Source organism: Streptomyces sp. NPDC088350 (assembly GCF_044753545.1).
Classification (GTDB): domain Bacteria; phylum Actinomycetota; class Actinomycetes; order Streptomycetales; family Streptomycetaceae; genus Streptomyces.
The window spans coordinates 163792-277079 of record NZ_JBIVNL010000006.1 but is presented as its reverse complement, the minus strand read 5'-3'; the positions used below and the strand labels follow the sequence as shown (position 1 = coordinate 277079).

Here is a 113288-nt window from a genome sequence, read left to right as displayed (position 1 = left end):
CGGACCGGCCCCCGCGCTGGATCGATCACCGCGTGCCGTCTTCCTAGGTTGGTGAGCACACCGAGCGCACCGCGATCCGGGTGTGCCGGACCACCAACTCCCAAGGGGACAGCCCATGATGACACTCCGTCACCTAACTGCCGCAGCCGCGCTGGCCGCCGTCGGACTCGGCCTCGCGACGCCCGCGGCGAGCGCCACGGAGTCGCGTCGCAGCACGCTTCAGGAGAGCGTGGACGCCATCCAGAAGACGGGCACCGTGGCCGTCGTGGCCCAGTCGACGGGTCCGGACGGACGGCGGTACGCCACCACCGGGCTTGCCGACAGGGCGACGGGGCGGGTGGCACGGGCGACCGACCGGTTCCGGATCGCCAGCAGCACGAAGGCGTTCGTCGCCACGGTGATGCTGCAACTGGTCGGTGAGGGAAGGGTGTCGCTGGACGACACCGTCGAACACTGGCTGCCCGGCGTGGTGGACGGCAACGGCAACGACGGAAACGCCGTCACCGTACGGCAGTTGCTGAACCACACCAGCGGGCTGTTCAACTACACCGCCGACTTCCCCGCGATCGCCACGGTGGCCGGTTTCGAGGCCGACCGGTACACCACGTGGACCCCGGAGCAGCTCGTGGGGATCGCGATGCGGCACGCGCCGGACTTCGCGCCCGGCACCAGGTGGGAGTACTCCAACACCAACTACATCCTCGCCGGAATGATCATCCGGAAGGCGACCGGCCACACCTGGCAGCAGGAGGTGACCCGGCGCGTCATCCGCCCACTGGGCCTGCGCGACACCTCCGCCCCCGACACCTCTTCCCGCATCCCCGGCCAACACCTGCACGGCTACTCGGACTTCGGCGGCACCGGCCCCACCATCGACGTCACCGACTTCAACCCGACGGCCGCCGGTTCGGCCGGCGCGATGATCAGCACGACCGGCGACCTGACCCGCTTCTTCTCCGCGCTGCTGGGCGGCAGGCTGCTGCGTCCGGCCCAGCTCGCCGAGATGAAGACGACCGTACGGGCCGCGTCCCTGGACCCCGTCTGGCCCGGCGCACGCTACGGCCTCGGCCTGATGGAGATCCCCCTGACCTGCGGCGGCGTCTACTACAGCCACGCGGGCGACCTGATGGGCTACACCACCCGTGACGGCGTCAGCGCGGACGGCCGCCGGACCGTGGTCCTGGAGGCGACGGGCGACGGCGCGTCCGACCTGTCCACGGAGGTGGCCCAGAACGCCCTGATCGACACGGAACTCTGCGCCGCCGGCGGGAAGTAGCGGAAGCGGCGGACGAGTTCGGCCGACGGTGTCGACGAACTCGGGCCGCCGGATGCGGAGGGGTGTCGGGCGTGCAGCGGGTGTCGGGCGTCCAGCGGGTGTCGGGCGTCCAGCGGGCGTCGGGCGTCCAGCGGGCGTCGGGCGGGCGTCGGGCGTCGGGTGTCGGGCGTCCAGCGGATCGTGCGGATCCCGGCCCCGTCGAGGGACGGAGAGAGCGCCGCCGGGGCAGCCGGCGGTCGGAGGATCTGGCGGCCTCTCTGCCTGACGCGTGACGCGTGATGCGTGATGCGCGGACGGGCGGACGGGCGGACGGGCGGACGGGCGGGGGGAGGAGGCTGAGGCCGCCCCCCGCCCTCCCGTGTCAGCCGATCTTGTCCGTGAAGCCCGTCGACAGGACCGTGTAGTGGGTGGCCTTGCCCTTGCTGGGTCCCGCGGTCCACGTGAAGGTGTACTCCAGGATCGCGCTGGTCTTCGGGTCGATGATCACCCGGCCGACGCTCCTGGCCTCCGCGAACTCCACCGCCGTACCGCCGCGCCCGGTGCTGTCCTTGACCTGGCCGAGCAGCTTGACGCCCTTCAGTCCGGCCATCGCCTTGAAGACCCCGGCGCGCAGTTTCGGGCCGGCCGGCGAGTCGGAGAGCAGGGTGGCCGCCTGGTCGAAGGGCGAGATGCTCTTGGGCCTCGGCGGAGTCTGCAACAGCGCGAGCAACTGCGCCGGGTCGGTGGTGAGTTGCTCCAGGCCCTTCCAGTCGAGGTCCTTCGGCCCGACCTGCCAGTCGGGCCGCTGCCCCTTCCGGTACGCCTTGCCGTTGTTGATGACGTAGTAGTCCATGGACTGCGAGAGGTACGCGTCCCCGACCGTCGTCCGAATCTTCCAGTACTTCCCGCTGGCGGCCGACTGGGTGGCGGCCACCGTGGAGATGTCGTCCAGGAAGACGGACGCGGTGTTCGCGCGGGCCCCGCTGTGGGTGCCGGTGCCCGCCGGGGCCGCGCCGGTGTTCGCGTACGTCACCACGCCGGTCGCCACCGCGGCCGTGGTCAGCAGCCCGATCAGGGCCCGGCGGCGCGCGGACCCGGCCCCGGACCCGGACCCGATCCCGAAGGACAGGCGCCGGATCGGCGTCACGGCGACGACACCGGACTTCGGCCCGTACGCCTGCGCTGCGGCCGTCGCTCCCGCGGTGGCCGTCGCCCCCTCTGTCGCCACGGCGGCCTCGACCTCCGCGAGCACCCTGGCCAGCGCCCGCTCCGACAACGGCTCGACGAGCCCCGCCGTCGCCAGTTGATCGGCGCCGGGGAAGTCCAGCAGTGCGCCTCGCTCGTTCATACCGTTCGCCTCCGTGTCGTCGTGCATGGTCATGCGAGGTCTCCTGTCGCGGTCAGGTTTCGTCCCGCCGGGCGGGGCATCGTGAGGCGGTCGCGCAGTCGGCCGCGGGCCCGGTGCAGCCGCGAACGGGCGGTGCCCGCCGGGATGCCCACGACGGCGGCGGCCTCGGTCGGGGTGAGCTGCTCCCAGCTGATCAGGAGCAGCAACTCCCGCTCCTCGGCAGGGAGTTCGGCCAGCGCCCGGCGCAGTGCGGGAGCCAGTGCGGCGGCGTCGAGCCGCTGGTCGACCACCTGCCAGGGGTCGATGACATCCGGTCCCGGCGCGGGTTCCGTGCGCCCCGCCCGCCGCAGGTACTGGGCGAGCACGTTGTGGGCCACCCCGAACAGCCAGCCCCGGGCCGAACCGCGCGCGGGGTCGAACGTGCGCCGGGCGGCGAACGCCTGCAACCAGGTCTCGGCGAGCAGATCCTCCGCCGCCGCGGGCAGGCGCCGGGCGAAGTAGCCGTACAGGGCAGACGAGTGTGCCGTCACGAGGGGCGTGAAGGCCGCCGCGTCGCCGTGCGCCGACCGCGTCAACTGGGCTTCGCTGTCGCCGTGTTCGGCACCGGCGCGGCTGTGGTCACTGCCGCTGTCGCGGCGGCGGAGGCCGCCACGGCGCCGATTCCCCGGTCCATCCGGTTCACCCTTTTCATTCGGTTTCACCGAATCTCCGTTTCCGACCGCCGGACGACGGTCTCACCCCGTACTTGTCATCGAACCCCGGATGCGTTCGGGACCACCGGACATCGATCGCTCCGTAGCTTCGTAGCGAGTGCCGTCACTTGTCGTGTCTCTCCGCCGCAGCAGGAAACCCCAGGCACGTGACCTGGGGTTTCCGCTCGCTGAGGACTGTCGGGAGGTAGCCGGGAGGTATCGGGGAATCACCGGTCGCGGACGGCCGCGTACACACCCCCGTCGACCAGGACGTCGATGCCGTTCAGGAAGCTCGCCTCGTCCGACAGCATGAAGGCGACGACGGCCGCGACCTCCTCCGACCGGCCGGTGCGGCCGAGCGGCGTGGCATCGATCAGCCGTTGCATCGACTCGTGCTTCGCCGCCTCCTGTTGGCCCTGCGGGGTGTCGATGATGCCGGGCGAGAGGGAGCAGACACGGGCGCCGACCGGTCCGAGCCGGACGGCCTCCTTGCGGGCGAAGCGGTGCACGCCGTGCTTGGCCCACGGGTAGGCGAGGGCCGTGTTCTCCAGGTCCGGGCCGACGGCGTCACGGATCCTCTCCAGGAAGTCCGGCCGCAGCGGGTCGTCCAGGATCGCGGCGACGTCCGGGGCGGGGTCGACCCCGGCGAGCAGCGGTGACATCGAGGCGAAGTACACGTGGGCGGTGCCCGCCGTGGCCAACGGGCGCAGCGCCTCGGCCAGCAGGGCGGTACCGACGAGGTCCACCTCGAAGATGCGCCGCCAGTCGGCCATCGTGGGCGAGATACCGGCCGCGTGCGCCACGGCCCGCAGCGTGCCGAGTTCCGCGACCCGCGCGGCGAGCCGGGCGAGGCCTTCGCGGTCGGTGACGTCGAGGGCGAACGGCTCGGCGGTGGCCCGGAGCCGGGCCGCGTTGAGGTCCTTCGCGACCGCCGCCGCGCCCTCCTCGTCCCGGTCGACGAGCAGCAGCACGTCCACCATGTCGGCGAGCCGCCGCGCACACGCCTCTCCCATCCCGCGTCCGGCACCGGTGGCTATTCCTACGGTCGTCATGCTCGCTCCTCAAGGGGTGGAAGGGGGTTGGGGGTTGGGGGTTGGGGGTTGGGGGTTGGGGGAAGGGGGTTGGGGGTTGGGGGTTATTACGGGGGGGTGCGTTCGTGGGCTAACCGGCGTTCGACCAGGCGTGCTCCAAGGCCGACTTGGCCGCCCTGCTCACCAACTCGACCCGGAATCCCGTCTGTTCGCGGCTGCGCAGGAACGCGAAGAACAGGGTGCCGTCGGGGCCCTTGCGGGTGGCCTCGGTGACGTAGCCGTGGCGTTGGAGTTCGGCGGTGTCGGCGCCGACGTCGTCGGACCAGTAGCCGAAGTGATGGATGCCGGAGCCGGGCGTGGGCTCCCAGAAGGTGCCGGGCACCCGTCGGACGATCTCCAGCCGGGGCGCCGGTCCCTCCGAGCAGGCGTAGGCGCACCGGAAGTCGATGACGGCGTCGCCGTCCGGCAGGCTCACCTCCGTGGGCCCGCCCATCTCCGCGGACCACTCGAACCCGAACAACCGGGAGAGCTGGTCCTTCGTGGCGTCGAAGTCCTCGGCGACGATGCCGACGTGGAACTGGTCCTCGGGCCTCAGGATGCGGGTCATGGCGGCTCCTCGGTGCCGGACCGCGAAGGTGGGCGGTCCGTGGACAGGTGGGGGTCCGTGGACAGGTGGGCGGTCGCGCCACCAGGCGCATGACCAGGTGCACGACCATCACCTGCAGGAAACCGGGGAAACCTGACTTCTTCCGGACAGCCCGCCCCAGAGCCACAGAGCCACAGAGCCGCAGAAAGGCGAAGGGGATCGCCGTCACACCCCGGGCCGCCCGAACACGTAGCCGAAACCACGACGCGTATGGATCAGCGCGGGCTCCTCCGGATCGGCCTGATCCACCTTCTGCCGCAACCGCGACACCAGCTTCTCGATCGCCTCGGTGGCGCGGAAGTCGCTCCACACATGCCGGCTGATCTGCTCCTTGGACAGCACCTGCCCGGCGTTGACCAGCAGGTGGCGCAGCAGGCGGTACTCGGCGGGGCTGAGGTCGAGAGGCCTGGCGCCGCGCCGGGCCCGGCAGGTCACCTCGTCGAGCACCAGGTCGCCGTAGCGGGGCATTCCCGAGGACGGCTCGCTACGTCGGCCGCGCAGCAGGACCTCGACCCGGGCCAGGATCTCGGCGGACCGGAAGGGCCTGGTGACGTAGTCCTCGGCGCCTCCGCCGAGTTCGGGGAGCAGGGTGTGGAGGTAGTCGCAGGTGATGAGGAAGAGCACGGGCGGGCGGTGGTCCAGGACGAGGCGGCGCCCCCGCGCGAGGTTCTTGTTGTCCGGCAGGGTGGCGTCCCAGACGACCAGCCCGAACCGCCCCGCCCGCAGCCGGGCCACCCCTTCCACCGCCCCGCCGGCCACGGCGACGCGATGTCCCGCCGACTCCAACGTGGCGGTGAGCAGCGCCACGTCCTCGGGGTCGCTCGTGACGACCAGGACGTCCGGTTCGCCGATGTGAGCGTCCATGACCGGTCCCTTCGCGTGCCGGTCACCGCCCACCGGGACCGTGGCGCGTCATCGCGCACACCATCCACCGTAACAGCTACTTGCGTGACTCAAGTAAAACCTTCCACTCTCATCATGAGAGTGAACTTGCATAAAGAGAGCCGACCCTCTACCTTCATGAGAGTCAGCTCGCAGCAAGCGGAACAACCGACAAGGACCAACCATGACGACCCCTGCCTCCTCCCCCTCTTCCTCCTCCCCCTCTTCCTCCTCCTCCCCCTCTTCCTCCTCCACCCCGGCCACCCGCACCGTCGACCTCCCCGGCGGACTCTCCCTCACCATCGAGGAGTTCGGCGAGAACACCGAGGGCACGGGCGTCCTGGTCCTGCACGGCGGCGGCGGCCCGCGCACGGTGACCGGGATATCGGCGGCCCTGTCCGAGCACGTGTACGTCGTCAAGCCGACCCACCCCGGTTTCGACGGCACGGCCCGCCCCGAGCGCTTCGACAGCGTCGCCGACCTGGCCATCGCCTACCTGGACCTGCTCGACACCCTGGACCTCAAGGACGTCATGGTGATCGGCAACTCCGTCGGCGGCTGGATCGCCGCGGAGATGGCCCTGCGCGACAACCACGGCCGCATCGGCGCGCTGACGCTGCTGAACGCGGTCGGCATCCACGCCCACATGGTCGAGAACCGCGTCGTCGACCCGCGCGGCATGAACCCGGCCGACATCAGCCAACTCTCCTTCTCCAAGGCCGAGTTCCGCCCCGACTTCGCCTCGTTCACCGACGAGCAGCGCGCCGTGGGCGCCGCCAACCAGCAGACCCTCGCGGTCTACGGCGGCGACCACTTCACCTACGACCCGAAGCTCCGCGGCCGCCTCCACCGCGTGACCGTGCCCGTCCTGGTCGTCTGGGGCGAGGAGGACGGCATAGCCCCCCTCAAGTACGGCCGCGGCTACGCCGACTCGTTCCCCAACGGCCACTTCGCCCCGATCGCGGACGCGGCCCACTTCCCGCAGATCGAGCAGCTGGGCGCGACGCTCGGCGCGATCGGCGACTTCGTGAGCACGGTGGTCAAGCCGGACGCGGCGGTCTGACGGGGGGCGGTCGTAGGAAGGCCGGTTCCGTGCAGCCGTCCCACCACCCGTGAAAGCTGAGGGTGCGAGACCGTTCGCACCACGAGACGCACTCTGCGGACAAGGCCTGGGTCGAGGATCTGGGCCTTGTCCGCTGTGCGCCTGCCGATCCACTGACTTCACCGGACTCAGCACGCTGGGATGTACGAGTGACGACTTCGAAGAAGAACCCCGCGCACTACCCGAGCCCATGCGAACCCAGCCGAACCAGCGTGGGTGCAGACTCCCCAGCCCCTCCCCAACTCTCCACTCAACGCGATCCAGAACCGACAGCCACCGCATTGCGCTCGTGACCCTGTCAAAAGACAACTGGAGCCCCTCTCCTCCCCTGTACTGCGGGAGGGCAGGATCTTGACCATGAGGATTCTGGTCTTGGGGGGCACATGGTTCCTGGGCAAGTGCGTCGTCGAAGGAGCTCTGCGCCGTGGCTGGGATGTGACGACGTTCAGTCGTGGCCGGTCGGGTCGAGATGTCCCGGGGGTACGTGCGGTCCGCGGTGATCGTACGGAGGTGGCGGATCTCAACCGGCTCGCTGCCCAGGGCACTTGGGACGCGGTGATCGATACGTCGAGTTCCGAGTTTCCGCCGCGCGACGTGCGGCTGGCCGCGCAGGCTCTGCGCGATGCGGTAGCGAGGTGGGTGCACGTGTCCACCGTGTCGGTGTACGCGGGGTGGCCGCACCACAGGTTGACCGAGGAGTCCGAGGTGCTGGAGTGCCCGTCGGACGCGGACGAGTCCTTCGGCTACACCGGCGCGGACGGGTCGCCCACCAAGTACGGCTTCCAGAAGGCCGGCGGGGAGCGGGCGGTCGCCGAGGCGTTCGGCGACGGGGCGGTGTTCCTGCGGCCGGGGGTCATCCTCGGGCCTGGTGAGTACGTGGGCAGGCTGCCGTGGTGGCTGAACCGGGCCGACCGGGGCGGAACGGTACTGGCGCCGGCTCCGGCCGACCGGATCATCCAGCCGGTCGACGTACGCGATGTCGCGGCCTTCGCCCTGGACCAGGCGGCTGCCAGCACCGGCGGCGCCTACAACCTGGCCCATCCGGAGGGGATGGGGTTCGGGGACTTCCTGCTCGCCTGCCTTGCCGTCACCGAGTCGAAGGCTCACCCGGTGTGGGTGGAGCCCGAGGTGCTCATCGAGCACGAGGTCCGGCAGTGGACCGAGTTGCCCCTGTGGCGTACCCACGCAGGCGTGTGGTCGGTGGACTCCACCAAGGCGGTGGCGGCCGGGCTGCGGTGCCGGCCTCTGATCGAGACGATCACGGACACATGGGCCTGGCTGCGGGCCGACGGGCGCCCGGTGGATCACCCTCGCTGGGCGGAGCACGGAATCGCCCCTGAAAAGGAGGCCAAGATCCTCGCTGCACTGGCCTCCACATCCTGAGTCGGCTCATCCCTCCAGAACGGCCACCGCGCCGGCTCCCACACCCAGTTGGTGCTGAGCTGCGAGGCGGCTGAAGTGTTCCAGGCGCTCGCCCATTTCGTCAGCGAGGGGCGCCCGTCGGAACCGCTCGTCGGTCAGTGCCCGGCGGACGCGCGTGGTCCGGGTCAGCAGACCGGTGGCGCGCTGCTCACCGGGCACGATCCAGACACGTTCGAGAGCGTCGGCGGCGCCGTCGAGATCACCACGCAGGAGCCGGGCCGCGCGGCCAGGTCCGCGCCGCGGCTCGTACGTGCGCACCTGAAGGCAGCCGTAGGCGCACTGCTGTCACATCCGGCGGTAACAGGCCGCAAGGCGGTCGAGCGGTTCGGCAGGGAGATCGACTCGGATTCGTTTCCCAAGGACGACCAGCGTCTCAACGCCCACCTCCGCCACAGCTACATGAACCGCGGAACGAAGGCACTAAAAGAGAATCTGATCAAGGTTGTCTGCAAGGACACCCTCAAGCCGGATGCGGTGGGCTGAGGGGGTCGTAGGGAGGCCGGTTCCTGGCCGCTGTCCCTCCGCCCGTGAAAACCGAGGGCGCGAGGCTGGTCGCTGAGCACCATCTCGCCCCTCGTTCCGCAGACAAGGCCCAGGTCACGGGGAGCTGGGCCTTGTCTGCTGTGGATGACGATCAGCGGACTGCACCGGGATCAGGTCGTCCAGGCATCGGCCACCACGAAGGAAACGACCGTCCCACCGAAACGGCTGGGCCCGTGGTGCCAGGACTCGGCGATGGAGTCGACGAGAAGTAGTCCGCGCCCGTGCGCATCGTTGGCGTCGGGGCACCGCAGTCGCACGTTCGCGGGAAACCCCGGGTTGTGCACCTCCACCCGGAGAGAGGTGCCCTCACGGAACCACTCCACTCTGACGACCCACGGGTCCTCGGACCGGCCGTAGACGATGGCGTTGGTCACCAACTCCGAGATCATCAGCACGCAGTCATCGACCGAACAGGCAGGTTCGTACGGAGCGATGAACTTCCGGAACCAGCGCCGCGCAATCCCCACCGAGTCGGGTAAGGGATGCAGGTTCATCGCTCCGAGTCGTGGTGAGTCCTCAGAGGGATGGCGGTCGATCGTGCAGATCATCCGTGCTCACTCCTTGCCGTTGCCGTCGTCATCGAGGCACTGCCGTCTCGATGCAGCACACACACCCACAAGTGGCCTTAGCCACTTAATGGATAGTGGCATTGGCCACTTACGTCACGCAAGCGATTCACGAAGATGCTGAACCATCAGGTGAGCGGATACCCCTGCTCGAACGCCCAGCGGTGCGGCGGGTAGGTGGCTTCGGCGAACTCCAACGGCCGGTCCTGGAGGTCGAACACGACGTGGTGCACGATCAAGACAGCCGATTCCGGCTGTAGTTCGAGGTCCGCCGTCTCTTCTTCGGTCGCCTGCCGAGCGCACATGCGGTCTTCGGCGTAACTCCCCTGCCGCCCGGTCACGTTCTCGACGTACATCAAGGTGCCTTCTTGGATCCGTTCCGGCTCCAGGAGCTTGGGCGCCCGCTCCCCGACGTCCGGCGCGAACCATGAAGTGGACAGATTGATGGGCCCGTCCTGGTTGTTGGTCACGCGCCGACGGTGCACCGCCCGACGATCCTTCACCAGACCCAGCGCCTCAGCGACGTGATCCGGAGCCTTCAGCCAACCGGCCGAGGTAATCACCGCATACTCACCGGGGGTGTAAATCTTCCCGGTCTGCCGCGCCCGCCCGTACAACTCCCGTGCCCGCCGGTTGACTTCAAGGCTCCGTACATAGGTGCCCGACCCCTGCCGCTTCTCCACGAGCCCCTGATGGCTGAGCGCTTCCAATGACCGTGCGGCGGTCGGCCTGGACACCTTCCAGCTCGCCGCCAGTTGTCGCTCTGAGGGGACCTCGTCCCCCGGCCTCAGGTCGCCCCGAAGGATCTGATCGCGGATGTAGTGAGCGATCTGGAGATACTTCGGCTGCGCCTCTTCGATCTGGGGCATGCATACCCCTCCTCGTCCAAGTGGCTATGGCCTCTAGCCACTATAGGGTGAGTGGCCAGAGGCCGAACCCGTAATCTTGGGCACATGACGCGGTTGATCGTCGCAGCAGGAGGAGGGGGCGACGCAGTCGCTGCCGCAATGCTCGACGCAGCCCTGTACGGCGACCAGGACCGGGCGGTGATCCTCACGTACTCCTGGGACCGCCTGTTGGTCGACCCCACCCCAGGCCCTCGAAACCCCTCCGATTTCACAAGGCTCGAACCGCTCACTCCGTCTGTCTGGTCAGTGTCGGCCGAGGCCCGCCCGATCGCTCCAGCAGGATCCACCCTCCCGCGGCTTGCGGCAGAACTCCCGCACACCTTCGCACTCATCGACCCGCGCCACGGCGCCGAGGGCATCACCCGCCAACTCGAAGAGCTGGTACGCCACTTGGAACCGACATCGATCGACCTCCTGGACGTGGGCGGCGACATCCTCGCGCGAGGCGACGAACCAACACTCAAGAGCCCGCTCGCCGACGCCCTGACGCTGGCCGCGTGCTGCCAAGTGAACGCGCCCATCCGGCTCCTGGTCGCCGGCCCCGGTCTGGACGGCGAGCTCCCCATCGACAGGGTGCACAGCCTGCTTGGACCTCTCGTCCACACCTTCACCGAGAGGGACACGGAGCAGGTGGACCCCATCCTGGAGTGGCACCCCTCCGAGGCAACAGGAATGCTCGCCGCAACAGCGCGAGGAGTGCGAGGCATCTGCGAGGTACGGGACGCCGGACTCCCGATTCCGCTCACGGATGAGGGCCCGACCGTGCACGAGGTCGACCTGGACGACGCCCTGAGCCGCAACGAGCTGGCTCGCGCCATCCTGTCGACAACCACCCTGGACGAGGTCGAGACACTCAGCCGTGAAGTCTGTGGCTACTCGGAGATCGACTACGAACGCAACAAGGCCGCATGGCTCAAGGACCAGCCGGCGGAGACGCTCGACCCCACTACCGTGCTTTCCCAGCTCGACCAGTTCGAGAACATGGCCCGAAGCCGCGGTATCACTCACACGACGTTCCGTCACCTCACCGAGGTACTGGACCTTCCCGGCAGCCAGCGAGAAGCTCTGCGGTCCCTGCTCATGGAGACCAGGCCAGAGCAGTACGCGGCTCCGCTGTGGGATCTCATCACCATCGAAGCGGGGCCCCCGTCACCGTGAGCGTGTTCAGAAGTGACCTCGACTTGGCCGTGCAGGACGCCACCGGCACCGGGGCCGAAGCCGACGTTGCCCTGAACCTGATGACCGGCAACATCAGGCTGTCGATCCTCTGGACCCAAGAGATGCAACTCTCCCCGGACGACGCCGAGCAGGTAGCCCAGGCACTTCAGCGAGCAGCAACGGAATCCCGAAGCATGGCAGCAGCTTCGAAACCCGACAGCGCACCGGACTCACAACACCCATCAGACACCTGAGTTACAACCCTCCTTACGGGTTCAAGGCGGCTCGCTCCGCTCCCCGCGCGCGGCACGGGCGCAGAGCAATCAGACGCTTGGCGCGAGAGATAGGGGCGCGTCGTGGTTGGGACGGGCTGCTCCATGACTTCTTCATGGGGACCCCTACCGCTGAAGCGGAGCAGCTACCTAATACTCCAGCCGTAGATCGTGATCTTGCTGGTCGGGGCCAGCCGGGGGGAGCCTCAGCATCCTTAGGGGGGTAGCCCCCGGCACCGCCCTGAGGACAGCGCATTGCTACGTGAGGGGGAAAGCCGGATGGGGCGATCCCTCCTCTGCTGGTGGGATGGTTGCCGACCGTCGGCTCCGGGGGGCGACACAGTCGCGGGCCACAGCCTGAGCGGTCTCTGAAGGCGTGCAACCTGAACAGAGAAGGGGTCGTCATGCATGGGTTAAGAAGGCGTCGGCGAGGCATGCTCGTCCTGACCAGCCTGGCTACAGCCCTCGTCGCCGTATCGACCGCGCCCACGGCGGCGGCGAAGCCGCCGCCGGCCGATCTGCTCCAACGGCAGGTGGAGGCGATCCACGACACTGGGGCCGTGGGTGTGCACGCCGAGGTGACGTCACCGGACTCACGCGACAGCGCGTACGCCGGGACGGCCGCGATGAACACAAGGAGGCCGATGCCGCGGGACGGCAGGTTCCGGATCGGCAGTGCCACCAAGACCTTCACCGCCACGGTTGTGCTGCAACTCGTCGGTGAGGGGCGAATGTCCCTGGAGGACACCGTTGAGCAGTGGCTGCCGGGAGTGGTCCGGGGTAACGGCAACGACGGCGGCCAGATCACCGTGCGGCAGCTGCTGCAGCACACCAGCGGCATCCCTGATATCGGGCCGGAGATATCCGCGTTGAACAGCGCGGACGGCTATCGGGCCGAGCGGTTTCGCACGTACACCCCCGAGGAGCTGGTGGGTCTGGCGATGCGGCACCCTCCCAAGTTCTCCCCGGGCGCTGGCTGGTCCTACTCCAACACCAATTACATTCTCGCCGCGATGATCATCCACAAGGTCACCGGCCGGAGTTGGGCACGGGAGGTGAAGGACCTGATCATCCGCCCCCTGAACCTGAGGGACACCAGTACGCCCGGAGTCTTCCCGTCCATCCTGGGCCCGCACGCCGAGGGCTACGCCGCGTTCGGCACCGACACCGGCATCGACGTCACGGAGCTCAATTCGAGTATGGCCGTCGGCTCCGGCTCGATCATCAGCACCGCGCGCGACCTGAACCGGTTCTATGCCGCGTTGCTTGGCGGCCGTCTGCTGGCTCCGGCGCAGCTCGACGAGATGACGACCACCATGCCCGCGCCCGAGCTGGGCGTGAGGTATGGACTCGGTCTGGCCGAGATCCCGTTGCCCTGTGGCGGCAGCTACTTCGGCCACCGGGGCGAGCTCCTCGGCTATGTCACCTGGGGCGGCGCCACCCGAGACGGAGCCCGGACCGCCGTGGTGTACGTCACCCGTGACGGCGGCCAGGACACCCAGCAGGCCATGACCACACTCGTGGGTCAGGAACTGTGCCGGACGCGTTCTTAGTACTCCAGCCGTAGACATTGATCTTGCTGGTGGACCGACTACGGAAAGGCCGCGGCCACCGCTGATCATCGGTGTGTGAAGACTGAAGATCATGCAGTGGCCGCAGGTCACAGCGTAGACCCTGCCCGGTGGCAGGAAGGGTTTGAGGCCCTGATGGGCCGGATAGCGGGCCGGTTCGCGCGGGTTGAGCCCCGGCGCCGGGTGAGGGACTTGGTGCTGGGGCTGCTGTCGGACCTGCCGCGCAAGAACTGCTGGTCGATCGCCGAGTGGGCCGGGGAGGCGAGTCCGGAGGGCATGCAGCACCTGCTCGGCCGAGCCCGGTGGGATGCCGACCGCGTGCGTGATGACGTGCGTGAGTACGTGCTGGAGCATCTGCACGACGAGGATGCGGTGCTGGTGGTCGACGAGACCGGGGACGTGAAGAAGGGCACGCACACCGTCGGGGTCCAGCGCCAGTACACCGGAACTGCCGGGAGGATCGAAAACGCGCAGGTCGCCGTCTACCTCGTCTACGCAGGCCGCCGCGGGCACGCGGCGGTGGACCGCGAGTTGTACGTCCCGCGTTCGTGGACGTGCGACCCGGACCGCTGCCGGGCCGCGGGACTGGCCGAGGACACCGTCTTCGCCACCAAGCCGGAGCTGGCCGCCCGCATGATCGGCCGGTTCCTGGACGCCGGGCACCGCGTGAGCTGGGTCGCGGGAGACGAGGTCTACGGCGGCAACCCGAAGCTGCGGTCCGCGCTGGAAGAACGCCAGGTCGGCTACGTGCTCGCCGTCGCCTGCTCGGCCGAAGCGACCACCGGTGCCGGGAAGTTCCGCGCGGACGCCCTGGCCGCGAGGGTGCCGAAGCGAGCCTGGCAGAAGCTGTCGGCCGGGGCCGGCGCCAAGGGTCACCGCTTCTACGACTGGGCCGTCATCGACCTGGCCGAACCCCGGCCCGGCTGTCACCGGCTGCTGATCCGCCGCAACCGCACCACCGGTGAACGCGCCTACTACCGCTGCTGGTCGCCCGCCCCGGTGCCCCTGACCATGCTGGTCCGCGTCGCCGGGTCGAGATGGCGGGTGGAGGAGACTTTCCAGGCCGGAAAGGGCCTGGCCGGACTGGACGAGCACCAGGTCCGGCGCTTCACCTCATGGTCCCGCTGGGTCACCCTGGCCATGCTCGCTCACGCCTTCCTCGCCGTCGTCCGCGCCGACGAACACGCCCGCCATCCCGCTCCGGACGGGCTCGTCCCGCTCACCTGCAACGAGATCCAGCGACTGTTCACAGCATTCGTCCGACCCATGCGCGACGTGGCCCATCGGCTCGGCTGGTCCGCCTGGAGACGCCGTCACCAGGCCCGAGCCCAGGCCAGCCACTACCACCGACCAGCCGCGAATCAGACATGAAGATCACGATCTACGGCTGGAGTACTAATCCCTTGTGTCCGCATCCTCGAGATGGCGCTCCAGCGCTGCCAGTGACTCCAAGCGTAGAATTTCCGGCCCGATTTCATACCAGGAATTCTTCCGCTCAAGTTTCTCGCTAGCTATCGCTGTCGCTTCTGCACCCATGGCGACGACCTCAGCGACGGTCCCGACACCCGGTATGAGACCAAGCACAGAAAGTCCTCGACTCGTCGCGGTAAAGCTTCCCGAAATCCTGCTCTGCAAAACTCGGCTCTTCCAGGCACTCCTGATTGACTCAAATAGATCCAAAGGACCGGTGTCCGAATTATCCGCCGTCAGGACCTTTTGAAAGTTGCCCGCATAGTTTCGCACGAGAGAATTCGATTTGATACCAGAAAGGGATTTTACGTCAGGGCTCTTGAAGGTGAGACCCGTGACCGAAACATATTTTCTCAGTTCAGTCACTGCGCCAAGCGTGGCTGGTGATTCGGTGGCGGACTTCTGAATGCTCCCGACTCCTCCAAGTGACAGACCCAGGTCCGCCAGTACATCCAGTTCTATAAGGCGGAGAAGCATGGCGCGACGCCCGGGCGAAGAAATCACTGGCGCCTTGTATTCACCCAGGAGCAACATATCAGTCGCCACATCAACGACTACTTGCGTGCGAAGTCTTTTAGGCACATTTTTTAGGATATGCGAAATTCGCGCGTCTCTTGCTACATCCTCTGCAATTCCCGTCATCGCTTCCCTGCTTGCGCGAACTGGGTCCCAGTCAGCAAAAAGACCCAAGCCGGGGATTTCTACCGTTCGATAGTCAGGCGACATAACGGAGTCCGGGTATCGCGCGTCTGCCGCCGGGAGGATGATTTCATCGAAGATTACGGCACAAGCAAGGGCGACATCGAGATGTTCATCAAAATTCCCGTAGAGGTGCCTATAGTACGGATGTGCAGGTCGAGTTGGATGAGCCCAATCGTCTGAACTTTGCATCCACCAATGGAGGGCGCCGGAATACGGGTGCGACAAGATTACTCGCAACTCAACTCCCCGAGAGTCTGCACGTCGTTGCGTCTGATTATGCCAGGCTCCCAAGATCAAGATCTGCTTGATCTTCAACTCGCCTTCAAAGCGATCGAACTTGGCATATCACTGCCGCTCCCGGTCGCCCAGCAACGGGTGCCGCAGGCATGCCAGATCGAACCGAGGATACTGGGCTAAATAGCACTAAATCAGGTGAGGCAGTGTCGACACAGAACGGCCATACGACCAGGTCAGCGCCTTAGCAGGTTGAGGTCGGCAACGGTTTCAAGCCGATCACGCCCTTGCCGCCTGCACGGCTTATTCTGGTCGACGAGCGTAGCTGAGGCTGGTGGGGGTGCAGCGAGGCATACGCGTGCCTGGTGGGCCAGCGCACCCGCCATCGTGGCTGACTTTCGTCGGCTGAGGCTCAAACATTCCGAGACCCAACTCTGCGAGGGGGGTTCGAGGCGAAGGGAACGTGCCACTCGCCTGCCAGATCCTGCGGGAACGCACGGGGAATAGCGGCAACTTGCCCTGATTGCGACCAGGATTTCAGCGTCGCTCCAGCGCAGGTCAGCCCAGCAACCGCCACCAAGAGACCCAAGCTTCCCAAGGTGATGTGCACTGTGTCCCCGCCTTCCGAGTTGGGAAGCATCTGAGTCATGGATCCGGGTTGGGCAGCCATGCTTGGGGCTCTAGTGGGAGCTATCGCCACCAGCTGCGCAGGAGTGCTGACCTGGTGGTCACTTCGTTGGCAGCAACATGTGCAGGTCCAGGCCGAGCGGGACAGGTGGTTGCGAGAGAAGCAGCATGCCGCGTACGGCAACTTCCTTGATGCCACTCAAGGCGCTGTAGACGGGCTGGAATCGGTTGGCCGAGGCCTGACCGCCGCAACACCGGATCTCCCGAACCTCTACAACTGGCTAGGAGAAGAGGTCATCCCGCACGTGATCTCCGCGCGTCGCAGACTCGCCTCAGTCCAGATTGATGGGCCGGCGTCAGCAGAAGTCGCCGCCCGCAGGCTCCACAGATCGGTCAACGAGTGCATGATGACTGCCATGCAGGGACTCCACGCTCTTGCAGACGACGCAGAGAGTGCACGGTTCCCAGAGCTAAGAGACAGATTCAACGAGACACTGGGAGTCGTCCACTCTCGTCTCCGAGACTTCACGCAGGCCGCCCGGATAGTGATCCAAGAGACATGAAATCCGGGGCAGCCCCGCCTCAGTTTCCGTCTCATTCAGCACCGGTCGCCGACTCTCAAGCGGGACCAGACGGCCACACCCATCCAGCAGTCAGCCGCCCGTGAACCCAGGCGAACGGCCCTGTACGAAGCCCCGAGTGACACCACCACAGTTGGAAAGGGTGCTGGTCGAACACTCGGAGATGAGCGACGGGCGTAAAGCAAGTGCCGACGCACGCGACATGGTTGAGGATGCCGCCATGACCAACGACCTGATGGCGTTCTTCAAGGCGCGCCTGGACGAGGACGCCGACCTGGCCCGGCGCTGTGACGGGGCCGGATTCTCTGCGGAGTGGATCGCGCACGGGGCCACAGTCGACTTCGGCCGAGGGGACCTCACCAGCTTCCACACCGCGATCGCGCGGCACGTGGCTCTGCACGACCCTGCCCGCGTGCTGCGCGAAGTCGAGGCCAAGTGGCACGTGCTGAACCGGCACACGCTCAGTCCGGCCGAACGTGATCCCGAGCGACCGTGGGACGACCGTGACGACTGCCAGTTCGACGGTGACCTCTGGCCGTGCGACGACCTACTCGATCTCGCCCTGCCCTACCAGGAGCACCCCGACTTTCCCGAGCGCTACAAGTCGAACCGGGTAACCAATGGACGGAACGACCACACCACAGGCGCACCAGATAGGGCGGGGAACCACGGTGAAGACAACCGAGCCCGTCGAAGTCGTACGTCCACCGTTCGCCCTGGCCATCGCCAAGATCAGCCCGAAATGCCCGCAGCTTCCCAAGCTGAGAGTGCGAGTTCGATTCTCGTCACCCGCTCCACGGCGAACCCCCAGGTCATGGACCTGGGGGTTCGCCGTGGAGGTGTGGTGATCAAACGTGCTTGATCAGGGCAGCTTCACCACCGTGTAGTCGTCGCAATACCCCGCCGCCGACCCGGAGTTCTTGTAGCAGTACACCGACGCCGCCGTGTTGGAGACGCCCGTCGTGAAGAAGATCGGCTCCTGTGCGTACGTCGTCGTCGACGCGCGCAGGTACGTCTCCGTGCCGCCGAAGCTCTTCACTCCTACGGCCACCTCCTCACCGGCGGTGCCGACCTTCGCCCAGGCCGCCAGCAGGTAACTGCCGCCGGACGTCAGGCCGCTCACCGTCTGGATGGCGCCGCTGGCGCTCACGCCCGTCTGCAACGCGTACGTGCCGGTGCGGGAGTTGGACGCGGCCACGCTCGACGCCGTGCCCGTGCTCTGGGTCCACGGGGTCAGCGCGCCCGTCTCGAAGCCCGGGTTCGTGACCGCGTTCGTCGAAGACGACAACGGCTCCACCGCGAGGTCGTCGCAGTAACCCGCGCCCGTACCGCCCGCGTTCTTCCAGCAGTAGACCGTCGCCGACGTCGACGACGAACCCGTGGTGAAGAGGATCGCCGCCTGTGAGTACGACGTCGTGGCGATGTTCGTGTAGGTCTCCGTGCCGCCGAAGTTCTTCACGCCGATGGCCAGGGTCTCGCCGGCCGTCGCCACCTTCGCCCAGCCCGTCAGCAGGTAGGTCGTCGACGGGGTCAGGCCGGTCAGAGACTGGTTCGCGCCGCTGCCGCTCACCGCCGTCGTCAACGCGTCAGCTCCCGTACGGGAGTTGGCCGCCGTCACCGATGACGCCGTGCCGCTCGCCTGGGTCCAGGGGGACAGACTGCCCGTCTCGAAGCCCGCGTTGGAGAGGAGGTTGCCGCCGGTGCCGTTGTACGCGCCGATGTTGGGGGCCGCCGTAGCGGAGACCGCGTTGCCGTACGCGTCGGAGCCGCCGTTCGATGCGATTACCGCGCCTGCCCTGATCGCCGGTGACGACGGGTGGACCTGGTACGCGTTCTTGCCCGTGTAGGAGGAGGACGTGTTGGTGTTGCCCGCGTTGCGGAACTCCGGGTCCGACGTCACCTTCGCCGCGTCGGCCGGCTCGCGGGACGGGTGGTTGCCGTAGAAGAGGTTGTTGGAGTAGGTCGAAGTGCCGGTGGTGGTGAAGTAGTTGCCGGAGCCGTAGTTGAAGACGGCGTTGTTCTGGAAGGACAGGGCGCCGCTGATCGACGTGCCGGCGCGGGAGTACAGGATCGGGGTGCTCAGGCCGTCCCTGACCGAGAACGTGTTGTTGTAGAAGAGGGGGATGGCGGATGTGCTACCGCTCTGGTTTGGCACTCCGCCCACGAAGTGGAGGACTCCGCCGCCGTGGGTCTGGGTGCCGGACGCCGGGCAGCCGGAGTTGCTGCCGTCGTTCTCGCTGATGTTGTAGCGGACCACCGTGCCGTCGCTGGGGACCGTCGACGTCGGCTCGTTGGCGATGGTGAAGGGCGGCATCACCAGGAGGAAGCCGCCGAGGTTCTGGTGGCTGTAGTTGTACTGGAACGTGGTGTTGTGGTTGCCCCAGTCGACGTCGAAGCCGGTGCCGTCGGCGCCGTTGATGTGGCAGTAGACCTCGTTGTTCTGGACGACGGTGTTGCTGCTGCCGGACATCCAGATGCCGGCCGAGGCGCCGTTGCAGTACTGACCGGACGGCGGGCAGGTCGACTTGGCGCCGCCGTAGCCCGCCTTGTTGCCGTCGATCAGGGCGCCGTCGTTCTTGACGACCAGGATGTCGTCCGCGCCGTCGTACGTCATCGTGTTGTTGCGGATCACCGTGCCTGTGGTGAGGCCTGTGCCCTGGCCGTCCGCGTCCGGGGTCACCGCCACCGCTATGCGGTCCACATGGTCGAACGTGTTGTTCTCCACCACCACGTCGTTCCACGTGGAGACGGGGGTCGTGTGGTCGGTCTGGACGCCGACGCCCGCGTTCGTCGCGTACCAACCGCCGCCGTAGCCCGCGATGTTGTGGATGTACATGTCGTGCACGCGGATGTGGTTGAGGACGCCGCCCGAGCTGTTCTCGGCCAGGACGCCCGAACGGTACGCGGGGGACGAGGAGTTGTCGATCAGCTCCAGGCCGCCGATGTCCCAGTACTGCTGGTTCAGGAGGTGGATGACCGCGCCCGTCGCGCCCGCCGCGTCGATGACCGGCTTCGCGCCCGAACCGTACGACGTCATCGAGATGTTGCTGCCCGAGGATCCCGAACCGCCGGGCGTGAGCTGGCCGGTGCAGGTGGTGCCGGCCTTGAAGAGGATGCTGTCGCCCGCGGTGAACGTCGTGCTGTTGACGCCGGCGACCGAGTTCCAGGGGCTGGCGCTGGTGCCGGTGCCGTTGGTGGAGGCCGAGCAGTCGACGTAGTAACTCGTGCCCGCCGCCGCCGCGTTGGTCGCCGTGACGGGGACGAGCAGGGCGCCCGCCAGCGCGGCGAGCAGGGCGAGGATCCCCGGCCTTCGGCGGGTGGCGGAAAGTGGTCTGTCGGGAGAACCGAATCTGCGACGCTTCATTGCGCGCTCCTTGGATGGGTGGATGTGTCCCTTGCCGCTGCGTGCGGCGAGATTCCCCTCTTCACCAGGCGCGATGACCGGTTGCCGCCGGTGCGCCTGGAGCGTGTGGCGCTGTCCCGACGTCGGATGCGACGACGTCGGGGCAGCGCGGAACCAACAGCCCTGCCCTTTACCGGACTTGGGCTACCAGGACGCCAGCGAACCGTCCGCGTTGCGCCAGACCGGGTTGCGCCAGCGGTGGCCGCGTTCGGCGGCGGCGCGGACCTTGTCCTCGTCGACGGTGATGCCGAGGCCGGGGGCCGTCAGGCGGTGGATGTAGCCGTCCTGGACCTCGAACGGGGAGGCGTCCGCGAGGTAGCCGAGCAGGCCTCTGCTGTCGCCGTAGCCGATGCCCAGTGACTGTTCCTGGATGAGGAAGTTCGGTACGGCGAAGTCGAGTTGGAGGCTCGCCGCGAGGGCGATGGGGCCCAGTGGGCAGTGCGGGGCGACGAGCACGTCGTAGACCTCGGCCATCGCGGCGATACGGCGGGTCTCCGAAATGCCGCCCGCGTGGCTGATGTCGGGCTGGGCCACCGCGATGCCGGCGCCGAGGACCTCCCTGAAGTCCCAGCGGGAGAAGAGGCGTTCACCCGTGGCGATGGGGATGGAGGTGGCGCGGACCACGTCGCCCAGGTCGCGGGTGAACTCCGGGAGGACCGGCTCCTCGACGAACATCGGCAACAGCGGTTCCAGGTACGGGAGTACGCGCCTCGACATCGCCCCGCTGAAGCGGCCGTGGAAGTCCAGCGCCAGGTCGCGGTCCGGGCCGATGGCTTCGCGTACGGCGCTCACCCTGGCGACGATCGCGTCGATCGCGGCGGGGGTGGCGAGCGGCTCGAGTTGCGCGCAGGGGTTCATCTTTACGGCGGTCAGGCCCTTGGCGACCTGCCCGGCCGCCGACTCCGCGAGTTCCTCGGGACTCTCGCCGTAGAGCCAGCCGTAGATGCGGACGCGGTCGCGGACGTGGCCGCCGAGGAGTTGGTGCACGGGGACGCCGTGGGTCTTGCCCGCGATGTCCCACAGGGCCTGGTCGATGCCGGCGAGGGCGCTGCTGAGGACCGGGCCGCCGCGGTAGAAGCCGCCCTTGGCGAGCATCTGCCAGTGTTCCTCGATGCGGGCGGGGTCCTGGCCGGTCAGGTAGTCGAACATCTCCTCGACCGCCCTGGCCGTGGTGTGGGCCTTGCCCTCCACGATGGGCTCGCCCCAGCCGGATATGCCCTCGTCGGTGTCGACGCGCAGGAAGAGCCAGCGCGGTTCGACGAGGAACAGCTCGTATCCGGTGATTTTCATGCTGCGGACCTCCGGGTCCTACGGGTAGTACGGGTCCTACGGGTCCTACGGGTCCTACGGGTCCTACGGGTAGTACGGGTAGTACGGGTACGGAGAGGGGCAGGGGGGAGAGGGGAGAGGAACGGGAGAGGCGGATAGGAAGGCTGGGGGGCCTACTCCTGCGAGCTGATGCTGCGCCCGCCGTCCACGACCAGGTTCTGGCCGGTGATGAACGACGCGTCGTCCGAGCCGAGGAAGGCGACGGCGGCGGCGATGTCCTCGGGTTCGCCGAGCCTCCCGACCGGGGTCCGGGCCGCCGTCCGGACCCGGTACTCGTCCGGCGCGTCGGTCCACAGACCGGTGTCCACCGCCCCGGGCACGACCGCGTTGAACCTGATCCGGCCCGCGTACTCGACCGCCAACTGCCGTACCAGCGCGCTGACTCCACCCTTCGCCGCCGCGTACGCGGGGAACCCGCTGAAGCCGATCACCGCGTGCACGGAGCCCGTGACGACCACCGCGCCACCGGCCGCCGAGAGCAGCGGTACGGCGGCCCGGACGCCGTAGAAGACGGAGTCGAGGGCGAGGCGGAGGTGGTCGTGCCAGGAGGTGTCGTCGAGTTCGTGGATCGCGCCGGGGAGGTTGCGGCCGGCGTTGAGGTGCAGCAGGTCGAGGCGTCCGGTCCACTCCTCGGCCGTGCGGATCGCCTCCGGCCACGCCTCGGGGTGCGTGACGTCGAGCCCCAGGTGACGGGCTCGGCCGCCCTTGGCGCGGACCTCTGCGGCCACCTTCTCCGCACCCGCCGCGTCCACGTCCGTGACCAGCACGGACGCGCCCTCGTCGGCGAGCCGCCGGGCCGTGGCCGCCCCGATGCCGGAGGCGGCGGCGGTGAGGAGGGCGGTACGGCCGGTGAAGCGGGCGGGACGGTGGTCAGGGTGGCTGTCGGGGTGACTACCGGGGTTGCTCTCGGGGGTACTGCGGCTCATGGCGATCCTCTCGGCGTGACCGGCCCGTCCGGTCATCCGTCAATCGGTACTGTCCTGCGTTCCTCGGTGCTGTCCTGCTCCTCGGTACTGACCTGCGCCTCGGTACTGACCTGCGGTCCTCGGTACTGACCTGCTCCTCGGTGTGCTGTGTCCTTCGCCCCTCCGTCCGACCGGCGGCTCGGTCGTCCAGGGGAACGGGAACCCCTACTGATCAGCCCGTAGTACCCGGCCCCGCCGTAGACCCCCGCGACACCAGCCGCGGCTCGGTCGGTACGACCACGTCCCCCGGTGGCTTGCCCTGGATCTCCGCGACCAGGGCGTCCACCGCGGCGGTGCCCAGTTCGTGCAGGGGCATCGCGACCGTGGTCAGGGGCGGGGTGAGGTAGCCGGCGACGGGAAGGTCGTCGTTGCCGACCAGGGAGATGTCCTCGGGGATGCGCAGGCCGCGCTCGTGGATGGCCCGCATCGCCCCGATGGCCTGGGCCAGCGAGCTGGTGTACAACGCGGTGACCTGCGGTTTCCCTTCGGCGGGGGTGAGGAGTTCGCGGGCGGCGGACGCGCCGCCCTCCTCGGTGAAGTCGCCGGAGGCGACCGGCGCGGCGAGCAGTCCCAGTGCGGCGGCGTGCCGGAGGAACGCGTCCCGGCGGTCCTCACTGGGGGTGATCCCGGAGGGGCCGGCGATATGGCCGATCACCCGGTGACCGAGTGCGTGGAGGTGGTCGAGGGCGGTGACGCTGGAACGGGCCACGTCCATCGTGACGTTGCGGCCCGAGTCCTTGACGGCGCGGTTGAGGAAGACGTGCGGAACCGGGTTGCGGCTCAGGGTCTCCAGTAGGGGGTGGTGGGGGCGGGCGGAGGCGATCAGGAGGCCGTCCACGCGGCCCTCCTTGACCAGGTCGTTGAAGGTGTCGTCGGCCTCCTGGCCGTCGAAGTCCTCGGCGAGCAGGGAGAGATAGCCCAGTTCACGGGCGCGCTGGTAGGCGCCGCGGGAGATGGTGACGTAGGTCGGGTTGTTGAGGGCCGGCACCAGCAGGGCCAGGGCGTGGGTGCTGGCCCCGGCCAGGGCGCGGGCCCCGGAGTGGGGGCGGTAGCCCAGGGCGGCGGCGACCTCGTGGACGCGCTGTCTGGTCTCCGGCCGGACGGACAGGTCCTGCCGTCCGTTGAGCACCTTGGACACCGTCGCCTTGGAGACTCCCGCCTCCCGTGCGACGTCCACCAGCCTTGCCCGTACGGGCTGTTCAGCCACGCGAGTCCTCCCTGTCAACCACGCCGTCGACGACCCCTGCCGTCCTGCGAATCATGCCCTGCTGCCGGATTCGCCTGGGGTGTGGCGATCGGCGTGCGGTGTTGCGTTTGACCTCTTGACACCTTCTGGCGCCGCAACCTAGCGTTCGCCGAAGTCGTTGGTCAACCGGTTTCCTTGGATGGATTTCAGTGATATATCCATTCAGGCCCGGCATATCCGGCGATCCCCGCACGGCTGATGGGACTCGGCTGTCGCGGAGGATTACCGACTCTCCGTAGTAAACCCCTGCAAGCACGATGAAATCGGCATGCGCCGATGATGGGTGAGGTGTGCAATGAAGCGCTCCGGGAGACTGCTCGCGGTCGCCACCACGGTCGCCGCCCTGGCGGCGTCACTCGCCGCCTGCGGCGGCGGGTCCGGCTCGACCTCCGCGGACGGGACGGTCACGCTGCACGTCGAGGCGTGGAAGGGCGGCGGCGCCGAACCGGCGAACATCGCCGAGATCAACAAGGCGTTCGAGAAGGCTCATCCGAAGATCAAGATCGACTTCAAGTACACCACCGCGGACCCGACGTACACGCAGAAGCTCCAGCCCGAGCTGCTCGGCGGCAAGGCCGGCGACGTCATCATGGTCGACGCGGACAAGATGAAGAAGTGGGGCGCCTCCGGCTACCTCGCGGACCTCTCGAACGAGTCGTGGGTCAGCTCCATATCCTCGGCGGCGAAGCCGTTCACGCAGACCGGCGGCAAGACGCTGGCCATGCCGATGGAGCTGATCGGCATCGGTCTGTACGCCAACATGGACCTGCTGAAGAAGGCCGGGATCACCGAAGTCCCCGCCGACTGGCCGACGTTCCTCGCCGACCTCGCGAAGATCAAGAAGGCCGGGATCACGCCCATCGCGCTGCCCGACAAGTCCGCGTGGACCGGCAGTTCCATCTTCCAGGCGAGCGGTTCGACCACCGTCTACCAGAAGAACAAGCAGTGGGACGCCGACTTCCTCGCCGGCAAGGCCTCCTTCGACCCGGACTGGAAGGAGCCGCTCGACCAGCTCAAGACCCTCGGTGACAAGGGCTTCGTGAACTGGAAGAACGAACTCGGCGTCGACGAGTGGTCGCAGGGCCCGCAGGACTTCAGCGCCGGCAAGAGCGCCTTCTGGTACCAGGGTGCCTGGCAGGTCTCCAACATCAAGAAGGCCGGTTTCCCGGTCTCGTTCGCGCCCTGGCCGGGCGGCGCGGCGGGCACCAAGCCGAACGCGATGCTGTTCTCCGGCACCGCGTGGGGCGTCAACTCCCAGTCGCAGCACGCGGACGCGGCGAAGGAGTACGTGAAGTTCTGGTCGCAGAGCGCGAATCTGGCGAAGTACCTGGACGCCGAGCACGCCGAGTCCCCGTTCACCGGTGGCACCACGCCCGACTCGACGGAGACCACCGTCTTCAACACCGCCTTCAAGGAGGGCCGTTACCGGGTAATGCCCTCCAACACCTGGTACGGCGGCCAGGCGGAGACCGACACCGGCTCCAAGATCCAGTCGTTCCTGCTGGGCCAGTCCTCGGCGGCGAAGACGCTGAAGGACATCCAGACGGCGGCGTCCGCCAAGTAGCCGTACCGGTGGGGTAGTTGGGCCGTCCGGTCAGTCGAACACCGGCCGGGTGATCGAGCCGGCCGGCCCACCCCGTCCCACCCACTCTCCCCCAAGGGGCCTGTCGGCCAAGGAGGTTGATCCCCCGTGTTCCACCGACGGCGTGCCACCATGGCCGCCTTCCTGCTCCCGGCGATCGCCGTGTACGCGCTCTTCGTCCTGTATCCCCTGTTCAGGGGCGTGTACTTGAGCCTCACCGACAGTGTCGGCGGCCCGATCTCCCACTTCGTCGGCATGGACGAGTACAAGGCGATGGCGGACGACTCCCAGGTCTCCGCGGCCCTGTGGCACACGGTCCTCTACGCCGTCGTGGTCGTCGTCGTGCAGAACGGCCTCGGGCTGCTCTTCGCTTCGATGCTGTTCCGCCGCCCGAGGGTCCGAAAGGCCCTGAACGTCGTCCTGTTGACCCCCACGCTGATCTCGCCGCTGATGGCCGCGTTCATCTGGTCGTACCTCTTCGCGCCGAACGGCGGCCTCAACGCGCTGCTCGACGGGGTCGGTCTCGGCGGCCTCAAGCACGTCTGGCTCGGCGATCCCTCCACCGCGCTGTACTCCGTCGCCACCGTCAACATCTGGATGTTCACCGGCTACTCGTGCGCGATCTTCCTCGCCAGCTATCTGAGCATGCCGACCGAACTCCTGGAGGCCGCCGCCCTGGACGGCGCGAGCGGCTGGCGGCGGTTCCGCAGCGTCGAGTGGCCGCTGCTGGCGCCCGCGCTCACCGTCAACGTGACGCTCAGCCTGATCGGTTCGCTCAAGGTCTTCGAGTTCCCGCTCGTCCTGACCAACGGCGGCCCGGCCGGCGCCACCGACACCCTGACCCTGCTCGTGTACCGGAACATCTTCGGCGGCGGGAAGTTCGCCTACGGCGTCGCCGTCGCGGTGCTGCTCCTGGTGACCGTGGTCGTCCTGTCCAGCGCGACCAACTCCCTGCTCAGACTGCGCGAGCGGCGCGTATGACGACGTACGGACGCCCTCAAGTACGTACGCACGCGGGGCAGTTCCCCGTCGGCATCGTCGGTATCGCCGGAACCGTTGGAATCGGACGGACCACCCCATGACCTCACCCCTCTCCGCACCGGAGCTCAGCCGCCCCGCCGGGAAGCGCGACACGCCCCGGCCGCGCCCTCCGGCCCGCCCCCGCAACTCCGCCCCGTGGACCGCGCGCAGGCTCGGCGCCGCCTTCGGCACTGCGGTGCTCTGCCTCGGCACGGTCCTGTTCGTGCTGCCGTTCGTCTTCACGATCGTGACCTCGCTGCGTACGGCGGCGGACGTGGCGCGCTCCCCGCTGGGCGTGCCGCACTCGTTCACGCTGAAGAACTTCAGAGACGCCTTCAGCCAGATCCACTACGGCACCAGCACCCTCAACACCCTTCTGATCACCGGGCTTTCGTGCGTGCTCATCACGGTGCTCGGCGCGCTAGCGGGCTACCCGCTGGCCCGGATCACCGCGGGCTGGTCGACGGCGGTGTACCGCCTCTTCATCCTCGGCACGTCGATCCCCGTGTTCGTCGTGGTGGCACCGCTGTACCTGCTGATGCGCGACCTGAACCTGCTGGACACGTACGCGGGCGTCGTCTTCATCTACACCGCGCTCAACCTGCCGCTCGCCGTGTTCTTCTACACGAGCTTCATCCGCCAGGTCCCGACCGACCTGGAGGAGGCGGCGGCCCTCGACGGCTGCGGCGCGCTGCGCACGTTCTTCGTCATCATCCTGCCGCTGCTACGGCCGGTCACCAGCACCCTGTTGACCTTCATCTCCCTGCAGATCTGGAACGACCTGCTGGTCCCCCTCGTGTTCCTCCAGGACCCGGGCAAGCGCACGGTCATGGTGAACGCGTACTCCTTCATCGACCCGCACACCGTGCAGCCGACCACCCTTTTCCCGGCCGCCCTGCTGGGTGTGCTGCCCCTCTTCGTCATCTTCATCTTCTTCCAGCGCCAGATGGTCGCCGGAATGTCGGCGGGAGCGGTCAAGTGACGGACACTCAGATGACTCAACGGCCGCTGCCCACACCCCAGTTGACCCGCACCCGGGTCATGGCGATCCTCAGGTCGGCCGACGCCTCCGGGCTGCCCGTCGCGGCCCGTGCCCTCGCGGCCGGCGGGATCACCTGCCTGGAGGTCACCCTCACCACCGCCGGTGCGCTCGACGCCATCGCCCGTATCAAGGACGAACTCGGCGCCGTCAAGGACGAACTCGGCGCGGCGGTCTCGGTCGGCGCCGGTACGGTCCTCACGGCGGCCGACGTCCGGGACGCACTGGCCGCGGGCGCGGAGTTCCTGGTCGCCCCGAACGTGGAACCGGACGTCGTCCGCGCCGCAGCCGACCAGGGCATCCCCTTCTACCCGGGAGCCTGGACGGCGACGGAGGTGACCACGGCCTGGCGGGCCGGCGCGGCAGCGGTGAAACTCTTCCCGGCCTGCACCGGAGGCCCCGCCCATCTGCGCCAACTCCGCGCCCCGCTACCGGAGATACCGCTCATGGCGGTCGGAGGCGTAGACCTCGAAGCGGCCGGGCAGTACATCGCCGCGGGGGCACTCGCCGTGGGCGTCGGCTCCCCGCTGCTGCGCGACGCCGACCGGGACCCGACCCCGGAGGCGCTGAGCGCCCTCACGGCACGGGCACGCGCACTGCTGGCGACGGTCAGGCCCGGCACCGGGCCCGAGGAGACTCAACTGTGAACACCCGCAACCCCGTTGAGAGCGACGAGCCCTACCTCGTCACCGTGGGCGAGACCCTCGGCGTCCTGTCCGCCGCCGGCCCCGGCCCGCTCACCCTGGGCACCACCCTCCGCCTGGGCATCGCGGGCGCCGAGTCGAACGTGGCCATCGGCGTCAGCCGCCTGGGCGGCCGGGCCGCCTGGATCGGCCGCGTGAGCGAGGACGAACTGGGCGAGCTGGTGCTGCGCGAGCTGCGCGCCGAGGGCGTCACCGCCCTCGCGGTACGCGACCCGGCGCCGACCTCCCTCCTCCTCAAGGAGAAACGCACCAGCACGCACCACCGGATGCGCTACTACCGGACGGCGACGGCGGGCGTCCGTCTGGCCCCCGAGGACATCCCGGAGGAGGCGGTGGCCGGGGCGGCGATCCTCCACATCACCGGCATCACCCCGGCGTTGGGCGAGGGTCCGGCGCGGGCGGTCCGCCGGGCGGTGGACATCGCGCGCGGGGCCGGGGTGTTGGTCTCCCTCGACATCAACTTCCGTTCGCTGCTGTGGAACGAGGACGAGGCCCGTACGGCGGTGCTGCCCCTCCTGCGCGACAGCGACCTGGTGTTCGCGGGCCCGCACGAGGCCCGGCTCGCGGTGCCGGACCGCCACGAGCCCGAGGAACTCGCCAAGGGCATCTGCGAGTTGGGCCCGGCCGGCGCGGTGATCAAGCTGGGCGCGGAAGGCGCGTTCGCCCTCCTCGACGGCCGCCCCCACCGCCAACCGGCCCTGCCCGCCCGCGTCCACGACCCGGTCGGCGCCGGGGACGCCTTCGTCGCGGGCTACCTGGCCGAACTCCTCGCCGGCGCACCGGAGTCGGCCCGCCTCGACACGGCCGCCCGGCTCGGGGCGTTCGCGGTCGGCACGGAGGGCGACTGGGAGGGCCTGCCCCGCCGCGCCGAACTCCCCCTGCCGGACCACCACGACGACGTACTCCGCTGACCCACTCCGCTGAGGACTGAACGCCCCATGACACGCCCAACAACTCGCCCCATGACAAGCTCAACGTCAAGCTCCATAACAAGTGCCGGTGCCACAGGCCAAGTTGTCGTCCTGACGGGTTCGTACACACCGGACACGGGCGGCGAGGGCGTAGGCCTGACGGCGCTGCGTCTCACACCGGAGGACGGTCTGCGGGTGGTGGACGCGGTGGCGGCGAGCGGCGCCTCGTATCTCGCGGCGCACCCGACACTCCCCGTCGTCTACACGACGCACGAGTCGACACCGGGCGCGGTGAGCGCGTTCGCCCTACGGCAGGACGCGGCGCCCGTACCGCTGGGGGCACCCCTGACCAGCGGCGGAGCGAACCCGTGCCACGTATCCGTCCACCCGGGCGGCGACTACCTCCTCACCGCCAACTACGGCACGGACACACTCCCCGGCACGGTCGCGGTACACCGCCTGGACGGCGACGGCAGGCTCGCGGACCTGACGGACGTGGTCGAGCACAAGGGATCGGGCCCGGTGCCCGGCCGCCAGGAGGGCACCCACGCCCACCAGGTCGTCACCGACCCCGCCGGCCGCTACATCCTGGCCACCGACCTGGGCGCGGACACGGTGTTCACCTACCAACTGGACGCCACCACCGGCAAGTTGCAGCCGGTCGCCGCCTCCCGACTCCGCCCCGGCTCGGGCCCCCGCCACCTCGCCTTCACCCCGGCCGGCGACCTGGTCCTCAGCGCCGACGAACTCTCCTCCACGGTGACCTGCCACCGCTACGACGCGGAGACCGGCACCCTGCACGAACTGTCCCGGGCGCCCGCGACGGCCGTAGCGGACATCCCCAACCAGCCCGGCGGCATCGTCACGTCCGACTGCGGCCGCTACGTCTGGGTCACCAACCGGGGCGCGGACACGGTGGCGGCGTTCCGGATCGGCGGCACGGCCCTTGAGCCTCTCGGCGAGGTTCCGAGCGGGGGCAGCTGGCCTCGCGGGCTCGCTTCGGCGCCGGGGCAGTTGCTGGTGGCCAACCAACACAGCGGGACGGTCGCGGTGTTGGGGGTGCGGGGAGACGGGACGTTGGTGGAGGCGGGAGTGGTGGCCGGCGTGGCTTCGGTGGTGTGTGCGCTCACGGTCTGAGCGGACGCGTGCCGATCACGCCTGCGCCGCCGCCCGCGCGTGACCACCGGGGAACCCCGGTTCAGAGCGGAGGTCGTCCGGCAGGACGCGGAACACCTTGTGACTGCCGAGTGGACGTACGGCGCGGAAGTCGCGTCGGCCGAGGGTGAGGATCGCGTCCGTGTCGTAGTCGGCGGCCAGTGCCACGGTCACCGCGTCGGCGAGGTCGAGGACCAGCGCGCGGTGGCGGGCACGGACGGACTGGGCGGCACCCAGGTGGTCCTCCGTGATCTCCGGCATGACGACCCGGCCCCGGCCCATCCAGCGGATTCGGCACCGGCACCGGCGAATTCGGAATCGGCCCCGACTCCGGCACCGCTCTCACCCTCGCCCACCTCGCCCCCGCCCTGGCCCTCGCCGGACTCGGCATGGGCCTGGTGATGGGCCCGTTCTTCGACACGGTGCTCTCCGCCGTCGAACCCCACGAGACGGCTCCCCTCCGGCACCCTCACCGCCGTCCGGCAACTCGGCGGCGCGCTCGGCACCGCCGTACTCGGCACGGTCTTCTTCTCCGCCCACGCAGACGGGGGCACCACCCCGACCGGCGACACCACCGCCATGACGATCACCCTGTGCACCGGAATCGCCCTCCTGGCCACCGCCTTCCTCGCCGCCTTCCTCCTGCCCCGCCCCGCCGGCCGGTCAGCGGCGCAGCAGTCGCCCGGGGAGACGGTGCCCGAGAAGGCAGTGCGCCGGGACGAGCGTGAGCCAGAACCACAGCAGCGCGACCAGGCCGAGGCCGAGCAGGACCAGCCGGGTGACCACGGCCGTCTCGGTGGGCAGCGAGGTCAGGATGCGGCGGTGGTCGCGCCAGAACCCGGCGATGAGGGTGAAGGTGAGGGCGAAGGCGCCGAGGCCGGGCAGCGCGTCGTTCAGGGCCTTGTGGAACGCGGCGGCGTCCAGATGCCCCGGGACCGTGACATTGATGACGAGCAGTGTCATCGCGATGGCGTTCATGCCGTCGGACAGGGTGACCAGGCGCGTCACGCCCGGGGCGTCCTCGTGCGGGTCGGCGGTAGGTGTCTCTGTTCCTGCCGCTGGGTCCGTCGGCTCCGTCATGCCGACGACAGTGGGGCGTCGATCACACAGGTGACCTGACCGTCAGTCACATTACCGAAACGTAACCTACCGACGGGTATCACGAGTAACTTACCCACAGGTAAGTTCCAGGCGAACCACTCTCCGGACGGCCGCCCCACAGGAGGTTCGCCATGCCCGCACGCAAACGAAACCTGCTCGCCGCCGCGCTCACCGCCGCCTGCCTCGGCACCCAGGCCCTCGCCGTCACGACCGCCGCCCCCGCCGGCGCGTCGGACGAGGTCGTGTCCCGAGGCGTCACCATCCCCGCGTTCTACAACCCGCCCACCACCCTGCCCGCAGCCGACGGCACCCTCGTCCGCAGCGAGCCCCTCCCCCTCGCCCTGAGCCTGCCCGGCCTCGACGGCACGCTCCCCGGCACCGCGACCCGGCTGATGTACAAGTCCACCGACTCGAACGGTCAGCCCGTCGCCGTCACCGGCGCCTACATCGAACCGTCCGCCGACTGGTCCGGCACCGGCCCGCGCCCCCTCGTCGCGGTCGCCCCCGGCACGCTGGGACAGGGCGACCAGTGCTCGGCGTCCATGGGCCTGGAACACCCCCTCTCCCTCAACAGCCAGACGGTCTCGGTGGGTTACGAGGACCTGGCGATCTACCGCCTGCTCGCCGAGGGCGTCGCCGTGGTCGTCACCGACTACGTCGGCCTCGGCGCGACGGACCGGCTGCACACCTACGTCAACCGCATCGACGAGGCGCACGCGGTACTGGACGCCGTACGCGCCGCCCGTTCGGTCACGGGTGCCTCGGTCACCGCCGGCTCGCCGGTCGGGCTGTACGGCTACAGCCAGGGCGGCGGCGCGACCGCCGCAGCCGCCGAACTCCAGTCCTCCTACGCCCCCGACGTCACCCTGTCCGGCACCTACGCCGGAGCCCCGCCCGCAGACCTGACCTCGGTCACCCAGGCCATCGACGGCAGCGAACTCGCCGGTGCGCTGGGCTGGTCGCTCAACGGCTTCCTCCAGTCCGACCCGGCGCTGAAGCCCCTCGCCGAGGCGCACCTCAACGACGCCGGAAAGGCCGCGCTCACCGACCTGTCGACGATGTGCGTCGGCGACGCGCTCCTGGGCTACGGCTATACGCGGAGCACCAGTTGGACCACGGACGGCCAGTCCATCGGCGACATCATCGCCTCGACTCCCGCGCTGCGGGCCTTTCTCGACAGCCAGCGCATCGGCACGCTGAAACCGTCCGGGCCCGTCCGCCTGGCCACCGGCGTCAGCGACAACCTCGTCCCGCACGCGCAGGCCCGCCGGCTCGCCCTCGACTGGTGCGCGAAGGGCGCCGACGTCACCTACAAGGCGGTCGTCCTGCCCGGCGTCGGCAGCGCGCTCCTCAACCACTTCGCACCCCTGCTGACCGACCAGGGCGACGCCATCTCCTGGCTCACCGACCGCCTGGCCGGCAGGACGGCCGTCTCCAACTGCTGGACCATGCCGGTACAGCCCTGACGAAGGGACCAGCCTCCCCGGGAAGCGGATTCAGAGCGCGGTCCAGGTCACCGGGAGCGCGCTCAGTCCGTACACGATGTTGTCCCGGTGGTAGGTGAGCTGGTCCTCGGGCACGGCGAGGCGTAGTCCCGGCAGACGGCGGAGCAGGGTCGTGAGGACGGTCTGGAGTTCCACCCGGGCCAGGGTCTGGCCCAGGCACTGGTGGATGCCGTAGCCGAAGGCGACATGGCGGCGGGCGTCCCGGGTGAGGTCCAAGTCGTCTGCCGGGCCGAAGAGTTGCTCGTCGCGGTTGGCCGTGGACAGCATGCAGATGACGCCCTCGCCGGCCGGGATCGTCACCTCGCCCACCCGGACGGTCTCGGTCGCCGCGCGGCCCAGGCCCAGGTGGATGATCGTGAGGTGGCGCAGGAGTTCCTCGACGGCCCCTCGGATCAACTCCGGTTCCGCGCGCAGGAGTTCCGCCTGGCCTGGGCGGCGCAGCAGGGCGAGTACGCCGATGGCCGTCATGTTCGCGGTGGATTCGTGCCCGGTGACCAGGAGCAGGAAGCCGAGCGACGCCGTCTCCTGGGCGGTCAGGTCGTCGCGCGCGGCAAGCCTGCTGAGGATGTCGTCGGCCGGGTGCCGGCGCTTGCGCTCCGCCAACTCGGCCAGATAGCTCATGAGTTGGGCGTGCGCCCGCTCCGCCTCCGGTCGGGTGGTGCGGTTGTCGAGGAGGGTACGGCTGAGCGACTGGAACAGGTCGTGGTCCTCGTACGGCACTCCGAGCATCAGGCAGATGACCAGCGACGGGACCGGCAGGGCGAAGTCGGCGACCAGGTCGGCCGACGTACGCCCCTCGGTCATGCGGTCCACCGCCCGGTCGACGATGTCCTGGATGCCCGGGCGCAGTTCCTCGACGCGCTTGACCAGGAAGTCCCTGCTGACCATGCGGCGCAGCCGGGCGTGTTCGGGGTCGTCCATACGGATGAAACTCGGCTGGGCGGTGGCCAGTTCGCGCTGCCCGGCGGAGAGGAAGGGGAACCCCGGTGTGCGCGCGTCCGCGCTGAACCGGGCGTCGGACAGCACGGCCCGCACCTCGTCGTAGCCGGTGACCAGCCAGCACGCGGTGCCGTCCGGCAGCACGGCACGGGTGACGGGGGCCTCGCGGGCGGCGGCGGTGTAGGCGGGCGGCGGGCTGAAGGGGCAACTGCCGTAGGGGGCGGGGAGATCGAGGGTGGTGACGGTCACGGGTGGGGGGTCTCCTCGTGGTCGACGAGCGTGATGGCCCCGCTGGGGCACAGGTCCGCGGCGAAGCGCACCTCGTCGGCGTACCGCGCGTCCGGCTCCGGTACGAGCAGGGTGACCAGGCCGTCCCGCTCGCCCTGCTCGAACACCTCGGGCGCGGCACCGACGCACTGGCCCGCGCTGCAACAGCGTTCCCGGTCCAGGAGTACGACGAGAGAGGGCTGCCGGTCGGAGGGGGTGCGGAGGGTGTTGAGCGTGGCGCACATAGTGGCGGTCTGGCCGGCCAGGACCAGGAGTTCGACGAGTTGCCCGGGGCTCAGGACTCGGGCGAGGCGCCCCCAAAGCCCTTCGGTGACCGGGGAGTTGACGGCGAGCAGATCGGCCGCCGCCAGGAGGAGCCGGTCCTCCTCCGCCCAGGGGTGCGTGGCCGGGTCGGCCGCCGTCGCGTCGATCTCGGCCGCCGTCAGACCGGCGTCCGCGGCCCGTGCGCGGTGCCGCCCGTGGACGTAGGGCGCGTCGAGCCGGTGCGCCACGCGCAGGACGACCAGCTCGCGTCTGCGGTGGCCGAGGGTTCCCTCGTGGGTGAGGACCCGGGCGAGGGAGAGCCAGGCGTGGGCCAGGGCGGGGTGGTGGGCGAGGGTGCCGAAGAGGTTCTCCCGGCCGGGGCCGTCCTGGTGGGAGTCGGCGAGCAACGACCGCAGGGGCGGGGGCCATTCGGCGGGCGGAAGGGGCGGAATACGGGGGGTGCGCGTCGTGGTCATGGTGCTTTCACCTTCGTACGGTGCCGTGGGCCGGGGCGTTGTCGTGGTTCACCAGCGGCAGACGACCACTCCCGCGCTGGCCCCGCTCGCGAAGCCGAACATGCCCACCAGGTCGCCGCGTCGGAGGCGTCCGCTGTCGAGGGCGGCGGCCAGTTGCAGGGGGATGGTGTTGGTCGCCACGTTGCCGTGGGTGGGGAAGGTGGCCAGGACGCGGCTCGGGTCGACGCCGATCCACTCGCAGGCGACCTTGGTGAACGGCACCGACGGCTGGTGCACACAGACGAGGTCGAGGTCGTCGCCCTGGACGCCCAACTCCCTTAGCGCGCCCCGTACTTTGCGGGGCAGCCCGTCGAAGGAGCCCACCAACTCGGCGGAGTCGATGCGGAGATGGCCGAGGGTGCGGTGCTGTGCGTAGGGGTTGGGCAGGGTCGCCGCGCGCCAGCCCCAGGAGTTGGCGAAGAACCGGGAGCCGAGGATGCCGGGCCGCTCGCCCGCCTCCACCAGCAGGGCCGAGCCCATGTCGCCGGTGCTGAGGCTGGGCAGCGCGCTGAGCAGGTCGGCCGGGTCGTCCACCTGCCAGCGGCTCTCCCGGGTGCTGACCTCGGCGGTGGTCACCAGCACCCGGCGGTACTGGCCGCCCCGGATGAACGCGTCGGCGACCTCCAGGGCGTTGAGGACTCCGTTGCAGGCGTTCTTCAGGTCGAACACCGGGCAGCCCAGGCCCAGTTTGTCGGCGACGACATGGGCGGTGGCCGGTTCCTCCATGTCGGCGAGGATGCCGGCGTACAGCAGCAGGTCGACGCCGCCCGGATCGGTGCCGGTGTCCTCGAACAGGCGCCGGGCCGCGTGCACGGCCAGGTCGGAGGGCTGCTCCCGGTCGTCGGCCACGGTGCGCTCGGCGAGGCCGTACATGCGCTGGAGGACTCCCCGGGACAGCGGTACGGCGGGACTGGCCGCGCGGAACCGGTCCTCCACGGCGGTCACGGTCTGGCGTCCCTCGGGGATGTGGACGGTGGCGTGAACGATGGTGCTGTGAACGGTCATTGATCCCTCCTCGGTCGGTGCCGGCCTTTGTTCAGTCCGCGGGCGTCGACCCTCGGCCGTCAGTCCTTGGTCGTCAGTCCTTGGTCGTCAGTCCTCGGCCGTCAGTCCTTGGTCGTCAGTCCTTGGTCGTCAGTCCTCGGTGGTGAAGAGCAGCACCACGTTGTGGCCGCCGAATCCGAAGGAGTGGCTGACGGCGGCCCGGACGCGCTGCCTGCGGGGTGCGCCCGTCACGCAGTCCAGGTCGAAGGGGAGGTTGTCCGGGGTGAGGTTGGCGATCGGCGGCACGGTGGAGCGGTGCACGGTGAGGGCGGTGAGCGCCGCCTCGATCGCACCGGCGGCGCCGAGGCTGTGCCCGAGAACTCCCTTGGCGGCGGTGACAGTCGGCCGCCGCCGCAGCACCCGGCCGATCAACTCCGCCTCGGTCAGGTCGTTGAGGAGGGTCGAGGTCCCGTGGGCGTTGACGTGATCGACGTCCGCGGGGCCGAGCCCCGCCTCCGCGAGCGCCGACCGCAACGCGGCCTCCGCGTGAACTCCGCTGGGATCAGGGGCAGTCGGGTGATACGCGTCGGAGGTCTGACCGACCCCCGCGAGCCGGGCGTACCGCCGTTGTCCCCGGGCCCGCGCGTCCGCCTCCCGCTCCAGGACGAGGACGGCGGCGCCCTCGGAGATCACGAACCCGTCCCGGTCCGCCGCGAAGGGCCGCGAGGCCGCGCCGGGGTCGTCGACACGGTTCGACAGCGCGCCCATCCGCTGGAAGCCGGAGGTGATCACCGGGGTGACGGCCGCCTCCGCGCCGCCCGCCACCGCGATGTCGCACAGCCCGGCGAGCAGCAACTGCCGTGCGACGGCCAGGGCGCTGGCCCCGGAGGCGCAGGCGGTCTCGGTCGCCATGGACGGACCATGGGCACCGAGGTCCAACAGCACTTCCCCGGCGGCCATGTTGGAGATCAGCATGGGCACCAGCGCGGGCGAGACGAGGTCGGGGCCGCCCTGGTGGTGGCGGAGCGTCTGGTCCTCCAGATGTACGGCCCCGGCGAGACCCGAACCGATCACGACGGCGACCCGCGCGCCGTCCCACCCGGCGGGGTCGAGCCCGGCGTCGGCGACCGCCTCGCGCGCGGCGAGCACGGCGAGCTGGCTGAAGCGGCCCATGCGCCAGGCCTTGCCGCCGCCGATCCGGGCCTGTTCCGGGGTCATGACGGGGATACGGCAGGACAAGTCGACGGCGCAGCCCTTGAGTTCGGGGTCCGTGTCCGCGCAGGACCGCCCGCGCAGAACCCCCTCCCAGGTCTCCTCGCGGCCGACCCCGGCCGGGGTGATGAGCCCCAGGCCGGTGACGGAGACGGGCGCGTAGGGTGCCGGCATCACGCCCGCTTGGCGTTCAGCGCGGCGACGAGTCCACCCACGGTGCTGTTCTTGGCGGCCTCTTCCTCCGCCACGGGAACCCCCAGCTCCTCCTGGAGCGCCAGGGCGAGTTCGGCCAGCGCGAGCGAGTCCAGGTCGAGGCTCTCCAGGGTGGCCTCCGGCCGGATGCTCTCGGGACTGACCTCGAACTTCTCGGTGAGGACGGCGGTCACGGCGGTCTGCACGGGGGACATGGCGTTCCTTTCGACGGGCGCGACGAGCGCGGAAATCGGGGCGCTTGACCTGTTTCGAGCACGTCAAGCGCCGGTCGGGAAGCGGGCACGCCCGGGGACGGGCGAGATCTCAGACGATCGGGATCCGTACGGCCGGGTCGGCGACGGCAGCGTCCACCGCCAGGTCGGCGGCCTCGACGCGCGGCACCCCTGGCAGTTCCGGCCAGACCAGCACCGCCGAACCCCAGGTCAGCCCCGCGCCGAACGCCGTCAGCAACACCCGTTGCCCGGCGTGCAGTTCACCCCACGCGGCGGCGTCGGCGAGGGCCAGGGGGATGGACGCGGCGCCGGTGTTGCCGACCCGCTCGATGTTGGTGACGTGACGGTCGGCGGGTACCGGGATGCGGTCGCCGACGGCGGAGAGGATGCGGGCGTTGGCCTGGTGGGCGCAGAACCGGTCCACGTCCTCGGCGGCCCAGCCCGCGCGCTTGAGCACGGTCTGGGCGGACTGGGTCATACGGGTGACCGCGTGCTGGAACACCTCACGGCCCCGCATGCGGAAGTACCGGTCGTCCGGGGCGTACGCGTCGGAGCGGGCGCGCTCCAGGGCACCGCCGCCCGGCACCTGGATCAGATCCTCGCCCGAACCGTCGCTGCCGAGGTCGAGCGCCAGCACACTCCCCGGCTCCCCCCGCTCACCGCGCCGCAGGACGACCGCCGCCGCGCCGTCGCCGAAGAGGATTCCGGCGGAACGGTCCCGCGGGTCGAGCAGCGTCGAGTAGACCTCGGCGGTGACCAGCAGGACACGGTTGGCACACCCCGAGTTCAGGGCGCCGACGGCGGCGGCGAGGCCGTAGACGAAACCGCTGCACGCGGCGGACACGTCCCACGCGGCCGTTCCGCCCAGGCCGAGGCGGGTGGCGAGGCGGGGTGCCATGGCCGGCATCGGCCGGTCCGGTGTGGAGGTGGCGACGATCACCGCGTCCACGAGGGGACGGCCGGCGACCGCCAGCGCGCGGCGGGCCGCCTCCAGGGCGAGGTCGCCGGTGGCCACGCCCGGTGCCGCGCGGTGGCGTTCGCCGATGCCGGTGCGTCGGCGGACCCAGGCGTCGTCGACGCCCCACGCGGCGGGCAGGGCGTCGTTCGCCACCGCGTCCGGGGGGACGAAACCGGCGATGCTCTCGAGGACGGCCGTCTGCGGCGTCGTCAAGTGGGGGGCCGCGCTGGGCAGTCGGAGGGTCACACACGCCTCAATAGGAAGTGATCTTGGACGAGCGGGCACGACTGTAGATCGGATCAAGATCCGGTCGGGGGCGTGACGCGATCCGAACACTTGATCCGTTCCGGCCGATTTTCCGCAAAAGCCCAGCTCAGCGGCCACAGTGAGGAAACGTTACGTCTGTTATGTTGTCCACAGATCACCCGAAAGAGCCAGCGCCACGAGGCAGTCACGGACGTCCGTGACGCGGCACGTCGCCTCCGCGACCAGGGGTGCCGTGACGGCGTGGATGTCCTGCCCGGACGCGACGGCACGGCGGGTGCGCCCGTCCCGTGCCGCCACCACCTCGACGAAGAACCAACTCCCGCGCTGGTGGCGGCCGTTCGGGAGGCCTGCGACGCGGGCGCCCGGATCGTCCCGCTCTGTCGGTGAGGTCAGGGCGTGAGCTGCTGGTGCCCTATGACGGAGAGCAGTTCGAGCTTGCCCTGGCTCTCGGTGCCGGGGCGGGCGGTCATGACCACCAGGGTCTGGGCGCGGTTCTCGGTGAACAGGACCTGGGCGTCGACGTCGATCCGGCCGAGGGAGGGGTGCAGGATCGTCTTGCTCTCGCCGTAGCGCTGGGCGACCTCCTGGAGTTCCCACACGCGGACGAACTCCGGGCTGTGTTCGCGGAGTTCGGCCACGATCCGGACCGCCCGGGGGTCACCGCCGCCGGCCGTGAGCGCGGCGCGCAGCCGGGCCGCCTGGGTGCGGCTGTGCCGGGGGTGGTCCTCCTCCGGGTACACCAGCCGGTCGGCGGGGTCGGTGAACCAGCGGTAGTAGGCGCTGCGGGCCAGGCCGGTGTGGCGCGTCTGGTCGCCGAGGAGCGCGGTGGCGATCGGGTTCATGGCGAGGGTGTCGGCCATGTCGGTCAGCACGATCGCCGGGGTGTCGTCGTTCAGGCGCTCCAGGACCCGCAGCAGAGCCGGGCTGACGTGCTCGGAACGCCGGAAGCGGACCGGGGCGTGGTGACCGATGAGCGCGAAGAGGTGGTCGCGTTCGTCCGGGGTCAGCCGTAGCGCCCGCGCGAGGGCGGTGGTGATCTGCACGGAGGGCTGCGGGGCGCGCTGCTGCTCCAGACGGGCGTAGTAGTCCGTGGACATGCCGGCGAGCTGGGCGACCTCCTCGCGGCGCAGCCCCCGGGTCCGCCGGCGCGGGCCCTCGACCAGCCCGACGTCATGGGGCCGCAGCGTCTCGCGCCGCCGGCGCAGGAACTCCGCCAGCGCCTTCTTCTCCATGCCCGCCATCGCCCTCTCCCGTCCGTGACCTCCGGACAACCTTGGGGTCCCAGCCGGATTTGCCGACGTCGGCGAAGTGGCCCGCGTTGTCCCAGCCTTTGGCCGTGATCAGCGCCTCGCATTTGTTCCGCTGTGCTTCGGGGGACGACGCGGAGTCGTCCTCACGCTTCCTTGACTGTCGGATGTAGGACACTGCGCGCACATGGTCCAGATCAGGGGTCCAGTCGGGGCCCCGTTTGACGAGAGGTGTCATGTGCCCAGCGTAGTAAAAATCAACGTACTCACCGTTCCAGAAGAGCAGCGCGAGACGCTGGAGAAGCGGTTCGCGAACCGGGCCGGGACGGTGGACGGCTCGGACGGTTTCGAGTGGTTCGAGCTGCTCCGGCCCGTCGAGGGCACCGACACCTACCTCGTCTACACGCGCTGGCGTGCCGAGGAGGACTTCCAGAACTGGATGTCCGGGATGGGCCGGGCCGCCCACCGCGGCGGGCCGCAGGGAGGCGGCGCGGAGGGTTCCCCGCAGGGTGAGCGGCCGAAGCCCGCCGCGACGGACGCGACGCTGTGGACGTTCGAGGTGGTCCAGCAGGCCGGGCCCAGGCAGGACTAGGTCCTGACCGTCAGGTAGAGCCAGCCGCCCCACGTGCTCACGTTGGTGGTGTCCGTCGTACCGGCCACGTACTCGGTACGCACCCGGAACTTCTGGCCCACCGCGTTCGTGAGGCTCAGGTGGGTCACGCCGACGCTGCCCGGGGCCATGGAGAAGCAGCTGGACGTGGTGAGCGTGTGCCAGGCCCCGGCGTAGTACTCCTGGGCCTGGAACCGCATGCACTGCCCGGACTTGTCCGGCGTCACGGTGCCGGCCACCTGCGGCTTCACGGTGTGGTGGTAGACACGGTAGGTGACCGTGCCGTACTTGGTGCTGGTGTAGTAACTGCCCAGCGTCTCCGCGATGTCGACCTGCCCGTGCACGGCGTGGGTGGCGGTGGCCGGGGCGTAGCGGTAGTCGCCGGCGAAGGACGCCGTGAAGGTGGTGTTGCGGGTGACCTTGTACGTCGCCCTCAGGTTGCCCCCGCTGTCCACGGCGGCGGTCTTCACCAGCGTCTTCCTGCCGCCCGCGGGCGTCGCGTAGATCGACACCGTACGGCTGTTGTACGTCCTCCCGAGGTGGGCGGTGACAGTGGCCGTGGCGCCGTAGGTGTACGTGGACGTGTTGCTCGTGACGGAGACCGCCGTCGCGGCGCGGGACACCTGGACGATCGCCGACGCGGTGACCGGCTGGTGGGAGGCGTCGCCCGGGTAGGCGACCGTGTAGGTGTTGGCGCCGCCGGTGGACGGGGTGTCCTTGACGGTGATCTTCCCGTCCGTGCCCACGGGCACCGTCCACGTGACCGGCGTCGTCGTGTGCGCCGCGTCCGTGCGGGACACGGTGACCTTCTCGCCGGCGGTGTACGGGGTGTCGCCCAGGGTGCCGCCGAAGGTGAGGGCGGTGGCGCGGGTGGCGGTGGCCGGGGCCTTGAGGGTCAGGGCCGGGGTGTACGGGTCGACCTGCACGGTCGGGTCGTCGGCGGTCAGCCCGTGCGTGGTGTCGCCGGCGTAGTAGAGCTGGTAGGTGAACCGGCCGGCCACGCCCGGGGCGTCCGTGACGGTGAACTCGGTGGTCGCCGGGTCGACGGTGACCGACGGGAGCCGGACCGTCTCCTGGGTGTCCTCGTTGGTCCGGGACACGGCGACGGTGGTCCCCTGCGGGAGGCTCCCGAGACCGCCTTCGCTGATGAGCGTGCTCTTGAGCACGACCGAGCGCGGGGTCGCCGAGTCGATCTCCGGGGACGTCATACCCGTCGACAGCCGGTACACGTGCACCGCCAGGGTCGCGGTCGCGGGGCTGTGGGTGGCGTCTCCGGCATACGACACCTGGTACTCGGGCACGCTCGCTTCCTGCCGGGTGTCGGTGACGCTGAACGTGCCGTCGGCGCCGACCGTGACGTCAGGGAGCGCCACGCCGTCGCGGGTGACCTGGAGGGAGGCGCCGGCCGGCATGAACCCGAGCGTCGCCAGCGAGCCGGTGAAGGTGAACTGCGCGGTGGGATACGCGCGGTTCGGCGGGGTCAGGGTGAGGGTGGTGCCGGAGAGTTTCGGGGCGCTCAGCACGTCGAGGGAGTAGTCGCCGGCGGAGTGCTGGACGACCGCGTAGAGGGTGCTGCCGCCGACGCCCCACTCCAGACCGTCCGGGGCGAGTACGGTGCCGGAGGAGAAGGTGAAGTGCCTCTCCGCATGGATGGAACCGGCGTAGAGGTAGAGGCCCGCGGTGCTGCCGACGGCGAGCGTGCCGTCGGTGTCGACGGTGAGCGACGCGGGGCCCACGGAGCCGGTGTAGTAGACGGACGGGACGGCGCTCGCGAGGTCCGAGGTGCGGTACGCGTGAAGGGCCCGCGCCTGCGCGGCGGCGAGCAGCACCTCGGTGCCGTCGGACGTGACCTGGAACCCGGTCGCCGTACCGCCGTAGACGTCCGTGTCGGCCTTGGCCGTCGCCGTTCCGGAGGACACGTCGAAGGTGGCCACGTGGCTGAGGTCCTGCTGCGGCTCCTCGGCCGCGAGTACGCCGCCGCCGGCCGCGAGCACGGGCGCGACGGCCCAACTGGCCATGCCCGGCTGCGGTGTTGGGGCGGGATCGGCGGCGGCGGGGTCGACCGCCCCGATGCCACCTCCGCCGTCCGCGGTGTACCCGTACCAGACCTTCCCGCCCGCCGCCGCGACGGAGACGGGCGCGCTGCCGGTCCCGGTCGGGTAGCGCGCGGACTCGGTCAGCGTCGCCGTGTCGATCGCGGCGACCGCGTCGCCGTCGGCGAGGGCCGCGTACAGCGTGCCGCCGTCGGGGGACAACGCCAGGCCGGTGGCGCCCTGTTCGCCGGTGAGGGTGGTGACCGGGTTGCCCGCCAGGTCGGTCACCACGATGTCGGCCGAACCGGCGCCCTGGCTGAAGAAGAGGTGCTGGTGCGCGGTGTCGACCAGCAGGTGCGCGTAGTGGGACAGCGGCAGCGCGGCCGTGCTGTCGGCCCGGGCGGCGGGGCCGGTGAGGCCGACCGCCGCGGTGGTCAGCCCGGCGACGAGCGATATCGCCGCCGTGAGCGAGACCTGCTTGAGGCGCATGAAGCTCCTGTTGAAAGTGTGAACAGGCAGGTCGGACGATAACTCCCGCAGCGGGCCGCCCTCGTCATGGCCCGGCAAAAAGAAGGTCACAGGACTACGACGGCCCCCGCACGGCCGCCAGTTCGTGCAGGACGCGGGCCAGGTCCGCCGGTGCGGCGGCGAGGCGTACCGGGCGGCCCCCGTCGTCGAGTTCGGCGACGTCCCAGTGCCGGGGGACGGTCTCGCCGTCGCTGCCGTGCGCCCGCCGTACGTTCCTCACCGTGAGCCGCTCCACGGGGATCCGGCGCGCGGCGAACCGGCCGGGGCCGGGGGTCACGGCGGGCGGGCCGTCGCCGAGGGCGATGTGGGTGCCGTAGCCGTGCGGGTTGTAGTCGGTGTGGTCGAGGAAGCGGGCGGAGACGAACACCTCTCCCGTCAACTCGTCGTCCTCCGCGACCTGTTGGGGCGTTCGCGGCCGGGTCGCGCGCCAGGCCCGGGTGAGCAGGGCCAGGGTGACGAGCGTGCCCGCGGCTCCCCAGGCGATCGCCACGGGGGAGGAGAACAGGCTCGCGGGATACAGATAGCAGAGCGGCAGCAGCCACACGGCCGTACCGGCGAGGGCGACCGCGAACGGGCTTGCGGACGGCAGGACTTCGTCGGCGGGCAGCCGGCGTCCGCGCAGGCGCAGCAGGACCTGGGCGGCGGGGTAACCGGCGGCGAGGACGAAGAGGGCCGTGACGTCGGCGACGGCCCCGGCGCGGGTGATGCCGTCGCGCCACACGTAGTGCGTGCCGGAGACCGCCCTCACCTCGTCGCGCCAGACGGTCAGTTGGACCCGGTCGCCGGGCCGGAACCCCTCGCCCGCCTCGCGCGACACCGCGAGGCCGGCGAGGGGCCGGGCATCGGTGAAGTAGAGCCGGCTTTCCTTCCGGGGCTGGTTGACGTCGATCCGCTCGATCACGGCCGGCAGGGTGGACAGGCACTCCCGGACCTGCGCGGCGGGCGTCGCCGCGGTGCACGGCCTCGCCGCGTGCCACGCCCGCTCGGTGGCCACGGCCCCCGGGACGAACCACCCGGCCACGCCCGCGCACACAAGAAGCAGCAGACACAGGGCAGTTGATCCGGCACGACCGCGCCCGGCGGTGCGGCGGGTGACGACCACGAGATGGTCCGACGCCGGTTCTCCGTGGTGGCCGTGCAGCGCGCGGAGCGCGGTCAGCTTCTCCTGGAACTCCGGGTCGCGGGGAGACCGGGCGAAGGGGAGGGGCAGGAGCCGTTCCCGCCCGTCGCGCAGCAGGACGCCGACACGACAACTGTCCTGGCCCCGCGCGAAGTTGGACCGCCGCAGCCGTACCCGCACCTCGGCGACCTCGTCCCACGGCACGCTCCAGCGCCGCAGGAGCGTCCGGGACCGCAGACCGCGCGCGTCGGCGTCCACCCGGGCGGTGACCAGGCGGAGCGTCAGGAGGCCGATGAGCGCGAGCGACGCGGCGATCGCCGGCCACGGCGCGTACGGCCCGCGATACACCGCCCACCCCGCCGCCACGACCGCCCCCGCCGCCGCGCACGCGAACAAGAACCACAGGGCGCGTCGCGCGCCCGCACGCCAGGTCACCTCATGGACTTCGCTCACAGGACGACTGTGCCCGCACCCGGGCGGCAAGCGCTTGTGCGATCTCCGGCAGTGTTCCGGCCCGTCGGACTGCCCGGAAAAGGCAACGTGAGGCGGGGCGGGGACGGGGGTGGTGGTGCCGGGGGCGAACCGCGGGCAGGTCCGCACAGTTGCCCCACCGAAATGACATGACCCGTTCACCGAGTCTCCACATTCATAGCTCTGCGCCGAAAGAATCCGGCCATTGACTCACTCCGCGCGGCATCCGTCCGGAGTCGCGGGGCGATTCGTTTCCTTAGGTGGGGGGACACGTGGTGTCCGCGCAGGAGGGTTCCGGCAGACCGGAACCCCACAGACCCGTGCTCGATCCGCCGCCCAGGAGGCCACAGGCCGCCCGCGGGCTCGGTGACCGCGTCTTCCGCTACCAGTTGACGGCCACCGGGGTCGTCGTCCTCGGCATCATGGCGGCCGTAGGACTGTTCCTCCTCCTACGGGCCACCCAGGCGCTGCGCGCCACCGGCCCGTCGTTCCTGACGACGGCCCAATGGCAGCCGGACGTCCACAAGTTCGGCATCGCGGCCGTGCTCACCGGCACCCTGCTGATCGCCGCGGTCGCCGTCACGATCTCCGTACCACTCGCGGTCGGAACCGCGCTCTTCATCTCGGACGTGGCCCCGCGCGGCCTGCGCCGCACCCTGGTGAGCCTGGTGGACCTGATGGCGGCCGTCCCCTCGGTCGTCTACGGCCTCTGGGGCCTCTTCTTCCTCCAGGCGCACGTGATCGGCCTGTCGCGCTGGCTGTCCGACTGGTTCGGCTGGTTCCCGCTCTTCAAGGTCGACGGCACCCACCCGGGCGATCCGCTCGCCTCCGCGAGCGTCTACACCGCGTCCGCGTTCGTGGCCGGGATCGTGGTCGCGCTGATGGTCGCGCCCATCCAGTGCTCGGTGATGCGCGAGGTCTTCGCGCAGGCCCCGGCCGGCGAACGCGAGGGCGCCTACGCCCTCGGCGCCACCCGCTGGGGCATGATCCGCGCCGTCGTCCTGCCGTACGGCAAGGGCGGCATCATCGGCGGCACGATGCTGGGGCTCGGCCGGGCGATGGGCGAGACGATCGCCATCTACATGATCATCTCGCCGGTGTTCGTGATCCAGCCGCACATCCTCCAGACCGGCTCGAACTCGGTCTCCTCCCTCATCGCCCTCCACTACGGCGACGCCTCGTCCTTCGGCATGTCGGCGCTGATGGCGGCGGGCCTGGCGCTGTTCCTGCTCACCCTGGCGGTCAACTTCACCGCCTCCACGATCGCGGCCCGCTCGCGGTCCGGCGCGCAGAGCGAGGCATGAGATGACGGTCGTAGAAGAACGCGCGACGCCGGTCGAGACGGAGTCCGCCGCCGCCCGACTCCCCGACGTACCGCGGCGGATCGGCGGCCCCACCCGCTCCGGGGTGCTGGCGCTGTGCGGGGCCGCGGTGTCCGCGCTGTGCGTGAGCGTGCTCCTGTTCGGTGAACTGGCCCCCTTCTCCGGGGCGTTGGGCTTCGCCGTCACCTGGTACACCGTCTTCCTGGTCGTCTACGGCGTACTCACCGGCCTGGAGGAGAACGGCCAGGCGGTACGCGACCGGGTGATGACGGTGGTGCTGTGGACGGCGGCGGCCCTGCTGTTCTCCGCACTCACGCTGGTCGTCGGCTTCACCCTCTGGCGGGGCCGCGAGGCACTCACCTACCTCAACTTCTTCCACCAGGACATGCAGGCGGCAGGCCCCCTGGACCCGCTCGGGGTCGGCGGCATAGCCCACGCGATGGTCGGCACCCTCCTCATGATCACCATCGCGCTGCTGATCACCGTCCCCCTGGGGCTGGCCTGCGCGGTGTACCTCAACCAGATCCCCGGCCGCTTCTCCCGCTTCGTCCGCACCATCGTCGAGGCGATGACCGCGCTGCCCTCCATCGTGGCCGGCCTCATGGTCTACGCCATCTGGGTCCTCCAACTGGGCATGGAGAAATCAGGACTTGCGGCGGGCTTCGCGATCAGCGTGATGATGCTGCCGATCGTGATCAGGGCGGCGGACGTGGTCCTACGGCTGGTCCCCGGCACGCTCACCGAAGCGGCGGAGGCGCTGGGCGCACCGCGCTGGCGGACGGTCTGGCACGTAGTACTGCCAACGGCGCGCTCCGGCCTGGCGACCGCCGTCATCCTCGGCACGGCCCGCGGCATCGGCGAGACCTCGCCCGTACTCCTCACCGCGGGCTTCACGGCGGCCACGAACTACGACCCGCTGCACGGCCCGATGATCTCCCTCCCCCTGGCCGTCTTCAGCTTCGTCCGCTCCCCCGAGCCGGCGATGATCGCCCGCGGTTTCGGCGCGGCGGCGGTGCTGATGGCCCTGGTACTGGTCCTCTTCGTCATCGCCCGCGTCATCGGCGGCCGTGGCCCCGGCCAACAAACCCGCAGACAGGCCAGCCGCACCGCCCGCGCGTCCCGACGAGACACGACCCGCTTCGCCGAACTCCGGGCGCCGGGCCTGTCGTTGTTCGACACCCATCCCCATGAATCACCGGCAACCACGCCCACCCCAACATCCGAACCCCCCGCAGCCGCCGACGACGAACCCACCCCACAGGGACCGGCCGCACTCGCCGACGACGAACCCGCCCCACAGGGACCGGCCGCACCCGACGACGAACCCGCCACCAACAGCGCACGCAGTGGCGGCGAAGCCGACACGGAGAGCGCACACGCAAACCACGGAACACCCGCACCCGCCCACAGCGAACCCACCCCACAAGGACCACCCGCACCCACCCACGGCGAACCCGCCCCCGCCCCCGGAGAGACGACCGACTGATGCCCAGCCACCTCACCGCCCCTCTCCGCCGCCTACGGGCACTGGGAACCCTGGCCGGGGTCATCACCGCCCTGGCCGCCCTACTGGCAGGGCCACTCGCCGGGCCCGCCGCCGCCGACAGCTACACCCCCATCGCCGGCGCCGGCTCCACCTGGGCGGAGAACGCCGTCGACGAATGGCGCCGCGCGGTCAACCAGTACGGCATGCGGATCAGCTACGCCGGCACCGGCTCCTCCGACGGCCGCCGCCAATTCCTCAGCGGCACAGTCGACTTCGCGGTGTCGGACATCCCGTTCCAGACCCACCCCACCGACGGCAGCGCGGCGGAGCGCCCCGGCTCGGGGTCGTACGCCTACATGCCGATCGTGGCCGGCGGCACCGTCTTCATGTACCACCTGACCGTCAACGGCAAGCGCGTCACCAACCTCCGCCTCTCCGGCGCCGTGGTCACCAAGATCTTCACCGGCGCCGTCAAGACGTGGGACGACCCGGTGATCAAGGCGGACAACCCGGGACTCCAGCTCCCGCACCGCACCATCGTCCCGGTCGTCCGCTCCGACGGCTCCGGCTCCACCGCCCAGTTCACGATGTGGATGGCCGCCCAGCACAAGCCGCTGTGGAACGCGTACTGCGCGAAGGTCGGCCGCTCCGGCGCCTGCGGGCAGACCTCGTACTACCCGACCGTCTCCGGGATGATCGCCCAGTCCGGCGACCTCGGCGTAGCCGGCTACATCGCCCAGAACTACGGCGAGGGCGCGATCGGTTACGTCAACTACTCCTACGCCCTCAACGCGCACTATCCGGTCGCCAAGGTCCTCAACCACGCGGGCTACTACACCGAGCCGACCCCGAAGAACGTCGCGGTCTCGCTGCTCAAGGCGAAGATCAACACGAACAAAAGCTCCGCCGACTACCTCACCCAGCAGCTCAACGGCGTCTACAACGACACCGACAAGCGCAACTACCCGCTCTCCAGCTACTCGTACATGATCCTGCCGCTGAAGGTGCAGGGCACGTTCACGAAGGACAAGGGCAAGACGCTGGGCGCCTTCTCCTACTACTTCATGTGCCAGGGCCAGCAACAGGCGCCGTCGCTCGGCTACTCACCACTGCCGATCAACCTGGTGCGGGCGGGCTTCGACCAGATCCGCCGCATCCCCGGTGTACGGGCCCAGAACATCAACATCAAGAACTGCAACAACCCGACGTTCACGACCGACGGCCGCAACAAGCTGGCGGAAACGGCGCCTTATCCATCCGCCTGCGACAGGCAGGGCGCGACGGCCTGCACGACAGGCAGCGGCGGCGCCAAGTCATCGTCAGGCAACGGAAGTTCGGGCGGCACCACGTCCGGCGGCGGCACGGGCGGCACCGCGACGGGCACCACCGGTGGCACAACGGGCGGCGGCTCCGGGCAGCCCTCCGTCGACCCAGACACCGGCCAGGCCCTGACCTCGGGCGGAACCGGCACCGGCGGCACCAGCACCGGCACCGGAACGGCCGCAGCGGCGGCGGACGGCACGATCGCCCTCGCCCAGCCGGTCGCGGTCTCCACCGAACACGGCTGGACCACCACCCAGACCCTGATGCTCCTGGCCGCCCTCCTGATCGTGGGCCTCCTCCTGCTCCCGTCGATCGCCTCCCGCCTGATCACGTCCCGCACCAACAACCGCGAGGACGAGGGGAGTTCACGATGACCACCATGTCGGACAACCCGCAGCCGCCGACGGCGATTCCGCCCCACGGGGGCCACCCGCACCCGACGACGAAGGCGTCACGGGCGGTGCGGGTGGGAAACACATCGGGGCCGAGGGCGAAGCCGAGGCTGTTGGTCCGCCTGATCGCCGGCGCAGCCATCGGCGCCCTCGCCGGTCTCGCCGTAGCCCAGTCCGCCCCACCCGCGACCGCCGCGCCGGCGAGTTCCGCCGTGACCGTCTCCGGCCGCGGTGAGTTCAAGGACATGAAGTTCACCGTCGACCAGACGACCCGCCTCACCAGCCAAGCGGTGACGGTGAGTTGGACGGGCGGCACTCCGACCACGTTCGCGGGCACGCAGTTCGACACCGACTTCGTACAGATCATGCAGTGCTGGGGCGACGACGACGGCACGGTCCCCGCCAACCCCGGCCCGGCCCGCACCCAGTGCCAGTACGGCGCCTCCCCGACCACCGACCGGAGCAGCTGGCCGGGCAACGGCCAGGACGACACCCGGCAGATCTTCTACAGCGCCGACCCCACCAACTACGGCCAGGACAACCGGTACGGCGCCGGCAACCCGAACGCCCCCGGCGAGGTCCCCTTCAAGTCGGTGGACGGCACCACGATCACCACCGGCACCCAGAACAACAAGTTCTTCAGCCGCAACACCACCAACGAGGTCGACTTCGCCCGCACCGGCGCCGACGGCACCGGCAAGGAGTTCTTCGAGGTCCAGACCGCCAACGAGGCGCCCCACCTCGGCTGCGGCGTGCCCGTCACCACCAACGGCGTCACCAGGCCCCGTTCGTGCTGGCTGGTGATCGTCCCGCAGGGCCATCTGGACCTGGACGGCAAGCCGTACGCGGACCAGAGCCAGGTCAACGCCGGCTCCCCGGTCTCCTCCACCAACTGGCAGAACCGGGTCGCGGTCAAGCTGGACTTCAACAGCGTGGGCACCAACTGCCCCCTGGGCGCCGACGAACGCCCCACCACCGGCAGCGAGTTGGCGGCGGACGCGATGACCAGCTGGCAGACGACGCTCTGCTCGGCCGGCAAGGTGTACAGCTACACCGAGTTCGGCGAACCGGACACCCGGTCCCGGCTGATCGCGGACGGTTCGACGGGTCTCGCGTTCACCACCCGCAGACTCGGGGCCGACCCGGGCACGACAGCGCCGTCGGGTACGACGACGTACGCGCCGGTCGCCGTCTCCGGAGCCGTCATCGGGTTCACGATCGAACGCAGATCGTCGTCCGGGGCACCGGCGTCCGAGGAGAGACTCGACGGCACCAAGATCGAGTCCATCAAGCTGAACGCCCGCCTGGTCGCCAAGCTGCTCACCGAGTCGTACCGCAGCTCCACCTGGGGTTCGGTCATCAGCGGCAAGGCGGCCAAGGGGTACGGCTGGGCGCGGACGAACCCGTCCGGGCTGGCCACGGACCCGGAGTTCGTCGCGCTGAACCCGGAGTTCGCCTATCTGTCGGTCGCCGAGACCCCGGCCACCGACACCGATCTGCTGACCTCGCTCGGCCACTCCGACACCGCCCGCGCGATCTGGCGGTGGATCCTCGCCGACAGGGACGCCCGGCAGTTCCTCGCCGGTGTCCCCGACGACGACGGCATGCGGGTCAACCCGTACTACAGCACCAACGCGGACCTGAACCCGTCCGGCACCGCCTTCGACCCGTCGAGCGCCGACGACTACCCGAAGAGCGACCCGTGGTGCACGATCCCGCCCGGCTCGGGCGCGCCCGCGACGAACAAGCAGTGCATGATCGACTTCCACCCCTATGTGGAGGACATGCACGCCGGCGCCCTGCACGCCCGCCGGGCGGACACCCTGTGGAAGTCCAGCTGGGACCCGCTGGCCACCCCGCCGGCGTACAAGAACTCCGGCCCGCAGATCGTCGGTTCGCGCTTCGTCATCACGATCACGGACGCGGCCTCCGCCGCCCGCTACGGCCTCCAGACCGCCCAGTTGAAGAACAGCGCGGGCACGTACGTCGCCCCGACCACGGCGGCCCTGACCGCGGCGGCGGCGACCGCCACCGGCTCCGGCGTCCCCGAGGTCACCCCGGCGAACGCCACGGCGAAGGGCGCGTACCCGCTGACCGAGCTGGTGTACGCGGCGGTGCGGCCCGGCAAGGTGAGCAAGGCCGCTCGCCAGGACTACGCGGCCCTGCTGCGGTACGCCTCCGGCGCCGGCCAGACCCAGGGGGCCGATCCGGGCCGGCTGCCCTACGGATACGCCCCGCTCTCCAAGAAGCTGCGCGACCAGGCCGGCAGGGCGGCCGACGCGCTCGTCGCCTACACCGGTCCGACGTCCGCGGGTGGGGGCGGCTCGGCCGCCGGGGGTACCTCCGCCTCGGCCGGCGGTGCGGCTGGCTCCGCCGGGGGCACTGGTGGGACGGCGGGCGGCGTCGGTACGGGTGCCGGTGGCGCGGGCGCGAGTGTCTCGCCGAGTGTGTCGGCGTCGTACGACGGGGGTCAGGCCGTCGCGACTACGGCGGCGGGTACGACGCCTGCCGATCCCGCGAGTCCGTTGCGCTATGCCGTGCCGGTTGGTGCGGCGCTCGGTGCGGTGGCCGGGGTTGGTGCGCCGTTCGCCGGCGGGCGGTTGTCAATGGGCTCCGCGCAGACGGCAGTTCGTCGGCTGCGGGCCCGTCGTGGCTGGTCGCGCAGTTCCCCGCGCCCCTAAAGGGGCGCTGCACCTAACGGAGTTGAGAACTCCCCATGAACCGCCGCCCGCCCCGAAAGGCAGTCGGGGCGGGCGGCTCGCACCACCCTCTCAGATTCAGCAGATCCATCCGATGGCACGTCACCTCGCACACCTTCTGGAGAACCGCAATGCGCAGAACGCGCCTCTCGGCGGCCATGGTCGCCGCCGCCGTGGTGTCCGGCACGCTGGCTCTGGCGAGCCCGGCGTCCGCCGACCCCACCCCCGCCGGAACCTTCCGCCAGCTCGTCGGTGTCGGCTCGGACACCACCCAGGACGTCACCAACGCCCTGGCCGGTGACACCGTCAACGGCACCAGCTACGCCACCACCGGCGTGAAGTCGGTGAACGGCGCGGGCATCGCGTCCTACGACGCGATCGAGCCGGGCACCGGTGCCACCGGCACGAAGATCACCACCCGTACCGGCGGCACGACCTTCCTGCGCCCGAACGGCTCCGGCGCCGGCCGCACCGCCCTGAGCCAGTCGCTCACCGGCGACCTGGACTCCTCCGGTGCCTCGGTCAAGGGCCAGGTCGACTTCGCCCGCTCCTCCGGCGGTCCCTCCAACTCCGGCACCGCGCTCACCTACATCCCGATGGCGCGTGACGCGGTCGGCGTCGCGGTCAAGGGCTCGGCCCTGGACACCCTGACCGTGAAGCAGCTGCACGACATCTACACCGGTTCGCTGACCGAGGTGAACGGCCAGACCGTGCACCCGAGGATCCCGCAACTGAGCTCCGGCACCCGCAAGTTCTTCCTGAACGCGATCGGCGTGACCAACGACGCCGTCGCCGCGAGCGTCACCGTCGTCCAGGAGAACCAGGCCGACTCGGTCCTCACCGAGGACGGCGCGCTCGTCCCGTTCTCCGTCGGTTCCTGGATCGCCCAGAACAACGGCGTCTCCCCCGACTACAGCAAGACGGCGGCAGCCGCCGGCGCTCACCTGGCCTCCGTGCAGCTGCCCGGCGACGACGGTGCCACCAGCCCGGTCACCACGGTGAACGGCAAGCTGACCCCGGTCAACGCCTACTACGAGAACTCGACGTTCGGCCGTGACGTCTACAACGTCGTGCCGAGCCGGGCGATCGACCCGACCAGCATCTTCTACGACAAGGACCTGTACGACGTCTTCGTCACCAGCGGCAGCCACACCGCGCAGCTGGCGTCGGACGCCGCCGAGTCCGTCATCGCCAAGTTCGGCTTCGTCAACGAGTCCTACAACGGCTCCGTCTCCCTCACCAAGCACGCCAAGCTCGGCGGCCTGGAGGAGGGCAACACGTTCGACGTCCACACGCCGAACGCGCCCGCCCTGAAGTCCACGCTCGGCGACGCGAGCCTCCGGCTCAGCTGGACCCCGAACAGCACCGTCCCGGCCATGCCGGTCACCGACTACCGGATCACGCTCTTCGACGCGGACGGCGCCGTCGTCGCGAGCAAGGACGTCGCGACCTCCACCACGTCGTACTCCTTCACCGGTCTCGCGACCGGCACCTACACCGCCACGGTCACCGCCAACAACGTCAACGGCCTGGGCGCCGCGGCCAGTTGGACCGGCGCCGTCAAGTACGCGAGCACCACCAAGGCGACCACCGCCACCACCGCGTACGGCACGACCCCGAAGGTCGCGGTCACCGTCACCGGCTCGCACGGTGTCGTCCCCAGCGGCAAGGTCACCGTCAAGGACGGCTCGACGGTCGTCGGCACCGGCACGCTGAACAGCGCCGGCAAGGTCACCGTCAACGTGTCGAACCACCTCACGGTCGCCACGCACAACCTGACCGTCTCCTACGCCGGGGCGAGCAAGCTCAACGCCTCCTCCGCGGCCGTCTCCCTGAAGATCACCAAGGCGACCCCGACGGTCACCAAGACCGCGCCCGCCTCGATCGGCCACACGGCCCGCGCGAAGGTCACCGTCAAGGTCACCGCGACCGGCACCACGCCGGCCGGCACCGTGCGGATCTACGAGGGCACCAAGCTCCTCGCCACCGGCACCCTGAGCGCCGGCAAGGTCACCATCACCCTGCCGAAGCTCGCCAAGGGCACACACACCCTGCACGCCTACTACGCGGGCTCGACGACGGTGAACACCAAGTCCGGTGCCAACTTCGTCATCAAGTCCACCTGATCCAGCCCCAGTTGACCGCTTGACCGCCTGACCGTTTGACCGACCTGCGGCCGGGGAGACCTCACCGTCTCCCCGGCGGCCCCTACGACGACGACAGCAAAGGAGGCGGGCCGCCGTGACCGTCGCCACCCCCGTCAGGCCCGCTCCGGCCGTGCCGCGCACGCTCGTCCGGAACGTGCGCGGCGTCACCGCCGTCCGCCACCTCGCCCGCGGCGGGCTGCTCAGCCTCGCCGCCCTCCTGCTCGGCATCACCGCGCAGCTGCTCGTGTTCAGCGGCGCGCAGGAACACTCCGCGCAGCACGCCTCGTTCGACGAGCTGCGGGGTCAACTCGCCCTGGGCACCGCCCCGGTGTCCCAGACCGACCAGCAGGGCAGACTCCTCGCGCCCGGCACCCCGGTCGCCCTGATCGACATCCCGGCCCTGGGCCTGAGCCAGGTCGTCCTGGAGGGCACCGACTCCACCGTCCTGACCGACGGCCCCGGCCACCGCCGTGACACCCCGCTGCCCGGCCAGTCCGGCACCAGCGTGCTGATGGGCCGCGCGGCGGCCTACGGCGGCCCGTTCGGGCGGCTGGCCGAGCTGCGCGCGGGCGTCACGTTCTCCGTGACCACCGGCCAGGGCAAGGCGACGTACCAGGTCGCCGACGTCCGCCGGGCCGGCGACCCGGCACCCGCCGCCCTCGCCTCCGGCAAGGGTCGGCTGGTCCTGGTCACCGCCACCGGCCCGCACTACATGCCCTCCGGCGTCCTCCGCGTCGACGCCGACCTGATCTCGACCGCCTTCCAGACCCCGGCGGCGGTGATCCGCTCCGGTACCCTGCCCGGCTCCGAGGAACCCCTCGCCCGCCCCGACGGCGTCCCGTGGCCCCTGGTGATGTGGCTCCAGGCGCTGCTGCTGGCCGCCGTAGCCGCCGTATGGGCCTGGCACCGCTGGGGCCGTCACCAGACGTGGATCGTCTTCGCCCCGCTCGTCGCGGTCCTGGGCCTCCAGGTCGCCACGCGCACCACCGAACTGCTGCCGAACCTGCTGTGAACCGAGGGAACCAGACATGACCGTGACCGACACCGCCGTTCTGCCCGTCGTCGACCCGACGGCCGCCCCCGCGACCCTCGAAGCCCGCGCCGTCTCGGCCTGGTTCGGCACCCACCAGGTGCTCGGCCAGGTGTCGCTGACCATGCCCGCGGGCCAGGTCAGCGCCCTCATCGGCCCGTCCGGCTGCGGCAAGTCGACGTTCCTGCGCACCCTCAACCGCATGCACGAGCTGATCCCGTCGGCGGCCTTCGGCGGCGAGGTGCTCTTCGAGGGCGAGGACATCTACGACGCCTCGTGGCGGCTGACCGACGCCCGCCGCCGTATCGGCATGGTCTTCCAGAAGCCGAACCCGTTCCCCGCGATGTCGATCTACGACAACGTGGTGGCCGGTCTGCGCCTGACCGGCACGCGGGTGGGCCGCCGCGAGAAGGACGAGCTGGTCGAGGAGTCCCTGTCCCGCGCGGGCCTGTGGAAGGAGGTCCGCGACCGGCTGCGGCAGCCCGGCGGCGCCCTGTCCGGCGGCCAGCAGCAGCGCCTGTGCATCGCCCGCGCGCTCGCCGTACGCCCCCGGGTCCTGCTCATGGACGAACCCTGCTCGGCGCTCGACCCCACCTCCACCCGCCGGGTCGAGGAGACCATCCACGAACTGGCCGGACAGGTCACCGTGGTGATCGTCACCCACAACATGCAGCAGGCCGCCCGCGTCTCCCAGCAGTGCGCGTTCTTCCTCGCCGAACAGGGCACCCCCGGCGGGATCGTGGAGGCCGGCGCCACCGACGACGTCTTCGGCTCCCCCCAGGACCAGCGCACGGCGGACTACGTGGCGGGCCGCTTCGGCTGAGCCTCACGTAGCGGGGGTTGTGGTGGATCGGCGGGCCAGTTGATGAATTCGCGTTGAATCACGGCTGACAGTTCGCGGTGATATGGCACGCGTGCGCGAGGACGCACAACCAAGCCCCCAGGGGGACGGTCAGACGCTGTGCCGGAACCCGAACTCCTCGGTTTCCGCCAACTCCCCATACGTTCCACGGAGGTTGTGCGATGTCCTCTCGTTCTCCCGGTCGCCTCATGGTCCTGGCCCTCGGCGCCGGCCTGGCCGCACCGCTGTTCCTCGCCGGCCCGGCGGGCGCGGCCACGGCCCCGGCCACCGCCGCGCTCGCCAACGGCGACAACGAGGTCCTGTACACGGCCGCCGCCGGCCAGACCAACAAGGCGGTCGTGACCGCGTCGACGACCGACCTCTCGACCATCACCTACGTCATCGACGACGTCGTCACGATCAAGCCGGGCGCCGGCTGCGCGTACGTCACCGCCGCGGACCACACCAAGGTCACCTGCACGGTCCCCACCTACGACAGCCAGGACCCGTACCCCACCCTGGAAGTGAAGCTCGGCGACGGCAACGACACCCTCAGCTACCACAACAAGACCGGCCAGGTGTACTACTTCGCCTCGATCGACCTGGGCGCCGGCAACGACAAGTCCACCGACGACGGCAGGGTCGACGGCAACTACGTCTCGGGCGGCACCGGCAACGACACCCTCACCCTCGGCGCGTACTCGATCGGCTGGGGGGAGAACGGCGACGACACCATCCACGCCGGCATCGGGACCATCGCCCAGGGCGGCAACGGCAACGACACCATCACCACCGTGGGCGACGCGGCCGACGGCGGCCCCGGCAACGACGTCATCACCGCCGGCGCGGGAAACCAGAGCCTGACCGGCGGCCCCGGCAACGACAGGATCAGCGGCGGCGCCGGCAACGACACCATCTACGGCGGCACCGGCAACGACGTCCTCTACGGCAACGCGGGCGCCGACACCATCTACGGCAACTCCGGCAACGACACCCTGTGGGGCGGCACCGGCAACGACACCCTGTCCGGCGGCCCGGGCCGGAACGCCGTCCACCAGAACTGACGCGGGACGGCGCCTGCCGGGAGGTACCGCACCCTCCCGGCAGCGGCCACGCACGGCAAACCCCTTTCCCACCTGTCACAGGCATGCCATACGCTGCACTCGGCAGCCGCGCCCCGCGCGTCACCGCGTCTCTCATCCGCGGTCACGTCCGGGTGTTGCGCGGCGCTATCGACTCCCGGTCCCTGGACCGGTTTTCCTTGTGGGGGGAACAGCAGGTGCGGATGCGCAGCATCTCGACCGCGACGGCGCTCGCGGTCCTTTTCGGTTCGGCGGCGCTCAGCGTCGTAGCGACGGGTACGGCCTCGGCGGCGACCGCCAACGTCACCTCGGCCGGCGGGCTGGTCGCGGACGGCGCCCTCAAGAGGGTGTTCGTGGGCGACAGTTCGGCCGGTACGGTCGCGGCCACCGACTACTCGGGCAACGTCCTCGCCTCGGTCGGCGGCATCAGCGGGGTCTCCGACCTGGCCGTGTCCGACGACGGGGCCACCGTGTACGCGGCGGCGCAGGGCAGCCACGAGATCGTGGCGATCGACGCGGCCACGCTCGACGTCAAGGCCCGCTATCCGGTCGCCACCGGCGTGGGCCCGCGCCATGTCGCCTTCACCGCGGGCAGGCTCTGGTTCACCTACGGCGACCAGTGGGACAGCAACGTCGGCTCGGTCGACCCGGCCGTGGACCCGGCGAGTGGCACCGACCCGGTGACGCTCGGCCAGAAGCCCGACGGCGTCTCGATCAACGACCCGGGCCTCCTCGACGCCGACCCGTCCACGCCCGGTGTGCTCGCCCTCGGCGAGACCGGCCTGTCCTCGGACTCGATGGCCGTCCTGGACGTTTCGACCGGTACCCCGCAGAAGGTCTCCTTCTACCAGGGCGACTACACGCTGAACAGCGGCATCGGCGACATCGACGTGGTGCCCGGCACCGCTCAGGTGCTGGTCAACGGCTATCTGCGGGACGCCTACGCGGACGGCGGGTTCACCGCGGCCGGCTCCTACCCCGCCGCCCAGCAGGCCGACATCGCCCAGGACGGCACGCTCGCGCAGGCCAACGGCAGCACGATCGCGACCTACCAGCCGAACGCCACCAAGCCCATCCGCAGCTACGACATCGGCGTCTACGGCACGGCCGACCTGACCTGGGCCCCGGACAACTCGCGCGTCTTCGCCCTCGTCGGGAAGTCCGGCGGCGGCTACACGCTCAAGTCGCTGACCGACCCGGAGAAGAACCTCCCGACCCTCACGGTCAACGCCCCCTCCTCCGCCACCCGCGCCAAGAAGCTCACCGTCACCGGCAAGCTCTCCGCGACGATCGCGCTGCCCGCCGGAGCGAAGCTCCAGGTCACGCGCACCGACCTGGAGTCCCCGAAGGGCAAGGCGCTGCCCGCCGTCACGGTGAAGGCGAACGGCACCTACTCCTTCACGGACACCCCGCCGGCCGGCGGCACGGTCACGTACAAGGTGAGCTACGCGGGCGACGCCGGGCACGCTGCGGTCAGCGCCTCCGACAAGGTCGCCGTGTCCCGCGCGGGCACGGCCCTGAGCCTGAACAACAACGGCAAGCTGTACGGGTACGGCGCCGACGTGAAGTTCACCGCGCACCTCGGCAAGACGTACAAGAACCGCACGGTCGCGATCTACTCGGACCCCTTCGGCGGCGACAAGCCGAAGAAGCTGGTCAAGACCGGCAAGGTCAACTCCAGCGGCAACATCACCGTCACCGTGGACATGACCCGCGACACCGCCGTCAGCGCGGTCTTCGCCGGTGACGCCCGCTACGCGTCCAAGACGGTGAAGGTCACGGCGTACGCCAGGGTCAAGGTCTCCACCGCGATCACCAAGCACTACAAGAAGGCGAAGATCGGCTCGACGTCGTACTACTGGTTCCACAAGAACTCGGCGCCGATCGTCACCACGACGATGACCTACTACCAGAACCGCCAGGAGCGGCTCGACCTGCAGGTCTACTACAACGGCACGTGGTACGACTCCGACTCGGAGTACTTCGGCCTGGGCACGAGCGGCAAGGTCTCCGTGAACCTCGGCGCCCCCGGCCAGTCCGGCATCAAGGCCCGCGTCCGGGCCGCGTACATCAACGGTTCGTCCGGTGACAACGTCAACTCGACGACGTACAGCGACTGGAAGTACCTCTACTTCTCCAACTAGCGCCCAGCCGACGCCCGGTTCGCGCCTGCTCAGCAGGCGCGAGTGCAGCCCCGCCACGACGACCACGGGTCCTCGGGCGGGGCTGTTCACGTCGGCGGGAACGCCGTGTCCAGTCCCGTCATGAGCTGCGCGTACGCCTGCTCAGCGGCTGTGACGGCAGCGGCGTACGCCTCGTCGGCGGTGCGGCCGGAGGCCATGGTCCGCCAGTTCTCCAGGGCGAGTTCCTGCTGTGCGGCGATCAGGTGGGTCGCGGCCAGGCGGCGGGTGAACGGGGTGGAGTCCCCGGAGGCGGGGAGGGCGCCGGCGAGCGCGTCGATCTCCTGGCCTGTGTAGCGCTGCACCAGGCCGGTCCTCAGGCTCGGTGTGCCGTACAGCAGGTCCATGAAACCGAGCACGTCGGGATGGTCGTTCAGCCCGGTGATCGGGTCGCGGGCGGCGAGGCGGGCCAGGAAGTGGGCGCGCAGGGCGGCCGTGGGGGTCTGCCCGGGAGGGCGGTCGCCGACGACCCGGGCCGCTTCGCCGAGGTGGTCGGCGAAGCGGTGCAGGACCAGGTCCTCCTTGGTCGGGAAGTACCGGAACAGCGTGGCCTTGGAGACCTCGGCCGCCGCCGCGACCTCGACGACGGACACCTCGTCGAAACCCTTCTCGCGGAACAGGCGCAGGGCTTCCTGCGCGATGAGGTTCCGCGTGCGTTCCTTCTTGCGCTCGCGCAGACCGGCGGGTTCGTCCATGCCGATCACTGTACCAGGCGAGTGAGACTCGGGATTGGATGAGGCCGGGGATTGAATGATGCTGGAAATCTTCTGAGACCTGGTTGCATTTTCTCTTCGTCCGGTGTTCACTGACTGTGACTGGTTGCGACGAAGACGAGGAGACCGCCATGAGCGACGACGACGTCCTGATCGTGGGCGCGGGGCCGACCGGCCTCACGCTCGCCATCGAGCTGGCCCGGCGCGGTGCGGGGGTGCGGATCGTGGACGCGGCCCGGACCCCGCACCGGGAATCCCGGGGCAAGGGCCTGCAGCCGCGCACCCTGGAGGTCCTGGAGGACCTCGGTGTCGCCGAGCGCGCCCTCGCCACCGGGACGACCCGCCTGCCGTTCCGCAAGTACTTCGACGGCACGCATGTGAACGACACGGACCCGTTCGCGGACGCGCTCCCCACACCCGACGCGCCGTACGAGCGAGGGGTCCTCATAGGGCAGTGGCAGGTGGAGGAGATCCTGCGCGAGCGGCTCGCGGAGCTGGGGGTCACCGTCCAACCCGGCACGGAGGTCACGGGATTCGAGCAGGACGCGGACGGTGTCACGGCCGTCCTCGCCGGGGGCGATCGGATCAGGGCCGGCCATCTCGTCGGCTGCGACGGCGGGCGCAGCCGGGTGCGCGGGGCGATGGGGGTGCGCTTCGACGGTACGGCCGACGAGGCGCAGTCGATGGTCGTCGGGGACGTGCGGGCCGAGGGGATCAGCCGGGACGTCTGGCACCAGTGGTTCACGCCGGACGGGGGCGTGATGCTGTGCCCCGTGCCCGGCACGGACTCCTTCCAGTTCCAGGCCGGTCCCGAACTCGACGCGAGCGGCGAGCCGTTGCCGCCGACACTGGAGAGTTTCCAGCGGATCTTCGACCGGCACGCGCGCGTGCCCGGCATCACGCTGACCGACCCGACCTGGCTCTCCGTCTGGCGGGTCAACGTCCGCATGGTCGACCGGATGCGCGCCGGCCGGGTCTTCCTGGCCGGGGACGCCGCCCACGTCCACCCGATCGCGGGCGGACTCGGCATGAACACCGGTATCCAGGACGCCTACAACCTGGGCTGGAAACTCGCCCTCGCGACCGCCGGGCAGGCAGGCCCCGGCCTCCTGGACACCTACGAGGAGGAGCGCCTCCCGGTGGCCGCCTGGACCCTGGGCATCTCCACCGATCTGTACGCCCGAGTGCGGGAAGCGGTCAAGGAACCGGGCACCGGCGTCGAGGCCGCCGCCCCGCCCCCGATGGGCACGGGTTACCGCTGGAGTTCCCTGGCCACCCCTTCCACCCCCGGCGGCACCGGTGACCCCGACGTCCTGCGCCCCGGCGACCGCGCGCCCGACGCCCCCTGCCTGGACGCCTCCGGCCGGCGCGTCCGGCTCTTCCAGGTGTACGCCGACCCACGCTTCACCCTGCTCGGCTTCGGCACCGAAGTCGCGGGCGCGGTGGGCAAGTTGGGGGCCGCATACGAGGGCCTGGTGCAGGCGTGCACGGTGGACGGCGACGAGGAAGGCCTGCGCGACCACGAGGGGCATGCCCGGCGGGCGTACGGCGTCACCGGACCGGCCCTCGTCCTGGTCCGCCCCGACAACCACATAGGACTGCTCACCACCGACCCCGCGGAGGTAGCGGCCTACCTGGGAAGGAATGTTCAGATATGGCCGCATTGATGGATGAGGAGTGATACTCGGAGTATGAGCACGGCAGCGTATGAACTACTGGCCGCGTCGTCGCACAACAGCCTCAACGTGGCCGCGGCCTTTCTCGGTGGCCTGGTGATCGCAGGCGCGCTGGTCTGGGCCATACATTTCGGTATGAAGGTCCGTGACCAGGAACTTCCCCGGCCGCTCCCCGAGGAGCAGCCCCACCTCCCCGCCACCGGCGCGATCCACGAGATGAGCGAGATGCGGGAGCCCGACGAGATGCCCGTCGCCTCGGAGGAGAAGGAGCGGCTGATGCCGTACCAGCTCCACCACTCCGGAAGCAGAACGGGAAAGGACCAGAGCCGACACCGCTGGCTGCCGGGAAGGAGCGGTTCCTTCGGCGGGGGCGGCATCGGGCACGTGTGACGTGCCCTGCGTGACCTGACCTGTGGGTACGCGGGGTTGGGTCAGACCTCCGCCGCCGGCAGCGTCACCTCGAACCGGCAGCCGCCCGACACGTTCCGTACGGCGGCCCGCCCCTGGTGCGCCTCCACGATGCCGCGCACGATCGCGAGCCCCAGCCCGGCCCCGGCCGGCGGGGTCCGCGCGTGCGTGCCGCGCCACCCGGTGTCGAAGACGCGCGGCAGATCCTCCTCCGGGATACCGCCGCAGCCGTCCGTCACCGACAGCACGACACCCTCGGTGGTCCGCTCGGCGGCGACGGCGACCGTGCCGTCGGCCGGTGTCCGCCGGATCGCGTTGACCAGCAGATTCCCCAGCACCCGGCTCATCTCCTTGCCGTCCACCTCGACCGGCACCGGTTCGATCAGCTCGCCGACCAGCCGTACGCCGTGCTCGCGCGCGAGCGGGTCGGCGCCGGCGAGGGCGTCGCCGATCAGGTCGTAGAGGGACATCCGGGAGCGGGTGAGGGCGAGGGCGCCGGCGTGGATGCGGGAGAGTTCGAAGAGGTCGCCGACCATGTCGTTGAGGCGCTCGACCTCGGTGCGGATCTGCCGGAGGTAGCGGTCGGGGTCGGCGGCGACGCCGTCCTCCAGGGCCTCGGACATCGCGCGGAGACCGGCGAGCGGGGTGCGCAGGTCGTGGGAGATCCAGGCGACGAGTTCACGCCTCGACGACTCCAACGCCCGTTCGCGGTCCCGGGATTCGGCGAGCTTGGCGCTGGTGGCCGCCAACTCGCGGCTCAGATCGGCGAGTTCGGCGGTGGCGGGGCGCTGCGGGGCGGAGAAGTCGCCGTCGTCGCCGAAGTCACGTGCGGCGCGGGCGAGTTCACGGCTCCGGGCGACGACCCAGCGGCCGAGCAGCAGCGCGGTGAGGAGGGAGACGACGGCGGCCATCGCGACCACCGTCGTGACCACGGACAGGTCATGCCGGGACAGGAACATGGCCTGCGCCACGGCCAGCGTCCCGGCGAGCATCGCGGTCACGGCGACGACGGCGACCACGAACACGGACGCGGTGAGCGACCGCCGGCGCAGCAACCACAACGCCCCCGCACCGACCACCCCCGCCGCGGCGGCCCCGAGAAAGGCGAACAGGGCGATGAGCAGCATGTCCCGCATGATCAGCCCTCCGCCGAAGGGCCGGCGACCTGGGCCGGTTCAAACCGATATCCCACTCCCCACACCGTCTGGATGAGCCGAGGCCGCCCCGGATCGTCCTCGACCTTGCCGCGCAGCCGCCGCACATGCACGGTGACGGTCGACAGATCACCGAAGTCCCACCCCCACACCTCGCGCATCAGATCCTCCCGCGCGTACACCCGCCCCGGATGCCGGAGGAAGAAGGTGAGGAGGTCGAACTCCCGGTGGGTGAGGGCGAGTTCGGCACCGTCCTTGGTGGCACGCCGGGCGCCGGGGTCGACGGCCAGCCCACCGGCCGCGAGCGGGGTCGGGGACCCCACGGGCGACCGGGACCGCCGCAACACCGACTCCACCCGCAGCACCAGCTCCCGCGGGCTGAACGGCTTGGTGACGTAGTCGTCGGCGCCGACCTCCAGCCCCAGGATCCGGTCGTCCTCGTCCCCACGGGCGGTCAGCATGATCACCGGCACGGGCCCGCGCCCGCGCATCCGCCGGCACACCTCCAGACCGTCCATCCCCGGCAGCATCAGATCGAGCACCACCAGATCGGGCCAGTGCGCATCGGCCCGCGCAAGCGCCTCCGGCCCGTCCCCGGCCCGCTCCACGACATACCCGGCCCGGTCGAGATACCCGGACACCACTTCGGCGACGGTCGGATCGTCGTCCACGACCAGCACCCGGGCCCCGACGGCCCCCTCCACTGCCCCGACCTTCTCGTACGACTGCTGCATACGGCCAGCGTCGCACCGCACCCGCCTCGATGTGACCCGACGAGGACTCCGGCGGTCAGACGTCCGCGTTCCGTAAGATCCAGCGGCTTCGGCGGAACCGTCCGCGGACCAACCTGACGACCGAAGAGAAACCCAGAAGAACCTGAACCTTGAACCTGCGGAAATCACAGCGCACCCGTCCACCGCCGCCGCGACCGGAAACGGGCCGTGACGGCTATGGACGGGCGCGGGGGCGATGACGCGCGTACGCGGCGCTCTACCGCCTCGCCCCGGACATCGAAGCCTCCGGGTCGTACACCGCCAGTGCCCAGATCACGAACACGTCGACCGCGATCATGATGACCGACCAGATCGGGGCGTACGGCAGGAACATGAACTGGAGGATCGCGCTGAGGCTCGCGAGGACGATGCCGCAGACGCGGGCCCAGCTCATGCCCCGGAGGATGCCCCAGCCGGTGACCGCGCCGACGGCGCCGACGCAGAGGAGGATGACGCCCCAGCCGGTGAGGTTGATGCTGTACACGTAGTCGCCGACGCGGGTGTACACGTCGTCCTTGGCGAGTGCGGAGATGCCCTGGAGGATGGCGATGACGCCGTTCATCAGCATCAGGACACCGGCGAACACGGCACCGCCGACCGCCAGACCACCGCCGGACGGGGGCGCGCCGTAGCCCCGCGTGCCAGGGGCGGCGCGGCCGGATTCGTTCCAGGCCGGGGGCTTCTCCTCGCCGCCGGTGGACGTCGAGTGCGGCTGCTGTGTCGAGTGCGGCTGCTGCGTCATGGCCGTGCCCCACCTCTCTGTGGTCTGCGGTCTGCCTTCGCTGCCTTGGTGCTTCGACCATCCGGCGGTGACACGTCCTCCACCAGGGGGGTTACGCCGTCCGGGTGACGCCGGCATGCGGGCGTCCGGCATCGGACCTTCACTGGAGGGACAGCCCAGGGCAGCACCGACTCACGGAGGCGACATGGCCGGGTACCGGACGCGCTGGAGGGGCGCCGTGGCGCTGACAGCGGGCGTAGCGCTGCTGGGCCTGACCGGTTGTTCCGGCGACAACAGCCCTTCCTCCGTCGCCGGCAAGGCCGCGTCCGCCGCCGCGTCCATCGGCGCGCAGGCCACGGGTGCGATCGCGTCGGCGACCGCCGAGGCCGGCCGCAGGCTCGACGAGGTGAAGAACGGCGTCGACGCCAAGGACGCCGTGAAACTCGGCACGCCTGCCACCGACTCGGCCGGGCGCAGCACCGTCGAGGTCACCGTCGACAACAGCGCCGGCTCGGCCAGGTCCTTCGCCGTACAGGTCGAGTTCAAGGACAAGGGCGGCAATCTGCTCGACACGGTGGTCGTCACCGTCTCCGACGTCCCGGCCGGCAAGTCCGCTACGGCGACGGCCCGCAGCAACCGCGACCTGTCGGGCGGGGTGCGGGCGGACGTCGGGGCGGCCCTGCGGTACTGACGGAAACCCGGAAGGGCCCGCAAGTCCCCTTTCTCCAAGGTGACTTGATCAGGCCATCCAGAAGAAGACGGCGGTCATCCGCTTCTCCTCCAGCGTGCTGCCGTGGTAACTGGTCGCGCTGTGCACGAGGTTGGCGTGGTAGAGCAGCAGGCTGTTGTACCTGTGCGGCACGCGCACGTCCTCCTCAAAGGCGTCGGGCGCGACGAAGCGCGTACCCAGGGCGTCGACGAGGTTGTTGTGCGGAGCCTGCACGACGTTGCCGCCGAGCCGTCCGCCCGGCAGATGCTGCCGGTAGAAACTGGTGCCGCAGTCCTTCGGCACGGAGGGGTTGAGATACAGCACGGCGGCGTACCGGCACAGCGCGCGCGAGTCGGTGTGCGGGCGGGGTTCACTCTCGCCCTCGCCCACGACCTGAATGCAGTTGTGGTTGAGCGTCCCGCCCCCGGGCGCCTTCTGCACCCACAACTCCTTGGCCCCGGTGGCCTGTTTGACCAGCCGCTCGATCCGCCCCAACTCGGACGGCTCCAGCCCCGGCATGGTACGCAGCCCCGGCCAGCTCTCCGACGTGTACGGATACCCCTTCACCCAGTCGTCCTTCGCGAGACACCGCTCCCGTACGGCGTCCACGTCGGGCAGGACGTCGTTCAGCACCCAGTAGTCGCGGCCCTTGGTGGGCTTGCGGTACGGGAGAACGGGGAGGGGGGCCTGGCGGGCCCGCTGCTGGGGGTGTGGGGGGAGTGGTGGCATGGGGCCGAACGTATAGCGGGGGTTCACCAATGCTGTGCCATACATCGGTCAACATTCCGTCAACGTAGGGTTGTTGACGTTCAAGGTCAGGGCGTCAGGGCGTCAGGCGTCAGGCCGTCAGACCGACTCCGGGGAGCCCTCCGAGCCGTCGGCCTCGTCGGCCTCGCCGGCGAACAGGTCCTCCGCGTGGTCGACCGTACCGGCGCGGTCGAGCCAGTCGTTGAGGCGGTCGAGGTCGGTGCAGGTGGTGATGCGCTCGCGGGTGTCGTCGGAGACGGGCACACCACGGACCTCCAGGACGCGGAGGATTCCCTTGACCTCGCCCTTGGCCTCACCTTCGAGGTAGGCCCTCTCCATGAGGTGACCTCGGCCGGGGAAGTAGTTGACGAAGCCCATGATGCTCCTCCATTTGTCTCCGGCGGGGGTCTCCCCGAGGGTGACGTCCAGGAATTGGTAGATGTAGTCGGAGGCCTCTGTGTCCACGCCCGTCAGGGCGTGGTCCAGTGCGTCCAGTATGGCGTCGCAGTCGCGGTTGTTGGCGTGTGTCAGGGCGGAGAACGCGGCCATCGCGGGATTCCTGGCCGCGGTCCTCGCGTCCGTGATCATCGGGAGGTTGTCCGGTCCGACGACGAGGGGGAACGTTCGCTGGACCGTCCAGCCGCGTGTACCGCAGTCGAACGGCCCGGCTGCCCACTTGGCCGTGGCCCGGTCGCGGCAGAGCACGAGCAGCAGGACCGGCAGTTTGTACTTCGACTGGAGGTAGGCGACGTAGTACGGCCAGCTCAACTCCTTCCTGTCGTCCCGCCGTTCCTGCGACTCGACGGCGAGCAGGAAGTCCTCGCCGTCCGACGGGCACACCCGCAGCGCCGTGTCGATGTGCCGTGCGATCGGCCGGGTCTCCGTCACGTCGGGGGTGATCGCGTACACCGCCGCCTTCTCGGGTAACGCGATGCCGAGTACGCCGAAGACGGGCGTCAGGATCTCGGGCCGCTCCTGGAAGATGCGGTGCATGCCCTCGTGAGCTGATGTGACCATGTGCGCAACCTAGGTGGATCAAGGGCCGAGCTGTCCGGCCGATTCGGGGACGTTCACTCTTTCGAGGGGCGGAGGAACGTTCAGGCCGCGCCGCCGAGTTCGCACCATACGTACTTGCCCTTCCTGCCGTTCCTGGACAGCGGCTGCCAGCCCCAGAGATCGGCGCAGGCCTTGACGAGGGCGAGACCGCGTCCGTCCTCCAGGTCGGTGATCGCGGTCAACTCGCTTGGGGGTTCAGGGGGTTCGGGGTTCGCGTCCCAGGCGCCGATACGGAGAGTGCTTGGCGACCAGGAGACACGCAGCGCGGCGGGACCGTCCGTGTGGCGTACGGCGTTGCTCACCAGCTCCGTTGCGAGGAGTTCGGCGGTGTCGACCAGGCCGATCAGTCCGTGCATCGTGAGGATCAGGCGGAGGGTGCGGCGGCTGACGGTGACGGCGCGGGGGTCCTGGGGATGTGGAGGGAGTACTCCCAGGGGGCCAGGTACTCGGTTTCGGGCATGCGTGAACTCCGTTCGGGTGGAGGGGAGTTGATGTGCGGGGGCGGTGGCAGTGCCGCAGCCGTCTTGGCAGGACGGAGCGGTGCGCTTCCGGTCACCCGGGGTTTCGCAGTGTGCGCGGCGCATCACTGACGGTAGGGCCACAATTTGGTACCGCGCAAGTCGTTGCCGTAATCTGCCCCTCGAACGAGGCGCTGCTGTAGCGCAGTTGCGTACGAGGAGGAACGACATGGCGCGCAGGAAGCAGCCCACGGCGCGTCAAGAGCGGCTGGGCGCGGAGCTGCGGAAACTGCGCGAGGCCGCAGGGATCAAAGGGCGTGACGCTGCGGCCCTGCTCGGAACGGACTCTGCTCAGATCAGCCAGATCGAGTTCGGCACAGCGGGGGTGAGCGAGGAGCGTGTACGACGCCTGGCCGCTCACTACTCGTGTACGGACAGCGAGTTGATCGATGAACTGGTAGCCATGGCGACCGACCGGACACACGGCTGGTGGGAGGAGTACCGGGGTCTACTGCCCACGCCTTTCCTCGACCTGGCCGAACTGGAGCACTACGCCACCTACCGGTGGGACGTGGACTTCCTCCATATTCCGGGACTTCTCCAGACTGAGGACTACGCCCGGGCGCTCTTCTCGTTCACCACACCCGACCTCCCCGAGAGCGAGCTCGACGCCTGCGTGAACCACCGCATGCGCCGGCGCCTAATCATCGAAGATCCCCGACCCACTCCCTACGAGACGGTGATCCACGAAGCGGCCCTCCGCATCAGAGTTGGCGGCCGGACGGCTTTCCGAAATCAGCTGACCCGCGTCCTGGAGCTGTCGGATACGGATCACATCACCGTGCGCGTCATCCCGTTCAGCCTCGACGACTTCGCCGGCGCCGGAAGCACGATGGTGTACGCGGGAGGTGCGGTGCCCCTCCTCGACACGGTCGTACGCGATGCACCGCACGGCACCACGTTCATCGACTCCACGGCCCAACTGGACCACTTTCGAAGGCTCTTCCGTAAAGTGAAAGCGGTGTCGCTCGACCCCGACCGGTCGCGTGACGTAGTCCATCAGTTGACCAAGGAACTGTGAGGCAAACGATGGCCATCCCCGACAACTGGCAGAAGTCTTCCTTCTCCGGCGGCGGCGAGGGCAACGCCTGCGTCGAACTGACCGCGACCCGCACGACAATTCGCCTCCGCGAAAGCGACACCCCCACCACCGAACTCACCACCAGCCCCAACCCCCTCGCCCAGCTCCTCCAGGCGATACACACCGGCACCCTCCAATCCCGCCCCTGACAAAGGAGCTGCGAGGCACACCATGAACCGCACCCTCAACTGGCAGAAGTCATCCTTCTCCGGAGGCGGCGAGGGCAACGACTGCGTGGAAATCGGCTGGCAGAAGTCGTCATTTTCGGGAGGGGCCGAAGGCAACGAGTGCGTCGAACTCGGTGCAGCCCTCCCTGGCGTGATCCACCTCCGCGAATCCGACACCCCCACCACCGAACTCACCACGAGCCCCGTCTCCCTCGCCCACCTCCTCCAAGCGATACGCACCGGCACCCTCCCCCAAGCCGCGTGACCCACGCCACACCCACCCCTGTCACATCCATACCGGGCCGTTCCGTCAGAACTGTGTACGCACCAGCCACGACACAGAACACGACAGAACAAAGGAGCCCCCATGGGTGCCCGACTGAACGCCTTCGCCAGTCCCGTCGCCGGCAAGGCCCTGAAGCACTTCGTCGCCGCGGGCAAGGTCATCGAGGACTCACCCCTCCCCGCCGCCACGCAGGAACTCGTGAAGATCCGGGCGAGTCAGATCAACGGGTGCGGGTTCTGCACCGACATGCACACCAAGGACGCGACCGCCGCCGGGGAGACCTCGGTGCGGCTCAATCTCGTCGCGGTGTGGCGTGAGGCCATCGTGTTCAGCGACGCGGAGCGCGCCGCGCTGGAGTTGGCGGAGGAGGGCACCCGGATCGCGGACGCGGCGGGCGGGGTCTCGGACGAGGTGTGGGCGAACGCGGCCAAGTACTACGACGAGGAACAGCTCATGGCCCTGGTCTCGCTGATCGCCCTCATCAACAGCTTCAACCGCATGAACGTCATGCTCACGATGCCCGCAGGCGACTACCAGCCGGGCCAGTTCACGTAGTTCGCAGTGCGGGCGCCAACCGGAGGCCCCACCCCTCACTTGTGACGCGCCCCACTCGGGCTTTACCAAAACAAAAGACTCTGCGCGCTCCCCCGATCCGTATTCCTGACTGTCCGTACCGCTGACGGGCGGTCCACGACACAGGAGGTACGGTGCGCTTTTCGCGGAACGCGACGGGAACGATGGTTGTCGGCGGTGCCCTCAGCCTGACCCTCGTCGCACTCGCCTATCCGGCGATGCTGGGTGTCAACACGGTCTCCAGCGCGCCCACACGTGTCATCGCCAACACACAGTGGGGGCCGCTGACCGAATCGGACCGCGACTTCGTGGTCAAGGTGCGCGCGGCCGGGCTGTGGGAGTACCCCGTCGGCCAGATCGGCCTGAAGAAGGGGGCGAGCCCGGCGGTCATCACCGCGAGCAAGCACCTCATCGACGGACACGCGGCGCTGGACTCCACCGTCCGCAAGATCGCCCCGATGCTCAACATCACGATCCCGAACCAGCCCAGCCCGCAGCAGCAGGGCTTCATCAACACGCTGAACGCGGACAGCGGCAAGCAGTTCGACACGGACTTCGCCAACATCCTGCGCGTCACGCACGGTTCGATCTTCAACACGATCGCGAAGATCCGCTCCACGACCGAGAACACCCTGGTGCGGGCCCTGGCCGACCAGGCCAACGCGACCGTCCTTGACCACATCACGGTGATGGAACAGACCGGACTGGTCAACTTCAGCCAGGTCCTCTTCCAGGAGACGACCCCGCCGAAGCTCCCGGCCACGGACCTGACCCCGCCGCCCCCGGCCGCGGGCCAGCCGGAGGTGGTGCTCACCCCGCCGGTGAACAGCACCACCCAACCGCCGGTCCTGCCGGGCGAGTCACCCTCCGGCAACACCGGGACCCCGACCGTCGGCTGAGTGTCGGCCGAGACCGGCCGAACCCCCGCTACAGGCCCAGCCACACCGTCGTATCCGGTGCCAGTGCTCCTGGTCCCAACTGCCTGTCGCCCGCCGCCGGTTCGCTGCTCAGCAGCACTTCCCCCGGCGGCAGGGCGACCGGCACGTCCGACAGGTTGGTGACACACCGCCAGCCGTCGGAACGCGCGAAGTGCAGCACACCGGGCGGGCTGTCCGCTGCCCAGGTCAGCGACTCCCCGTCGAGCAGCTTGCGGCGCAGGCGCAGCGCGGTGCGGTAGAACTCCAGGGTCGAGCCGTCCGTCCCGTCCTGTGCCTCCACGGCGTACGACGCGAAGCTCGCCGGCTGCGGCAGCCACGCCCCGCCCGGCCCGAAGCCGTACGACGGGCCGGTCCTCGTCCACGGGAGCGGTACCCGGCAGCCGTCGCGGCCCTTGTGGGTGTGGCCCTGTTGTTCCCAGATGGGGTCCTGGAGGACCTCGACGGGCAGGTCGGCGACCTCGGGGAGGCCGAGTTCCTCGCCCTGGTAGACGTACGACGAACCGGGCAGCGCCAGCATCAGCAGCGTCGCGGCACGGGCCCTGCGCAGGCCGGCCGCCGGGTCGACGGGCGGGGTGCGGCCGTCGGAGAGGAGCCAGCTGTCGGGGTCGGTGCCCGGAGGGAGCATCAGGCGGGAGGCGTGGCGTACGACGTCGTGGTTGGACAGCACCCAGGTGGCGGAGGCGCCTGCCGCGTGGGCCGTCGCGAGCGAGGTGGTGATCACCTCGCGCAGTTCGCCCGCGTCCCAACCTGCCTCCAGGTACTCGAAGTTGAAGGCCTGGCCGAGTTCGTCGGGGCGGGCGTAGAGGGCGCGGCGGGCGGACGGTACCCAGGCCTCGGCGACCGCCATGCGGGGCGGGGTGTAGGTGTCGAAGACCGTGCGCCGCCAGTCGCGGTAGATCTCGTGGACCTCGTCGCGGTCGTAGTAGGGGTGGCTGCCGGGCGGGAGGGAGTCGAGGACGGCCTCCGAGTTCGCCGCGAGGGGGCCGATGTCGCGCAGGGGCTCGCTGAGGTCCTTTACCAGCGCGTGGGCCACGTCGACGCGGAAGCCGTCGACGCCCCGGTCGGACCAGAAGCGGAGGGTGGTGCGGAAGTCGGCGCGGACCTCCTCGTTGTCCCAGTCCAGGTCGGGCTGTTCGGGGGTGAAGAGGTGCAAGTACCACTGGCCGTCGGGGAGTTGTTCCCACGCGCTGCCGCCGAAGACCGACTGCCAGTCGGTGGGCGGGAGTTGGCCGTTCTCGCCGCGCCCGTCGCGGAACACGTACCGGTCGCGGGCAGCGGAACCGGGCGGAGCGGCCAGCGCCTCCTGGAACCAACTGTGCAGCCGCGAGGTGTGGTTGGGCACGATGTCGACCATGACCTTCAGGCCCAGCCGGTGGGCCTCGGCGACCATCGCGTCGAAGTCGTCGAGGGTGCCCAGGCGTGGGTCGACGTCACGGTGGTCGGCGACGTCGTAGCCGCCGTCGGCGAGTTCGGAGGGGTAGAAGGGGCTGAGCCAGAGGGCGTCGACGCCCAGCGTGGCGAGGTGGCCGAGGCGCTCGGTGATGCCCCTGAGGTCGCCGAGCCCGTCACCGTCGGCGTCGGCGAAACTGCGCGGATAGACCTGGTAGACGACGGCTTGACGCCACCAGTTCGGGTCACGGGAGGACAGGTCGGGCACGTGGTCTCCTGGTGAATTCCCTCTGCTCCGAGGCAAGTTGACAGTCATCTTCCGGTGGACCCACGATGTGCACACGCTGTGGCGCATGTGACCAATGGGCCCGGTGTTCCTTCGCTCCCGCGCTTACGCGCTCCTCCACTCCTTGCACATGCCAGATGGGATCAGTATGTCCATAGCGAGTCGTGTCACCGTGCGTCGCCTGTTGGGGACGGGCGCCGCCTCCCTCGCCCTCGCCGCCGCCTCCGTCGGCGCCGCGTCCGGCGCCTGGGCCACCGGCGGCCACGGCGACGGCGGTGACGGCTGGGAGTCCGGTGGCCACTACCGGCCCGGCTCGGGCGCCGGTACGGTCACCGAGACCGAGGGCTGCCAGTTCTCGCTGAACGGCACGGACTTCTTCCCCTCCGTCAAGGTCGACGACCAGAACCTGAAGCCCACCGACGACGGCAAGGTCCACATCAAGGTCCGCACCATCGGTGACGCCTCCACCTGCACCGCCTCGCTGGCCTCGTACACCGCCCACGGCCCGACCTTCGCCACCTCGGGCAAGCAGGTCTTCGTCGACTTCGACACGGTGACCGTGAAGAAGGGCCAGACCGACTCGCTCGACATCTCGGTGCCGGACGAGGGCTGCTTCGCGCAGATCGACCTCTACCGGGGCGCGGTCAAGTTCGACGGCAACCCCGCCGCCGGCGACGGCTTCGTCCACGGCGACCTGCCCAAGGGCCCCGACCACCCGGTCATCAAGGACAAGCTGATCGCCGCCTGGAACGGCGGCACGAAGGACTGCACGACCACCGAGTCGCCGTCCCCGACCCCGTCCACCCCGGCATCGGTCCCCCCGCCGGCGTCGACGTCCACCCCGCCCGCCTCCGGGTCCTCCACCCCGACCCCGACCCCGAGCGCCTCCGAGTCGACCACGCCGTCCGACAACCCGACCCCGGTCACCTCCGGCTCCAGCAGCGCCCCGGCGGCACCCTCGCCCAACGGTGGCGGCGGCGACCTCGCGGAGACCGGCGGCGGCGGCAACACGGGCGCGATCGTCGGCGGCGCGGCGGCGCTGCTCGCGGGCGGCGCGGCGATCGTGGTGGCGACGCGACGCCGGCGGGCTTCGCACTCGTAGCCGACGGCAGGACAAGAACAAGACGCCGGACCGGGAGGAGATCCCGGCCCGGCGTCCGTCTCTCACCCCTCCACCGTCCCCAGCCACAGCTTCACGTACCGCTCCACATCCACGTCCAACCCCACGTCCACCAGGGCCTGTTCGCGCGCGCCGTCGTGGATCTCGGACTCGCCGTGGCGGGGGCGGCGGTCGACGATGGTCTGGCCGCGGGACGGGCCGGGGGCGAGGGAGACCTCGACCGGCAGGAGGCGGGTGGTGAGGCCGCCCGGGTCGGCGACCGCGCAGACCGCGCCCGCGTCGCCGAGGCCGCCGGTGGGGGTGGGGTCGCCGGAGGCGGCCGGGTCGCGGTGGGCGAGGAGGTCGCCGGCCAGCTTCAGGCGCGGCTCCGTGCTCTGCCGTAGACGCTGGACGTCGGCGGCGGGGACCTGGACCCGTTCGAACACGTCAAGGCCGTACATCGTGATCGGCACCCCGGCGGTGAGCAGGATCGCGGCGGCCTCCGGGTCGTGCCATACGTTGAACTCCGCGACCGGCGTGGCGTTCCCGACCGCCACCGCGCCGCCCATGAACACGATCCGCTCGATGTTGCGGGTGACCTCGGGGTACGTGCGCAGGAGCAGCGCGATGTTGGTCAGCGGTGCGGTCGGGATGAGGGTGACCGGGCGCGGCGAGGCGAGGATCTCGCGGCGCAGCAGGGTCACCGCGTCCACGCCGACAGGCGTACGGGTGGAGTCCGGCAGCCCCATGTCCCCCATGCCGTCCTGCCCGTGGACGTGCGCGGCCGAGCGGGCCGGTTCGATCAGCGGCCGGGCGGCGCCGCGCGCGACCGGGATGTCACCGGCACCGGCGTGGTCCAGGACGATCAGCGTGTTCCGTACGACCTGGTCGACGTCCGTGTTCCCGGCGACACAGGTGACCGCGCGCAGGTCCAGGCCCGGGTGGCGGACGGCGAACAGCAGCGCCAGGGCGTCGTCGACCCCCGTGTCGCAGTCGATGATCACGGGGATGGGCTGACCGGTCACGGCAGACTCCTCTCACAGGCGGTTCGGCGGATCAAGGGTGACCTTACGCATCCGCCCACAGTTCGGCGCCGCGCGCCTCGACCCGGGCGCCGACGCGGTGCAGGAGTTCGGCGGGCGGCAACGGCTCGACGCGGCGGCCGTCCCGCAGGCGTACGGCGACCAGGCCGGCGCCGGCCTCCCGTTCGCCGATCACCGCCTGGTACGGGACGAGTCGCGCCGCCCGGACCCGGGCGCCGAGGCTGCCCTCGGCGGACACCTCGGCACGCAGCCCCTGGGCGCGGGCCTGCTCGGCGAGGTCGTAGGCCTGCCGCTCCTGCGCCTCCGACACCGGGAGGACGACCAGCTGCACCGGCGCCAGCCACGCCGGGAACGCCCCGCCGTGCTCCTCCACGAGGTGCGCCACCGCCCGTTCCACACTGCCGATGACACTGCGGTGCACCATCACGGGCCGGTGTTTCGCGCCGTCGGCGCCGATGTAGTGCAGGTCGAAGCGTTCGGGCTGGTGGAAGTCGATCTGGACGGTGGAGAGGGTGGCCTCGCGGCCGGCCGCGTCCGCGATCTGGACGTCGATCTTCGGGCCGTAGAAGGCGGCTTCGCCCTCGGCGGACTCGTACACGACGCCTGAGCCGTCCAGCACCTCCCTCAGCATCTCGGTCGCCCGGCGCCAAAGAGCGGGATCCGCAACGTACTTGCCGCCCTCGCCCGGGAGGGAGAGCCGATAACGGGAGGCACGGATGCCGAGGTCGGCGTAGGCGCGGGCGATGAGGGCGAGGGCGGCGCGGGCCTCCTCGACGGCCTGGTCCAGGGTGCAGAAGATGTGGGCGTCGTTGAGCTGGATGGCACGGACGCGGGTCAGTCCGCCGAGGACACCGGAGAGTTCGGAACGGTACATGCCGCCCAACTCGGCGATACGGAGAGGCAGTTCGCGATAACTGTGGGACCGGGAACGGTAGATGAGGGCGTGATGGGGACAGAGACTGGGGCGCAGGACGACCTCCTCCGCGCCCAGTTCCATCGGCGGGAACATGTCGTCGCTGTAGTGCGACCAGTGCCCGGAGATCTCGTACAGCTCGCGCTTGCCGAGGACGGGCGAGTACACGTGCCGGTAACCGGCCGCGCACTCCAACCCCCTTACGTACTCCTCCAGTTCGTGCCGCACGGTCGCGCCGTCGGGCAGCCAGTACGGCAGTCCCGCGCCCATCAGGGGGTCGGTGTCGAAGAGGCCGAGTTCGCGGCCGAGACGTCGGTGGTCGTACATGGTGAACTCCTCGCGGGACAAAGGGCCGAGAGGCGAGCACCACGTGACGAAGCCCCGGGGCACTCGCCCCGGGGCTTCGACTTGGGTCAGCAGTCAGCGCGCCGGGACAGTCTCCGGCGTCGTCGTCCAGGCGGACGGGAACGGCTTGGCGCGCTTCATGCGGCGGACTGTAGCAGTCGTACGACGGACTCGGCCACGGATTTTCAGGCGCTCAGCTTCTTGAGCAGCTCGTCGGCGACCGGGGCGGAGGACGCCGGGTTCTGGCCGGTGACGAGGTTGCCGTCGACCACGACGTGCGGGGCCCACGGCTCGCCCTCCACGAAGTCGGCGCCGAGTTCCACGAGCCGGTCCTGGACCAGCCACAGCACCTTGTCGGCGAGGCCGGCCTGGGTCTCCTCCGCGTTGGTGAACCCGGTGAGCCGACGTCCGGCGAAGGCGTTCGTACCGTCCTCCTTGGTCGCCGGGAGCAGCGCGGCCGGCCCGTGGCAGACCACGCCGAGCGGCTTGCCGGAGGCCAGGGCCAGGGTGAGGAGCCGGCCGGAGTCGGCGTCCACGGCGAGGTCCTCCATCGGGCCGTGGCCGCCGGGGTAGTAGACGGCGGCGTAGTCGGCGAGGTCGACCTCGCTCAGCTTGACCGGGTGCTGGAACTCGGCGCTCGACGCGAGGACGCCCGCTACCCGGTCGGCGTTCTCCTGGCCGCCGTTGTAGTCGGGGGCGAGGCTGCCCCGGTCCACGGGCGGTACGACACCGCCGGGCGTCGCGACGACGACCTCGTGCCCGGCCGCCTTGAACGCCTCGTACGGGGTGACTGCCTCCTCGGCCCAGTAGCCGGTGGGGTGCCGGGTGCCGTCGGCCAGGGTGAGGTGATCGGCACCGGTCAGCACGAAGAGGATCTTCGACATGGGGGGTCTCCAGGGGGTCGGTGAACTGCTCTCGACAGTAGGCGGGACGGGGGCGGGGGGCCAATGCCGGATCGAGTGCGTGCCGTTGGTTTCCCGGGGGGCTACTGGTTTCCGGGGGCCCGGGGTTTCTGGTTTCGCGGTGACGTTGGGCTACGGGTTTCCTCGTGGCTCCCGGTTCCTGGTTTGGCCGTGGCGTCCGGCTCCGGGTTTGCCTACGGCGTCCGGTTGCTGGTTGGGCCATGGCACCCGGCCCCTGGTTTCCCATGACGTCCGGTTCCTGATTTCCCCATGACCCCCGGCTCCAGGTTTCCCTGTGCCGCCCGGCTCCGGGATTGCCGACGACACTCGGCCCTCGGTTTCCCGGGACACCCGGCCCGGGTTTCCCCGTGATGCCCGGCCCCTGGTTTCCCTGTGGCACCCGGCTCCCACTTTCCCCGGCGCACCCGGCCGCCCCGGCGCGGAGCCGTCTCTCACCCGGACGGACCGGCGCGCTGGTGGGCAGGCGCGGGCGATGGTGCCGTGGAAGCGAGCACGGCGAACCCGCGTCCGGGACTCCGGCACACCGACACCTCGGCACCTCTGCACCTCGACACCTCGACACCTCTGCACCTCGGTACTTCGGCACCTCGGTACTTCGGAACTCCACGTACGCGACACCCGCCCCGCCCCGCACACCCCGCACACCCCAGGAGGGACCCTCGATGACCCGCACCCCGGCCCGTGTCCTCCTCGCCTCCGCGCTGTCCGCGCTGTCCGCGGGCACGCTGCTGACCGCGGCCGGCTGTGCGAACGAAGCCGCGCTGCACAAGGTGACGAGCGCGCCCTCCCCCTCAGCCGTGCGAACCACCCCCGCCGCCCACGCTTCCCCGGCCGCCGCCCCCGTCCTGACCCCGGCCCAGGCACAGGCCGCGCTGATCACGGACACGGACCTGGGCGCCCCCTGGACCCCGACACAGGGCACGGCGACCTGGCACGACAGCCTGCTGAAAGCGAAGGCCGACGCCCCCGACTGCCAACGCCTCCTCGACGCCCTCTACGCCGACGAACTCCTCGGCACCCCCGCCGCCACCCAGGCGGTGATCGGCCTGGACAACACCGACGTCGGAGCCCAACTCCACTACCAGGTCGCCGCGTTCCCACCCGCCGACGTGGACCGCACCCTGGCCTGGCTGAAAACGCTCCCGCAGAAATGCGCCCAGTTCACGGCGACGACGACCCGCTCGGGCACCCAGACCGTGACGGTCACGGAGGCCAACCTCCCCAATGTCGGCGACGCCCGCCAGGGCCTCCACCTCACCCTCACCGGCACCACCCCCGAGGGCGACCAGTCCACCCTCACCCTCGACACCGCCGCCGTCCGCATCGGCGACGACACCATCACCCTCACCAACGGCGGCCTCGCGGACGTCCCCCCGGACGCGACCGGCCAGGCACTGGAGATCGGCGCGCAACGGCTCACGGATGTGCAGCGGCAGGGCCGGGTGCAGATCTAGGAGCCGACCGCCGGTCCGAGACGCAGGTCAGTGCTTCTCGTACGGATCCGCCGGCTGTGCCACCTGCTTGACGTCCGTCGCGTGGAGCAGCGGCGGCCACGCCCCGTCCGTGCCGAGCTTGCCTTTGGGGATCCACGTGCCGGTGACGGTGACCCAGGTGTCGGTCTGGGGAGCCCCATCGGCTTCGTCGCCCCGGATCTCGACCTTGCTGGTGGTCGCGTCGGCGGCGCAGCAGGTGACGAGGAGACGGGTGACGTACCAGGTGCCGTTGTCGCCGTGGGTCACGAAGCCGGTCATGCGAAGGGTGCGGCCCTTGAGGGAGTGACCGGTGTCGTAGATCGCCCGCGAGCTGTATTGGGCGACCGAGATGTCCAGCACCTTCCCGGCGGGGAGCGCCTGGAAAGTGCCCACGCCCTGCGCCGCACGCTCCGCCTCCTCGCGGGACGCGCTGTACGAGCCCAGCGCCGGGGGCGGGAAGAGGAGGAGGGCGAGGGCGGGGAGGGTGAGGAGCCAGGCGATGCGCGGACCGCCCGCATGCCCATGCCCATGCTCATGCCCATGGTCCTCGTGGTCCTCGTGATCGTGTTCCTCTTCTTCCTGGCGGTGCAGCGCCGCCCTGATCGCCGCCGCAACTCCCAGGAGGATCAACAGAGTTCCCGACACGATCAGGTACGGGCGCAGAGCCGGTTGCACGTACCGCAGATACAGATCGCTGAAGAGCGAGATCCGCACCACCGCCCCGCCCGTGAGCAGCAGCAGGACCGCCGAGCCGTAGCGCCTCACAGCAGCCACCACCCCACCAGCGTGCTGCTCGTCACGGCCACCAGCCAGGTCGTCGAGGAGAAGCGGAACGCGAAGGCACGGCCGAACGTGCCCGCCTGGAGCGCGATGAGTTTCAGGTCCACCATCGGGCCCACCACCATGAACGCCAGCTTCGCCGCCGGGGAGAACCCGCTCAGCGAGGCCGCGACGAACGCGTCCGCCTCGCTGCACACGCACAGCACCACCGCCAGCAGCGCGAGCAGGAGCAGCGACAGCCAAGAAGAACCCGTGAAGATGTCCAGGACCGAACGCGGTACGGCGATGTTGAAGGTCGCCGCCGCTGCCGCGCCCAGGACGAGGAAGCCGCCCGCGTGCAGGAAGTCGTGTTGCAGGCCGGCGACGAAGGCCTTCACGCCCACGGTCGAGTGGACCGCCCGCGTGCGCTCCGGGAGTCGTAGCCACTCCTCGCGGCCGAATCTCGCCCACAGCCAGCCCATCACCACCGCCGTCGCGAGGGACGCGAGAAGTCGGCCAAGGACCATCTTCGGCTGGCCCGGGAAGGCGATCGAAGTGGCCACCAGGACAACCGGGTTGATCGCCGGGGCCGAGAGCAGGAATGCCAGGGCTGCCGCCGGGGCGACACCCCGCCGCATCAGGCTGCTCGCCACCGGTACCGACGCGCACTCGCAGCCGGGGAGTACGACTCCGGCCGCGCCCGCGATCGGGACGGCGAGGGCCTGGTTGCGGGGGAGGAGCTTGGTGAACACCCGCTCGGGGACGAACGCGCCGATCGCCGCCGAGACGACCGTGCCCAGCAACAGGAACGGCACGCCCTGGACCGCGACCGCCGTGAAGACCGTCCACCAGGCGGCCACGGGCGGGGTGTAGAGGTCGAGGGCCAGCATCGGGCCGAGGACGGAGACGACGGTGGCGATGGCCAGGAGCGCGGCGCCGCCGAGTACCGCGTAGACCATGGCGCGTACGGCGAGGCGCAGGCCGTCGGCCACGGTCCGTTCGTTCTGCACGCGCCTGTCTCATCCCGTTTCGCACGACTACGACTCGTACGTCGCACGGTAACGGCCGGCGCTGTGCGGCACCCCGGGTTCGTCAAAGAGGAGGCTGTGCGGGGGCCGGGCCGAGGGTGGTCGTGCCGGGCGCCGTACGGTGCCCGAGGCCGGTGCGGTAGGCGTCGAGGGCCGCCTCCACCCGTCCGGTACGACGCAGCAGATCGCCGAGCATGCGGCACAGGTCGGCCAGGTCGCCGGCCGCGCCCGCGCGTTCCAGCAGGCTGAGGGCGCGGACGTAGTGCTCCTCGGCCGCGTCCGTGTCACGGGCGTCCTCGGCGATGATGCCGAGGAGGCGGTGGGCGGCGGCGGAGTGCAGGGCGCCGCGTTCGGAGCTGAGGTCGCTCAGGACGTCGTGGAGGAGGGCGGCGGCCTCGTCGGACTTGCCGCGTTTGTGCAGGACGTCGGCCAGTTCGACGGCGACCTGGCTGCTGTACAGCGCCGCGCGCTTCGCCGTCAGCATCGCCAGCGCCTGCCTCAACTCGACCTCGGCGCGCTCCAGTTCGCCGTCCTGGGCATAGACGTAGCCGCGCATCCAGTGACAGTTGGCGAGTTCGGTACGGAACTGGAGCTGCCGGTACAGATCGGCGGCTTTCGCGAGCGAGGCGTCCGCCTCGGCGACCTTGCCCTCCGCGATCAGGGTCCGCGCCACCGACCGGTGCATACGGGCGAGCAGCGCCGGGTCCGCCACCTGCGGCGCGAGCGCCAGCGCCAACTCCGCCGCCTGCGCTGCCCGCGCGTGCGCGCCCATGTCCATGTACGGCCCGATGGCACTCGCGTAGAGCAGCAGCAGCGCGTCGGGATCGTGCAGGCCGCCACGGTTCAGCTCGTCGAGCGTGGACTCCAACAGGTAGACGGCGTAACGGAGTTCACCGGTGAGGTAGTGCGCCACGGCACGGCCCCGGAGGGCGGGGACGCGGGCGGGGAGCGGTTCGTCGGCCAGGCGCTGTTCGGCGCGCTCGAAGTACAGGGTGGCGGCGGAGAGGTCACCGGTGTCGAGGCCGCACTCGCCGAGTCCGAGCAGCGCGATGGCCTCCTCGTCGGCCAGCCCGTGCGACTCGGCCTCCTCCAGCAGCTCGGCGTACAGCTCGGCGGCTTCCTCCGACTCCCCTGTCGCCAGGGTGCGTTGGGCGCCGGTCAGCCGCAGGCGCAGCTCGGTGGCGAGGTGGGCGGGGCGGCCGGTCGCCAACTCGTCGTAGGCGACGCCCAGTCGGTCGGCGAGGTGGCGCAGCGCGTCGTCGGAGGGGCGGACCCGGCCGGCCTCAAGGGTGGAGATGTACGCGGGCGTGTAGGCGGGCTCGGCCAACTGCCGCTGAGTCAGCCCACGTTCGTGCCGCAACTGCTGGACCCTGCGCCCGATGACTTCCGGGTCGTCCCGTCTCACCATGCATTAATCATGCCAGTAAGCCGAGTTACAGACTGGCGAGTAACTCAGTTACATCGAGAGTGAGTTGACGAAGTCCTCGAAGCGGCGACGGGAGACGGTGAGAACGGCTCCGCCGGGGTTCTTGGAGTCACGGATTGCGATGCAGGGGGTGGCTGCGGTGGCGACCTCGACGCACTCGCCGCCGTTGCTGCCGCTGAAGGACGACTTGCGCCACGTGACCGTGCCGATGGGGGCGCACTCGATGCAGTCACCGCCGTTGCTGCCGCTGTAGCTGGACTTACGCCACGTCTTCCGCCGGGTCTCCATAACGTTCCTCCATCACGCGCGCGATCAGGTCGGCTGAGTCCTCCACCGAGAGGGCGCAGGCCTGCAAGCGAGCGTATCCGACCGAACGCTCCCTGATGACTTCCGGGTTGGCGGTCATGTGTCCCTGGTCGTAGCCATCTGAGTAGTAGATGTCCGGGTCGTCGTCCAAGCGCAGGAGATTGAAGGAGCCCATCGTCGCGGCGTGCGCGCCAACAGTGAACGGCAGTACCTGAATGTTCACCCAGGGGTTCTCGCGGTAGCTCACCAGACGGGCCAGTTGCTTCCGCATGACCTCACGGCCGCCGATCTCGCGGTACAACACGGCCTCGTCGAGGACGACCCAGACAGCGGGCGGCTGCTTCTTCTCCAGGATGCGCTGGCGCTCCATGCGCGCCGCGACCATCTCCTCGATCTTTTCCGGGTAGTCGACGGCCAGTACCGCCGCCGCATACTCCGGCGTCTGGAGCAGGCCGTAGACCACCTGACACTGATAGGTGGAGATGAAGGCTGCCTTCGCCTCCATATCCGCGTACGCCTGGAACCAGTTGGGTAGCTGGCTCCGCAGAACCATGCCGATCATGCGGGTGAAAGACCCGTCGGTCATGAACGCGGCGTCGAGGCGCTCGGCGAAGTTCCGGGTCGGGACCTTCTGGGCCGTCTCGATCTGCCCGATGAGGGAGCCGGTGCAGTAGAGGATCTTGCCGAGGCCCTCCAGCGTGAGACCCGCCGCTTCCCTCAGTCGACGGCATTCATAGCCGAAGTAGTCCAACGGGGATGCGCTCGGGTCGAGTTGACGAACGTGGACCATGCGACAGCCACCTCCGAGTAGTTACGGCCTGTCGCCGACAGTAACCACCCGGCACCGCCCGGGTGATGAGAATCACGAATTCTCCATAACGCACGTAACGTATGGTGGAGAAATGTCCCCTTTGGCCAAGATCAGCAGCGCGTACGGGCCCCGCTTCGCGGAGTTCGCGTTCGAGCCTGCCTTCACGGCCACCGTGGACCAGCATGTGGCGGAGCTGCGGGAACGCCTGTCAGCTGGAGGGCCCGACCTCGTACCCCCGCCCCCGGACCACGCCGACCTCACGGACTACGCGCTCGGTTTCCTGGACGCGCTCGCGGAGCTGGACTGGCGGGAGCCGGTCGGGCACGACTACGCGGTGTGCAGGCTGACGGCCATCAGCTGGCTGGTGCACCGGCACGGGCTGCTTCCGGAGCAGCGCCGAGGTGACTGAAAACCGGTTTCCGTTGGCTCAACTCCCCCTGAAGCCCTTCCCGTTGCGCACTCCAACCCCTTAAGTTAGGCACACATTAAGCGTGCTTAACTCATCGCTGTCGTCGCAGTCGTTGCCGTCGCCGTTGTCGCTGTCACTGCCGTTGCGAGGTAGGTATGTCCGCGCGTTACGTCAGAGGATTCTGCGCCGCCGTCATCGCCGTGGCCGCCCTGGTCGGCGCGGCGGCGGCAAGCCCGGCCAAGGCGGCGGACCGCCCCCCGGGCGGGCACCACGCCGCTCACTCCGGCGGAAGCATCATGTCCTCGCGCGAGTAGAGCGGCAGCCCGCCGGTCTCGATCTTCCACTCCCCCAGTTCCGTCGCGATGGTGACGGTCCGGCCGTACGGCAGACGCAGACGGTTCTCGTACGCCGGGGAACCGCCCCGCCCGCCGATCTCCCACTGGTACGTCCATGTGCCGTCGCGCGGGTCGACGATCAGGTAGCGGGGGATGCCCATGGCCGGGTAGTCGCGGCTCTTGTCCTCGTAGTCGGTGCGGGGGTTCGACGGGGAGACGACCTCAACGGCCAGCAGGGGCATGGTGGCCTCGCCCGTAGCGACAACGAGGTCGGGGATCCGGAGCCTGCCGAGGACTTCGTCGCCGGTGTCGGAGGCCTCGAAGACACCGACACCGACCGGAACCTGCGGGGCGAGCTGATCACGTAGATCAGCGGCAGCGACCTGGTGCCGACGGCAGGGGCTCATCGTCATGAGGAACATCCCGTCGCTGATCTCCGGGTACGTGACACCCGGCGGCGGCGTGAAGCGCTCGCGCAGGTCACGCAGACGGTGGTAAACGGCACGCTCGGTCATACTGCATGGTAGCCACGGCCGATGTTCTCGGTTGTTCGACGAACGCGAGCCCGGCCCCAGCGGCCGAGCCCCGTCCGGCTCACCAGGTCACGCGGGTTCAGCACTTCCACGTGGACCAGTACAGCTCCCCCTTCAGCGAACCGTCCGACCAGGCGACGGGGGTGTCGATGTGGATGCCAGAGGAGCCCTGGCCCGGGTAGTACCAGTAGTAGTGGCCGTCGACCCGCTTGCCGTAGTGGACCTCCAGCCAGCCCACCGAGTGGCGGACGTACGGCGCGAACCAGTACGCGCCCTTGTAGCCGGGGCGGATCGTGTTGGTGATGGTGCTGCTCGCGGTGCGGGTGTTGCCGAGGGTCCAGGTCTCGGAGCTCGTCGAGCTGACGGACATGCCGGCCTCGATGGTGTCCGACAGGCCCGCGCTGACCTCGATGCTCTGGCCCTGCTCGTAGGAGTACGAGGTGTTCGTCGCGTAGCTGTAGTTCACGGCGTACGTGCCGTTGTCGGTGCCGCCGCAGTTCGCGACCACGTTGCTGGCCTGGTGCCGCTTGCCGAGCGCGGTCCAGGCGTTGACCTCGTGGTACTGGCACGAGTCGGGCTTCCGGCTGCCGCCCGCGTGGTTGCAGCTCGCCAGCACGTCGGGCTTGTCGTCGCCCCAGCCGGGGCTGGAGTTGGCGCTGGCGGTCCCCGTGGAGAAGGGGATGAGCACCAGGGCGAGAGCGGGCGCCAGCAGGGTCAGTCGGCGGCGGCCACGCGGGAACACCTTCATGGTCGTTCTCCTCGTCGATACGTCGGTCGGCGCCACCACCCGCGACGGGTGGCGACGCCTCCGATCGTCATCGCCGGGGAGTTGATCGGACAGTCCCGCCCACGGGGCGAATCAACTCCGGACCACTGCCCTCACCTGCGCGTATGCCGCCTTACCTGTCGGACGACCCCGACATGTCCCGGCGCGAGTCCATGCCCGTGTCCCGCCGGGTGTCCGTCCCCATGTCCGTGCGCTCCCGCACCGGCTGGTTGGTCATCGCGTCCTCGCGGCCCGCCTGGTACGCCGTGAGGCTGCCCTTCGCGTGGGTCGTCTCGCGCTCCGCCGTCGTCAGCATCCGCTCCCAGCGCTGGCGCATCGGCGCGATCATGCCGCCTCCGACACCGACGATCATGATGCCGGCGACGGTCCCGAGAGCCGCGTACAGCACCGGCTGGGTGACCGAGGTCGCGATGCCCGCCTGGCCGAGGGCCGCGATCACGCCCAGCGCCACGATGCAGGCCCAGACGAGGGTCGCGAGCATCCTGCCGTACGACATCGACGACAGGGCGCTGCCGACGATCCCGCGGACCGCGTTCGCGATGGCCATCGCGACGACGATCAGGACCACGGCGACGATGCCGCGCGGGAGCCAGGCGACGATGCCGTTGATCATCGTGCTGACCGGGTTGGCGCCGAAGACGCCGAGCGCGAGCTGGAGGGTGATCAGCATCAGCGCGTAGTACACGATCTTGCAGACGATGCCGGTCATGTCGTACGTGGAGTCCCGCAGCATCCTCGCTGTACCGGCCCGTTCGGAGAGTTTCTCCGAGCCGACCCTGCGCAGCACCCGGTCCAGGACGCGGGCGATCATCTTCGACACGAACCAGCCGATGGCCAGGACGACCAGGAAACCGACGAGCTTGGGCACGAACTGCGCGACCTTCGACCAGGCGTCGTTCAGCCCCTGGGTGAAGTTGATGGCGAGGGTGGATTCAGGGACAGCCATGAGCGGCACTTCCTTTGCTGGGTACTACCGGCCCCCTGTTACCGACAAGTGGAGCAGCGCCGCGGAGGCGTGGCCGCGTGGGCTGGGCCGTACGGGTGAAGGCCGCGAAGGCCGGTGGTCCTCAGCAGATGCGGCGGTACGGCGCGTCCGGCACATACGTCCGCCACTGCGCCCGCGTCAGCTCCGCGTCCCCCGTCCTCGCGCAGACCCGTGCCCGCGCCCGCTCCGGATCCACGGCGTACCGCTGGAGCGGGACGTGCGCGCTGCCCGCGAACACCGTGGTCCCGTCCGGGCTGAAGGCGAGCGACGTGATGGCCTCGCCCGGAGTCGTCAACGGGCCGCTGCTGAGCGGCTGTTGGGTCGCCACGTCCCAGAGCTGAAGGCTGCCCGCGTCACCGGCAACCGCCAGCGTGCCGCCGTCGGGGCTGAAGGCGAGGGCGGCGATGCCCTCCGGGGTGGTGCCGACGGGGGCGGGAAAGACGTTGCGCAGGATGCCGACGCGGTGGCCGATGGTTCCCCCCGCACCCCTGCCTCCGTCCCCGTGCCCGTGCCCGTCCCCCTCCCACAGGTCGACCCGGCCCGTCTGGTCGCCGACCGCCAGGGTGGAGCCGTCGGCGTTGAAGGCCAGGGCGCCGATCTCGTCGCCCTGCACGAGGTCGCGCGCGGTGGAACGGCCCGAGGGCAGTGCGGCCACGCGCCCCTCGCCGACCAGGAGCGCGCCGTCCGGGCGGACGGCGAGGTGGGAGCCGGTCACGCCGGTCAGGACGGAGGTCCGGCGCAGGCGCGTGAAGTCCCATGTCTCATCGGCGAGTTGGCCGACGGAGGTGTCCCGGACCGCGTGCAGGGTGTGGCCGCCGCCCGGGCCGAGAGCGAGCGAGACGACCGCCGCGCCGGGCAGGTCCAGCGAGGCCAGGGACCTCCCGTGCCGCACGTCCCACACCCCGAACCGCTGCGCCACCGCCTCCCGGCCCGGCGCCGAGACCCCGTACGCGAACCGGGTGCCATCCGGGCCGAAGGCCATCAGGGGGACGGTGTCGGCGGGGACGGTCGGCAGGGCGGGGTCGGTGGAGACGGGGACCGGGACGGGCGGGAAGGTGTGCAGGACACGGCCGTCGGAGGTGTCGTAGAGGCGGAAGAGATAGTGATCGCTGGTGCGCCGGGTGGTCGCGTAGGTGCGGCCGTCGGGGCTGAACCGGACGTCGTCCAGGGCGGTGGCCCGCCAGGCGGAGGTGACCGCCTCGCCGAGGTCGAGGGTGTGGACGGTGCCGCTCTCCAGATAGCGCAGGGTCCGGCCGTCGCGGTCCCAGACGAGGCCGCCGTAGAGGTGCTGGTTGTTGAGGGCGTGGCGGAAGACGGGGGCGCCGGGGTCCGTGAGCCGCCGGACGCGCAGCTCCGAACCGTCCTCCGTCGCCACGAAGGCGCCGTCCGGGCTGAACGACGCGGACCGCACCCCGGTGTCCTGGAGGTCGGCGACCCTGCGGCCCGTCGCGGTGTCCCAGACGCGCAGTCCGGTGCCGTCGACGGTGGCGGCGGCGAGGCGGTCGCCGGAGAGGGCGAGGAAGGGGGTGTCGGTGTCGCAGATGCGGTGATCCTGCTGCCAACTGCCTTGGAGGAAGCGGGAGTCGGCCGTGTTCCACAGGCGCAGGGTGTTGCCCGAGCAGGCCGCGACCGTACGACCGTCCCTGCTCACCGCGGTGAGCGTCACGTCGGGCGCCCGCACCTCGGACGTGACCCGGCCGTCGGCGACCGAGCGCAGCCGTACGCGGTCGCCCTCGGTGGTGAGGAGGGAGCGGCCGTCGCCGGTGAAGTGGACGCCGCCCACGTCGTGCAGCGCGGAACCGCCGCCGGTCCAGCTCCGGGTGACCGTGTTCCACAGCCGCAGCCCGCCGTCCCCGTCGGTGACCCCGAGGACACGCGCGGACGCGCCGACGCCGGTCACCGTGCCGGTGGGTATCCGGCCCGAGCCGATGGCACGGTGCGTGATCACGTCCCAGGTGCGCCAGGTATGGCCGCTACGGCTGCTACGGCCACTCGCGCTGAGCAGCGTACGGCCGCCGTCGGTGAGCACGCGCAGGGTGTCCTCGCCGGGCGCGGGATCGGCGAACGTGTCCGTCTCCGCCTGCGCGAGGGAACCGAGCAGGGCGCGACGCGACTCCGGCAACTCGGCCGTGCGCCAAGCCGCGACGCCCAGTTGCTGCGCGGTACGCGGATCGGTGGTCCGGAGCGCGTCGGCCACGTCGGCGACCCGCCGCGCCGCGCTCTGCGTACGCCGCCGCAGATCGTCGCTCCGCTCGTGCCACACCGCGACGGCCGCCACCACCGCCACCGCGAGCACGGCGGACAACGACACGGTCAGCGCGCGGTGCCTGCGACTGATCCGGGCGGCGGCTCGGCGCTCGGCGGCGCGGGCGTCGAGCGCGGCGGCGAGGAAGGCCCGCTCGGGGGTGGTGAGGAAGCCCCGCTCGGGGGTGGTGAGGGCGAGACCGGGGCTGGTCAGGGCGAGGTCGGGTCCGCCGCCCGCAGGACCGCCGACTGGCTCCCCGAACAACTCCTCCGCCCGCGCCAACCGCGTCCCCCGATACAGCGCCCCGGCATCCCGGTCGTGCTCCAGCCACGTACGCGCCGCGTCCGTCAGCATCCGGTGGTGGCGGAGCCGTTCCCGGTCCCGCTCGATCCAGTCGTGGAGGCGGGGCCAGCAGGTGATGAGGGCCTCGTGGGCCAGTTGCACGCCGTCCTCGTCGGCCGTCAGCAGCCTGGCCCGGGTCAGTCGTTCCAGCACCACCGGCACCTCGGGGTCGCCCCACTCCGCCAACTCGGCCCGGGTCAGCGGGCGGCGGGTGTCCGGGGTGCCCTGACCTGGGACGACCATGCGGAGGAGCAGGTGGCGGGCGGCAGCGGCCTCCGCCGGGGAGAGTCCTCCGTACACCTCCTCCGCCGTCGTCGCGATCGCGCCGCGTACTCCGCCGGCGGCCTCGTAACCGGCGAGGGTGAGCATCCGGCCCCTGCGGCGGCGCCAGGTCTCCAACAGGACGTGGGAGAGCATCGGCAGGCCGCCGGGTTCGCCGAGGACCTCCTCCACCAGGCGGGCGGTCAGGGTCCGCTCGACCAGGCAGCCGGCCGCCTGGGCCGGGCCGACCACCGCCTCCCGCAACTCCTCCGCCGTCATCGGACCGAGCAGCAGCGCGGCCCCGCGCAACGCGTCGGCCAGGCCCCGGTGTTCGGCGCAGCGGGCGTAGAAGTCGGCGCGGACGGAGACCAGCACCCGCAGCCGGGTGTCCGGGTCGCGGGCCGCCAGGAGCAGGTCGACGAAACGGGACCGTTCGCGCGCGTCCGAGCAGAGCGTGAAGACCTCCTCGAACTGGTCCACCACCACCCAGCTCTCCGGTTCCCCGGGGGCGGGGGTGAGCAGGTGCCCGTAGGTGGTGGCGGGGGTCGGCCCGGGGGTGAGGACGCGCAGTGTCGCGGGGCAGCCGCGTGCCGCGATCTCCTCCCGCAGCCGTGCGATCAGCCCGGCCCGCAGCAGGGACGACTTGCCGCTGCCCGAGGGACCGAACAACACCGCGAACCGGTGGTCGCAGACCAGCGCGTTGACCTCGGCGACCACCCGGTCCCGGCCGAAGAAGAGGTGCCGGTCGGCGGGTTCGAACCGGGCCAGCCCGCGATACGGCACCGGGCCGCCGGCGTCCTCGGGTTCCGCCGCGCGGACCCGGCTCGCCTCGGCCTCCGCCTCGGCCTCCTTCCAGCGCGGGCCCCACTCGGCCGGGTCGCCCCCGCAGGCCCGTACGTATCCCTCCACGACCGCGAGCGTCGGCAGCCGTTCGCCGGCCGCGGCCTGGGACAGGGTCGTCGCGGAGAAGCCCGCCGTCTTCGCCATCGTCCGGTACGAGGGTCCGCCGGCGGCGCGGCGCAGTTCCCGCAACGCGTGCGCGAGCCCCTGTACGGCACCGGCCCCCGGGTCGACCGGCCGCTCGGGACGCCCCATGCGCGTACCTCCGTACACCTGGCGAAAGCGACATCTGGAGCGATGACCATACGTAGGGGCGGGAAACGCCGGGGTTGCCCCGAGGTGAAGGACGGGTGACACCGGACGGCTCCTGTGCGCGGTCCCGGGTCGAACGCACTGGCCGGAGGCACCCCCGGCGACATTCCGGTCGCGGTGCACGGGCGCGGGCACGGAGCGAACCATCGCCGACCGCGGGCGTGTTCACCGCTCGCCCCACCGCCGACCGTGGGCGTGTTCACCACCCGGGCCGTGGACGTGTGATCGCCAGTTCGGCGAAATGCTGCCCTCCGTTTGACAGAAAGGCCTTTCCGGCGAGCTCTCCGTCTGCCAATCTCTGTCCGCACACCCCGGCTGTCATGTCCGGGGCGAGCGCGGACTTGGACCGTCGACTGGAGCCCCCCGATGTCCCGAACCAGAACCCACCGCCTCGGCCGGGCCGCAGCGGTCGTGGGCAGCGCCGCCGCCCTCACCGTCGCCCTGCCGTTCAGCGCCTCCGCGGGCGTGCTGCAGAACCTGCCCGAGAACGCCACCTCGTTCCAGAAGTACTTCGAGCCGGAGTACGACTACGACACGGACAGCTGCTACCCGGCAGCCGCCATCGACCCCTCCGGCAACCTCAACGGGGGCCTCAAGCCGACCGGCTCCATCACCGGCCAGTGCCGCTCCGGACACCTCGGCAACGCCAACACCTACTCGCGGGCCAAGTGCAACAACGGCTGGTGCGGGATCATCTACGCGAGCTACTTCGAGAAGGACGAGGCCTCCCCGGGCATCGGCCACCGCCACGACTGGGAGTCCATCGTCGTCTGGGCCAAGGTGGGCGCGGACACCCCGTCGTATCTGTCGGCCTCCGCGCACGGCGGCTTCGACACCGAGGCCGTCGCCGACGTCCCGATGGACGCCCAGCGGGTTCAGGTGGTCTACCACAAGGACGGCCTGAGCACCCATGCCTTCCGGTTCGCCAAGTGGGGCGAGACCCCGGAGAACGACACCGGCGCGTGGCACCAGGAGAACCTGCTCACCTTCGACAACCTGGCGACCAACCTGCACGACATCCTGAACGCCTCCGACTGGGGCAGCGCCAACTTCCCGCTCCAGGACTCCCGGTTCGACGACCAGCTCAACACCGCCAAGCCGAGCGGCATCACGTTCGACCCCTACGCCTGACGGGCGGCCGGGACCCAGTTCCGCGAATGTGACACTCCCGGTAGGAAGTGTCACATTCGCGGCGGCGGCAGCCAGGGCCTCCGGCACGGACTCACCGAGGCGGAAGGGGCCGGCAGCATCCGTCCCGCCGGGGCCCCGGCTCACCCGGCCCCGATACCCTGCCCCCCGTGACCTCTTCCGCCGCAGCCCGCACCGCGCTGGACCTCACCGCCGGCCTCCCGGTCCCCGGCCTGGAGGACTTCTACCGGGACCTGCACCGCCACCCCGAGCTGTCAGGACGCGAACACCGCACGGCCGCCAAGCTCGCCGAACACCTCACCAAGGCGGGCTACGACACCGTCGAGGGCATCGGCGGCACCGGGGTCGCCGGAGTGCTGCGCAACGGCGAGGGCCCGACCGTGCTGCTGCGCGCCGACATGGACGCGCTGCCGGTGCGGGAGGAGACCGGGCTGTCGTACGAGTCGTCGGTCCCCGGCGTGATGCACGCCTGCGGGCACGACCTGCACGTGACCTGGCTGGCCGGTGCCGCCCGGGCGCTGGCAGACGGGCGGGACACCTGGTCGGGAACGCTGGTCCTGGTGGGCCAGCCCGCGGAGGAGACCGGTGAGGGCGCGGCGGCGATGGTGGCCGACGGCCTCTACGACCGCGTCCCGCGCCCGGACGTGCTGCTCGCCCAGCACGCGGCACCGGGACCCGCCGGGTTCTACCCGCACGTCCCCGGCCTGATCATGTCCTCCGCGACGGACATCGACATCGTGGTCCACGGACGCGGCGGCCACGGCTCCCGCCCCGAGACGACGGTCGACCCGGTCGTCACCGCCGCCTACCTCGTCACCCGCCTCCAGACGGTCGTGTCCCGGGAGATCGCGGCCCGCGACTCCGCCGTCCTGACCGTGGGCCGCATCGAGGCGGGCACCCGTCACAACATCATCCCGGCCGAGGCCCGGATCTCCCTCAACCTGCGCACCCAGTCCGCCGACGTACGGGACCGGATGATCGCCGCGATCCGCCGTATCGCGTCCGGCGAGTGCCTCGCCGCGGGCTGCCCGCGCGAGCCCGAGGTGACCATCGGCGTCAGCCTCCCCACGGTGGTCAACGACGCGGACACCGACCGCCGGATCGCCGCCGTGCACACCGAGGTCCTCGGCGCGGGCACGGTCTTCGACCCCGGCCCGGCGACGGGCAGCGAGGACTTCCCCCTCCTGGTCCCGGACGGGGTGCCGTACTCCTACTGGTTCGTGACGAGCACCTCGGCGGACGTGTGGGACGCGGCCCCCGGCACGGACCTGATGGAGAAGTTCCACGCGGTCCCCAGCAACCACAGCCCCCGGTTCGCACCGGACCTGTCGACCATCGCGCCCGGTGTACGGACCCTGGTCTCCGGCGCGTTGGAGATGCTGACGGTGAACTGACTAGCCGGGTACCTGGAGTTGCACGAGCTGCTTCCGTACATGGTCCAGGGCGCCCGCCCGACGCCCCGGCACCCGTCCCCTCAACTCGGCCAGCGCGAGCCCGAGTTCACGGGCGGGGACGGGATCATGGATCTGCCCCCACTGGTGATGAGCCCGGTCGACCGCCGCCTCGACAGCGGCCGTACCGGGCGCCTGCCCCACCGCCAGCCGCGCACCGGCCACCGCGAGCCACGCCCGGCAACTGCGCACCGGATCCCCGGCCAACATCGCGAGATCGGCCCGGACTTCGGTCCAGTGCAGCGCTTCCTCGGAACCCCGCCCATGCGCCCGCCCAGCGGCCTGCTCATGCTCGGCGGCGATCCCGTCGGCGTCGGCGTGACGGCCGTCCTGGGCAGCGGAGGCGACAGCGATGTGCGGGTCACCGTCGTGGCCCTGCGGCGCACTGGTCCGGCTTCGCCGCGCACCTTCCCGGCTCGGCGCCGCACTGTCCGGGCTTCGCGGCGCACCTTCCTGGCTTCGCCGCGCACCCTCCCGGCTCGGCGCCGCACTGTCCGGACTTCGCGGCGCACCTTCCTGGCTTCGCCGCCCACCCTCCCGGCTCGGCGCCACGCCTTTTCCACTCCGGCCGCCATCTTCCAGCCCGTCCGGCGTTTGAGGACGAGGCCCCTTCAGGGCCGACGGGGGGCTGGGGGCGGAGCCCCCAGGGACGCCCGCCCCCACCCCCGCCGCGGACAACACCACATCCGCGTACCCCTCCGCCCCCAGCCGCCCCAACGCCTGCTGATGCAACTCCTCCAACGGAGGCCGATACCCGCTCCGCAGAACCGTCGCCACCGCCTTCATGTACGACGGCACAGCCACCGCACGCCGAGGCGGCGGAGGCGCGATACGACCGTAAACCGCGTTCGTACGGCCCGAGTCGAGCGGATGGGCCCGCAGCCACTGCCAGGTCTCCGCGTCCGCGTGGAGATCGAGCAGCAGCGTCGTCGTGCCCGGCGCCCGCAGTCGCAACTCCTCGCGGACCCAGGCCCAGGGAAACGCGGTGTAGCGGACGGTCGCCGGAGTAGTCCGGGCCAGCGCCAGATGCGGAAGGTGCTGTTTGCGGTCGAGTTGGAGCTGCCCGGTGACGAACAAGGTGAGCGGCCCGGAGGCGGTGGCCGCGGCCCGCAACCGGGTCAGGACGGCCTGCGGCTCCAAGGGGTCGGCGAGTTCGACAACGTTGGCGGTCTCGGTGCCGGACAGGACACCCGGGGCGACGGCCGCGAGGACCGGCAGCACGGACGCCGCGTCCACCAGGCACCCCCTGCCCACCGGCGAGGCCGCGAGCAGCAACACCGTCCCAGGCATACGCCCTCCCCGATAGAACCGTCGATCACGGCGAACACAGCGATCACGTCGATCACTTCGTACCGCAGCACCGTAACCCCCGCCGAACCTCTGCTGCCGCAAAGGGTGATGTCACGACCGCCGTACCGCGAAGATCGTGGTGTCGTCGGCGAGATGTCCGCCGCAGTGGGCCAGCGTGCCGTCGCGGACGTGGGCGACGAGGCGGACGGGGTCGGCGGTGCGCGGATCGGCCAGGAGACCCTCGGAGACACGTTCCTTGAGGGGGTAGAAGACGCCCGCGCTGTCGCGCGCCTCGGTCACCCCGTCGGTGACGATGAGAAGGGTCTCGCCGGGCGCGAGGGGGATGCGGAGGGTCGGCGGCGGGCCGTCCATGCCGGCCAACTCGCCCAGCCCGAGCGGGAGTCCGTGCCCGGGCGGCAGGGACCGTACCCCGAACGGGCCTACGACCAGCGGGGGTTCGTGGTCGAAGTTGACGACCTCGACCGTGGTCGGGTCGCCGGCGGGGAAGCTCAGCAGCACGGCCGTGGCGAACCGGTCGACGTCCTCGCGGCCGAGGGCGGCGAGATGCAGCCCGTGCCGCAGTATGCGGACGTCGAGGCGCGCGGCGACGGTGGCGAGGTCCGGCTCGTGGTAGCCCGCCTCGCGGAACGTGCCCAGCAGCGCCGCCGCCGCTTCCACCGCGCCGAGGCCCTTGCCCTGGACGTCGCCGACGAGGGCGCGGGTGCCGTGCAGGCCGGGCTGGATGTCGTAGAAGTCGCCGCCGACGCGGGCGACGGCGTCCGCGGCGAGGTAGACGGCCGCGTGGTCGAGGCCGCCCCAGCCCGGTGGCAGCGGGCGCAGCAGGGTGCGGCGGGTGGTCTCGGCGACGTCCCGCATGTGCAGCATGCGGCGCTCGCCGCGCACCCGGACCGCGCAGGCCAGCACGGCGAGGGCGCCGCCGACGCCGACGAGGATGAAGTCGGGCAGGCCGGTCCGGTACTGGCGCGGCCAGGAGTGGTCGGCGAGGACGTAGGTGGCCAGGCCCAGCGCCGCGAACACGGCCGTGCCGCGCACCCCGCAGATCGCGGCGGCGATACCGGGCACGAGCACGATCCACGAGACGGTCCGGAACTCGCCGCCGGTGTACCAGTCGACGAGCAGGATGGTGACGAGGACCAGCAGCGGCGGCACCCAGGCGACACTGCGCCCGCCGACCCGCAGCAGCTGCTGGCGCCGGAGCGCGTCGGGGTCCCGCCAGGCGCCGGGCACCCCGTCGAGCGGGGAGCTGCCCGAGGCGCCGTAGCGCACCGGTCCGACTCCGCGCCCGCTCACAGCCGTCAGTATGCGCCGGACATCAGTACGCGACCGACATCCGGTCGCGCGGGTGGGCGTGCTGCTCCAGTTCGTCGACGAAGGCGACCGCGTAGTCCTCGGCGCTGACGAAGCTGCGGCCCTGGTCGTCGGTCATGAACCGGTCCCCGCCCACGCGGAAGCGGCCGGTGCGTCTGCCCGGGGCGATCTCGGCGGCGGGGGAGACGTAGGTCCAGTCGAGGTCGTCGAGGGTGCGGTAGTAGGCGAGGACGTCGCGGTGGGCGCGGGCCTCGGGGAGGTAGGCCTCGGGGAAGCCGGGCTGCTCGCTGAGCACCTGCCCGGAGGCCACCTCAAGCCCTCCCGCGCCCCCGACGACCATGAGCCGTTCGACACCGGCCGCGCGGACGCCCGCGACGAGCCCCTCGTTCAGGGCGAGGAAGGGGCCGCGCGGGTCGCCGCCGTCGCGCGGCGGTACGCAGGCGGAGGCGACCGCGTCGGCGCCGCGCGCCAGCTCGGCCACCTTCTCCCGGTCGGCCGCGTCGGCCGCCGCGGCGGTGACCCCGGGGACCGGCGACTGGCCGGAGCGGCTGACCGCCAGCACCTGGTGGCCGCGGGCCGAGGCCTCGGTGGCGATCCGGCTGCCGACCATGCCGGTGGCGCCGAAGAGTACGAGCTTCATGCGCCCCAGCGAAACACGCGGCAACCGAGGCCGCACCCCGACTTGCCACCGCCTCCGCCGGGGTGTGCATTGGTAGGCGGGGGCGAGAGAGAGGAGTGCTCTCATGGCTCAAGCGGCACCCACGCCCGGCGGAATGACCGGCCGGGCCGGCAGAGCGAAAGGCTCCGGCGGATTCACCGGCCCGAGCGGTCTGCCCGACATCTTCGACACCCGCGTCCACCGCGTGGCGAAGGTGGCGATCCCGGTCGTCCTGGGGCTCGTCTACGGCTACTGGGCAGCCGCCAACCGTCGCGGCGGCGGTGCCATCACGGGCTGGAACATCCTGTTCGGCTTCGTGACGGCGCTCGCGTTCATCGTGCTGTGCCTGGCGGTGGCACGGTTCGCCCCGCTGCTGAAGCGCGAACTGCACTCGCTGGTGAAGTCCGGCTTCGCGGGCGCGGCACTCGGCTTCCTGTACAGCCAGTCCGGCGAGAGTGTCCTGCGGTCCGCGGCCGTGGGGGTCGCGACCACGGCGGGCGTCTTCCTGGTGTTCTTCTACCGCTACTACACGCGCGAGGACGGAGAGGGCAACCGCATCCGCTGACGGACGCACGGCACAAGGGTGTGGGCCCCGGCACCAACTCGGTGCTGGGGCCCACCTCGTTCTTGTACTGCTACGGCGCCCAGTTCCAGATGCCGCCGCCGCTCGACGACCCGGAGGCGCTCCAGCTCCACGAACCCGAGACGCTCCACGACCCGGAGGCCGAGGTGCTCCAGGAGTTGGAGTTGTCGCTCCAGTTCGGGTCGTTGTTCCAGTTGGAGTTGCCGGAATTGGTGCTGCCGCCGTCCTTCCAGCCCGGACACGGGTCCGAGCAGGACGGCACCCACTGGCCGCCGGTGTCGACGAACGCGGCGCTGGCCCAGCCCTGGGCGCCGACGAGCCAGTACCAGTCGGGATTCCCGTTGACGCTCTGTCCCCTGACCACGCATTGGACGCGGTCCTGACTGCCCGGAGAGAGCGTGTCGACGGCGGGTGAGTGCGTGGTGGGCGACTGCCGCACGTTCAGATCCGTGCGGGAGACGATCGTGCCCCAGATCGGACTGCCGCCACCGCCACCACCGCCATGTCCTTCGGCGTACGTGGTCGGTGCTGCCATCGCCGTGGTGCCCGCCGCCGCGACGGCGAGGGTGCCACCGGTGAGCAGGGCCGCGGCCAGAGTCCGCAGGGCCGGAGTGGTGCGCATGTTCGGCCTCCTTCTCCCCGGTTCCAGGAAACACCCGTTCGGGTCAACCCTCCACCTGAGAGCGGAATGGCCAGTTCCGCCAAGGGTTCCGAGGTCAGGGCACCCGTTCGGCTTGACATCGCACCCGAATGCAGGAAACCGGCTGGCGCACCGCGCCCTCCGCGCCTGTCCTTGAGGAGTGCCCCCACGTCTCCGGAGCGCCCTGTCGGCCGTACTCGTCGCCCTCTCCTGCTTCCTGACGCCCTTCGGCGCGCTGGCGGCCTGGGCGGCGTACGACCTGACCGACTCCGGGCGCTACGTCACCGCGATGGCGCCGCTCGCCGCGGACCCGGACGTCCGGGACGTGATCGCGGACACCGTCGGCGCGGGCATCCTGCGCGAGGTCCATGTGGGCGGGATGCGGGGCACGATGGCGCCGTTCGTGCACGACGCGGTGCGCTCGTTCACGCAGACCGAGGCCTTCCGCCTGGCCTGGGACGAGGGCAACCGCGCGACCCACGACGCCGTCCTCCAGGCCCTGGAGGACGAGGACAGGGACGGCACGGTCACCGTAGACCTGGCCCCGCTGACCACCCACATCAAACGTCAACTGGCCCACGAACACGTGCCGTTGGCGAACCGTATCCCCGTCCAGCACACCGAGGTCGCGGTCCTCGCCGCCGGTGAACTGGGCCCGCTCCGGAAGGGGTTCCACGTGCTCGAAGTCGCCGGCTTCTGGCTCCCCGTCGCCGCCGCCGTCCTCGCCGTCACCGGCATCGCCGTCGCCGTGCGCCGCCGCCGCGCGATCACGGCGACCGCCCTCGGCACGGCCCTCGGCGGCGCCCTGCTCGGCCTCGCCCTCACGATCGGCCGCCACTTCACCGTCGCCGACCTCCCGGCGGAGGTCTCCCAGGCGGCGGGGGGCGCGATCTACGACGCCCTGACCGCGACCCTGCGCACGGTCGCGTGGCTGCTGCTGGGCGTGGGTCTGACGGTGGCCGGGGCGGCCTGGCTCACCCGGTACGCCCGCCCGGCACGGGAGTTCCTGCTGCTGCGCCTCCTGCGAGACCGGCGAGCGTCCGCAACGCCCGCCGCAGATCGGGCACAGCAGCCGACGCGAGCCCAAGCCTGACCGCGTCCGGCGTCCGCTTCGGATCCACCGCGAACGCGGTCCCGGGCGTGACGGCGATCCCGTGCGCCGCCGCGGCTGCCGTGAACGTGTCCGCCCGCCACGGCGCGGGCAACTCCCACCAGGCGTAATAGGCGAGCGGATCGGACCGCACGGCGAACCCGTCCAACTCCTCGGCGACGATCCGCTGCCGCCCCGCGGCGTCCACCCGCTTCGCGGCGACCAGCCGCTCCACCGTCCCGTCCGCCATCCACCGCACCCCGGCCTCCAACGCGAAGCGCCCCGCACTCCACCCGCCCGACCGGATCGCGGCGGCCACGGCCTCGACCCGCTCCTCGGGCACGACGAGAAACCCGACGGTGAGCCCCGGCGCGACCCGCTTGGACAGCCCGTCCACGACATGGACGAGCCCGGGGGCGTGGGCGGCGAGCGGCGCGGGGGAGTCCGGACGAAGAAACGCCCAGATCCGATCCTCGACGACGGCCAGCCCCAACTCCGTCACCACACCGGCGATGTCGACCCTCCGCGCCGCACTGGTCGTCACCGAGGTCGGATTGTGGAGCGTCGGCTGAAGATACAGCGCGGAGAGCGGAGCGGAGCGATGCGCGACGGCAACGGACTCCGGACACAGCCCCTCGTCGTCCACCTCCAACGCGACGAGAGTGATCCCGAGCCGCACCGCGATCTCCTTGACCAACGGATACGTCAACGGCTCCACCCCAACCCGCCCACCCGGCCGAACCAACGAGGCAAGAGCGGCAGCGATGCCCTGCCGGGCGTTGCCGGTGAAGAGGATGCGGTGGGGGGCGGGGGGCCAGGTGGCGGGGACGAGGCGGGTGAGCGTGGCGGGAGGCCGGGTGGCGGGGACGAGGGGGGTGAGCGTGGCGGGAGCGGCGGGTACGCGGGAAGTGGCAGGCACGCGGGGAGTGGCGGGCATACTGGGCACAGCGGGCGCGCCGGAAGCGCTGGGCGTACCGGGCACGCGGGGCACGCCGGGAGTAGCGGGCGCGCCGGGCGTGCCGGGCGCGGCCGGAGCGCCGGGCGCGGCAGAGCCGCCGGGCCCGGTGGAGCCGCCAGCGTCGGCGGAGCCGACGGATATGGCAGGGCCGCCTGACGTGGCGAAGCCTCCAGGCTCGGTGAAGCCGACGGGTGTGGCGGGGCCGCCAGGCCGGGTGAAACCGCCCGCCTCGGTCAAGCCACCGGATATGGCGGGGCCGCCCGACGCGGCGAAGCCTCCAGGCTCGGTGATGCCGCCGGCCTCGGCAGAGCCGCCAGGCCCCGTGAAGCCGACGGGTGTGGCGGAGCCGCCAGCCTCTGCGGAGCCGCCAGGCTCGGTCAAGCCGACGGATACGGCGGGGCCGACGGATGTGCCAAAACCCCCCGACCCGGCGAAGCCCCCGGATACGTCGGAACCCCCCGCCCCGGCAAGCACCGCCGCCGTCGCCTCGCGGGCCGCCGCCGTGCCGGTCGCCGGGGCCGGGTGCAGGGCCTCGGTCAGGACGTCGGGGCGGAGGAGGGGGGCGAGGGCGGGAGCCAGTAGCTCCGACTGGCCCGGCGCGGAAGGGTAGTTGAGCTCCAGGTTCACCCGTGCCGTCGTCGCCGCCTCGATCAGTGCCCGCCCGTTCGGCGCCGCCGCCGCGGCCCGGACGAAGGTGCCGCGTCCGACCTCGCCCACCACCAGTCCCCGGCGCACGAGTTCGGCGTACACCCGCCCGGCGGTGGACCCGGCGATCCCGCGTCGCCGGGCGAACACCCGTTGCGGGGGCAGCTGTTGGCCCGGCCGGAGACGCCCGGACGCGATGTCGTCCGCGACACGGTCGGCGATGCGCCGGTAGTCGGCCATGGCTTCCCCCCTGCCCCCTCTCCCCGGATTGCACCGAGGGCAAAGATCTTATTGCACCGAGGAGTCGGGCGGACCTAGGGTCGATCACATGGCACCCCATACTTCGCCCTATATCCCCCTTGTCCTCATCCACGGCCACCCCTTCGACCACACGATGTGGACCCCGCAGATCGAGGCGTTCTCCCCCGCCCGCCAGGTGATCGCCCCCGACCTGCGCGGCTACGGCCGCACCAGCCGCACCCCCACACCCTCCACCGTCACCCGCTTCTCGGACTTCGCCGCCGACATCGAGGCACTGCTGGACAAGTCGAGGGTGGAGACCTTCGTGCTGGCCGGGCTGTCGATGGGCGGCCAGATCGCGATGGACTGCTACGGCCGGTTCCCCGAGCGCGTCCGGGGTCTCGTCCTCGCCGACACCTTCCCCGCGGCGGACACCCCGGAGGCCGCCCGCGTCCGGAACACCACCGCCGACCGCCTCCTGCGCGAGGGCATGCGCGGCTACGCCGACGAGGTGCTGGAGAAGATGGTGGCACCGGACGCGGACCCTCGGGTCAAGGCCCACGTGCACGGCATGATGACGGCCACCGCCCCCGAGGCCGCCGCCGCAGCCCTGCGTGCCCGTGCCCAACGCCCCGACTACCGCGACCTGTTGACCAGGGTGACGGTCCCGGCCCTGGTGGTCGTCGGCGCCGACGACACCTACACCCCGGTCTCCGACGCGGAGGCGATGCACGCGGCGCTCCCCGACTCCACGCTCCACGTGATCGACGGCGCGGCCCATATGCCGAACCTCGAACGCCCGAAGGAGTTCAACGAGATCCTGGGGGAGTTCCTGGCCCGCGTGGGATGATTTGGGCGTCTACGTCCACTGGCGGAAGGTCACCTCTTGAGCGCCGCGACCTCCGAGTGGACCGCCGCCGACTTCGTGCCCGAGCGCCACCGCGCCCGCCGTTTCACGACCTGGTGCGCCGGACTCCTCTTCACCGGCGTGAGCGTGCTCGTCGGCTGTCGTGCGGCCGACACCGACGCCGTCACCCCCGTCCCCCAACTCCTCGCCTTCCTGCCCTGGTTGCTCGCCCCCACGGGACTCGGACTCCTCCTCGCCCTGCTCACCCGCTGGCGGCTCGGCCTGGTGTGGGGCGTCGCCCTGCTCGGCCTGCTGGCGTGGTTCATCGAGCCGTACGGCAAGAGCGGTGAACCGAGCGGACCGGCGGTCGCCGAGTTCCGGGTGCTGACCTCTAACGTCGAGTTCGGGCGGGGGACCGGCTCACTGGTCCCGGTGATCCGGCGGGAGCGGCCGGACGTGGTGTTCGTGGAGGAGTGCGAGTACACCTGCCAGGCCACGCTGCGGCGGGACTTCGGCACCCAGTTCCCGTATCGGCAGGCCGTCGTCGCCGCCGGCTCGCACGGCTCGGTCGTCCTCAGCCGCTTCCCCCTCAAGGGCACGAAGGGCGTCACCGGCACGATGGGCATGCCGGGTGCCGTGGCCGACGTCCAGGGCCACCCCGTACGGCTCCAACTCGCGCACCCCATGCCCCCGTTGCCGAACCAGCTCGGCCTGTGGCGCCGCGAACTGGGCCGCCTGCGCGCCTTCGCCGCCGCCGACCCCACCACCCCGACCGTCCTCGCCGGCGACTTCAACTCCTCCCAGGACCACGCGACTTTCCGCCGCATACTCGACACCGGCCTGCGCGACGCCGCCCGTATGGCCGGACACCCCCGCACCCCCAGCTGGCCGGTGGGGGCACCTCCCCCGCCCTTCAGGCAGTGGGGGAGGTTCGCCCCGGCCTTCGGTACCCAGATCGACCACGTCCTCCTCTCCCCCGACTTCTCCACGAACAGCGCCCGCTTCCTCGACCTCGCCCACACCGACCACCGCGCGCTCCTGGTCGACATCACGCTCCACCAGCACGAATAGCCCCGAGGGCTGCCCATAATGGGCACATGTCCCGCGAGTTCCCCATCGGCCTCACACCCCCCGACTGGCTGGTGAGGAACCTCCAACCACAGCAGGCCCCCCTCAACCGGCCGGCCATCGCCCGCGCCGCCGTGGCGATGGCCCTCCCGCTCGCCGTAGGCCTGGCCACCGGACACACCGCCTACGGCGCCCTCGCCTCCATGGGCGCCCTCTCCGGCGTCATCGGCGACACCGCCGACGCCTACCGCATGCGCATCCTCAACATCGCGATCCCCCAGCTCTTCGGCGCCGTAGGCGTCACGGTGGGCGCTGCGGTGTACGGCCACGGCTGGCTCGCGGTCACCGCCCTGACGGCCATCGCACTCGCCTCCGGGATGATCTCGACGATCGGCGCGGTGGCCTCCGTATCGGGCCTGCTCCTGCTCCTCAACTCGGTGATCGGCGCGGGACTTCCACTCCCCGGCGCCTGGTGGCTGGCCCCCGTACTGATGTCGGGCGGCGGCCTCCTGGTCCTCCTCCTGGCCCTGCTGGCCTGGCCGTTGCGCTCCGGCATCCCGGAACGGACGGCGGTCGCGAACACCTACCGCACCGTCGCCGACCTCCTCGCCACCTGCGGCGACGACCCGACAGCGACCTACGACGCGGCCCGCCAGACGGTCACCCAATCCCTCAACCAGTCCTACGACCTTGTCCTCGCCCGGCGCGCCCGCCACCACGGCCGCAGCCCCGAACTCACCCGCCTGCTCGCCCAGTTGAACGCCATCACGCCGGTGGTGGAGGCAGCCCCCGCGGTCCACCAATCGGGCAGACCCCTCCCCCCACAGATCCGCGAGACGGTCCGCCACCTCGCCCACGCCGTCGAGACCGGCTACACCGGCCCGATAGGGCTCGACCTCCCCGCCCCCACCGGCGAGACGACCCGCGCGATCGACCACGCCCTGCGCCACGCGGCGGAGGTGGTCACCGCCCCCGACGTCGACCCACGCGGCATCGACGACCGCCTGGGCCGCCCGGCCGCGCTCCGCATCCGAGCCACCCGGGCCGCCCGCAACGTCCTCCTCTCCTCCGGCTCCTGGCGCTACGGCCTGCGCCTGGCGGTCTGCATCGGCCTGGCGCAGGTGCTGGTGTCGACGGTCCCGGTACCGCGCTCGTACTGGGTCGCCCTCACCATCACGTTCGTCCTGAAGCCCGACTTCGGCTCGGTCTTCTCCCGGGCGCTGCTGCGCGCGCTGGGCACGGTGGCGGGACTGGTGATCGCGGCGGCGGTGCTGTCGGCGGTGCCAAGGGGCTGGTGGGACGTCCTGGTCCTGCTCCTCCTGGCCCCGCTGATCCCCGCGCTCACCCCCCGTGGCTACGGCTACCAGACGATGGCGATCACCCCGGTGATCCTGCTCCTGTCCGACGTCCTGAACCACCAGGGCACGGCCCTGCTGCTCCCCCGCCTGGTGGACTCGCTCATCGGCTGCGGGATCGCGCTGGTGGCGGGCTATCTGCTCTGGCCGGAGAGCTGGCACACACGGGTGGGCGACCGCCTGGCGGAGGCGGTGGCGGACACGGCGAGATATGTGGAGACGGCGTTCGGCACTTCAGACCCTTCCGACCCTTCTGACCCTTCCGAACCTTCTGGCCCATCCGACCCTTCCGAACCTTCTGGCCCTTCTGGCCCATCTGGCCCATCTGGGGCGAAGGGTGACCCGGCCGCCCGCGCCCGCATGCGCCGCCGCCTCTACCGCGACCTGTCCGTCATCCGCACCGAGTTCCAACGCGCCCTCACCGAACCCCCGCCCACCGGCCGCCTGGCCGCCGGCTGGCTCCCGCTCGTCGTCGCCGTGGAACGCATCGTCGACGCGACGACGGCGGCGAGGGTACGGGTGAAACACGGGGCACCGCCGCCGTCACCGGCCGAGGTGGCTCAAGTCTCGCTCCAACTGCGGGAGTTGTCGGAGGGCGTACGGGGGTCGGAGGTGCTGGTGGAGGTCCGTACGGATCTGACGGGCCCGGCGGAGAGTGTGCTGGAGCCGCTGCGGCAGGAGGTGGCGGCGGCACGGGCGATCGCTTCCCCGCACTGAGGTCACGTCGTGGCGTCACTCAGGTCACGGTGTTTCGTGAGCGGGCGGCGTGTCCGCCGCGAACGGGCAGGTGAACGGGTGAGCGAAGTGGTGGCCGAAACAGGGGGTGTTGACGAGACGCGTCCCACGCGCCTTGCCCCTGCCTAAGATCGCCATCCGAGGCCGCTAACCTTACGTGTCCGTCCTGGCCAGGGATTGACGGCTTCAACTCACGCGAAGGGTTGCGCACATGGGCATTCTCACTCTCCTGCGGAATGCGTTCGGCAGGTCACGCAAGGAGCGTGCCGCCGAGACAGAGGGTGCGGAACGCACTCCTTCGCAAGAGCAGCCGACCACGGTGACAGGGGAACCGGGCGCGAAGGTCCCGTCCCCCTCCACGGAACCCGACCTCGCCCCCACCCCCGCCCCCACGGCAACGGCCCAGGTCCCGGAACCCCGCACATCCTCCACGTCCACGTCCACGTTCGAGGACGACGAGCACGAGCTGGTGGCAGCGGCCTTCGACAACGTCGCGGTACCCAAGCCGACACCGACACCGTCGCTGGAGACCACGGACGTCACGGAGGCTGCGGGGGAGCGGGAGCCCGAGCCGGCGGCTGAGACTGTAGTCGAGCCGGTCGTCGAGACTGAGCCGCCCGCGATGGCTGAGCCGCTTGTCGAGCAGGTCGCGGAGACCGAGTCGCTTGTCGAGCCGACTGCGGAGGCCGAGCCGGAGACAGAGCCTGCGGCTGAGGTAACTCCGGCAGCGGAGACCGAGCCGATCGTCGAGCCGTCCGCAGAGGCCGAGCCGATCGTTGAACCGGTGGCGGAAAACAAGCCGGTCGCCGAGCCGGAGGCAGAGCCCGCGGCTGAGGTGACGCCGACGGCGGAGACCGAGCCGGTTGTCGAGCCGGAGGCGGAGGCCAAGGCAGTCGTCGAGCCGGACGCGGACGCCGAGCCCGCGGCTGAGGTGACCCCGCTGACGGAAGCCGAGCCCGTCGCCGAGCCGGAGGCAGACGCCGAGCCGGTCGCCGAGCCCGAAGCAAAGGCCGGGCCCACGGCCGAGGCGGACCCCGAGCCCGAGGCGGAGCCCGTCGCCGAGGTCACCCCCGAGGCGGAAGCCGAGCCCGTCGTAGAGCCGAAGGCAGCGGCCGAGGCGGAGCCCGTCGCGGAAGCGACCCCTGAGGCGGAGCCGACCACCGAGCCCGTGGCCGAGGTCGTACCGGAGCCGGAGGCTGAAGCCGAAGCGGAGCCCGCCACAGCCCCCGAACCCGTCGCCGAACCCGTCGCCGAACCGGTCGCCGAACCCGTCGCGGAGGTCACCCCCGAACCGGAGCCCGCAGCCGCTGAGGCACCGGAACCCGCGGCCGCAGCCGAGCCCGAACCCGTACTGGCAGCCGCAGCCGCAGCCACTGCCTCAGCGGCATCCAATGCTGTCGCCGCTGCTGCTGTCGCCGCAGCCGCCGACGGCGAGGACGCCCCACAGGGGCCACCCGCACCCGACGACGAAAGCGTCACGGGCGGTGCGGGTGGGGAAACGATCGAGGCCGAGGGCGCAGCCGAGGCCGTGGGGGCCGGTTCCGCCGCACTCGCCCTCTCCAAGGCCGACCTCACCGGTACCCGAGCGAAGCTCTACCTCGTCCTCGACCGCTCCGCGAGCATGCGCCCGTACTACAAGGACGGCTCCGCCCAGGCCCTCGCCGACCAGACCCTCGCCCTCGCGACCCACCTGGACCCCGACCCCACCCCCACCGTCCACGTCGTCTTCTTCTCCACGGAGGTCGACGGCACCACCGACCTCACCGACACCTCCCCCGAGAACGCGATCGACGACACCCACGCCGGCCTCGGCCGCATGGGCCGCACCAGCTACCACGCCGCCGTAGAAGCCGTACTCGCGCACTACGACAAGAACGCCACCCCCGGCACCCCCGCCCTCGTCGTCTTCCAGACGGACGGCGCCCCGGACGCGAAGACCCCGGCCACCCAGTCCCTCACGGACGCCGCGAAGTCGCACGCCTCGGTCTTCTTCTCGTTCGTCGCGTTCGGCGACCACGAGAACAAGGCGTTCGACTACCTCCGCAAGCTGAAGACCGACAACACGGCCTTCTTCCACGCGGGCCCGACCCCCCTGGAGCTCACGGACGCGGAGCTCTACGACGGCGTACTGATCGACTGGCGCCCGTAGCACCACCGCGCAGACGAACCCGTGCCGCCCGCTTCCCACCCCGTAAAACGGGAGGCGGGCGGCACACCCGTGTCGGCTACGATTTCAAGGTTCGCAAGACGCGTTCGCACCACACGGAACGCACCAGCCAGACCGACCTGGGAGCAGCCCCCCGATGGCTCGACACCTCATCACCAGCGCCCTTCCGTACATCAACGGAATCAAGCACCTGGGCAACATGGTGGGGTCCATGCTCCCGGCGGACGTGTACTCCCGCTACCTCCGCCAGCGCGGCCACGACGTCCTCTACATCTGCGCGACGGACGAACACGGCACCCCGGCGGAGCTGGCCGCGAAGGAGCAGGGCATCCCGGTCGCCGAGTTCTGCGCACAGGCGCACGACGCGCAGAAGGCGGTCTACGACGGCTTCGCGCTCGCCTTCGACTACTTCGGCCGCAGCTCCTCCCCCCAGAACAGGGAGATCACCCAGCACTTCGCCCGCCGCCTGAACGAGAACGGCTTCATCGAAGAGCGCGCGATCCGCCAGGTCTACAGCCCGACGGACGGCCGTTTCCTCCCGGACCGCTATGTCGAGGGCACCTGCCCCCACTGCGGCTACGACAAGGCCCGCGGCGACCAGTGCGAGAACTGCACCCGAGTCCTGGACCCCACCGACCTGATCAACCCGCGCAGCGCCATCTCCGGCTCGACGGACCTGGAGGTCCGCGAGACCAAGCACCTCTTCCTCCTCCAGTCGAAGCTCCAGCACGAGGTCGAGGAGTGGGTCGCCGCCCACGAGGAGGAGTGGCCGCAGCTCGCCTCGTCCATCGCCCGCAAGTGGCTCACCGAGGGCCTGCACGACCGCGCGATCACCCGCGACCTGGACTGGGGCGTCCCGGTCCCCGCCGACACCTGGCCGGAGCTGGCGGCGGACGGCAAGGTCTTCTACGTCTGGTTCGACGCCCCGATCGAGTACATCGGCGCGACGAAGGAATGGTCGGACGCGGCCCCCGAGGGCGAGACGCGCGACTGGAAGTCGTGGTGGTACGAGAGCGATGCGACCGTCCGCTACACGGAGTTCATGGCCAAGGACAACGTCCCGTTCCACACGGTGATGTTCCCGGCCACCGAACTCGGCATCCGCGAGCCCTGGAAGAAGGTCGACTACGTCAAGGCCTTCAACTGGCTGACGTACTACGGCGGAAAGTTCTCCACGTCCCAGAAGCGCGGCGTCTTCACCGACCAGGCCCTGGACATCCTCCCGGCGGACTACTGGCGCTACTTCCTGATCGCCAACGCCCCCGAGTCGGACGACTCGTCGTTCACCTGGGAGCACTTCACCGCCACGGTGAACAAGGACCTGGCCGACACCCTCGGCAACTTCGTCAACCGCGTCCTGTCCTTCTCCAAGAAGCGCTTCGGCGACGAGGTCCCGGCGGGCGCGGCGGCGGGCGAGCCGGAGACGAAGCTGGGCGAGCAGATCGCCGACCTGCTCGCCGAGTACGAGACCCAGATGGAGGCCCTCCAGTTCCGCAAGGCCGCGGCGGCGCTCCGCGCCCTGTGGTCGGCGGGCAACTCCTACCTGGAGGAGAAGGCCCCCTGGCTGGAGATCAAGACCGACCCGGAGGCAGCGGCCCTCACCCTGCGCACGGCGATGAACCTGATCCACCTCTACGCGGTGGTCTCGGAACCCTTCATCCCGTCGTCGTCGGCGGCCATGCGCCAGGCCTTCGCGTTGAAGGACGACACGGCGACGTGGGTGTCCGCGGACGAGGCGAAGTCCCTCACCACCGTCCCCGCAGGCACCCCCTTCACCGTCCCCCCGGTCCTCTTCGCGAAGCTCACGGACGAGGACCTGGAGACGTACAAGGAGCGGTTCGGCGGCCACCAGGGATGACCCGATGACGTACTACGTCACCACCCCCATCTACTACGTCAACGACGCCCCCCACCTCGGCCACGCCTACACCACCGTGGCCGCCGACGTCCTCGCCCGCTGGCACCGCCGGCGCGGGGAGGACGTCTGGTTCCTCACGGGCACGGACGAGCACGGCCAGAAGATCCTGCGCACGGCCGAGGCGAACGGCGTGCCCCCGCAGGAGTGGGCGGACCGCCTGGTCGAGAACTCCTGGAAGCCCCTCTGGGACCACCTGGCCATCTCGAACGACGACTTCCTCCGCACCACCGAGCGCCGCCACACGGACCGCGTCCAGGAGTTCGTACAGGACCTGCACGACAACGGCGAGATCTACAAGGGGAGTTACGAGGGCCCGTACTGCGTGCACTGCGAGGAGTACAAGCTCCCGGGCGAGCTGATCGAGGCGGAGGACGGCAGCGGGACTCCGCTGTGCGCCATCCACCGCCGCCCGGTCGAACTCCTCAAGGAGGAGAACTACTTCTTCAAGCTCAGCGGCTACGGCGACCGTCTCCTCGCCCACTACGACGCCCACCCGGACTTCGTCCAGCCCGCCTCGGCCCGCAACGAGGTCGTGAACTTCGTCCGCCGGGGCCTCCAGGACCTGTCGATCTCCCGCTCGACCTTCGACTGGGGGGTCAAGGTCCCCTGGGACGAGTCGCATGTGATCTACGTCTGGTTCGACGCCCTCCTCAACTACGCCACCGCCGTGGGCTACAACGAGAACCCGGCGAGGTTCGAGGCGACCTTCCCTGCCGACGTCCACCTGGTCGGCAAGGACATCCTCCGCTTCCACGCGGTGATCTGGCCGGCGATGCTCATGGCCAACGGCCTGCCGCTGCCGGGCCGGATCGCCGCCAACGGCTGGCTGCTGGTCGGCGGCGAGAAGATGTCCAAGTCGAACCTGACCGGCATCAGCCCCCAGACCCTGACCGCGCACTTCGGCGTGGACGCCTACCGCTGGTACTTCCTGCGCGCGATCGCCTTCGGCCAGGACGGTTCGTTCTCCTGGGAGGACTTCACCGCCCGCTACACCAGCGAACTCGCCAACGGCTACGGCAACTTGGCGTCCCGGGTGGCCGCGATGACGGTCAGGTACTTCGACGGCGCGCTGCCCGCACCGGGGGAGGAGACCGAGGCCGAGCGCTCACTCAAGTCGGCTCTGCTCACGGCGACTTCGGAGGCGGACCGCCGTATCGGCGACCAACTCGACTTCCAGGGCGGCATCCTGGCCGTCTTCGACTTCGTCCGCCAGGTCAACGGCTATCTGACCGACCAGGAACCCTGGAAGGTCGCCAGGACCGACTCCCCCGAGGCCCGCACCCGCCTGGCGACGATCCTCTACACGGCCGCGGACGCACTCCGAGCGATCGCGATCCTCCTCGAACCGGTCATGCCGGACACATCCCAACGCCTCTGGGACTCCCTGGGCGCCTCGACGTCCCTGGGCCCGCTACGGGACCAGCGCATCCGGCAGGCCTCCGACTGGGGCCGCCTCCCGCCCGGCTCCCCGGTGACGAAGGGCGCGGTCCTCTTTCCGCGCCTTGAGGACCGTACGGCTGAAGGCACGGCTCCTTGAGCAGAACTCATCCTTCGTCGCCGTGCCCCACTCCCCGATGCCCCGGGGGCAACTCGGCGGGGTCGTGCGGGCTCGCTGACCGACCCCGCCGTAGACGTGTTCGCGCCAACCCGTAAGGTTCCGCCATGGCAGTCCCCGAGGTCATTCCGATCGCCTACGAGCCGAATCAACGCAGCGGCGCCGTCGGCCGCTACGCGGACGGCCAGTTCCTGGCGTCGGTCACCTACGCGTTCCCCCAAGGCTTCCGTCCCGACGACGGCTGGGAGGAGCAGAAACGTCTCTACACGGTGCTCCACACCTTCGACTCCGCGGGCCGGTACCGCGACTCGGAGATCTGGTGCGCCGGCACCTGGGCCGAGCAGCAACGCGCCCCGCACGGCGACGACTCGGTCCTCTCGCAGGCCCGCATCCACCTGGCGAAGCTGCTCCGCGCCCTCCCCCGCCGCAGCTACACCGACATCGCGGTCCGCCCCTTCCAACGCACCGTCGACGGCGTGCTGTTCGGCCTGCTGGTCGAGGAGGACGAGGACGGCGGCTGGGCGGAGCTGTACCCGGACCGGCACGCCTTCGGGCCGCCGTGGGACGGCACGTACGACAGCTGAGCCGGCGTCGAGCCCGCAGTGCCGCCGTGACCGTCGCGGACCTGAACCGCGACGGGGCCCAGCGGCACCGTCGGTGTCTCCTCCAGTCGGTGTCTCCTCTAGGAGAGGACGCCGGCGCCCGTCGTGGTCGCGAGTTCCGTCGGCAGGTTCTTGGCGGTGGCCTCCAGGCCGGCCGTGAGGGTCGGCGTCCAATTGACCGTGGTCTTCAGCTTCTTGGAGTTCGCGGCGTTGTAGGCGGCGACGAGGTCGGTGGCCGTGCCGTTGACGAGGTTGCCGCTGCCCGCGATGGAGCCGGTTCCGTCGCCGCTGAACAGCTTGCCGAGCTTCTGGCTCGCGGACACCTTCCAGTAGTTGTTCTGGACGACGACCTGCGCCTTGGCACGGGAGTTGACGCTGTAGAGGAGCGTGTAACCGTTGAGGGCGGTCGTGTCGTAGTAGTTGTTGTAGATGTGGATCTGCCCGATCCGGGACAGCGGCGCCCGCTGGACGATCCCCTTCCACACGTTGTGGTGGATGGAGACGCGCAGCTTGCCGACGCTGTCGGTGTCGCTGCTGCCGATCAGCATCGTCTTGTCGTGGTTGGTGAACTGGTTGCGCTCGACGGTCACCAGGTCCGAGCCCTTGGTGATGTCGAGGTCGCCGTCGTGGATCTGGTACTGGCGGCCGTAGTACGCCGGGTCGGAGGTGTCGAGCCCCGGCGCGTCCGTGAACGTGTTGTGGTCCGCCCAGACGTGCGTGGCACCGCGCAGCGTCACGGCGTCGTACTGCGAGTTCCAGTTGCCGCTGTCGCCGTCCGTGGGGTCCCACTGCGGGAAGCAGTCCTGGGTGGCGGCGAAGGTCAGGTTGCGGACGATGACGTTGTCCACGCCCTGCACCTGGAGCATGCCGCCGGTGATCCCGGCCTTGGTGCCGGGCACGCCCACGACGGTCGTGTTGGCCGGCACCTTGAAGACGATGTTCTTCGCCTGCTTGACCTGCGCGGCGTGCCGCGCCTTCTCCTGCGTACCGGAGGGCAGCTTGGAGGTGCCGTAGGTGGAGGGGGCGTAGTCCTTGAGGTACGTGGACAGCGAATAGCCGGTCCCCGCCGAGTAGTCGGCGCAGGTCAGCTTCTTCCCGCTGTCGTCGGTGTTGGCGTCGATCGTGCCCTTGATCTTGACGATCCGCGGGGTGGTGTCACTCGTGGACCCCAGCGCCTTCACGAGCTGGGCGCGGGTGCTGACGGTGAAGGTGTGCGCGGCGTCGGCCTTCGCGCCACCGGTGGTACCGGTCCCGGACGACGCCCAGCCGTCCTTGGCGCCGAGCGTCTGGTGGAACAGGTCGACGGAGGCGGAGGTACTGGCGGCGTTCGCGCTGAGCACGAGGAACCCGGCACCGATGCCTGCGGCGGCTGCGGCAGCGGTGACGACGACCGTGCGGCGCTTGCGGAGGGAGCGGCGGTGGGACGGGGTAGGGACGGGAGAAGCGGTGGCCACGGGGGAGTCCTTCGGTGCGGTGAGGGGGTTACGACTCCTCAGTGGCCGTCAGGATCAAGAAGGTTGCCGCGAGACGCCAACTTTCTTGATCCTGCGCACAATTACGGCCTACGCCCTATGAGGATGCCGAAGCCGACGCGCTCGGCTGGGTGTCCGTGCTGTCGTGCGTCTCGTCCGGGGCGACGCCCATCGTCAGGTGGGCGCGGACACCCTTGGCGATGCGCTTCTTGTCGTACGCGAGGTAGAGCAGGCCGCCTTCGTGGCCGTTCTGCGGGTAGATCGTGTCCTCGGTGAGGGTGGTGCGGGTGGTGGTGTTGGTGGAGTACGGCTCCACCTTCGCCGAGGCCAGCACCGACTTCTCGTCGAAGAACAACTGGCCCGTGTGGCAGGTGTGTCCGCCCTCGTAACCGGCGTCCGTCCACTTGCCGTCGACGTGCACCTTGACGTGGATGTGCACGCAACGGCCCTGGTACCAGCCCGGGAACACCGTCTTGAAGGTGACGTAGCCGCGCTTGTCGGTCTTCCAGGTGCCGCGCAAGTACCGCTCGTCGTCGGTCGGTTCGGAGTGTCCGCCGCCGGTTCCGCCGGAGGGGGCACCGGACGGGGGTTCGCCGGTGGGGGTACCGGACGGTGTGTCGGTCGGCGTACCCGAGGGCGCGTCGGTAGGAGCACTTCCACCCCCACCACCTCCGCTGCCCATCGCCTCGTAACCGGAGTAGACGCCGAGGGCGGTGCAGTGCCAGATGTCGACGGCCGCGTTCCTGACCGGTTTGCAGGTCTCCGCGTCGATCACCTTGAGCGTGAGGGTCATGGGAATGCCCTCCTCGTCCTCGGTGATGTCCTGCCGGATCTTGTCGGCGTCGATGTAGTACGGCCCCTCGGTGGTCTCCGAGGTGAGTGTGTAACACGTCTCGGCACCGCTGGCCGTGCCCTTCGCGGACACGGGCGAGGCGGCCCCGTCCGCGAACGCACTCGCGGCGAGCCCACCCCCGACACCGACCGCGGCGACGGCCGCCCCACCCACGACGACGACCTTGCGGCGGGTCAAGTCCCGTTTGTGCGTGGGCGATTCGTTACGTGATCCGCTGTGCGGCTGTTCCGGCGACTGGTGCGCTGTTTCGTTTCCCGTCATGCCCGGACGGTAGGTAAGAGGCCTGTACGGAGTATGGGAGTGAGCTGTGCTTTCCCATGAAACCTGAAGTCGTCTCCTCAGCTTGAGCGGATGCGGTGGAGGAGGGTGGTGGGGGTGAGGGGGAGTATTCGGGTGGGGGTGTCGCTCTCACGGAAGAGCAACTTGGTTTGAGCGTGGGCGAGTTCGATGCAGTTGGCCCCGTCGTTCCCGTTGGAGAAGCTGGATTTCTGCCACTGGACTACGGCGGCGAGGCTGCTGGGGGCGACGTGAAGTACTCGGGCGGGGTCGTCGCTCTCCCGGAAGAGCAAGGCGCCGTGGCTCTGGGCCAGTTCCACACACTCATTGCCCGCCGCGCCACCGGAGAACGAGGACTTCTGCCACTGGATCACGTCTACAGCTCCTTCGCCAGACGATGAAGGTAGTCCCGGGACCGGGCCGGTTCGAGGGACACCGCTTCCACCTTACGAAAGAGCGTTCGCGTGGCTGGCAGCTGAGCCGGTGCATCCACGAACGCCGTGGCGAGGGCGGGTATCCCGATGCCCCGCGTCCAGCGCCGGCATGCGACCGCCCATGAACAGCAACTCCACGCATGAGCTGAGCAACACCGGGTGCCAAGCGGAGCCGCGTTACCTATGCTGATGAGGGCTCAGACGGGTGGGGGGCGATGGCGGCACCGGGGGAGATGAGGCCGGAAACGGCTTCGGTCCGCAACGAGTTCGCGCTGGAGCGGTATCGGTACAT

100 protein-coding genes and 3 pseudogenes (1 of these 103 running past the window's edge) are annotated in these 113288 nt (G+C 70.4%); 51 read left to right on the top strand and 52 right to left on the bottom strand.

Annotated features, from left to right (window positions below; translation table 11 throughout):
• Positions 1-115: 115 nt before the first annotated feature.
• Positions 116-1276, top strand: a complete 1161-nt coding sequence (locus ACIQBL_RS22670) for a serine hydrolase domain-containing protein (protein WP_401944456.1) — start codon at positions 116-118, stop codon at positions 1274-1276.
• 361 nt (positions 1277-1637) lie between these two features.
• Here the strand turns inward: ACIQBL_RS22670 and ACIQBL_RS22665 are convergent, their stop codons facing one another.
• The 5 genes from ACIQBL_RS22665 to ACIQBL_RS22645 all read right to left on the bottom strand — a co-directional run bounded on the left by ACIQBL_RS22665 (position 1638) and on the right by ACIQBL_RS22645 (position 5836).
• A complete protein-coding gene (locus ACIQBL_RS22665; RefSeq protein WP_401944454.1) occupies positions 1638-2636 on the bottom strand; it encodes a hypothetical protein in 999 nt (332 codons plus the stop codon).
• Positions 2633-3304 carry an RNA polymerase sigma factor gene (locus ACIQBL_RS22660; RefSeq protein ID WP_401944452.1) on the bottom strand — a complete coding sequence of 224 codons (672 nt, stop codon included), beginning with the start codon at positions 3302-3304 and terminating at the stop codon, positions 2633-2635. Before ACIQBL_RS22660 ends, ACIQBL_RS22665 begins: the two co-directional genes overlap by 4 nt.
• Positions 3305-3522: 218 nt before the next feature.
• Positions 3523-4347, bottom strand: coding sequence for an SDR family oxidoreductase (locus tag ACIQBL_RS22655; RefSeq protein ID WP_401944451.1), 825 nt, complete (start codon positions 4345-4347; stop codon positions 3523-3525).
• Positions 4348-4456: 109 nt separating this feature from the next.
• Positions 4457-4933 carry a VOC family protein gene (locus ACIQBL_RS22650; protein ID WP_401944449.1) on the bottom strand — a complete coding sequence of 159 codons (477 nt, stop codon included), beginning with the start codon at positions 4931-4933 and terminating at the stop codon, positions 4457-4459.
• Positions 4934-5137: 204 nt separating this feature from the next.
• Positions 5138-5836 carry a response regulator transcription factor gene (locus ACIQBL_RS22645; RefSeq protein WP_401944447.1) on the bottom strand — a complete coding sequence of 233 codons (699 nt, stop codon included), beginning with the start codon at positions 5834-5836 and terminating at the stop codon, positions 5138-5140.
• Between the two features lie 202 nt (positions 5837-6038).
• Here ACIQBL_RS22645 and ACIQBL_RS22640 point away from each other — a divergent pair, with 202 nt between their 5' ends.
• The 3 genes from ACIQBL_RS22640 (at position 6039) to ACIQBL_RS22630 (ending at position 8861) form a co-directional block, all read left to right on the top strand.
• A complete protein-coding gene (locus ACIQBL_RS22640) occupies positions 6039-6917 on the top strand; it encodes an alpha/beta fold hydrolase (protein ID WP_401944446.1) in 879 nt (292 codons plus the stop codon).
• Between the two features lie 396 nt (positions 6918-7313).
• On the top strand, positions 7314-8339 hold the full coding sequence (locus ACIQBL_RS22635) for an NAD-dependent epimerase/dehydratase family protein (protein ID WP_401944444.1): 1026 nt from the start codon (positions 7314-7316) through the stop codon (positions 8337-8339).
• A gap of 51 nt (positions 8340-8390) precedes the next feature.
• Positions 8391-8861, top strand: a complete 471-nt coding sequence (locus ACIQBL_RS22630) for a hypothetical protein (RefSeq protein ID WP_401944442.1) — start codon at positions 8391-8393, stop codon at positions 8859-8861.
• A 170-nt stretch (positions 8862-9031) separates the two neighbouring features.
• Here the strand turns inward: ACIQBL_RS22630 and ACIQBL_RS22625 are convergent, their stop codons facing one another.
• Both ACIQBL_RS22625 and ACIQBL_RS22620 read right to left on the bottom strand, forming a co-directional pair.
• Positions 9032-9469, bottom strand: coding sequence for an ATP-binding protein (locus tag ACIQBL_RS22625; protein ID WP_401944441.1), 438 nt, complete (start codon positions 9467-9469; stop codon positions 9032-9034).
• Positions 9470-9615: 146 nt separating this feature from the next.
• Positions 9616-10356 (bottom strand): GntR family transcriptional regulator, encoded by a 741-nt coding sequence (locus ACIQBL_RS22620; RefSeq protein WP_401944439.1) that lies wholly within the window; start codon positions 10354-10356, stop codon positions 9616-9618.
• Positions 10357-10440: 84 nt separating this feature from the next.
• Between ACIQBL_RS22620 and ACIQBL_RS22615 the strand changes: the two genes are divergently transcribed.
• From ACIQBL_RS22615 to ACIQBL_RS22600, 4 genes are all read left to right on the top strand, one after another.
• Entirely contained in the window at positions 10441-11553 is a 1113-nt protein-coding gene (locus ACIQBL_RS22615; RefSeq protein ID WP_401944438.1) for a DUF1152 domain-containing protein, read from the top strand.
• On the top strand, positions 11550-11807 hold the full coding sequence (locus tag ACIQBL_RS22610) for a hypothetical protein (RefSeq protein WP_401944437.1): 258 nt from the start codon (positions 11550-11552) through the stop codon (positions 11805-11807). Before ACIQBL_RS22615 ends, ACIQBL_RS22610 begins: the two co-directional genes overlap by 4 nt.
• Before the next feature lie 452 nt (positions 11808-12259).
• Positions 12260-13378, top strand: coding sequence for a serine hydrolase domain-containing protein (locus ACIQBL_RS22605; RefSeq protein WP_401944436.1), 1119 nt, complete (start codon positions 12260-12262; stop codon positions 13376-13378).
• A gap of 153 nt (positions 13379-13531) precedes the next feature.
• Positions 13532-14767 carry an IS701 family transposase gene (locus tag ACIQBL_RS22600; RefSeq protein ID WP_401944434.1) on the top strand — a complete coding sequence of 412 codons (1236 nt, stop codon included), beginning with the start codon at positions 13532-13534 and terminating at the stop codon, positions 14765-14767.
• Between the two features lie 24 nt (positions 14768-14791).
• On the opposite strand, the gene ACIQBL_RS22595 is transcribed toward ACIQBL_RS22600, so the two are convergent.
• On the bottom strand, positions 14792-15757 hold the full coding sequence (locus ACIQBL_RS22595; RefSeq protein WP_401944432.1) for a hypothetical protein: 966 nt from the start codon (positions 15755-15757) through the stop codon (positions 14792-14794).
• Between the two features lie 824 nt (positions 15758-16581).
• On the opposite strand from ACIQBL_RS22595, the gene ACIQBL_RS22590 reads away from it, so the two are divergent.
• Both ACIQBL_RS22590 and ACIQBL_RS22585 read left to right on the top strand, forming a co-directional pair.
• Entirely contained in the window at positions 16582-16992 is a 411-nt protein-coding gene (locus ACIQBL_RS22590) for a hypothetical protein (RefSeq protein ID WP_401944430.1), read from the top strand.
• Between the two features lie 160 nt (positions 16993-17152).
• Positions 17153-17872, top strand: coding sequence for a DUF6221 family protein (locus ACIQBL_RS22585; protein ID WP_401944429.1), 720 nt, complete (start codon positions 17153-17155; stop codon positions 17870-17872).
• Here ACIQBL_RS22585 and ACIQBL_RS22580 read toward each other — a convergent pair whose 3' ends face one another.
• The 4 genes from ACIQBL_RS22580 to ACIQBL_RS22565 all read right to left on the bottom strand — a co-directional run bounded on the left by ACIQBL_RS22580 (position 17873) and on the right by ACIQBL_RS22565 (position 23914).
• On the bottom strand, positions 17873-20374 hold the full coding sequence (locus tag ACIQBL_RS22580) for a carbohydrate binding domain-containing protein (protein ID WP_401944428.1): 2502 nt from the start codon (positions 20372-20374) through the stop codon (positions 17873-17875).
• 183 nt (positions 20375-20557) lie between these two features.
• Positions 20558-21703 carry a galactonate dehydratase gene (dgoD, locus tag ACIQBL_RS22575; protein ID WP_401944427.1) on the bottom strand — a complete coding sequence of 382 codons (1146 nt, stop codon included), beginning with the start codon at positions 21701-21703 and terminating at the stop codon, positions 20558-20560.
• A gap of 152 nt (positions 21704-21855) precedes the next feature.
• Positions 21856-22668: an SDR family NAD(P)-dependent oxidoreductase gene (locus tag ACIQBL_RS22570; RefSeq protein ID WP_401944426.1), complete on the bottom strand. Its 813-nt coding sequence runs from the start codon at positions 22666-22668 to the stop codon at positions 21856-21858.
• A 211-nt stretch (positions 22669-22879) separates the two neighbouring features.
• Complete coding sequence (locus tag ACIQBL_RS22565; RefSeq protein ID WP_401944425.1) at positions 22880-23914, bottom strand: LacI family DNA-binding transcriptional regulator; 1035 nt, start codon at positions 23912-23914, stop codon at positions 22880-22882.
• 334 nt (positions 23915-24248) lie between these two features.
• Here ACIQBL_RS22565 and ACIQBL_RS22560 point away from each other — a divergent pair, with 334 nt between their 5' ends.
• The 6 genes from ACIQBL_RS22560 (at position 24249) to ACIQBL_RS22535 (ending at position 30346) form a co-directional block, all read left to right on the top strand.
• Positions 24249-25517 (top strand): ABC transporter substrate-binding protein, encoded by a 1269-nt coding sequence (locus tag ACIQBL_RS22560; protein WP_401944424.1) that lies wholly within the window; start codon positions 24249-24251, stop codon positions 25515-25517.
• A 126-nt stretch (positions 25518-25643) separates the two neighbouring features.
• A complete protein-coding gene (locus tag ACIQBL_RS22555) occupies positions 25644-26516 on the top strand; it encodes a carbohydrate ABC transporter permease (RefSeq protein WP_401944422.1) in 873 nt (290 codons plus the stop codon).
• Positions 26517-26613: 97 nt separating this feature from the next.
• Positions 26614-27537 (top strand): carbohydrate ABC transporter permease, encoded by a 924-nt coding sequence (locus ACIQBL_RS22550; RefSeq protein WP_401944420.1) that lies wholly within the window; start codon positions 26614-26616, stop codon positions 27535-27537.
• Between the two features lie 11 nt (positions 27538-27548).
• The gene (locus ACIQBL_RS22545; RefSeq protein WP_401944418.1) at positions 27549-28241 is read left to right on the top strand and encodes a bifunctional 4-hydroxy-2-oxoglutarate aldolase/2-dehydro-3-deoxy-phosphogluconate aldolase; all 693 of its coding nucleotides are present in this window, start codon (positions 27549-27551) and stop codon (positions 28239-28241) included.
• Entirely contained in the window at positions 28238-29209 is a 972-nt protein-coding gene (locus ACIQBL_RS22540; protein ID WP_401944416.1) for a sugar kinase, read from the top strand. The genes ACIQBL_RS22545 and ACIQBL_RS22540 overlap by 4 nt, the downstream gene beginning before the upstream one ends.
• Before the next feature lie 51 nt (positions 29210-29260).
• On the top strand, positions 29261-30346 hold the full coding sequence (locus ACIQBL_RS22535) for a lactonase family protein (protein WP_401944415.1): 1086 nt from the start codon (positions 29261-29263) through the stop codon (positions 30344-30346).
• Positions 30347-30361: 15 nt separating this feature from the next.
• Here ACIQBL_RS22535 and ACIQBL_RS22530 read toward each other — a convergent pair.
• Both ACIQBL_RS22530 and ACIQBL_RS22525 read right to left on the bottom strand, forming a co-directional pair.
• A pseudogene (locus ACIQBL_RS22530) lies at positions 30362-30652 on the bottom strand (hypothetical protein); the annotation flags it as partial.
• Positions 30653-31027: 375 nt separating this feature from the next.
• Entirely contained in the window at positions 31028-31444 is a 417-nt protein-coding gene (locus ACIQBL_RS22525; RefSeq protein ID WP_401944413.1) for a TMEM175 family protein, read from the bottom strand.
• Positions 31445-31596: 152 nt separating this feature from the next.
• On the opposite strand from ACIQBL_RS22525, the gene ACIQBL_RS22520 reads away from it, so the two are divergent.
• Positions 31597-32931, top strand: coding sequence for an alpha/beta fold hydrolase (locus ACIQBL_RS22520; protein ID WP_401944411.1), 1335 nt, complete (start codon positions 31597-31599; stop codon positions 32929-32931).
• Between the two features lie 30 nt (positions 32932-32961).
• Here the strand turns inward: ACIQBL_RS22520 and ACIQBL_RS22515 are convergent, their stop codons facing one another.
• The 6 genes from ACIQBL_RS22515 to ACIQBL_RS22490 form a co-directional block, all read right to left on the bottom strand.
• Complete coding sequence (locus ACIQBL_RS22515; protein ID WP_401944410.1) at positions 32962-34158, bottom strand: cytochrome P450; 1197 nt, start codon at positions 34156-34158, stop codon at positions 32962-32964.
• Positions 34155-34916, bottom strand: a complete 762-nt coding sequence (locus ACIQBL_RS22510) for a ferredoxin (protein ID WP_401944409.1) — start codon at positions 34914-34916, stop codon at positions 34155-34157. The genes ACIQBL_RS22515 and ACIQBL_RS22510 overlap by 4 nt, the downstream gene beginning before the upstream one ends.
• A 48-nt stretch (positions 34917-34964) precedes the next feature.
• The gene (locus tag ACIQBL_RS22505; protein WP_401944407.1) at positions 34965-35960 is read right to left on the bottom strand and encodes a 3-oxoacyl-ACP synthase III family protein; all 996 of its coding nucleotides are present in this window, start codon (positions 35958-35960) and stop codon (positions 34965-34967) included.
• 129 nt (positions 35961-36089) lie between these two features.
• Positions 36090-37325: a beta-ketoacyl-[acyl-carrier-protein] synthase family protein gene (locus ACIQBL_RS22500; RefSeq protein WP_401944406.1), complete on the bottom strand. Its 1236-nt coding sequence runs from the start codon at positions 37323-37325 to the stop codon at positions 36090-36092.
• Positions 37325-37558, bottom strand: a complete 234-nt coding sequence (locus tag ACIQBL_RS22495) for an acyl carrier protein (RefSeq protein WP_401944405.1) — start codon at positions 37556-37558, stop codon at positions 37325-37327. The genes ACIQBL_RS22500 and ACIQBL_RS22495 overlap by 1 nt, the downstream gene beginning before the upstream one ends.
• A 109-nt stretch (positions 37559-37667) precedes the next feature.
• Positions 37668-38780 carry a beta-ketoacyl-ACP synthase 3 gene (locus tag ACIQBL_RS22490; RefSeq protein ID WP_401944404.1) on the bottom strand — a complete coding sequence of 371 codons (1113 nt, stop codon included), beginning with the start codon at positions 38778-38780 and terminating at the stop codon, positions 37668-37670.
• A 261-nt stretch (positions 38781-39041) separates the two neighbouring features.
• Between ACIQBL_RS22490 and ACIQBL_RS22485 the strand changes: the two genes are divergently transcribed.
• Positions 39042-39188, top strand: a complete 147-nt coding sequence (locus tag ACIQBL_RS22485) for a hypothetical protein (RefSeq protein WP_401944403.1) — start codon at positions 39042-39044, stop codon at positions 39186-39188.
• Positions 39189-39190: 2 nt separating this feature from the next.
• Here the strand turns inward: ACIQBL_RS22485 and ACIQBL_RS22480 are convergent, their stop codons facing one another.
• Positions 39191-40033 (bottom strand): helix-turn-helix transcriptional regulator, encoded by an 843-nt coding sequence (locus tag ACIQBL_RS22480; RefSeq protein WP_401945062.1) that lies wholly within the window; start codon positions 40031-40033, stop codon positions 39191-39193.
• Between the two features lie 253 nt (positions 40034-40286).
• Here ACIQBL_RS22480 and ACIQBL_RS22475 point away from each other — a divergent pair, with 253 nt between their 5' ends.
• Complete coding sequence (locus ACIQBL_RS22475) at positions 40287-40640, top strand: antibiotic biosynthesis monooxygenase family protein (protein WP_401944401.1); 354 nt, start codon at positions 40287-40289, stop codon at positions 40638-40640.
• On the opposite strand, the gene ACIQBL_RS22470 is transcribed toward ACIQBL_RS22475, so the two are convergent.
• Together ACIQBL_RS22470 and ACIQBL_RS22465 are read right to left on the bottom strand one after the other, a co-directional pair.
• Entirely contained in the window at positions 40637-43180 is a 2544-nt protein-coding gene (locus ACIQBL_RS22470) for a YncE family protein (RefSeq protein ID WP_401944399.1), read from the bottom strand. The two genes, ACIQBL_RS22475 and ACIQBL_RS22470, sit on opposite strands and share 4 nt — an antisense overlap.
• A 94-nt stretch (positions 43181-43274) precedes the next feature.
• Positions 43275-44792, bottom strand: coding sequence for a PH domain-containing protein (locus tag ACIQBL_RS22465; RefSeq protein WP_401944397.1), 1518 nt, complete (start codon positions 44790-44792; stop codon positions 43275-43277).
• A gap of 293 nt (positions 44793-45085) precedes the next feature.
• Here ACIQBL_RS22465 and pstC point away from each other — a divergent pair, with 293 nt between their 5' ends.
• The 9 genes from pstC (at position 45086) to ACIQBL_RS22420 (ending at position 59276) form a co-directional block, all read left to right on the top strand.
• A complete protein-coding gene (gene pstC, locus ACIQBL_RS22460) occupies positions 45086-46114 on the top strand; it encodes a phosphate ABC transporter permease subunit PstC (protein ID WP_401944395.1) in 1029 nt (342 codons plus the stop codon).
• Position 46115: 1 nt separating this feature from the next.
• On the top strand, positions 46116-47618 hold the full coding sequence (pstA, locus tag ACIQBL_RS22455; protein ID WP_401944393.1) for a phosphate ABC transporter permease PstA: 1503 nt from the start codon (positions 46116-46118) through the stop codon (positions 47616-47618).
• On the top strand, positions 47618-49315 hold the full coding sequence (locus tag ACIQBL_RS22450; RefSeq protein ID WP_401944391.1) for a phosphate ABC transporter substrate-binding protein PstS: 1698 nt from the start codon (positions 47618-47620) through the stop codon (positions 49313-49315). The genes pstA and ACIQBL_RS22450 overlap by 1 nt, the downstream gene beginning before the upstream one ends.
• Positions 49312-52014 carry a hypothetical protein gene (locus tag ACIQBL_RS22445; protein ID WP_401944389.1) on the top strand — a complete coding sequence of 901 codons (2703 nt, stop codon included), beginning with the start codon at positions 49312-49314 and terminating at the stop codon, positions 52012-52014. Before ACIQBL_RS22450 ends, ACIQBL_RS22445 begins: the two co-directional genes overlap by 4 nt.
• Positions 52015-52163: 149 nt before the next feature.
• Complete coding sequence (locus ACIQBL_RS22440; protein WP_401944387.1) at positions 52164-54158, top strand: Ig-like domain repeat protein; 1995 nt, start codon at positions 52164-52166, stop codon at positions 54156-54158.
• 115 nt (positions 54159-54273) lie between these two features.
• Positions 54274-55191 carry a sortase gene (locus ACIQBL_RS22435; protein WP_401944385.1) on the top strand — a complete coding sequence of 306 codons (918 nt, stop codon included), beginning with the start codon at positions 54274-54276 and terminating at the stop codon, positions 55189-55191.
• A gap of 16 nt (positions 55192-55207) precedes the next feature.
• Positions 55208-56032 (top strand): phosphate ABC transporter ATP-binding protein, encoded by an 825-nt coding sequence (locus ACIQBL_RS22430; protein ID WP_401944383.1) that lies wholly within the window; start codon positions 55208-55210, stop codon positions 56030-56032.
• 200 nt (positions 56033-56232) lie between these two features.
• Positions 56233-57114, top strand: a complete 882-nt coding sequence (locus ACIQBL_RS22425; RefSeq protein WP_401944382.1) for a calcium-binding protein — start codon at positions 56233-56235, stop codon at positions 57112-57114.
• 221 nt (positions 57115-57335) lie between these two features.
• Positions 57336-59276, top strand: a complete 1941-nt coding sequence (locus ACIQBL_RS22420; RefSeq protein WP_401944380.1) for a YncE family protein — start codon at positions 57336-57338, stop codon at positions 59274-59276.
• Between the two features lie 86 nt (positions 59277-59362).
• Here the strand turns inward: ACIQBL_RS22420 and ACIQBL_RS22415 are convergent, their stop codons facing one another.
• On the bottom strand, positions 59363-60007 hold the full coding sequence (locus ACIQBL_RS22415; protein ID WP_401944378.1) for a TetR/AcrR family transcriptional regulator: 645 nt from the start codon (positions 60005-60007) through the stop codon (positions 59363-59365).
• Positions 60008-60156: 149 nt separating this feature from the next.
• On the opposite strand from ACIQBL_RS22415, the gene ACIQBL_RS22410 reads away from it, so the two are divergent.
• Both ACIQBL_RS22410 and ACIQBL_RS22405 read left to right on the top strand, forming a co-directional pair.
• Complete coding sequence (locus tag ACIQBL_RS22410; RefSeq protein ID WP_401944376.1) at positions 60157-61692, top strand: FAD-dependent monooxygenase; 1536 nt, start codon at positions 60157-60159, stop codon at positions 61690-61692.
• A gap of 24 nt (positions 61693-61716) precedes the next feature.
• On the top strand, positions 61717-62091 hold the full coding sequence (locus tag ACIQBL_RS22405) for a DUF6479 family protein (protein WP_401944374.1): 375 nt from the start codon (positions 61717-61719) through the stop codon (positions 62089-62091).
• Positions 62092-62132: 41 nt separating this feature from the next.
• On the opposite strand, the gene ACIQBL_RS22400 is transcribed toward ACIQBL_RS22405, so the two are convergent.
• From ACIQBL_RS22400 to ACIQBL_RS22390, 3 genes are all read right to left on the bottom strand, one after another.
• Positions 62133-63245: a sensor histidine kinase gene (locus tag ACIQBL_RS22400; protein WP_401944372.1), complete on the bottom strand. Its 1113-nt coding sequence runs from the start codon at positions 63243-63245 to the stop codon at positions 62133-62135.
• Positions 63246-63247: 2 nt separating this feature from the next.
• Positions 63248-63997, bottom strand: a complete 750-nt coding sequence (locus tag ACIQBL_RS22395; protein WP_401944370.1) for a response regulator transcription factor — start codon at positions 63995-63997, stop codon at positions 63248-63250.
• A 256-nt stretch (positions 63998-64253) separates the two neighbouring features.
• Entirely contained in the window at positions 64254-64778 is a 525-nt protein-coding gene (locus ACIQBL_RS22390) for a hypothetical protein (protein ID WP_401944368.1), read from the bottom strand.
• Positions 64779-64962: 184 nt separating this feature from the next.
• Here ACIQBL_RS22390 and ACIQBL_RS22385 point away from each other — a divergent pair, with 184 nt between their 5' ends.
• Positions 64963-65448, top strand: a complete 486-nt coding sequence (locus ACIQBL_RS22385) for a hypothetical protein (RefSeq protein ID WP_401944366.1) — start codon at positions 64963-64965, stop codon at positions 65446-65448.
• Positions 65449-65496: 48 nt separating this feature from the next.
• Here the strand turns inward: ACIQBL_RS22385 and ACIQBL_RS22380 are convergent, their stop codons facing one another.
• The 3 genes and pseudogenes from ACIQBL_RS22380 to ACIQBL_RS22370 form a co-directional block, all read right to left on the bottom strand.
• Complete coding sequence (locus ACIQBL_RS22380; RefSeq protein ID WP_401944364.1) at positions 65497-66195, bottom strand: DUF6445 family protein; 699 nt, start codon at positions 66193-66195, stop codon at positions 65497-65499.
• A gap of 117 nt (positions 66196-66312) precedes the next feature.
• Positions 66313-67230: a hypothetical protein gene (locus ACIQBL_RS22375; RefSeq protein WP_401944362.1), complete on the bottom strand. Its 918-nt coding sequence runs from the start codon at positions 67228-67230 to the stop codon at positions 66313-66315.
• 80 nt (positions 67231-67310) lie between these two features.
• Positions 67311-67729: pseudogene (locus ACIQBL_RS22370) on the bottom strand (ATP-binding protein).
• A 227-nt stretch (positions 67730-67956) separates the two neighbouring features.
• Here ACIQBL_RS22370 and ACIQBL_RS22365 point away from each other — a divergent pair.
• The 5 genes from ACIQBL_RS22365 to ACIQBL_RS22345 all read left to right on the top strand — a co-directional run bounded on the left by ACIQBL_RS22365 (position 67957) and on the right by ACIQBL_RS22345 (position 70793).
• Positions 67957-68808: a helix-turn-helix domain-containing protein gene (locus ACIQBL_RS22365; RefSeq protein ID WP_401944360.1), complete on the top strand. Its 852-nt coding sequence runs from the start codon at positions 67957-67959 to the stop codon at positions 68806-68808.
• Positions 68809-68816: 8 nt separating this feature from the next.
• Positions 68817-69017, top strand: coding sequence for a DUF397 domain-containing protein (locus ACIQBL_RS22360; protein ID WP_401944358.1), 201 nt, complete (start codon positions 68817-68819; stop codon positions 69015-69017).
• A 22-nt stretch (positions 69018-69039) separates the two neighbouring features.
• A complete protein-coding gene (locus tag ACIQBL_RS22355) occupies positions 69040-69300 on the top strand; it encodes a DUF397 domain-containing protein (protein ID WP_401944356.1) in 261 nt (86 codons plus the stop codon).
• A gap of 102 nt (positions 69301-69402) precedes the next feature.
• Positions 69403-69876, top strand: coding sequence for a carboxymuconolactone decarboxylase family protein (locus ACIQBL_RS22350; protein WP_401944354.1), 474 nt, complete (start codon positions 69403-69405; stop codon positions 69874-69876).
• Positions 69877-70058: 182 nt separating this feature from the next.
• Positions 70059-70793: a DUF4142 domain-containing protein gene (locus tag ACIQBL_RS22345; protein ID WP_401945061.1), complete on the top strand. Its 735-nt coding sequence runs from the start codon at positions 70059-70061 to the stop codon at positions 70791-70793.
• A gap of 28 nt (positions 70794-70821) precedes the next feature.
• Here the strand turns inward: ACIQBL_RS22345 and ACIQBL_RS22340 are convergent, their stop codons facing one another.
• Positions 70822-72537: a glycoside hydrolase family 13 protein gene (locus ACIQBL_RS22340; RefSeq protein WP_401944353.1), complete on the bottom strand. Its 1716-nt coding sequence runs from the start codon at positions 72535-72537 to the stop codon at positions 70822-70824.
• A 118-nt stretch (positions 72538-72655) separates the two neighbouring features.
• Between ACIQBL_RS22340 and ACIQBL_RS22335 the strand changes: the two genes are divergently transcribed.
• Positions 72656-73609, top strand: a complete 954-nt coding sequence (locus tag ACIQBL_RS22335; protein WP_401944351.1) for an LAETG motif-containing sortase-dependent surface protein — start codon at positions 72656-72658, stop codon at positions 73607-73609.
• A gap of 62 nt (positions 73610-73671) precedes the next feature.
• Here ACIQBL_RS22335 and ACIQBL_RS22330 read toward each other — a convergent pair whose 3' ends face one another.
• The 3 genes from ACIQBL_RS22330 to ACIQBL_RS22320 form a co-directional block, all read right to left on the bottom strand.
• Positions 73672-74631 (bottom strand): nucleoside hydrolase, encoded by a 960-nt coding sequence (locus ACIQBL_RS22330; protein ID WP_401944350.1) that lies wholly within the window; start codon positions 74629-74631, stop codon positions 73672-73674.
• A 43-nt stretch (positions 74632-74674) separates the two neighbouring features.
• Positions 74675-75910 carry a threonine--tRNA ligase gene (gene thrS / locus ACIQBL_RS22325; protein ID WP_401944348.1) on the bottom strand — a complete coding sequence of 412 codons (1236 nt, stop codon included), beginning with the start codon at positions 75908-75910 and terminating at the stop codon, positions 74675-74677.
• Positions 75911-76092: 182 nt separating this feature from the next.
• A complete protein-coding gene (locus tag ACIQBL_RS22320; RefSeq protein ID WP_401944346.1) occupies positions 76093-76791 on the bottom strand; it encodes a type 1 glutamine amidotransferase domain-containing protein in 699 nt (232 codons plus the stop codon).
• Between the two features lie 701 nt (positions 76792-77492).
• Between ACIQBL_RS22320 and ACIQBL_RS22315 the strand changes: the two genes are divergently transcribed.
• Positions 77493-78284 (top strand): hypothetical protein, encoded by a 792-nt coding sequence (locus ACIQBL_RS22315; protein ID WP_401944345.1) that lies wholly within the window; start codon positions 77493-77495, stop codon positions 78282-78284.
• A 27-nt stretch (positions 78285-78311) separates the two neighbouring features.
• Here the strand turns inward: ACIQBL_RS22315 and ACIQBL_RS22310 are convergent, their stop codons facing one another.
• The 5 genes from ACIQBL_RS22310 to ACIQBL_RS22290 all read right to left on the bottom strand — a co-directional run bounded on the left by ACIQBL_RS22310 (position 78312) and on the right by ACIQBL_RS22290 (position 82611).
• The gene (locus ACIQBL_RS22310; RefSeq protein ID WP_401945060.1) at positions 78312-79067 is read right to left on the bottom strand and encodes a TIGR03943 family putative permease subunit; all 756 of its coding nucleotides are present in this window, start codon (positions 79065-79067) and stop codon (positions 78312-78314) included.
• A complete protein-coding gene (locus ACIQBL_RS22305; RefSeq protein WP_401945059.1) occupies positions 79064-80020 on the bottom strand; it encodes a permease in 957 nt (318 codons plus the stop codon). The genes ACIQBL_RS22310 and ACIQBL_RS22305 overlap by 4 nt, the downstream gene beginning before the upstream one ends.
• Positions 80021-80153: 133 nt before the next feature.
• A complete protein-coding gene (locus tag ACIQBL_RS22300; protein ID WP_401944343.1) occupies positions 80154-81497 on the bottom strand; it encodes a tetratricopeptide repeat protein in 1344 nt (447 codons plus the stop codon).
• Between the two features lie 48 nt (positions 81498-81545).
• Positions 81546-81803, bottom strand: coding sequence for a DUF397 domain-containing protein (locus ACIQBL_RS22295; protein ID WP_401944341.1), 258 nt, complete (start codon positions 81801-81803; stop codon positions 81546-81548).
• A complete protein-coding gene (locus tag ACIQBL_RS22290; protein ID WP_401944339.1) occupies positions 81775-82611 on the bottom strand; it encodes a helix-turn-helix domain-containing protein in 837 nt (278 codons plus the stop codon). The genes ACIQBL_RS22295 and ACIQBL_RS22290 overlap by 29 nt, the downstream gene beginning before the upstream one ends.
• A 112-nt stretch (positions 82612-82723) precedes the next feature.
• Between ACIQBL_RS22290 and ACIQBL_RS22285 the strand changes: the two genes are divergently transcribed.
• Complete coding sequence (locus ACIQBL_RS22285; RefSeq protein WP_401944337.1) at positions 82724-83041, top strand: DUF6401 family natural product biosynthesis protein; 318 nt, start codon at positions 82724-82726, stop codon at positions 83039-83041.
• Positions 83042-83318: 277 nt separating this feature from the next.
• Here the strand turns inward: ACIQBL_RS22285 and ACIQBL_RS22280 are convergent, their stop codons facing one another.
• From ACIQBL_RS22280 to ACIQBL_RS22265, 4 genes are all read right to left on the bottom strand, one after another.
• A complete protein-coding gene (locus ACIQBL_RS22280) occupies positions 83319-83891 on the bottom strand; it encodes a Uma2 family endonuclease (RefSeq protein WP_401944336.1) in 573 nt (190 codons plus the stop codon).
• 97 nt (positions 83892-83988) lie between these two features.
• On the bottom strand, positions 83989-84657 hold the full coding sequence (locus tag ACIQBL_RS22275) for a hypothetical protein (RefSeq protein ID WP_401944334.1): 669 nt from the start codon (positions 84655-84657) through the stop codon (positions 83989-83991).
• Between the two features lie 151 nt (positions 84658-84808).
• Positions 84809-85642: a hypothetical protein gene (locus ACIQBL_RS22270; protein WP_401944333.1), complete on the bottom strand. Its 834-nt coding sequence runs from the start codon at positions 85640-85642 to the stop codon at positions 84809-84811.
• A 121-nt stretch (positions 85643-85763) separates the two neighbouring features.
• Positions 85764-89624, bottom strand: coding sequence for a hypothetical protein (locus ACIQBL_RS22265; protein ID WP_401944331.1), 3861 nt, complete (start codon positions 89622-89624; stop codon positions 85764-85766).
• A 423-nt stretch (positions 89625-90047) separates the two neighbouring features.
• Here ACIQBL_RS22265 and ACIQBL_RS22260 point away from each other — a divergent pair, with 423 nt between their 5' ends.
• Together ACIQBL_RS22260 and ACIQBL_RS22255 are read left to right on the top strand one after the other, a co-directional pair.
• Positions 90048-90812 (top strand): NPP1 family protein, encoded by a 765-nt coding sequence (locus ACIQBL_RS22260; protein WP_401944329.1) that lies wholly within the window; start codon positions 90048-90050, stop codon positions 90810-90812.
• Between the two features lie 167 nt (positions 90813-90979).
• Positions 90980-92224 (top strand): amidohydrolase, encoded by a 1245-nt coding sequence (locus ACIQBL_RS22255; RefSeq protein WP_401944328.1) that lies wholly within the window; start codon positions 90980-90982, stop codon positions 92222-92224.
• Here ACIQBL_RS22255 and ACIQBL_RS22250 read toward each other — a convergent pair whose 3' ends face one another.
• The 3 genes from ACIQBL_RS22250 to ACIQBL_RS22240 form a co-directional block, all read right to left on the bottom strand.
• Complete coding sequence (locus tag ACIQBL_RS22250; protein WP_401944326.1) at positions 92225-93571, bottom strand: hypothetical protein; 1347 nt, start codon at positions 93569-93571, stop codon at positions 92225-92227.
• 111 nt (positions 93572-93682) lie between these two features.
• On the bottom strand, positions 93683-94858 hold the full coding sequence (locus ACIQBL_RS22245; RefSeq protein ID WP_401945058.1) for a PP2C family protein-serine/threonine phosphatase: 1176 nt from the start codon (positions 94856-94858) through the stop codon (positions 93683-93685).
• A 46-nt stretch (positions 94859-94904) separates the two neighbouring features.
• On the bottom strand, positions 94905-95540 hold the full coding sequence (locus tag ACIQBL_RS22240; protein ID WP_401944325.1) for an NAD(P)-dependent oxidoreductase: 636 nt from the start codon (positions 95538-95540) through the stop codon (positions 94905-94907).
• Between the two features lie 103 nt (positions 95541-95643).
• Here ACIQBL_RS22240 and ACIQBL_RS22235 point away from each other — a divergent pair, with 103 nt between their 5' ends.
• Positions 95644-96123: a hypothetical protein gene (locus ACIQBL_RS22235; RefSeq protein WP_401944323.1), complete on the top strand. Its 480-nt coding sequence runs from the start codon at positions 95644-95646 to the stop codon at positions 96121-96123.
• A 70-nt stretch (positions 96124-96193) separates the two neighbouring features.
• Here ACIQBL_RS22235 and ACIQBL_RS22230 read toward each other — a convergent pair whose 3' ends face one another.
• Complete coding sequence (locus tag ACIQBL_RS22230) at positions 96194-96763, bottom strand: SH3 domain-containing protein (protein ID WP_401944321.1); 570 nt, start codon at positions 96761-96763, stop codon at positions 96194-96196.
• 178 nt (positions 96764-96941) lie between these two features.
• Between ACIQBL_RS22230 and ACIQBL_RS22225 the strand changes: the two genes are divergently transcribed.
• On the top strand, positions 96942-97874 hold the full coding sequence (locus tag ACIQBL_RS22225) for a hypothetical protein (protein ID WP_401944320.1): 933 nt from the start codon (positions 96942-96944) through the stop codon (positions 97872-97874).
• Here the strand turns inward: ACIQBL_RS22225 and ACIQBL_RS22220 are convergent.
• Complete coding sequence (locus ACIQBL_RS22220; protein ID WP_401945057.1) at positions 97756-99078, bottom strand: aminotransferase class I/II-fold pyridoxal phosphate-dependent enzyme; 1323 nt, start codon at positions 99076-99078, stop codon at positions 97756-97758. The genes ACIQBL_RS22225 and ACIQBL_RS22220 overlap by 119 nt on opposite strands.
• 498 nt (positions 99079-99576) lie before the next feature.
• Positions 99577-99714: pseudogene (locus ACIQBL_RS22215) on the bottom strand (GntR family transcriptional regulator); the annotation flags it as partial.
• An 88-nt stretch (positions 99715-99802) separates the two neighbouring features.
• Here ACIQBL_RS22215 and ACIQBL_RS22210 point away from each other — a divergent pair.
• The 7 genes from ACIQBL_RS22210 (at position 99803) to ACIQBL_RS22180 (ending at position 109943) form a co-directional block, all read left to right on the top strand.
• Entirely contained in the window at positions 99803-100564 is a 762-nt protein-coding gene (locus ACIQBL_RS22210; protein WP_401944318.1) for an alpha/beta fold hydrolase, read from the top strand.
• A 36-nt stretch (positions 100565-100600) separates the two neighbouring features.
• Positions 100601-101632 (top strand): endonuclease/exonuclease/phosphatase family protein, encoded by a 1032-nt coding sequence (locus tag ACIQBL_RS22205; RefSeq protein ID WP_401944316.1) that lies wholly within the window; start codon positions 100601-100603, stop codon positions 101630-101632.
• 26 nt (positions 101633-101658) lie between these two features.
• Positions 101659-103701: an FUSC family protein gene (locus ACIQBL_RS22200; RefSeq protein ID WP_401944314.1), complete on the top strand. Its 2043-nt coding sequence runs from the start codon at positions 101659-101661 to the stop codon at positions 103699-103701.
• A 229-nt stretch (positions 103702-103930) separates the two neighbouring features.
• The gene (locus ACIQBL_RS22195; protein WP_401944313.1) at positions 103931-105868 is read left to right on the top strand and encodes a VWA domain-containing protein; all 1938 of its coding nucleotides are present in this window, start codon (positions 103931-103933) and stop codon (positions 105866-105868) included.
• A gap of 154 nt (positions 105869-106022) precedes the next feature.
• A complete protein-coding gene (gene metG, locus ACIQBL_RS22190) occupies positions 106023-107744 on the top strand; it encodes a methionine--tRNA ligase (protein WP_401944311.1) in 1722 nt (573 codons plus the stop codon).
• A gap of 4 nt (positions 107745-107748) precedes the next feature.
• Complete coding sequence (metG, locus tag ACIQBL_RS22185; protein WP_401944309.1) at positions 107749-109341, top strand: methionine--tRNA ligase; 1593 nt, start codon at positions 107749-107751, stop codon at positions 109339-109341.
• A gap of 125 nt (positions 109342-109466) precedes the next feature.
• On the top strand, positions 109467-109943 hold the full coding sequence (locus tag ACIQBL_RS22180) for a hypothetical protein (protein WP_401944307.1): 477 nt from the start codon (positions 109467-109469) through the stop codon (positions 109941-109943).
• Positions 109944-110041: 98 nt separating this feature from the next.
• Here ACIQBL_RS22180 and ACIQBL_RS22175 read toward each other — a convergent pair whose 3' ends face one another.
• From ACIQBL_RS22175 to ACIQBL_RS22165, 3 genes are all read right to left on the bottom strand, one after another.
• Entirely contained in the window at positions 110042-111415 is a 1374-nt protein-coding gene (locus tag ACIQBL_RS22175) for a polysaccharide lyase family 1 protein (protein ID WP_401944306.1), read from the bottom strand.
• A gap of 115 nt (positions 111416-111530) precedes the next feature.
• Complete coding sequence (locus tag ACIQBL_RS22170; protein ID WP_401944304.1) at positions 111531-112547, bottom strand: intradiol ring-cleavage dioxygenase; 1017 nt, start codon at positions 112545-112547, stop codon at positions 111531-111533.
• Positions 112548-112624: 77 nt separating this feature from the next.
• Positions 112625-112936 (bottom strand): DUF397 domain-containing protein, encoded by a 312-nt coding sequence (locus tag ACIQBL_RS22165; RefSeq protein ID WP_401944303.1) that lies wholly within the window; start codon positions 112934-112936, stop codon positions 112625-112627.
• 275 nt (positions 112937-113211) lie between these two features.
• On the opposite strand from ACIQBL_RS22165, the gene ACIQBL_RS22160 reads away from it, so the two are divergent.
• A protein-coding gene (locus ACIQBL_RS22160; RefSeq protein WP_401944302.1) for a hypothetical protein crosses the window boundary here: on the top strand, positions 113212-113288 show its start. The gene runs 409 nt beyond the window's last position; the window shows 77 of its 486 coding nt (coding positions 1-77); its start codon is at positions 113212-113214; the stop codon falls past the right edge of the window.

Bases quoted from the DNA above. Each gene is read 5' to 3' on its own strand.
- ACIQBL_RS22645 (WP_401944447.1), bottom strand. From the start codon at position 5,836: ATGGACGCTCACATCGGCGAACCGGACGTCCTGGTCGTCACGAGCGAC.
- ACIQBL_RS22280 (WP_401944336.1), bottom strand. From the start codon at position 83,891: ATGACCGAGCGTGCCGTTTACCACCGTCTGCGTGACCTGCGCGAGCGC.
- ACIQBL_RS22470 (WP_401944399.1), bottom strand. From the start codon at position 43,180: ATGCGCCTCAAGCAGGTCTCGCTCACGGCGGCGATATCGCTCGTCGCC.
- ACIQBL_RS22240 (WP_401944325.1), bottom strand. From the start codon at position 95,540: ATGAAGCTCGTACTCTTCGGCGCCACCGGCATGGTCGGCAGCCGGATC.
- ACIQBL_RS22200 (WP_401944314.1), top strand. From the start codon at position 101,659: ATGTCCCGCGAGTTCCCCATCGGCCTCACACCCCCCGACTGGCTGGTG.
- ACIQBL_RS22665 (WP_401944454.1), bottom strand. From the start codon at position 2,636: ATGACCATGCACGACGACACGGAGGCGAACGGTATGAACGAGCGAGGC.
- ACIQBL_RS22385 (WP_401944366.1), top strand. From the start codon at position 64,963: ATGGCCGGGTACCGGACGCGCTGGAGGGGCGCCGTGGCGCTGACAGCG.
- ACIQBL_RS22570 (WP_401944426.1), bottom strand. From the start codon at position 22,668: ATGAGCCGCAGTACCCCCGAGAGCAACCCCGGTAGTCACCCCGACAGC.
- ACIQBL_RS22500 (WP_401944406.1), bottom strand. From the start codon at position 37,325: ATGCCGGCACCCTACGCGCCCGTCTCCGTCACCGGCCTGGGGCTCATC.
- ACIQBL_RS22425 (WP_401944382.1), top strand. From the start codon at position 56,233: ATGTCCTCTCGTTCTCCCGGTCGCCTCATGGTCCTGGCCCTCGGCGCC.
- ACIQBL_RS22265 (WP_401944331.1), bottom strand. From the start codon at position 89,624: ATGGGGCGTCCCGAGCGGCCGGTCGACCCGGGGGCCGGTGCCGTACAG.
- dgoD (WP_401944427.1), bottom strand. From the start codon at position 21,703: ATGAAAATCACCGGATACGAGCTGTTCCTCGTCGAACCGCGCTGGCTC.
- ACIQBL_RS22430 (WP_401944383.1), top strand. From the start codon at position 55,208: ATGACCGTGACCGACACCGCCGTTCTGCCCGTCGTCGACCCGACGGCC.
- ACIQBL_RS22180 (WP_401944307.1), top strand. From the start codon at position 109,467: ATGGCAGTCCCCGAGGTCATTCCGATCGCCTACGAGCCGAATCAACGC.
- ACIQBL_RS22410 (WP_401944376.1), top strand. From the start codon at position 60,157: ATGAGCGACGACGACGTCCTGATCGTGGGCGCGGGGCCGACCGGCCTC.
- ACIQBL_RS22595 (WP_401944432.1), bottom strand. From the start codon at position 15,757: ATGCAAAGTTCAGACGATTGGGCTCATCCAACTCGACCTGCACATCCG.
- ACIQBL_RS22480 (WP_401945062.1), bottom strand. From the start codon at position 40,033: ATGGAGAAGAAGGCGCTGGCGGAGTTCCTGCGCCGGCGGCGCGAGACG.
- ACIQBL_RS22395 (WP_401944370.1), bottom strand. From the start codon at position 63,997: ATGCAGCAGTCGTACGAGAAGGTCGGGGCAGTGGAGGGGGCCGTCGGG.
- ACIQBL_RS22250 (WP_401944326.1), bottom strand. From the start codon at position 93,571: ATGCCTGGGACGGTGTTGCTGCTCGCGGCCTCGCCGGTGGGCAGGGGG.
- ACIQBL_RS22375 (WP_401944362.1), bottom strand. From the start codon at position 67,230: ATGGTCACATCAGCTCACGAGGGCATGCACCGCATCTTCCAGGAGCGG.
- ACIQBL_RS22505 (WP_401944407.1), bottom strand. From the start codon at position 35,960: ATGACCGTTCACAGCACCATCGTTCACGCCACCGTCCACATCCCCGAG.
- ACIQBL_RS22615 (WP_401944438.1), top strand. From the start codon at position 10,441: ATGACGCGGTTGATCGTCGCAGCAGGAGGAGGGGGCGACGCAGTCGCT.
- ACIQBL_RS22235 (WP_401944323.1), top strand. From the start codon at position 95,644: ATGGCTCAAGCGGCACCCACGCCCGGCGGAATGACCGGCCGGGCCGGC.
- ACIQBL_RS22670 (WP_401944456.1), top strand. From the start codon at position 116: ATGATGACACTCCGTCACCTAACTGCCGCAGCCGCGCTGGCCGCCGTC.
- ACIQBL_RS22635 (WP_401944444.1), top strand. From the start codon at position 7,314: ATGAGGATTCTGGTCTTGGGGGGCACATGGTTCCTGGGCAAGTGCGTC.
- ACIQBL_RS22415 (WP_401944378.1), bottom strand. From the start codon at position 60,007: ATGGACGAACCCGCCGGTCTGCGCGAGCGCAAGAAGGAACGCACGCGG.
- ACIQBL_RS22450 (WP_401944391.1), top strand. From the start codon at position 47,618: ATGCCCAGCCACCTCACCGCCCCTCTCCGCCGCCTACGGGCACTGGGA.
- ACIQBL_RS22620 (WP_401944439.1), bottom strand. From the start codon at position 10,356: ATGCCCCAGATCGAAGAGGCGCAGCCGAAGTATCTCCAGATCGCTCAC.
- ACIQBL_RS22640 (WP_401944446.1), top strand. From the start codon at position 6,039: ATGACGACCCCTGCCTCCTCCCCCTCTTCCTCCTCCCCCTCTTCCTCC.
- ACIQBL_RS22275 (WP_401944334.1), bottom strand. From the start codon at position 84,657: ATGAAGGTGTTCCCGCGTGGCCGCCGCCGACTGACCCTGCTGGCGCCC.
- ACIQBL_RS22285 (WP_401944337.1), top strand. From the start codon at position 82,724: ATGTCCCCTTTGGCCAAGATCAGCAGCGCGTACGGGCCCCGCTTCGCG.
- ACIQBL_RS22525 (WP_401944413.1), bottom strand. From the start codon at position 31,444: ATGACGGAGCCGACGGACCCAGCGGCAGGAACAGAGACACCTACCGCC.
- ACIQBL_RS22420 (WP_401944380.1), top strand. From the start codon at position 57,336: ATGCGCAGCATCTCGACCGCGACGGCGCTCGCGGTCCTTTTCGGTTCG.
- ACIQBL_RS22625 (WP_401944441.1), bottom strand. From the start codon at position 9,469: ATGATCTGCACGATCGACCGCCATCCCTCTGAGGACTCACCACGACTC.
- ACIQBL_RS22340 (WP_401944353.1), bottom strand. From the start codon at position 72,537: ATGACTGTCAACTTGCCTCGGAGCAGAGGGAATTCACCAGGAGACCAC.
- ACIQBL_RS22650 (WP_401944449.1), bottom strand. From the start codon at position 4,933: ATGACCCGCATCCTGAGGCCCGAGGACCAGTTCCACGTCGGCATCGTC.
- ACIQBL_RS22560 (WP_401944424.1), top strand. From the start codon at position 24,249: ATGAAGCGCTCCGGGAGACTGCTCGCGGTCGCCACCACGGTCGCCGCC.
- ACIQBL_RS22315 (WP_401944345.1), top strand. From the start codon at position 77,493: ATGACCCGCACCCCGGCCCGTGTCCTCCTCGCCTCCGCGCTGTCCGCG.
- ACIQBL_RS22270 (WP_401944333.1), bottom strand. From the start codon at position 85,642: ATGGCTGTCCCTGAATCCACCCTCGCCATCAACTTCACCCAGGGGCTG.
- ACIQBL_RS22655 (WP_401944451.1), bottom strand. From the start codon at position 4,347: ATGACGACCGTAGGAATAGCCACCGGTGCCGGACGCGGGATGGGAGAG.
- ACIQBL_RS22440 (WP_401944387.1), top strand. From the start codon at position 52,164: ATGCGCAGAACGCGCCTCTCGGCGGCCATGGTCGCCGCCGCCGTGGTG.
- ACIQBL_RS22445 (WP_401944389.1), top strand. From the start codon at position 49,312: ATGACCACCATGTCGGACAACCCGCAGCCGCCGACGGCGATTCCGCCC.
- metG (WP_401944311.1), top strand. From the start codon at position 106,023: ATGGCTCGACACCTCATCACCAGCGCCCTTCCGTACATCAACGGAATC.
- ACIQBL_RS22390 (WP_401944368.1), bottom strand. From the start codon at position 64,778: ATGACGCAGCAGCCGCACTCGACACAGCAGCCGCACTCGACGTCCACC.
- ACIQBL_RS22520 (WP_401944411.1), top strand. From the start codon at position 31,597: ATGCCCGCACGCAAACGAAACCTGCTCGCCGCCGCGCTCACCGCCGCC.
- ACIQBL_RS22545 (WP_401944418.1), top strand. From the start codon at position 27,549: ATGACTCAACGGCCGCTGCCCACACCCCAGTTGACCCGCACCCGGGTC.
- ACIQBL_RS22380 (WP_401944364.1), bottom strand. From the start codon at position 66,195: ATGCCACCACTCCCCCCACACCCCCAGCAGCGGGCCCGCCAGGCCCCC.
- metG (WP_401944309.1), top strand. From the start codon at position 107,749: ATGACGTACTACGTCACCACCCCCATCTACTACGTCAACGACGCCCCC.
- ACIQBL_RS22300 (WP_401944343.1), bottom strand. From the start codon at position 81,497: ATGGTGAGACGGGACGACCCGGAAGTCATCGGGCGCAGGGTCCAGCAG.
- ACIQBL_RS22365 (WP_401944360.1), top strand. From the start codon at position 67,957: ATGGCGCGCAGGAAGCAGCCCACGGCGCGTCAAGAGCGGCTGGGCGCG.
- ACIQBL_RS22605 (WP_401944436.1), top strand. From the start codon at position 12,260: ATGCTCGTCCTGACCAGCCTGGCTACAGCCCTCGTCGCCGTATCGACC.
- ACIQBL_RS22320 (WP_401944346.1), bottom strand. From the start codon at position 76,791: ATGTCGAAGATCCTCTTCGTGCTGACCGGTGCCGATCACCTCACCCTG.
- ACIQBL_RS22290 (WP_401944339.1), bottom strand. From the start codon at position 82,611: ATGGTCCACGTTCGTCAACTCGACCCGAGCGCATCCCCGTTGGACTAC.
- ACIQBL_RS22550 (WP_401944420.1), top strand. From the start codon at position 26,614: ATGACCTCACCCCTCTCCGCACCGGAGCTCAGCCGCCCCGCCGGGAAG.
- ACIQBL_RS22305 (WP_401945059.1), bottom strand. From the start codon at position 80,020: ATGGTCTACGCGGTACTCGGCGGCGCCGCGCTCCTGGCCATCGCCACC.
- ACIQBL_RS22580 (WP_401944428.1), bottom strand. From the start codon at position 20,374: ATGAAGCGTCGCAGATTCGGTTCTCCCGACAGACCACTTTCCGCCACC.
- ACIQBL_RS22260 (WP_401944329.1), top strand. From the start codon at position 90,048: ATGTCCCGAACCAGAACCCACCGCCTCGGCCGGGCCGCAGCGGTCGTG.
- ACIQBL_RS22360 (WP_401944358.1), top strand. From the start codon at position 68,817: ATGGCCATCCCCGACAACTGGCAGAAGTCTTCCTTCTCCGGCGGCGGC.
- ACIQBL_RS22210 (WP_401944318.1), top strand. From the start codon at position 99,803: ATGGCACCCCATACTTCGCCCTATATCCCCCTTGTCCTCATCCACGGC.
- ACIQBL_RS22510 (WP_401944409.1), bottom strand. From the start codon at position 34,916: ATGACCACGACGCGCACCCCCCGTATTCCGCCCCTTCCGCCCGCCGAA.
- ACIQBL_RS22345 (WP_401945061.1), top strand. From the start codon at position 70,059: ATGGTTGTCGGCGGTGCCCTCAGCCTGACCCTCGTCGCACTCGCCTAT.
- ACIQBL_RS22600 (WP_401944434.1), top strand. From the start codon at position 13,532: ATGGGCCGGATAGCGGGCCGGTTCGCGCGGGTTGAGCCCCGGCGCCGG.
- ACIQBL_RS22495 (WP_401944405.1), bottom strand. From the start codon at position 37,558: ATGTCCCCCGTGCAGACCGCCGTGACCGCCGTCCTCACCGAGAAGTTC.
- pstA (WP_401944393.1), top strand. From the start codon at position 46,116: ATGACGGTCGTAGAAGAACGCGCGACGCCGGTCGAGACGGAGTCCGCC.
- ACIQBL_RS22350 (WP_401944354.1), top strand. From the start codon at position 69,403: ATGGGTGCCCGACTGAACGCCTTCGCCAGTCCCGTCGCCGGCAAGGCC.
- ACIQBL_RS22405 (WP_401944374.1), top strand. From the start codon at position 61,717: ATGAGCACGGCAGCGTATGAACTACTGGCCGCGTCGTCGCACAACAGC.
- ACIQBL_RS22355 (WP_401944356.1), top strand. From the start codon at position 69,040: ATGAACCGCACCCTCAACTGGCAGAAGTCATCCTTCTCCGGAGGCGGC.
- ACIQBL_RS22400 (WP_401944372.1), bottom strand. From the start codon at position 63,245: ATGCGGGACATGCTGCTCATCGCCCTGTTCGCCTTTCTCGGGGCCGCC.
- ACIQBL_RS22535 (WP_401944415.1), top strand. From the start codon at position 29,261: ATGACAAGCTCAACGTCAAGCTCCATAACAAGTGCCGGTGCCACAGGC.
- ACIQBL_RS22335 (WP_401944351.1), top strand. From the start codon at position 72,656: ATGTCCATAGCGAGTCGTGTCACCGTGCGTCGCCTGTTGGGGACGGGC.
- ACIQBL_RS22230 (WP_401944321.1), bottom strand. From the start codon at position 96,763: ATGCGCACCACTCCGGCCCTGCGGACTCTGGCCGCGGCCCTGCTCACC.
- ACIQBL_RS22295 (WP_401944341.1), bottom strand. From the start codon at position 81,803: ATGGAGACCCGGCGGAAGACGTGGCGTAAGTCCAGCTACAGCGGCAGC.
- ACIQBL_RS22195 (WP_401944313.1), top strand. From the start codon at position 103,931: ATGGGCATTCTCACTCTCCTGCGGAATGCGTTCGGCAGGTCACGCAAG.
- ACIQBL_RS22170 (WP_401944304.1), bottom strand. From the start codon at position 112,547: ATGACGGGAAACGAAACAGCGCACCAGTCGCCGGAACAGCCGCACAGC.